We start from the raw sequence: 115,343 nt of genomic DNA on the forward strand, positions 1-115,343 counted from the left end.
GTGAATACCTCAAATACTCCTTTCTCACATTGTGTCGAGTAACTACTAGGCCAATCGCACATGGCCGCGATCCTCTTCTAGGTAGAGCGGGGCTTCAGCCCCGCGTCTCACCTCACCGCTGAAAGCGGCTTCCGCTCTGCCGAAGGACGAAGCGACTGATCTATTCGCGATTTCCAGACAGCCACAACTGCACAGAAAAGAGGATGAGCCTCAGCCCATCCTCTCTATCAACAACCCAAGCCAAACCTCAGCCCTTCAAAAACGCCAGCAGATCCGCATTAATCTTCTCCGCCTGCGTCGTAGGCATGCCATGCGGAAAGTCCTTATACGTAATCAGCGTGCCGTTATTCAGCAGCTTCGCCGACAGCGGCCCTGAAGCGACATAGGGGACGATCTGGTCATCCTCGCTATGCATCACCAGCACCGGAATCGTGATCTTCTTCAGGTCTTCGGTGAAGTCCGTCTGCGAAAACGCCACGATGCCGTCATAGTGCGCCTTCGCGCCTCCCATCATCCCCTGACGCCACCAGTTCTCGATCACCGCCTCCGACGACTTCACGCCCGGCCGGTTGTAGCCATAGAAAGGCCCTGCCGCCACATCGCGATAAAACTGCGAACGATTCGCTGCCAGCTGCGCCTGCAGATCATCAAACACCGACTTGGGCAGACCCAGCGGATTCGCCGCCGTCTTCACCATCAGCGGAGGCACCGCGCTGATGATCGCAGCCTTGGCCACGTTGCTCTGGCCATGACGCGCCAGATAGTGCACCACCTCACCTCCCCCTGTCGAATGGCCCACATGAATCACATCCTTCAGTTTCAGATGAGCCATCACAGCAGCCAGATCATCCGCATAATGGTCCATATCGTGGCCGTCGCCAACCTGGGAAGACCGTCCGTGGCCCCGGCGATCATGCGCAATCACGCGATAACCATGATGAAGAAAGAACAGCATCTGCGCGTCCCAGTCGTCCGCCGACAGTGGCCATCCATGACTGAAAACAATCGGTTGTCCTGAACCCCAGTCTTTGTAATAGATCTCAACGCCATCTTTGGTGATCACAGCGGGCATAGGCTCTCCTTTGAAATGGTTCGCTAAAGTCCGGCAATTAAATCACACAAACGTGTACGGATGTTGAGCGGTGGCAGGGATCAAAGCGCTGGCCTGCACATAAATCCCCGCAGATCACAAATTACCCATCCGTTCTGGCAAACAATTGCGACTTCTCCCCCGCCCAAACATCCATCCCTGTACCATGAATATCTGTAGCCTCTAACCTAACCAGTCCTAACCGGAAGCCGTCGAACGCCTGAATGTCCAGTAGCAGCCCCAAGTTTTTCGCTCGCATCTTCAGAGCCTTTCGCTATCGCGACTTCCGCCTGATGTGGACCGGAGCCTGCGTCTCCACCATTGGCACCTTCGTTCAGCAGTTCGCCCAGTCCTGGCTCGTCTACGACCTCACCAAGGACGCCTTCTACCTCGGCCTCGATCTCTTCCTCGGCCAGCTCCCCATCATGCTTTTCTCCCTCTTCGGCGGAGTCTTTGCCGACCGCATGGACCGCCGCAAGATGCTGCTGACCTCGCAGTACATCCAGATGGTCTGCGCCTTCCTCCTCGCCATCCTCTTCGTCACGCACGTCGTCAAGGTCTGGCACATCCTCGCGCTCTCCTTCTTCGTCGGCCTCGGTCAGTCCTTCGGCGGCCCGGCGTACTCTGCGCTGCTGCCCACACTCGTCGATCCCGAAGACCTCTCCAACGCCATCGCGATGAACTCCATCCAGTTCAACCTCGCGCGCATCGTCGGCCCGACCCTCGGCGGCATCGCCTACACCGCCTTCGGCGCCACCTGGTGCTTCGCCCTCAACGGACTCTCCTATATCGCCGTCATCATCTCGCTCTTCATGATCCACGTGAAGTTCGTCCCGGCTAAAACCACCGAGTCCGTCCTCAACAGCATGAAAGAAGGCATTCGCTTCATACGATGTCGCGACGGCATGAGCGCCCTCGTCATCCTCGCCTTCTGCACCACACTCTTCGGCTTTTCCCTCAACGCCTTCCTGCCCGTCTTCGTCCGCACGATCTTCCACCGCGGCCCCGAAACCTACACACTCCTGCTCGTCTGCTCCGGAGCAGGCTCCATCGTCGGCGCACTCTCCGTCGCCGCGGTCGAAAAGATGAAAGGCCAGGGACGCCTCACCCTCATCATCCTCATCCTTCTCGGGCTCATCATCTCCGGCTTCGCCGTCTCCCGCTGGCTGCCGCTCTCCTGCATCCTCATCTTCTTCTCCGGCATGGCCATCATGGCCTCGGCGTCCTTCATGCTCTCGCTCGCCCAGCTCATCACCACCGACGCCATGCGCGGACGCGTCATGAGCGTCTACAACCTCGCCTTCCGCGCCGGAATCCCCCTCGGCTCGCTCGTCCTCGGCAAACTCATCCCCATGGTCGGCGTCTCCAAAGCACTCTCAGGAGCAGGACTCGCCCTCGTCGCCGTCTCGCTCTACTTCCTCATGCTCAACCGCGAATCCACATTCCGCCCCGCGCGCGAGCAGCAAGAAGCCTAGAATTCCTCTCGCTCCCGGCCAGCGAGAGTGTTGCTGCGAATCCGTAGAAAAAAAGGGATACACGCACGAAGTGCCCGCACGCCGCGCAGGCGGCCCGTCCCGCACCAACATGTAGCGAATGCCTAAACCACTTCGTCCGCAACCACCGGCTCCTTCGCAACCGCCGGCACCAGCCATGGCAGCACATACGAAGGCAGAATCGTCGAGATCGCCGCATAGATCAGCAACCCGCCAAACAGCTCATCGCGGATGTGAAACTGCTCGTGCAGCATCCCTGCAATCACCAGCGCAAAAACCAGCGTCGGCACCAGAGCCACGGCAACCCGCACGCCCGTCTTTCCCTTCTTCCGTGCAAACACCAGCGACTCCAGCCAGTCCTTCCCCACCCGGATCGGAATCACCACCGCCGACAGCGCCAGCCCATACAGCACCGCCCGCCACACCAGCGCACCCGCCGGAACCTCCGTGCCTTCCTTGAAGAAATAAAACGGCACAAAGAACGACGAGAACAGTCGCACAGCATGCAGGTTCGTCTCCGAAGCCAGCGTCGCCATCCTATCCTGCAGCAGCCTCGCCACCATGCCGGCCACAAACGCGCCCACCAGAAAATGCACACCCAGTCCCTGGCTCACCACGGCGCAGAGGATCGCCACCATAATCAGCAACGAAAACTCCGACCCCGGCGCATGCGGCACCACATACTTCCCCAGCGCCAGAAACAGAATCGGCGTCAACACAATCAGCAGCACCAGAATCCCGCTCGAAATCGCCAGCGTCTTCATCGATCCCGCCTGCGACACCACAAACAGCACCATCAGGGCCACCAGCTCACCCGAAATCGCATTCATCGAGACCTGCTTCTGCTCGCTCTCATCCAGCCCCGAGTGCGGCAGCGTATCCAGAATGAAGCCCGTCGACGGCGTAAACAGCGCCAGCGACAGCAACGCGGCAGGCTGCCATGCCATGTGCAGAAACCGTATCGCCACCCACGTTCCCGCAATCAGAATCAATCCGCCGATAAACAGATACGCCGAAAGCCGCGGGGCCTGCTTGCGCAAATCGTCCAGATCGACCTCAAGCCCCGCAAACAGAAACAGCGACGCAATCCCCAGCGTCGCCACCACCGGCATCACCTTGTCTTCCTTCGTCTCGTGGAAGAACATCGCCACCACAATGCCCAGCACCACGCAGGTCAGCGGAGCAGGCAAACGAAACCGCTGCAGCGCACGAGGAATCACCAGCAACCCAAAAACCATGCCCAGATAAATCAGCGTATCGGTGGCAATATGCATCGTCTCGTGTAACTCCGCTCCTGCAAATCTCTGTCGGACTATACCAGAGCCGGAATGTTCCATACGGCGAAAGCACACAACGCTCGTCTAAAAAGAAATATGAGGGCCCGCCCGGCTATCCCGCACCTTTACCTCGTTGCGCTCCTTCTCCTTACGCCCGGCATCAGCTCGCAAAACACCACCTACCATCTCAAAGTAGCCGTCGATGAAGTGGAATTCACCTTTCACGCCACGGACACGCATGGTCTTCCGGTCAACGATCTCAAGCTCGACGAACTTCGCCTCTTCGACAATGGCCACGCTCCACGCCGTATCCTCATCTTTCAATCGCTACGCGATCTTCCCATTCGTGCAGGTATCCTCCTCGACACAAGCAGCTCTATGGAGAAGACCCAACCGGCCGATCAAGCCATCGCCACAGCTTACCTGCAACGCATCCTCGAACAAAAAACAGACCAAGCCTTTGTGATGAGTTTCGGGCGACAATTCCATCTGCAACAGACCTGGTCCGGCAATCCCGCAGCACTCATCGCTGCTGTCCATCATGCCGCCCCCTCTCCCTCAACCACTGCAATCTTCGATACGCTCTACGCTGCCTGTCGCTTCCAGTTCGGCAAGCTCGACCACGCAGCCACGGGAAATTTCATCCTCCTCTTCTCCGACGGTGAAGACGATGCTTCTTTTCTCTCCCTCGAAGACGCAGCCAACATGTGTCAGCAGACCAACACCGCTATCTATGCTTTTCGCGCCGATTCCAATGCCAACGCTGGAGGCGCACGCAATCTCATTCACCTCGCCTCTCTCACTGGCGGTCGAGTCTTTCGTGACAGTGAATCGGCATCCGATTTCGAAGAGGACCTGCGCCTTATTCATGCGAATCTGCGCAATCAGTACCGGATCGTCTATAACCCGGCCGACCTAAAGAGGGACGGCGCATTCCATAGTGTCGCGCTTCTCCCTCCGGATCGAGTCGCTTCAGTGAACGCCCGCTCTGGCTACTACGCTCCTAAACATTAGCGGGAAACTGCCTCCATCTCTCTTTCACATTTCTAAAAATCCTTGCAAACCAATTAAACACATCATCGTCCAACCAAAAAGTTTCACCAGACATACGTTCCAACTCCTGTACCAATTTTGCGTTCGTTTCTTTGTGTCAGTGCGTAATACCCTACCGAGGAGATTGGGTTTTGCTCGCGAAAGTAAATATTCCTGCCGTCGTCCCCGTAATTACGTTTAGCTTCGTCAGCATTTTGGGCATGTCACCGCAAGCATCCGCACAACAGCTCGCAACAAACATATCGGAAACCTCTTCCTCCACCTCAATCGAACTACCCAATGCACCAGAACCGAAGGAACGTACACAAAGCCCATCACCCCATACCAGAGCCGTCAACGTATCCGAGTTCAACCTCGTCATAGGAGTCGGTGCTCAGCTCACCGCCACACGTACCGCCAACATTCCTGGTAATCCAAATCAGATCAATCAGGCCATTCAGGGAACATCGCCCTCCGCCAATCTCTTCACAAGCTTTCATCAGCAGATACGCCCGCTTGTCGGCTACAACATCAACTTTGGTTACACACGGCTCAGCGAAAACTACCAACGCCAGGTCGGCTCTATCAATCCTGTCACCGGCGTCATCAAAGGCACATTCAGCCGAGGCTCCATCCCCACCAATCTCTTCGAAATCAGCAGCGCCTACGTCGTCAAACGTCATCAGCTGGGTAGTCACTTCGAACCATTCGCCTACGCCGGAGGTGGAGTCCTGATCTTCTCTCCCACCAAGGCTCCCTTCGCCGGCAATTCCAGCTACCGCCCCACCCTCCTCTTCGGCGGAGGTGTCGACTATCGTCTCAGCACACACCTCGGTCTGCGCGCCGAGTATCGCGGACTCTTCTACAAGTACCCCGACTTCGGAGCGGTCCCCACCACCATTCCCATCAGTAAATTCTTCACCGTAACCAGCGAACCCACCATCAGCATCCGGTATCGCTTCGGCTATCACAAAGGCATGCAGTAAAGATCAGGCTAAGGCTCCGCCCTTCATCCAGCGAGCGGAGCCCCAGCCCACCTGGATGCATCGAACCTTGTCAAGCCCCCAAAAATCACAACTCCCTCATTCCAAAGCAAATAAATACACAAAAATCTGCCGATAAGTTTCCCCCGTTTCGCTACACTTAAATCAGTAAACAAAAAGCCCCGGCACACAAAGCCGGGGCTAACTCTTTACAAATCAATATTTTGATACTTAAACCACTTGAAATCAATATTTTACAAAATCAATACCCCAATAAGCCTCTTCAAATGAATACTTTGCGCAAACAAGAGGGGGAGGGGGGTATCCTGAGACTATGTCGACCGAAACATCCGCCGAAGCCTCCGCAAAAACCGGCCTCCGCCACCTCGCCCAGGACGTTGTAGCCCAGGCCCTCCGCGCCGGAGCCACCGACGCCGAAGCCGTCATCTACGAAGGCGACGAGTTCTCCGCACGTGTCCGCCTCGGCCAGGTCGAAACCCTCAAAGAGTCCGGCTCCCGCGCCATCGGCCTCCGCGTCTTTCTAGGACAAAGGACGGCGAGCACCTCCTCCTCCGACCTCTCTGCCGATGCCATCCGGCACCTCGTCGACGGAGCCGTCACTCTGGCAAAAATCACCAGCGAGGACCCCTTCGCCGGTCTCCCCGAGCGCGAAGAATTCGGTCAGCTCTCGGGCGACCTCAAGCTCTACTTCGACGACGTCAACCAGATGCCGCCAGCCGAACGCATCGAGATGGCCCGCCGCGCCGAAGCCGCCGCCATGGCCTTCGACACCCGCATCCAGAACTCCGGCGGAGCCGACTTCGACACCGCAACCTCCTCGAAGGTCCTCACCAACTCGCGCGGCTTCACCGGCGAGTACCGTCGCAGCTACTGCGGCTTCTCCGTCGCTCCCATCGCCATCGATGAAAAAGGCGGCATGCAGCGCAACTACTGGTACTCCAGCGCACGTACCACCTCGAAGCTCGAATCGCCCGAAGCCATCGGACAGGAGGCCGCAAGACGCACGCTGCGCCGCCTCGGAGCGCGACGCGTCTCAACGCAAAAAGCCTCCGTCGTCTTCTCACCCGAAATTGCACGCTCCATCGTCGGTAACATCTTCGACGCCGCCAACGGAGACGCCATCTATCGCCACGCTACCTTCTTCGACGACATGCTCGGCAAGCCCGTCGCTGGCGAAAACATCACCATCATCGACGACGGCACCATGATGCTCAACGGCATCGGGGGCTTCAGCACCGCCCCCTTCGACGGCGAGGGTCTGCCCACTCGCCGCACAGTTCTGGTCGAAAAAGGCGTGCTCCAAACCTACGTCAACAACACCTACACCGCACGCAAGCTCAACATGCGCTCCACCGGCAGCGCCAGCCGCGGCCTCGCAGGAAATCCCGGCATCGGCGCACACAACTTCTACCTCGAGCCCGGCGAGTGCACACCCGAAGTATTGATCGGCGACGTCAAAAACGGACTCTACGTCACCGAAACAATGGGCTTCGGCGTCAATCTCGTCACCGGCGACTATTCGCAAGGTGCGGCTGGCCTCTGGATCGAAAACGGCGAGCTCGCCTATCCAGTCGAAGAGATCACCATCGCAGGAAACCTGAAAGACATGTACCGCAATATCGTCGCCATAGCCAACGATCTCGAGTTCCGCGGCGCTGCGGCCTCGCCGACAATTCGCGTCGAAGGCATGACCATCGCAGGAGCTTAGTTTTCTCTCGCCGGACGATTCTCTGGAGATCTAAGCCGGAAGTAAAACCCCGAGTAATACCTCGCGGAGCACTCCGGATGAAGCGGTATATCGAAGTGCAGATCAGGAACCGTCCACTCATCGACGACTTCGTAATCTGCATCCGACATCGACTGCATCAAGGCTTTGCGCGAAAGCAGGCGCGCCGGTGAGATCGCGTAGTAAAAACCTGCGTCCTGAATCGTTATCGTCGTCTCTCCCTCAATCACAGGAGTCCGATTGATGATGACGTGACGCGGAGGCCGCTTCAGCGCACGCATCATCTCCGGCGGCAGTAACTCAAAATAATGCAGAGCGCCTGAGATCAGCACCATATCGACCGGCTCGCAATCAGCCAGTTCGTCAACAAAATGCAGACGGCTTTCATGATGTTCCCCGGCGATACGAGCACCAATGCGGTTATTGGCAGGCATGTCGTTTACTGTCCAGGAAAACTGTGGATCAAAGTGCAGATAGCGGTCATAACAATAGAAGAGATTTCCCGCACTGCCCCCAATATCCACAACCGAGTGGACTTCAGGCAGCAGATTCTGCATGTGAAATAAAACCGGGTAATCGCTCGGCCGGGGGGCCTGGTTCAGTTCAAGATGAACCGCCGTATTGCCAGGATGTTCATGCGAAGCAACTTTATATCGCTTGGCGTAGCTCTTTGCCGCTTCAAAGCTTGGAAAGATACTGTTGAACCCCAGCAGCGCATGTTCAAGCAGGTTATTTTTACCGAGGGTTTGAAAAAGAGAGCGGGTTCCACCAAACCGTGACAGTCTGGCGCAGAGGTGCGCTGTCAGGCGAACCTGCTGGAATCGAAGTCGAGTCAACGAACTTACTTCTTCCATCGCCTTCTCCAGAAAGCTTTTCGGGGGGAGGAAGAATCGTGGCCCGCGAGTTAAACAAAACTCGTCTTGTGTCAGATTGCTATAAAAACTGACGGTATTTTTAAGTCACGAGTTTCACTCACCTATAACCGAAGGCCGACCAAGAGATACAACCGCTAACGGTAGCTTGATTCCGTACAGGACGAATGTCATGCTCCCTTGAGAAGCGTTCTAGACTTGCAATGACGATGCCTTTCCAGTTCGACGCAACAACAGCATTTCACCCCGAGCAGGCCGATGCGATCCTGCGCAGCATTCCAGCGCTTCCCGGCGTCTTTGCCCTTTATGGCGAGCAGGCAAACTCCGAACCCTATCTGACGCGGGCAGCCGACATCCGTCGGCGCATGAAGCGGCTGTTAGCCCCGCCTGAGTCGCAGTCGAAGCGTCTGAACCTGCGCGACCGCGTCGCGCGCATCGAGTACACCGTTACAGGCTCCGAGTTCGAATCCTCGCTGACGCTCTACCATGCCGCAGCCAGCATCTTCGGCTACCCAGAAGCGCGACGCCGTCTGCGCCTGCGCACACCGACGGTGCTGCGCATGACGATGGAAAATGAATTCCCGCGCGTCTACGCCACCAACCGTCTCTCCAAACGAGGACTCGCCGAGATGTACGGGCCTTTCCCCTCACGCGCAGCGGCTGAGCGATACTGCGATGCTGTACTCGATCTCTTCAAACTGCGTCGCTGCCACGAAGACCTGCAACCGTATCCTGAGCATCCGGGCTGCGTCTACGGCGAGATGAAGAAGTGCATCGAGCCATGCAAGCAGGCTTGTACACATGAGCAGTACGCTGCAGAGGCCGCCGCCATAAAAGCCTTCTTCGACACACGCGGCGAATCCATGCTTTCGCAGATCGCGGCCGATCGCGAACGCGCCTCTGAGGAAATGGAGTTCGAACGCGCCTCCGAGTTGCATGAGCAGTATCAGAAGGTCAAAACTGCGGCTTCTCTCGCCGACGAGATCGTTCGTCCCATTCCGCAGGTTCGCGCTGTCATCGTGCAGAAGGCTGCAGAGAACAATGAAAGCCGGGATGCTGCCGACGCCGCAATCTTCCTGCTTGAAGGAGGTTGTCTTATCGGTCCTGAGCGCCTTTCGACGCTCGGCATACGAGCTGTGAAAGAACAAACCAGCGTAGGCAGCTCACTCTTTGCGCAACCGTTGATGCTGCAGGCGGTGCCTCTCGAAGGCGAAGTGGTGGACACTGCAAACTCTCCTGAGGCCCGCGCAAAGGTTGTGCTGGAGAAGCTGGAAACTGCGGCGAAACCATCAAACGACGTGGCGATGCTCAGCGATCACCTGTCGCTGCTGCGCCGCTGGTATTACCGTCCGGAGAAACAGCGCACCGGCGAAATCTTTCTGCCGAACGCTGATGGATCGTGGCCGATCCGCCGCATCCTGAACGGCACGGCGCGTGCCGTGCTTGGTAATCCCAGGCAAATAGCTGATGTCGACCGTGATGCGGCGAAGAAAATTGCGAAGGATGTGAAGACGCGCGTCCTGCATGAAGGTCGCCCCGATGTCCAGCGGGTGGTTCCAGTCATAGGACCTGCCAAGCTACCAGAACACTAACCCTGCACTGGTAGACTGAAGGGCAAGGAGCACACCTTGATAGAACTGGCATTCTCGATCCTGGCCTCGGACTTTGCTCATCTCGCCGACGAAGTAAAAGCAGCAGAGCGCGGCGGCGGCAGTATCGTCCACGTCGACGTGATGGACGGCCACTTTGTCCCGAACATCACCTTCGGGCCACCGATGGTACAGGCGCTCCGGCCGGTGACGAACCTGCCGCTCGACTGCCACCTGATGGTCGAGAACCCGGACGAGTTTATTCCAGCTTTCGCCGAGGCTGGAGCCGATCTGTTGAGTGTGCATCAGGAGACCTGCCCACACCTGCACCGCACCCTGCAGTTGATCACCGACCACGGGATGCTCCCCGGTGTCGTCATCAATCCAGCGACTCCGGTCGACACCCTGATTGAAGTGCTGCCGATGGTTCACTATGTACTGGTGATGAGCGTCAATCCGGGCTTCGGTGGCCAGAAGTTTCTCCCGCTGGCTCTGGGCAAGATCTCGTATCTTGCCGAGTTGAGAGAGATGATGGGCCTGAACTTCCGCATCGAGGTGGACGGCGGCATTGCTCACGATACCGTCGCTCAGGTCGTCGAAGCAGGAGCGGAGATGTTAGTGGCAGGATCGGCCGTCTTCGGTCGAGGCAAGACCGAACAAAACGCCCGTAAGTTATTGAAACTGGCCAATGCAGCGGCACCGGACAAGCCGGGCAGGAAAGTCTAAAATAAAGGGAGCCTTGCGAGTGCCTTTGGCGCCGGGGCGGATTTGAGGTTTAACAGTCGATGAATCATCGCCGTTCTTTCTTCCCAAGTCTCAGGGCTGGCACTCTGGCCGCTGTAGCCGTAGCAGCACTCATTGTCACCTCCGCAGGCGCGCAGGTGACGGGCTCAACCCAGACGACGACCGACGCAAACGGGCAACCGCAGCAGACGGTAACGCTCTCGACGACGACGTCGAAGAAAGACAAAAAGAAGGAAGACAAGGTCGTCCAATCCAAGGACACCAGGAAGCGGATGCAGGCAGATAAGAAGAACGACGCTGTCGCGGCTGCCGATGCCAAGCTTCCTGACCGCATTCTCTACGACAAGGCTTTGGCTGCGACCAAAAAGGGACACTTCGATGTCGCGCGTCTCGATCTTCAGACGCTGCTGAATACCTATCCCGATTCGCAGTATCAGATGAAGGCCAAGCTTGCCATCGCCGACAGCTGGTATCGCGAAGGCGGCAGCGCAGCGCTGACCCAGGCTGAGCAGGAGTACAAGGACTTCATCACCTTCTTCCCCAATGCTCCTGAGGCCGCTGAAGCTCAGATGCGCGTCGGCGACATTTACTTCCGGCAGATGGACAAGCCGGACCGCGATTACTCCAAAGCCCTGCATGCGCAGGAAGAGTACCGCCTGATGCTGCAGCAGTTCCCGGATTCAACGCTGGTTCCGCAGGCCAAGCAGCGGCTGCGCGAAGTGCAGGAAGTGCTGGCGACACGCGAAGCCGACATCGCTTCGTACTATGCTTCACGCGAAAACTGGCCTGCCACGATTGCCCGCTACCAGACGGTTGCCGATACCTATCCGCAGTTCAGCCACATGGACGATGTGCTGGTTGCTCTGGGCGATGCGTATGAATCTGAAGCACGCATCGTGCGTGCGCAGAAGCAGCTTCCTGAAGACGCCAAAGCACGGCTGGAGAAGATCTATGACGACCGCGCGGCAGCAGCTTACCGCAAGGTCGCGCTGGAGCACTCGGCTTCGCCTCACGTTGAAGATGCACGTGACCGCCTGGCCGCAATGAATCTCCCTATCCCAACGCCGACGCCAGATCAGGCAGCAGCGAGCGCAGCGATGGAGAACAGCCGTGGCCAATACAGTCTGCAGAGCCGAGCCATGCTGATGGTTCTGCGTCGGCCTGACGTGGTGATGGCAGCGCACTCCGGCGAGCCGCCGATGACCGACGCCTCCCCAACGCTGGCGCCGACGGTCACCAGGCAGATCATGCAGGACTACAAGGACGCGATGAATCCGGCTGCAGCCGCTGCCGCAACGCAGCCTGCTGGCGCAACACCAGCAACCACCGCAACGGATCAGCCTGCTGCTGCTCCTGCGGCACCAGCTCAACCGGCTGCTCCGCTTGCGTTGCAGGACATCCCAAGCTCCGGCGCGGGCGATGCCGGGAGTGGTGCTGCCGTGATGACAAACGTTCCCAGCTCGAACGGCTCCGCGGCTCCGGCTTCAGGCGGAGCAAACTCGATGGGTGTTGAGGTGCTGACGCCCGGTGCGAACGGATCTGCTTCGAGGCAGCCGGCAGCCGCAGACCCCACTGGTGGTTTGAAGGCGGTGGGTCCGACCAACACCGCAACGCCTCCTCCGATTGAAAAGCCGGCAGCCGCTCCGGATGCGATGAACGATGTTGTCGCCAGCGAGCAGGCAAAGGGCCAGCCACAGACGACAGCGAATGGCAAGAAGACGCCGAAGCCAGCCTTCGACAAGGACGATGAGTCTTCGAGCACGCATAAGAAGAAGAAGGGTCTGAAGAAGATCAACCCCTTCTAAAACAAGCACCAAGCAGGTGGAACAAAGAAGGCCCCGAGATTTCGGGGCCTTTCTGCTTTGCAAGCAACGAAGAACTATGCTGTCTCCGACCGCCGCCGTGGAATAAACAGCGCAGAGAGCAAAAGCACCGCAACAATCGCCGCCAACGAAAAGAAAAGCGGGCTGAACGACATTCTGTGCGAGGAGTGAACGCGCCTGCCTCCAACCGGGGAGAGATGTCCGCCGATGACCCAGGCATTGCCGGAGATGGATTCATCCAGCTCATATACGGCATTGCCGCCAACGATCAATGCATTGCCCCCGAGCCTCGCCTGCGAATCGATCACGGCGTTGCCGCCGATTACCGTAGAGCGCCCGTCAACACGGCCCGTGACGTTCAGATTGCCGAAGAGTACGAAGACGTTCCCGGTAAGGTCGCCTTCCACCTGGACAGAGCAGAAGAGGCAGGTCGCATTATGGGCCTGCTGGCCTTGTGCAATGAAGATGTCCTGATTGAAGTACATCCTCGATCCACCCTGCGCATGAGCTGCAATCGGGAGCACGAGGAGAAGCATAAGACCCAGGAATCGGATTGCGCTGTTGGCCACAGCTCTGCTCCCAGAAAGAGATTTGACGCGATTGCGGGCGCAGCACTGCCTGCACCTGCAATGAGATTCAGATACGTACATGGGAGGCGGCTGGTTCCCGAACCGGAAAAGAACTTTATCCTCTGTCACTTATCGAAGCGGCGGCCCTTGAATCCCACGTCCCTGCGGATACATGGGAAAGCGGTAACGGCTTCGACGGACGAGGTAGACGATGAGCCAGATGATGCCCGCCAGAAACAGCAGAGGCGAGCACAAGATGAGCGTGCCGAGCGGAGGCGTAATGATCGAACGGGAGCCATGAATAGCTGCCCCATCTGCAAGATTCGCCTCGCCTCCCAGAATGGCAACGTCACCGTTGACGGTTGAGCCGTCCCCCAGCTTGAGGTCGCCTCCAGCAATCGCGGTGTCGCCGCCAATCGATTGACCTGAATCGACTTTGACCGACCCCATGAAAACGGCCACATCTCCCATCACCTGACCGTGAATCTCAACCGAACAGAACGCACAGGCGACATCGCCAACCGATGCGCCCTCAGGGACGACAATAGTGGTTCCGAAAGCTGCTCGATCATTCCCACCATGCGAGCCTTTGGCCAGAGCAGGCATCGTCAGGAAGAGCAGCATGGTGGCGGGGAGGGCAAATCGCGCGAGTTTGCTGGGCATTAGAACCTCGTGGGCGAGTTTACGGGGGAACGGCAACGCTGGGCAATTGCAAACTGCATACCAGCGATATAAGCAGCGGAAGTCGGTGACAGCGTTGGCATTTACCGCATGGATGCTACCCTTAAAGAACATGAGTCACGAACTGCCGAAAGCATACGATCCATCCATTATTGAAGAGCGCTGGGCCAAATACTGGGTTCAGGAGCGCCTGTTCGACGTCCCCACGCCTGAGGATACGAGCGATAAGTCGAAGAAGTTCACCATGCTGCTGCCGCCACCCAATGTGACCGGACGGCTGCACATGGGTCATATGCTGAACCAGACGGAGATGGACATCCTGACGCGGTGGCACAGAATGCGTGGCGAAACCGCAGTCTGGGTGCCAGGGACCGATCACGCCGGCATCGCCACGCAGATGATGGTGGAGCGGCAGCTTGCCTCCAAAGGTAAGAACCGTCGCGACCTGGGTCGCGATGCCTTCATCGAGCGCGTATGGGAGTGGAAGGGTGTTTATGGCGGCGCAATCCTCGACCAGATGCGGCGGCTTGGCGCCAGCGTCGACTGGAGCCGCGAATACTTCACCATGGACGAGCGTCTGAGCGTAGCCGTGAAGGAGTGCTTCGTACGGCTATGGGAGCAGGGACTGATCTATCGCGGAGCCTACATCGTCAACTGGGATCCTGCGATTCAAACAGCCGTCTCCGATCTTGAAGTGGAGCACGAAGAGCGCGTCGGCAAGATCTACCATGTGCGCTATCCGCTAGCTGATGGCACCGGTTCGATCGTTGTTGCCACGACGCGTCCGGAGACAATGCTCGGCGACGTCGCAGTTGCCGTCAATCCGACAGACGAGCGCTACACGGCAGTCATCGGCAAACTGGTGAAGCTGCCACTGAGCGGCGTCAACGGAGGTCCCGAGCGAGAGATTCCGATCCTGGCCGACGATTGGGCCAAACCGGAGTTCGGCACGGGCGCCGTGAAGGTTACACCGGCACACGATCCAAATGACTTTGCCATTGGACAGCGGCATGGCCTGCCAAACCTCTCCATCCTGGATGAGATGGCCAACGTTGCGCTGCCCGGCTCACCTTACAATGGCATGGAGCGGTATGCGGCGCGTGAAAAGATTATCGAGGACCTGCGTGCGCAGGAACTTCTAGTCGACGTGAAAGACCATACGCTTTCGATTGGCCTGAGCCAGCGCACCGGCGTGGTCATCGAGCCGCGGCTCTCGCAGCAGTGGTTCATTAAGATTCAACCCCTTGCCGACAGGGCGATTGAAGCGGTGGACAAAGGATACATCCACTTTACGCCGGATCAGTACCGCAAGACCTACGAGGAGTGGATGAAGAACATCCACGACTGGTGCATCTCGCGGCAGTTGTGGTGGGGGCATCGCATTCCCGCATGGCACTGCGCAAAATGTGCGGAAATTACGGTGGCTCGCGACACACCGAGCGCATGCGGCAAGTGCGGATCGAGCGAGTTGGCGCAGGAGACAGATGTTCTCGACACCTGGTTCTCCAGCGGCCTGCTTCCCTTCACAGCGTTTGGCTGGCCCGGCAAGGCGGGATCGAACGGACTGACACCCGACCTTGCGGCCTTCTATCCGACAGAGCTTCTGGTCACCGGCTTCGACATCCTCTTCTTCTGGGTAGCGAGAATGGTGATGCTTGGCAGCCACTTCATGCTCGATGTACCGATGCCTGATGGCTCGAAGCGCACGCTGAAGGATGCCGTCCCGTTTCGCGAGGTCTACATTCATGCACTGGTGCGCGATGCCGAGCGGCAGAAGATGTCGAAGACCAAGGGCAACGTGATTGATCCCATCGAAGTAGTGACGAAGTATGGCACGGATGCTGTCCGATTCACGCTGGCCAGCATGGCCTCTCCCGGCACCGATATCGCCTTCAACGAGTCGCGTACCGAAGGCTATCGGGCCTTCGCCAACAAGATATGGAATGCGGCGCGCTTCCTCTTTATGCAAATCGACCGCGCGAAGGAAGCTGGCTATAAGGCAGCAATGCCCTCCAGCGGCCTTGTGCCGGAGCTTCCCGCAGAGACTCCGCTGGAAACGCGATGGATCTTCGGCCGGTTGCACGCAGTCACGCGCGAAGTGGATAAGGCGCTTACCGATTATCGCTTCGACGAAGCAGCAGCGGCTGTCTATCAGTTTTTCTGGGGTGAGTTCTGCGACTGGTATCTGGAACTAGTTAAGCTGCGACTGGAGTTCGGCGAAGGTGTCGAGCACAATCCAATTACAGCCTTGACGCTGGCTTCTCTTGTTGCTGCATTTGAGGCTGCGCTGCGCCTGCTGAGCCCCTTTATGCCGTTCCTCACAGAAGAGCTCTGGCATGCTCTCTACGAAGGTAACGCGCCTGCGAAATCAATTGCGCTAACGCGTTATCCGCAGCCAGAAGATTTCGCAGCGGATGAGGCTTCGGTTGCAGCCATGACAACGCTGCAGGAATTGATTGTGACTGTTCGCGCACTCCGCAAGGAGTTGGGCGTACCGGAGAAGGAAGCGGCGCCCATCCAACTGCATGCAGAGAGCCGTGTTGTCGCTCTTGTCGACGCCAATCGTGACATGCTGTTACGGATGGCGCGCGTGTCGGAGGTTGAGTTCTCTGTCGCAGCCCTTTCAGGCGGTAACGCGCGATCCACAACGAGCTTTGACGTAGCGATTATCTACGAACGGCAGATCGACGTAGCAGCCGAGCGCGATCGCCTGACGAAAGAACTCGCCAAGCTCGACAAGGGCCTGTCTGCAGCCAAGAAGCAGCTCGGAAACGAGACCTTCATGGCAAAGGCTCCCGCACATATCGTCGAAGGGCTAAGGAAGCAGGCAGCCGAGACAATCATGCTTCGCGACAAGGCACTTGCAGCGCTGGAGGCATTACCTTCGGCCTGACGCAGTAGATATCAGCAGGTTTAGGATTGAGGTATGGACTGGAAGAGCAAACGGATACGGACTCTCCTCGAAGGCGCACTTGCTGAAGACAAGGCGGCGAATGACATCACCACGGCACTGACGATTGACCCGAAGCTGCGCGCTTCGGGAACGATCATCGCGAAGCAGGCGTGCGTCGTATCTGGCCTGGGGTGCATCCCTGTTTTTCTGGACATCTTTTCGAAGATGAGCAGCCAGTCGATGGGCCGCTTCGAGGTCGTCAGCCATCCGGAGATCTTCGATGGCGTCAAAGTGCGCGCGGGCCAGCCGCTTGCGGTGATTCGCCACAATGCTGCGGCACTGCTCTCGACCGAACGCGTGATTCTGAATCTGATGCAGCGCATGTGCGGCATCGCTACGCTGACCAACCAGTTCGTGATGGCCGTAGCCAAAACGAAGACTAAAGTGCTGGATACGCGCAAAACGATTCCCGGCCTTCGCATGCTGGATAAATATGCGGTCAGCTGCGGCGGAGGCGTAAATCATCGGCTCGACTTGCAGGATGGCATCCTCATCAAGAACAATCACATCTCGCTTGGCGGCGGCCTGCCCCAGGTGTTGGAGAAGGCACTGAAAGGCCGCAAGGGCGGACAGACGGTGCAGGTTGAAGTGCGCACGCAAACCGAGCTTGAGCAGGCAATCGCTGGTGGTGCGGAATCGATTTTGCTGGACAATATGACGCCGGCGCAGGTGAAGAAGGCCGTTAAGCAGATTCGCTCGGCGTTGCCTGGCGTGCCGATCGAAGCCTCAGGCAACATGAACCTGAAGACAGTACGCAAGTATGCACTGGCCGGAGTGGACTTCGTCTCCGTAGGCGCGCTGACGCATTCCGCAATCGCGGTCGATCTGAGCATGCGTATCACTGCAGATGTGTACTAACAGCAAATGGCATTCGATCTGGAAGCAATCGTAAGAGGCCTTACCGATACACGATTCGGAACCCGCATCCGGCACTTTGATTCGGTAGGATCAACCAACACACTTGCACTTGAAGCGGCGCAGGCTGGTGCAGATGAGGGCGTGTGGATTGCCGACGAGCAGACCGCGGGAAGAGGACGCGGAAATCATAACTGGCATTCTGCAGCGGGCAGTGGGCTCTATGTGAGCGCTCTGGTCAAGCCTCCAATACCTGCCCGCGATGCTCTTCCCATATCTCTCGCTACCGGACTTGCGGCGAAGTCTGCAATCGCTGAAGTTACGGGATTGGAGATCGATATCCGATGGCCGAACGATCTGTTAATCGGGTCAAAAAAGTGCGGAGGCATCCTGGTCGAGACGGCGATTGCGCCTGAACAAGCCGGCCGCCCTGCGATGCTGCGCTACGCCGTGATCGGGGTTGGCATCAACCTGAACCATGCCGCGTTTCCGCCAGAACTGGCTTCACAGGCGACATCGCTTCGGATTGAAACGGGCAATAAAGTCTCACGCGAGGAACTGCTCGTCGCCTTGCTGAGGCAGATCGAAGACGAGATGGCTTTGCTGGTGCGCGGCTGGCAAGGTACAGACAACGGTCCTGGGCTATACGCCAGATTCGCCGAGGCCTCCACCTGGGTTCGCGGGAAACATGTGCGCGTCGATGAGGCTGGTGGATATACTGGCGTGACGGACGGCTTGAACGCACGTGGTTTCCTTGAAGTGAACTGCGACGACGGCCAACGACGCACGGTGCTCTCGGGCGGCGTGCGCGAGATCTAACAGCAGGAGCGAGGCGGGAGAGCGAAGATGCTACTGGCACTCGATGTAGGCAATACAAACGCAGTCTTTGGACTATTCGATCTAAATAACGGCAAGCCCAAGGTAATCGCCGATTGGCGCATCACAACACCGACCGATCAGACTGTCGATGAATTCGGCATTTTGTTGCAGGATCTCTTCACATTACGCGGCCTGAAGAGCGACGTAGTCACAGGAGTTGCCGTCTCGTCCGTCGTACCTCCGCTCGATTCCATGCTGCGCAAGGCATGCGAGGTCTACTTCAAAGCGAAGCCGCTCTTTATAGAGCCGGGAGTCAAGACCGGCCTGCCGATACTAACCGACAATCCTACTGAAGTGGGCGCTGATCGCATCGTGAACTGCGTGGCAGCATACGAAGAGTTCGGCGGACCGGCCATCGTGGTAGACATGGGCACAGCAACAACCTTCGATGTCGTCTCGAAAAAAGGCGAGTTCCTCGGCGGAGCTATTGCTCCCGGGCTCGGCATCTCTGCAGGAGCCTTATTTTCGCGCGCTGCGCGGCTGCCTCGCATCGACATCAAAAAGCCTGCCAAAGTCGTTGGAACCAATACGGTCGACAACCTCCAGATAGGCCTTTACTACGGCTATATCGGTCTCGTGGATGGCATTCTCGAACGTATGATCGCGGAGCTGGGGCCTGACACGAAGACGATCGCCACCGGAGGACTCGCCAAATTAATTGCTGGCGGATCGAAGTACATCGCCGCCGTGGATGAGATGTTGACGCTGAACGGGCTCCGAATCATCTACGAACGAAGCCTTGTCAGGAATAAGCGGCATAGCTCCTAAGGCTCTATGCTGAACAAGCAATGCGGAATTATTTTAATTACTTCACTGAGATCGAAGAACGTTTCCAGCAGCGACGAGGCTCGCTGCTAATGTTGTCTACTCTGGATTGGGCACTGATCGAAACATGGCGCGAAGCGGGGATTCCCCTGGAGGCTGTGCTCCGTGGAATCGATACCGCATTCGATAAATATGACGAAAAGATACGACGTTCCCCCCGCACAACGCGCAAAGTGAACGGACTGGCATGGTGCGCTCAAAGCGTAATGGAGGCCACAGAACAAGCGATGGAGGCCGCCATCGGTGCTGCTCCTGCCGAAGACGCAGCGACATCAGAAAGTGGATTCGAGACCGAGCGCATCGCTTCCTATCTTGAGGACAATGCGAACTCCATTGAGGCTGCTCAGCTACCTGTGCCTGCAGATACAGTCGCTCTGGAGAGCGTAACCAGGTTGCGTTCTCTGGCATCGGCTCTGCGCGCAGAACCAGCAAACTCTTTTCTTGAAGAGCTCGATCGGACACTCACGGTACTGGAAGAAAAGCTATTCGCGGGTTTGCTCACGGCAACCGAAGAAGACAAGTTGACCGCGCTACGCGATCAGGCAGCGCGCGAGTTGGCGCCGTATCGAGGAAAGATGCAGGCGGTCCAGATTAAGCAGGTACAGCAACAGTTCCTGCAGAAGCGATTATTGGAAGCTCATCATCTTCCCCGCCTGAGCCTCTTTTATATGAGGCTGGATTAGCCATGGCGATAAAGCTGCATATCGAAAAAGTGATCTATGGAGGAAGTGGTCTCGCTCACACAGACGAGGGCGACGCAGTCTTCGTCCCATTTACTTTGCCGGGCGAGCTGGCCGAAGCCTCTCTGGACGAACGGAAAAGTAATTTTTCTGAAGCAGCACTCTTACGTGTCTTAGAACCATCACCTGACCGAATCGAGCCTGGATGCCTTCATTTTGGCGTCTGTGGTGGATGCCACTACCAGCAGGCCTTCTATGAAACACAGCTGCGCATCAAGCGGGATATCCTGCTGGAGACGCTAACCCGTTCCGGCCTTTCATCCATTCCTGAAATCAGCACTCTGGCGGCAGAGCCGTGGGCCTACAGAAACCGCATACGCCTGCGTATCGTCGAGGTGGACGGGAAATTCCGTGTAGGTTATCTTCGTCGCGGCTCCTCAGAATTCTTGCCAATACAGATGTGTCTTATCGCTGCGCCGCTTTTATGGCGTGCTGCGGAAGCGCTGCTCTCTGTCGATGAAACCTCTCCCGTATGGCTTCGCGCGGCAGAAGAGGTAGAGTTTTTTACGACATCGGATCAGAGTGCGTTGCAGATGATGCTTTTTCTTCGACGCCAGCCTGCGCCTTCATTCGAGACATTTTGTGGCAAACTTCAGGCGAAGCTCCCGGAGCTAAAAGGTGTCGGCATTGCCATTATCGAACGCGAGAACCGCAACAGAAAGGCGCAGCGCGTGCGGCCCGGAGCATTTTGGGGTGCAGATGGCCTCAATTGCAGCGTCGGCGAGGAGCGCTACTGGGTAAGCCGTGGCTCCTTCTTTCAGGTCAACCGCTTCTTGATCGAAGATCTGGTCACGCTGGTGACAGCGCATCGTCAAGGAGCACTCGCATGGGATCTTTATGCCGGGGTTGGTCTTTTTTCACGAGCTCTTGCGAAAAGCTTTTCAGAAGTAGTAGCCGTGGAAGCTTCAGGAGGCGATCTGTTGCGGAGTTTTCGTGGCAAGGGCCGTCGTGCCATTGAAGCGACTACCGTCGATTTTCTCCGTCAGGCAGCGCTCGAGCGAGATCGCCCAGATCTGGTCGTGATGGACCCCCCGCGGGCAGGTGTTGGCATGGAGGCTTGTTCTCTGCTTGCGCGCATTCGCCCCGGAGAGATCGTTTATGTCTCCTGCGATCCGGTCACTCTGGGCCGTGACTTGAAGGTAATGGTAGACTCCGGCTACAGGATTCATCAGTTACACATGGTCGACATGTTTCCGCAGACGTTCCATCAGGAGACTGTGGCAATACTTCGCCATGACGCCATCAAGCAGTAGTTAGCAGGGGAGTCCTATCTGACGGGCCACGCAGAGCAGTACAAGGCCATCACTCTGGAGCCGTTGAAGTTTCGCAGAATGCCGTTGCTCGCGGCTGCGTGTTGGTTTGCCTTGGGCATTGCCATGGCGCGAAACTTGGTCCCGGCTCTTCTTTTCGTAGTCGCGATCCTGCTGCTTACTACGATTACTTTTTTCGCGTGGCGCTGGTCATCACGATTCGCAATATTCCCCGTCGCAGCATTATGGGTAACCGCAGGTGCCTTAAGCTGGCAGTTTCAGCCGGCTCCCCCGGCTCAACGCGAATTAGTACAGTATGCAGATGGCCTGAGCCGGATGGTTCGCGGGCATGTTGTTCGCGTACGAAAGCTTCCCCTCCAAAACAAACCGTTCGACCAGGACAACGATCCTGCCTGGTGGATCGAGCGCGAGCCTGAAGCTCTGGCCGGTCTTTCGGTCGATATCGCCGTCGATGCAATGGAAGAGGTCACACCTGATGTCTCTCGCATGGTACCTGTCGCCGGGGGAGTGCGAACGACGGTGCTCTCTCAGGATGGCCATCTACCTGACCTTACGTGTGGCGATGTCATCGAGGCCCCACTCCGGCTCAGAACACCCCTTCGTTACCGCGACCCCGGCGCATGGCAATATGCCGACTATCTTCTTGCGCAAGGCATCAGCGTCCATACAACTGCCCGCGTTGCAAAAATTCGTGTTCTATCCAACACATCCATCAGCGCGAAGTGTCGCTTGTTTGCCGCGCAAAGCTGGGCTTCGGAAAAGATGCTCACGTTCGTGGAATCGAAAGTCAACCGGCGAATGCCTAGTCTATTCAGACTGACCGAAGATGACGCGGGCATGCTCAATGCGATGCTTTTTGGTGATCGAACACGCTTGAATCATTCGCTTCGTGTCGGCTTCGAGCGAACAGGCTCCTTCCATCTCTTCGTCGTATCGGGAATGCACGTCGCTCTCCTCGCCGGACTTGTTCTTTGGACTCTCAGGAGGCTGCGCGTCTCCGAATGGGTGGCGACTTTTATCACATTACCCACGATGGCTGCCTATGCTTTTCTGACCGGCTTTGGAGCTCCTGTACAAAGAGCTTTATTTATGACTGCAGTCTTCCTGATCGCACGTCTGATCGCGCGTGAACGCAGTGTCTTGAATGCGCTGGGTGCAGCTGCCCTGGCCGAGCTTGTATGGAATCCTGCAAGCCTCTACGAGGCCAGCTTTCAGATGACGTTTCTTGCGATCTTCGCGATCGCGGGCATTGCAGTCCCTATGGGCGAGCGCAGCTTTCTTCCCTGGGCTAAAGCCTCACGTAAGCTCAATCAGCTTTGGCTCGACCCTGTGCTTCCTCCAAGAATTACACAGTTCCGCGTGATGTTGCGGCTTTGGGACGAAGAACTGGCCGAGGTCTTTGGCAGCTGGATATCCCGATTGCCTATCTTCCTGATACGCAGTGCACTGTGGATCTCCGAGCTGGCGCTGATAGGATTCGTCGCAGAGCTTGTCATGGCCTTGCCTATGGCTCTCTACTTTCATCGCGCTACGATCTTCGCCTTACCCGCGAACATGTTGACCATCCCTGTTATTGGACTACTCGCGCCACTCGCGATCGTTACATTCCTCTTCTCCCTCATCTCTCCTATCTTGGCGATGCCCCCTTCAGCAGCAACTGCTGCTCTGCTGCACTGCATTCAACAAATCATCGCAAACGTAAGCCATTTCCATGCGGCCGATCTAAGAGTCCCAGGACCAGCATGGTGGGTAGCCCTGCTTGCATTTCTCATCTGGATATTTTGCATGTGGGCGATACGACGTGCATCCATTCTGGCGCGGATTGCCGTTTTGGCGTTACCGCTAGGCACACTGCTTGTACTGTGGCCTGAACGTGCTAACACCACAGCAAACAAGCTTGAGATCACGGCGATTGATGTTGGTCAGGGCGATTCCCTTCTTGTTGTGAGCCCGGATGGCCACACAGCCTTGGTTGATGCCGGAGGCCCAGTCGGAGGCCTGAATGAAGCGGCCGCAACAGTCAGCAACTTTGACATTGGCGATCAGGTCGTCTCTCCGTATCTTTGGTCTCGTCAAATTCGACAGCTGGATGTACTCGTGCTTAGCCATGCACATAGCGATCACATGGGCGGTATGGCAGCTGTAATACGCAACTTTCATCCACGCGAACTGTGGGTTTCAGCCTCACCCGACTCGGATGCCTACCGCGCTCTGATACATGCGGCGGCCGACCTCGGAGTCCAAGTACGATACCTGTACGCCGGTGACGATGTTTTATGGGGAGGCACGCAGGTCAAAGTTCTTGCTCCTGAACCCGGGTACAAGAATGCCTTCCAGCCTTCCAACAACGATTCCCTTGTTCTGCGCATCGAGTACGGGCTTTCTTCTGTTCTGCTGGAGGGAGATGCCGAAGCACTCAGCGAAGAGAATATGTTGTCTCGAGGACTCGAGCCGGTAACGCTATTGAAGGTTGGGCATCATGGCAGCAAATCGTCTACAACTCAGGCATTTTTCACTGCGCTAAAGCCGAAGGATGCGGTCATCTCTGTCGGAAAAAACAACACATTTGGCCACCCTCGTGGCGAAGTGATTCAACGCATAGCAGATAACGGTACAAAGCTCTTTCGAACCGACGAATTTGGATTGACGACATTCCTGCTGGATCGTGACGGAAGCATTCAAGCTACACCGGTATTACCCTAAATACCACCTCCACTACAGCCATCAGAGATCTCGCAACTGCACGTACTGCGAGGAACCTTGCATGATGGCACCTGCGAAATTTTCTCGCTACAAACTATCGACCGGAGTAAGGTGAAACCAGCGGAGGACAAAGGCTCATGGATCACAGGCAAGACGCTAACTATTTTGACGAAAAGGCAGTCCCACCATCACCTCAGGAGATTGCGGAGGAACGAAAGTTAATTCGCCGCATGCAGATGATGATGAACATGGTGATGCAGACCATAGCCCAGGACACAACACTGAGTATTGATGAAGCCTCGCAGATGGTTGCCGATTCACGCAAAGCGGCGCTTGCGATGTTTCCTGGCAAGGAACTTGCTTACGACCTGATCTGGAAACCGCGCTTTCAGCGACTCATGCGCGAACGCTTCCGTATGATGTAACGGTTCAGATTTTCGTAGAGTGCTTCGTCATGTATGCATTTACTTCATCGCGCAAGCGTTGATTCTCAACCTCTAAATCGATCACGCGTTGCCGAAGGGGTGCCGTCACCCGTGCGATCTGATCTTCGGTATAACGTGGCGTGATGTGTTGCTGACAGTTCCAGTCGAACGCCTCAACATGAATGACAACCACACGCTCGACTATGCTTTGCACACGTTTCTCGCTAAGCTCAGCTATCATCTTCTGCGCTTCTGGACCTTCATGCACAGAAGTGCGGCCTAGTATCTTAAGCCGGCTTTGCGTCGGGTAATCCATCAGGAAAAGTGCTACACGATTATCATGGTTTATATTGCCCTGAGTGATGTATTGCTTGTTGCCGCGATAGTCCGCGAAGCCAATTGTTCTTTCATCGATCACCCGCAAAAATCCAGGCTCACCGCCGCGATGCTGAATGTAAGGCCAGCCGGTCTCACTCACAGTTGAGATATAGAAGGAATCGCGTGAGGCAATAAAGTGACGTTCCATCTCCGTGAAGACGTCGTCAATGCGCCCCATCTGTTCAGTGCGCTGATACAGCGAGCGGCTACCATGTGCGATCTGCTGTTTTTGAACGAAAGGCGTAAAGGCGAGACGTGCAAAACTTCGACCCATAACACTTGGCTCCCATCTGCGAATCGCGACTTTTATTAGATATCGCAGAAGGTCCAAAGGATGCGGAGCCTCTTAGGGAACCTGAGGTGGTCCAATGACAGGAGTCTTCACCGGCACCGCCATTCCCACCACCTCAACGATAGAGTTGCTATTGGCATACGTTGCGTCGTTGGTGAAATTTGTTATCCATAGATTGCCGCTTGCATCGATAGCAAGAGCATAGGGCTGCACGAGATTAGCATCCGCCAGCCATCCCGTGGCAGATGACAAAATACTGCCTGGCGCGGAGGCATTGGAGCCAGCCATCTGCGCCAATGTGGGATTCACACTGCCTGGTGCATTGCGCAAGTTCATCACCCAGATTGCTCCGGCACCATCGACAGCAATCCCCTGCGGATGAAAGATACCGCCACCGCTATATCCGCTCTGGGGAGACATGATCGACCCCGAAGGCGAAATTTGGCTGACGCTATCTCCATAAAAATTTGCGGCCCAAATATAACCACGCTGGTCGATAGCGAGTCCCTGCGGCCCACTACAGCACGCCACCCCTGAAGATTTCGAGCCGTCGCCGGACAACTGCGTTACATACTCGTTGTTTTGATTTCCAATCCACGCATTGTGGTTTGCATCAGCAACCACCGACACAACAAAGGCCAGCGATGGAGCAGAGTACCCACCTTTACCTGAAAGTGGAGCGCCTGAGCTCGAAAGGAGAGTGACCGTCGAGTTGAAATAATTCAATACCCAGGCCGAGCCACTTGGATCGATCGCGACAGCAATCGGATAACTAAGACCGCCTGAGATATACCCCGTGGCGCCTGAGACAGCCTGCCCACTCGAACTCAGCACCGTTACAGATCCCTTGCCACCGTTGACTGTCGAAGGACTCGCTTCGTTGGGGATCCAAACATTGTCCTGAGCATCGACTGCAAGCCCAAAAGAGGTCTGCAGCCCGTTCCCCGTAATGCCCGAAGAAAATACGGGCGAGCCTGTCGGCGTAAATTTGGAAGCCGCCCCATTGAGGCTCGCGACCCACACATTGCCCTTGCTATCGACACCAATTCCAGTCGGCATATTCATGCCGGCGCCGCCGTAGCTGATCGAGATCGTCCAGTCCGAAGGAGCTTTCGGAATCACCGGCGAGTATGCGGTACTTGAGATCGATTGCGTATAGAGGGCAGCAACGTTCTGTCCTGGGCTACGCGCTAGACGCAGAGCTGCGTCGAGCGTGTCCGACGGAGCAGCGGCGTTTGCCGGAGCCGTGGCGCTAAATAAGGCACTACAGCTATTCGCATTAGCCGATGAAACGCACGTGTTGAGCAGATTGGCCAATGCATTGATCTTCGACGCAGGAGACCTTCCTGTAGCAGGAAAACTTGACCCCGGAGACTTTCCCTGAACTGGATCGGCAAGATTGGCCGCCGTAGCAAAAGCATTTGCCAGACCCACTGCATTGGTCGACGTCGCGCCGATGCTGCCGCCTGGGTTGAGAAACTGTGACAGTGCCCATGCAAAAGAAACCGTCGTAACTTCGTTGACGGTAAATGAAGTCGTCGCAGTCGTCGAAAGCTGGTTGCAATTGCCGACCGCCGTAGCTAAAGCAATCGAAGAATTTGCAGCAGCGCTTCCAACCTTTCCGCCCCGAGCAATCAGATACACCATCGGAGCAGCAGAGGAGCAGCTAAGCCCCGATGTGATGGCAAAAGCGCCGCTCGCGTCTGTGGTGACAGGAAGCAATAAGAGAGGGGTCGCACCAGAGCCATTCCCCGACGCCCCGGCCGAATACACCTGAACACTCGCTCCAACAATAGGCTGCGACCCGGCCAGCACCTTGCCCGAAATTAACACAGACGTCGTCGTAGGAGGTATTGGCGGAGTAGAAACAGTTCCTCCCGATCCACATCCGGAGAGAAACACTAGGCCACTTGCAGCAGCACAAACCAGGGGAGCAAAGACACGGGAGGTAAACTTCATGCGTTTATACGAATAATACAGTGTCGTTATCTGCTCCTGTAAGGCTTCACGAAAACATCCATATCGGCCTGTCCCAGGAAAGAGCGCATATCCTCGCTGAGCTGCTTCTCAGCAACCTCAGGTAATAACCGTGTATCCAGAGTCTCTGCCTTCAGAAGTATAGGGATAGGACGCTGTGGATCTTGCGAAAACAGTGCCTGCGGATCCGGCTTGCTGTAGACAAAACCAAAATGCTTGCGATCGCTTGAATATTCACCACAGTGGGAACCGCTGCATATCGTGGTCATTTCGAGATACTGCACGGCTCCGTTGTTATAAAGCGATGCGCTGAACCCTATCAAGTTCTTATGCGCCATAGTTACATTCAGCTGGTCACGCCACAGAGGATCTTCCCCACGCGCTGAATGACAGATCAGCGTATCGTGCGATCCAAGCACGGGGGAAACACCAAGCGAGATATGGGTTCCTCCTCCATCGGGAGCGTATTCTCCCCAATGAAAGAGCAGTGGGCCACTCACCAGATTTTCGTTCCACGTACGCACAAGGGAGTAGTTGCCGACATGCTCCGGAAACACCCCTGCAGAGGTTGGGCTGGTGCGAGTTTGCGATGGATCGCTGCCGACCTCATGCGCGATGGCACGTACTGTACCGAAGCATCCCAAAAAAGCGATGACAGCCATCACAGCAAGACGAAGATCGAGTGAAAGAAAAACATCTTGTTTTCGTTCACCCAGAACTACAGCTTCGCGCTTCTCTTGCATGGCTTGTCCGCGAAGGCGGCGAATTGCATAGAACAACAATTGCGTCGCTATCAAAAACAGGCATGCACCGATAATGTAGTCGGCCAGCTTGGCTCTATTCTGCAGCCGCGGCACATGCAGGGCAACGATGTAATAGAGAACCAGTAGGCACAAGCGGGCAAAGTTGAAGACGTATCCCAGCAACACAGCACCGGCCACCACCAGAGCATGCGCCTGCCAACGGAAGCGATAGATATAGCCCGTAACAACTGCAACAAATCCCATGGTTACAGCACCGCGAATGCCATTGCAACCCGGAGCGATGAACATTCCAAAATTCGGCGTAAACATCAATCGCATCTGATCGGGCGTTAACGGCTGTCCCAATGCCATCGCGAATGCCCGGGCAACATGCGCTGAGACGCGCTGCAGCGGCAAATCGACAAAGATGTTGAAGACATGTGGAATCGGATTAACGAACCACGTTAAAACAATAGGAAACAGTGCCGCACGATAGAGTTTTGTGCCTCCGAAGAGAAGCACGACTCCCGACGTGTATCCAAACACAACCAGTGAGTATGGAGGAATATAGATATTCCATCGCGGCGAAAGAACGAAAATGAGAATGGCTTGGTCACGAAGATGGACCGCTGCGATCGTGACCGCCAGAATCGCCAATCCCCACCAGCTGCCATCCATCTCCCAGTCCATCGATCGCCATACCCGCATAATCAGAACAAGACTGACCAACGGAATCAGCATTCCAATGGACTTCAGTGCGTCCGTGGTCCAGATGTACCACAGAAACGCTACCGTCGACCGGATACTGCAAAGCCCGACAACGGCAAGAGTTGCCGCGAGCCCTGCGGCCTGGGGTGGCGAAAGCCGCCGAGCCCATGACGATAGATGTGGGCGAAGGTCGGTCGCCGGGATGGTAGACATGCCAATCTCTTCGAAAATGATGGGTGGGTAAGGACGGGAAGCGAAAAATTACCCGTTCGTTTCGTTGGAAGAATCACGGCGAGCTTTCATACGAGAACGCGCCGATGCGAGAAATGCGCCAGCCGAACCAACTAAGGCAAGGATGACGGTTGGGTTTTCGGGGGAGTCTGTGCAGTCCCCGGTCGTGATCTCTCCACCCTGGGCGTGGAGCGGGAGGGCTGCCGAAAGGAAGATAGTGAAACCGAGAATCAGGAATAATTTCTTCATGGTGTCCTCTTTTGGGAAAGTTACGGGCACCTGAAATCAAAGTCAACGCACCATCAGTGCGCCTTTGTAACACTTTTGTGTGGTTCAGACAGCGCGAATATCGCTGAAAACACTGGAAATCTCTACAAAAACGGGGTGCCGTATCCCCGCTAACATTCTGAGCCTCAGTAGGATGAGGAATCTAAATCGCGTGAGCGCAATATCTGCCAAAGCAGCACCCCCAACATTGGCAAGCAAGCAATCATCCAAAGCGCAGAGGAGTAGCGCCCGCGATCGAACAAGTGCCCGATCACAGGCATCAGGACACCCGTAACAAGTGCCCAGGCCGAGATACATATTCCCGCAAGAAAAGCCGAGTTTTGCTTTGGCAGCACAGCCATGCCATCCGACAGAGCAAAGACCACAAAGCCGCCTGCAACGAACATCTCAAAGAAAAACAACCCCATCGTCAACCCAACAGGAAATGCACTTTGGGTCAGGCTCTGCGTAAACACGATGGGGGTGCTGACCAGAGCAAGAAGGAAGAAGACGCGCTGGGGCCTTCGTCTGATTGTCCCTGCGCGCATAGCATCGCGCCTGCGCAGCCAATCAGCCCACCGCCCGAAGAGGAGATATCCCGCTTCCCATCCCGCGGGAGGTAGCCACAAAAGATGTCCTAATAAAGACTGTCCGAGATGCAAAACGCGGGTAAGGTAAAGCGGCGCGGCATAGAGACCGAAAGCGAGAGGCGCGGCTCCCAAACCATAAACAGCAGCCGCAGCAAACAGATCACGGCTCCATCTGGACTGACCAACCTCCCGCGTCAACGTTACGTCACGCTCACGAGGCCCTTGAGAAACTCCATACAGCCCGCAGACCTTCAGCATGACCCACAGAACGATCCATGCCATTCCAAATACAGCCGTAACAGCAAAAGCTGCACGCCATCCCCACCGCACCGCAATCGGAGTAATGATTAGCGGCGTAATCGCAGCTCCCAAAGAGCCGCCGCTATAAGCGATTCCCAACCCGAACGAGCGCTTCTCCTCCGGCAATGTCTCCGAAACGGTCTTCAGTCCCGCTGGAAAGGTTGCTCCCTCGCCAAACCCCAGCACGCCTCTAGCCAGGCACATACCAGCAAAGCCAACCATCAGGCCATGACTCCCCGAAGCCAACGACCATACCAGAACAGCGATGAGTGTTGTCATCCACAAGCCAGCACGGTCCATCCAGAATCCCCACACTGGATTGGCCAGCATATAACAGAGGCTGAAAACAAGAATCGCGTATCCATACTGCGTTGCCGACATGTGGAGATCGGCAAGAATGGTTGGACTCAGAATGGCAAGCACACTGCGATCGACATAGCTGAGCAGCCCTAGCAGCGTCATCGACACCACTGGAGCCCATAGACGAAGCCCCGACCGCTCCTGCACTTTAGTCATCGCTGTCATTGCTTCGGTTGCGCCGCAAGCCATTGATGCAGGCTTGGCTCCTGTGCTGCACGCAGGTGGATGCAATCGTTAATATTATCCAAAGCCTTAGCCAGCGTTCGTTCCGCCGCATCCACTTTATGGGTTGCAAAGAACGCCGCCACCTCATCGCGTTTTTCTGCCGAGCAGAAGCTTCCCGCCGCGCTCACAATATGCGCACCAGAATTGGTCGTCAGTTGCGCATGTACCTTGTCCCAGTTCTCCTGCACATACTGCCACGCCTGATCGCGCGTCTCATAGCTTCCAAGCAATATAGAGAGCGGAATCCAGCTGTCCTGATTACGGACCTCGCCGGAAACAGCATAGTCCAGCGTGCGCTTCACCAGTTCAGGGTCGCGGAAAAAAGCCAGCGTGCGCAGCGCATCCGACTGCGCTCCGGGATCGATAGGGTTCCTGCTCGCCGCCATCACCTTGTCATATAGAACTGCATCGCCATTCGTCGCTGAAATCGCTATCGCCTCGTCAGCTAACAAGGGGTCCAGCCCTTTGTCTTTCATCGCTCCAGACGCGAAAGCGCGATCGGTCAACGCCTTTGCTTCATTCAGTACGGCCGGTTCTTTTGCGCGGCCTAAAAGACCCATCAGCTCGACCCGCAGCTGCTGCTTTGTAAATGGTTCATTGCGCTCCGGCTTCCCAAGAGCAGCATAAACAGGACCGAATTCGCGACGCAGGACTGCCGCAAGCTGATCACGATCCTCGTCGGTCGCAATACGCGCATTGATCGATTTCACCTTGTCGAACGCCGTTTCCATCACCAGGCCATTCGAGTCATTCTTAAGCGCAAGTACCAGGTCGAGAAACTCTTTCGCCGTCCCCTGCCCCGAACGCACCAGAGCCCATCGGTCGCCGAGCAGACTAATACGCTCCACAGAACTTAGCCCGCTCTCAGCCTTCGCAATCATCGCAGCCAGCTGCTCAAGCGCATACAGGCTGCGGTAATAGCCTTTCGCGCCTGCATTTCCATAAAAGAACGGGGACGTGGCATTCTCCGGCAGATGCAAAGCAGTATCTCCAGAGGAGACCAGTCGGCAGACCGGCTTGCCGACCGACTTCAAACAAACAGGAAGCGTCCACCGTTGCGCAGTACTGCTTCCCGCCGGATTGGACAGGAAGAATCGGCTCTGGTCCAGCGGCATATCTTTCCCGGTGCTTTGCGCGAATGCCAGTAAGGGAACACCGGGTTGCGTCACAAAGCTCTGCATAACCTTGTCGATAGGCTGATGCGAGTTCTCCGTCTGTGCATTCCAGAAGTCCTCTGCCGTCGCATTTGCATACAGATGTGCTGCAAGATAGTTATGCACTCCCTGGCGAAAAGCCTCTTCCCCGAGGTAATTCTCTACCATCCCCAACACCGCTCCAGCCTTGCCATAGGCAATCCCGTCGAACATCTCATTGATCTCATCCGGCGTCTCTGCCGTAGCACGAATCGTCCGCGTCGTTGGCTGCGAATCGAGATTCAGCGTTGCATCCAGATCGCGTGCATCGTCCTCAGGAAACGCCCACTCCGGCTTCCACTTCGCCACCGGCTTCGACTCCATCCATGAGGCAAAGCCCTCGTTCAGCCAAAGATTGTCCCACCACTGCATCGTCACCATATCGCCGAACCACTGGTGCGCCATCTCATGGGCCACAACAATCGCAACACGCTTCTTTGCGGGTATCGCACTCCGCTTCTCGTCAACCAGCAAGTCCGTCTCGCGATAGGTGATGCAGCCGAAGTTTTCCATCGCGCCCGCTTCAAAATCAGGCAGAGCCACCATATCCAGCTTCGGCATCGGATACTTAATCCCAAAGTACTTGTTGTAGTACGGCAGAATATACTCCGCGCTCTCCACCGCAAACTTCGTCATCGCAACCTTATCCGGTGTCGAGCAGGCACGAATCGGCACACCATCTGCTTTGCCCAACGAACACTTGAAATCGCCCACCAGGAACGCCACAAGATAGGTTGACATCTTCGGGGTCGTCGCGAACTTGACCGTATGTTTGCCCTCAACCGGTCCAGGCGCATCCGAAATGACCTGTGTATTGGAAATTGCATTATCACTTGCATCGATCACAAGTGTGATGTCGTAGGTCGCCTTCAGCGCAGGCTCATCAAAGCTGGGATAAGCGCGCCGTGCATCCGTAGGTTCAAACTGCGTCACCGCATAATTACGGGCTTTTGTTTTCGAAAGATAAAACCCGCGCAGCTTGTTGTTCAAAATGCCGCGATAGCTGATCTTCAAAGAAACCTTGCCTGCAGGCAGAGGCTGAGCAAATGTAAATGTCGCCTGCTCCTTGTTCTCGTCTGTGGACACAACTGCCGCTTGAGAACCACCTCCGCTATTGGCCTTTACTGACACAAACTGGATCTCCACTGCGTTCAGTGTGATCGTTGTGCTCGGCCGATCCAGAACAACATCAATTGTCTCGTCGCCCGCAAAAGTAGCTGCCTTCAGATCAGGCGTAAGTGTCAGCGAATAGTGCTCCGGATGTACGCCCGCAGGCAACCGCTGCCCATACAAAGCTGTAAGCGGGAAGAAGACAAACGCAAGAGTAGACAGGGCACGGCGAACAACAACATGCAAAACCATATCTTTAAAGAATAACGAACATAAGCCGCGCTCATGGCGCGGCTTATCCCTCTTTCCCCGCTTAATTCAAAGGTCAGGCGTTCAACGAAGCTGCACGCTCCGACACTCCGCCCAATTCCGCAGCTCGAGCCTCCGCATAAGCTGCAGCGCCAAGTAGAGCGCACGTATCGTCCAGAATCACCTTCACCGGAATCGCCTGCAGCAGAGGAGACATTCTTCCTTTATCCAGAAACGCCTGCATAAAGAACCCATTCTGCATCGTCTTCAAACGCTTGGGAGCGATTCCGCCTCCCAGATAAATTCCACCCGTAGCCAGCATCTTCAATGCCAGGTTGCCTGCCTCCGCACCGTAAGCCGACGCGAACGTCTTCATGGTTTCAAAGCAAAGCGAGCTCGATCCATCCTCAGCACACTCGCCAATCACCACATTTGGGTCCTCGGCCAGCATGCGATCGCACAGCCACTTCGGCTCGTTGATCTTCTCCACATCGCGCAAAAATTCGTAAACATTCTTGATGCCAAGCCCTGAGACAACACGCTCAAAACTCACGCGACCCTTCAGCTTGTTGCGCAGATATTCCAGCATCGCAATCTCGCGATTCGAACGCGCTGCAAAGTCGCAATGCCCACCCTCCGAAGGAATGGGTCTATGCGTTTTTCCGTCCCATATCAACAGCGCCTGCCCCAGGCCCGTGCCCGCGGAGATCAGCCCACGATGTCCGACAGCATTTGGATCACCTGCATGCAGCGTAAAGATCTTATCCGGCGCAAGCTCCGGAATCCCATAGCCATTTGCCTCAAGATCATTGATCAGAAAAACATGCTTGATCGACAACGATCGCGACAGATCACGCACATCCAACGTCCATGGCAGGTTCGTCAGCTTCAGCCGGCCATCACGCACCGGGCCCGGCACGCCGAAACATGCAGCGAGAATCTCGTCACGCTTCGTCGCCGGGGTGTTCTCATCACCACTCAGAAACTCGTTGACCACCTCATCCAACGAACTAAACTGATGCGCCGCGAACTTTGCATCGCGAATCGGATGCAGCTGTCCGCCAGCAAAGTCGTAAAGCGCAAGATGAACCTTCGTGCCGCCAACATCACCAGCAAGAATCATTTATTTCAACTCCAGTGTTCCGGTCGATCCACCATCCGCCGGTGCTGGCAGCTTAGCGGCTGCGGCCTTATCCAGCAAGAGCGTCAGCTTCCCGCTCGCCGGACGAATAATCTGCGAAGGATAAACCTCAGGCTGGTACGGCCCTTCAAACACATCGTGCAGCACCTGCGCCTTCTTCTCGCCCTCAATCAGGAATACTACTTCCCTGCCCTGATTGATCACCGGCCAGGTCAGTGTCACGCGCCATGTATCCTTCTGCGGAACATAGTTCGCCACCACGATGTGCGTCATATCGTTCAACGCTTCCGTATGCGGGAACAGTGACGCCGTATGGCCATCGTCTCCCATCCCCAGCAGCACAAGATCGAACGTCGGCGTCTGCGCCCCTTCAAGCTTGAAGCCATTGCGAATCGCCGCCTCATACCGTGCTGCCGCAACCTCCGGCTCCAGATCTCCTTCCATCCGGTGGATTCGCTCAACCGGCAGCGGAACCTTCGATAGCAGCGCCTCACGCGTCATGCGATAGTTCGACTCCGCATCATCCGGCGGAACGCAGCGCTCATCCACCCAGTAGAGATCCAGCTTGTCCCAGGGCACCTTGCTCGCGAATGGCTCCGATGCCAGCAGCACAAACATCGCCTTCGGAGTCGTCCCGCCTGAGATAGCCACGCGAGCAATCCCTCGCGCGTTCGCCGCACCTGCTACGGCCGAAGCAAACAACTCCGCAGCGGCCTCTGCAACCTTCGCCGGAGTCGAATAAACCTGATACGTAACACTTGTAGGACGCGGCATAAATCTTCCCTCTACATCTGGAGCAATGGTTTGGCCTCGCCGAAGCGAGGCCGTCTGGTTATATGGAACTATAGCTTACGCCATTTGCGGCCTTCAGACTCCAGCAGCGCATCCGCCGCCGAAGGACCCCACGTTCCTGCAGCATAGTTCGGGAAGTCCTTCACCGGAGTCTCCGCCCACGCCTTTAGGATCGGCGTCATCAGCGCCCACGTTGCCTCTACACCGTCACGGTGCGCAAACAACGTACCATCGCCCAGCATCGCATCCAACAGCAGCCGCTCATACCCATTGGCCGACGACTTGCCGAATGCATCCGCGTAGCTGAAGTTCATCTGTACCGGGCTGATGTCCATGCTCGGTCCAGGCAGCTTCGCGCTAAAACGCAGCGAAATGCCTTCATCCGGCTGAATACGCATCGAAATCAGATTCGGCTTGATCGAGTCGGACTCGTGGTGTTCGCTACCCTTGAACAGCGACATCGGCGGCTGTTTAAACTGAACCGTAATCTCCGTCACGCGCTTCGCGAGACGCTTGCCCGCACGAATGTAGAACGGAACGCCGGCCCAGCGCCAGTTCTCGATCTCCAGCCGCAGCGCCGCATAGGTCTCCGTCTGCGAGCGAGGATGCACACGGTCTTCCTGCCGGTAGCCAGGCACCGCTTTGCCGTCCACCATGCCCGGCCCATACTGGCCGCGCACCGTGTCTGCCGGATGAATCGGCGAGATTGCCTTCCAGACCTTCACCTTCTCCGCACGCACCGCATCTGCCTGAAACGAAACCGGCGGCTCCATGGCGACAAAGCTCAGCAGTTCCATCACATGGTTCTGCACCACGTCGCGAAGCGCACCAGCCTGTTCATAGAACGGCCCGCGGCCTTCGATACCGATCGACTCCGCAGCCGTAATCTCGACATGGTCGATATAGTTGCGATTCCATACATTCTCGAAGATGCCATTGGCGAACCGGAAGACGAGGATGTTCTGCACCGTTTCCTTGCCCAGGTAGTGATCGATGCGGAAGATCTGGTCTTCACGGAAGACCTTGTTCACCTCATCGTTCAAGGCACGTGCCGACTCAAGATCATGCCCGAACGGCTTCTCGATGATTGTCCTCACCCACGGAGCCTTACCCTCTGCACCGGCCTCAGGCTGCGCCATTCCATGCTGCCCCAGGAAGTTGATGATGTCCGAGAAATACTCCGGCGCTGTTGCCAGATAAAAGAGCCGGTTGCCGCGCGTCTTGTACTTGCCGTCCAGCTCCGCCAGCGTCTTCTTCAGCCCTTCGTAGCCAGCGCCATCATCGAAGTTCATCGCATAGTACGACACGCGATCGACAAACGGGGCCAGCCTTGGATCATTCTCCTCCACGCCTCCGCCAGCGATAATCCCTTCCTTCATATCCGGCGCGAAGGTCCCTTCCAGCGGACGACGTGCTACGCCCACAACGGCAAATTCCTTCGGCAGCAGATTCGACTGCTCCAGATGGTAGAGTGCAGGCAGCAGCTTCCTCTTCGTCAGATCGCCGGACGCACCGAAGATCACTACGATACACGGCTCCGGTGTCCTCTCCGAGTTACGCGCGGCCGCAAGCTTATCGGGAGCAACTTGTACTTGTGTTGTAGCCATATCGATATACCCCTCGTTCTCTAGTCTCTTCTAACGTCGCCTACTCGGCCTTCTTCACGTCGTGGCCGCCAAACGCGCCACGCATAATCGAGATCATGCGATCCGTAAAATTGTTCTCTTCGCGCGAACGCAGTCTGCGAATCAACGACTCTGTAATCACCGGTGCCGAAATATTCAGATCGATCGCCTCCGTCACCGTCCAGCGTCCTTCACCCGAATCCGGAACCCACGCCTCCAGCCCGGCCAGCGTAGGATTCTTATCCAGCGCACCTGCCGTCAGGTCCAGCAGCCACGAACGCACAACCGAGCCCTTCTGCCAGATATGCGAGATCTGCGTCAGGTCCAGACCCAGCTCTTCCTTCGCCTTCATGATCGAGAAGCCCTCGGCATACGCCTGCATCAATCCATACTCAATGCCGTTGTGCACCATCTTCACGAAGTGACCCGCGCCCGAAGGCCCGACGTGGCCCCAGCCCTCCGTCGGCGAAGGAGCAAGCGCCTGAAAGATCGGCGTCAGCCGCTCCACCGGAGCCTTATCGCCGCCAATCATCAGGCTGTAGCCCTCCTTCAGGCCCCATACGCCGCCTGAAGTGCCGCAATCCACATACTCAAATCCCTTGGCCGTCACCGCAGCATGGCGGCGCTGCGTGTCCTTATAGTTCGAGTTGCCACCGTCAATGATCGTGTCCCCCTTCGACAGCAGGCCCTCTAGCTTCGCAATCGTCTGGTCCACCGGATCGCCCGAAGGCACCATCACCCACACCGCACGCGGGGTCGACAGATTCTTCACCAGGTCTTCAAGGGAGTTCACGCCCAGCGAACCTGCCGCCGTCAACCGCGCCGTCGCATCCTTGTTGAAGTCGAACCCGACAACCTTATGGCCCGCCAGCTTCAAACGCTCCGCCATGTTGAAGCCCATCTTCCCAAGGCCAATAATTCCTAATTCCATCTCGTCTTCCTTTCCTTACTAAAACGGCCGTGCCGTCTGGATTCTTCGCTAGCCTCTCTGAATCAACCCATGACAACTCTGCATGGGCTTTGTTTCAAACACTTCAATCTCATTGCCCGGGAGGAAAATCCGCTCCAACCGTTACCGGCTCCCATGCCGCCAGCTCCTTCTGCCACCGGTCGATCTTCTCCCGCACGCGCTTCAGCGCGCCCGCTCCCAACAGCAGCCGCAGCGGAGGATTCTCCTCATCCACAACCTGAATCATGGCCTGCACAGCCTTCAGCGGATCGCCCGGCTGCTTTCCATCCTGCTCATTCATATAGCGGCGCGCATTACCTGCCGTCGCATCGTAGTCATGAATCCTCTTCGCCGCTTCCACCCCAGAGCGCCCAAGGAAGTCCGTGCGAAATGGCCCCGGCTCAACAATCGTCAGCTTGATTCCCAGCGGAGCAACCTCTTGCGCCAGAGCCTCCGACAGCCCCTCCACCGCAAACTTTGTGCTCTGGTACAGACCCCAACCCGGTCCCGCGGTCAGTCCACCAATGGAAGAGAGATTGAGTATGTGCCCGCTGCGCTGTTTACGAAGCTGGGGCAGAAACGTGCGTGTCACACGCAGCAGCCCAAAGACATTCGTCTCATACATCGGCGCCAGCTCTGCCTCGGAGACCTCTTCGATCGCGCCCGCAACACCGTAACCGGCATTGTTCACCAGAACATCCACCCGGCCAAATCGCTCCAGCGTCTTCGCCAGGGCTGCATCTACCTGCTCCTGCTTCGTGACATCCAGCGTCACGGCCAACGCTTTACCGGGAAACTTTTCTTCAAGGTCTTTGACCTGCTCCACCTTGCGTGCCGTCGCAACAACCCGCTCGCCGCGTTTCAAAACTTCCTCAGCCAATATGCGCCCAAACCCCGTAGACGCACCGGTGATGAACCAGACACGATCCGAATTGGAAGAAACCGATGAATTCGCCATATCTATCAGACGTCCGTTCGTCACGCAGCGATGCAAACGCAACGACAGTATTGAGGCGTTCTCAAGCTATCTCGCAACCTTCGCAACACCCTGGTCGCTTGCAATCAGAGCAAACGATGCCATATTCAGAAACAATCCATGCTCCACAACGCCGACAATCGCGCGAATATCGGCAGCCGTCTTCGCCGGATCGTCGATCTCCCCGCAGAAGCAATCAAGAATGAAATTGTTCTCGTCGGTGATGTACTTCGAGCCATCCGCATGATGGCGCAGTTTTGGATTCAACCCCAGCGCCGCAAGCCTTCTTTCCACCGTCGGCTTCGCCATCTGGATGACCTCAACCGGCAGCGGAAACTTGCCCAGCTTCTGTACCAGTTTGCTCGAATCCGCAATCACAATAAACTTCCGCGCCGCACTCTCGACGATCTTCTCGCGCAACAGCGCGCCGCCGCCGCCTTTAATCAACGCCAGGCCCGGCCCAACCTCATCCGCGCCATCAATCGCCAGATCCAGCTCCGGCGTCTCTTCAAAATTTGTAATTGGAATCGACAGCGATTCAGCCAGTTTCTGGCTGGCGGCTGAAGTTGCAATACCCCGCACCTTCAGCCCGCCCTTGACCCGCTCACCCAGCTCTTGGATGAAGATCGCCGAGGTGGTGCCGGTCCCAAGTCCCAGCGACATCCCATCCTCGACAAACTCCAGCGCGTGCCGGGCCGCCATCCGCTTTGCCCCGTCCTGTGTCAAGCCCTGTGTCATGCGCTTCCTGTCACGGTCCGGAAAGCCTACTTCTTCACCAGCTTCTTGGCATGCTCCACAACGTTCGCCACGCTGAAGCCCAGCTTCTCCATCGCAATCGGTCCAGGAGCCGAAGCGCCAAACCGATCGATACCAATCACGCCGCCATTGTGGCCGACATACTTGTACCAGCCCATCGTTGCACCGGCCTCAATCGCCAGCTTTGGCGTATTCTCCGGGAAAATCGAAGCCTGATACGCAGCGTCCTGCTCATCAAACAGCTTGAAGCTGGGCATCGAAACCACCGTTGCGCCAATCCCTTCAGCCTTCAGCTGCTCCGCTGCCTTCATCACCAGCGAAACCTCTGAGCCGGTCGCAACCAGAATGATGTCCTTGCCAAACTCCTCAAGCACATAGGCGCCCTTCCTTACACCGGCAAGAACGCCGTACTTCGCAGCATCCAGTACCGGCAGGTCCTGACGCGACAGCGCCATAAAGCTCGCGCTCTTTCGCTCCAGCGCAAGCTGCCAGGCAGCAGCCGTCTCGTTCGCATCCGCGGGACGGAAGTCGGTCAGGTGCGGAATCAACCGCAGGCTCATCAGCTGCTCAATCGGCTGGTGCGTCGGTCCATCCTCGCCCAGTCCAATCGAGTCATGCGTAAAGATGAACAGCGAGTGCACGCTCATCAGCGCCGCCAGGCGAATTGCATTACGCGCATAGTCCGAGAAAACAAAGAACGTTGAGCCGAACGGAATCAGGCCGCCATGCGCCGCCATGCCATTCACCATTGCGCACATGCCAAACTCACGCACGCCAAAGAACACGTTGCGTCCCTTTGGATCGACATGGAAGTTCGGCGAATCCTTGAAGATCGTCTTCGTCGAAGCAGTCAGGTCGGCCGCACCGCCAAACAACTCCGGCACAACGCCTGCAACGGCGTTCATCACCACTTGGCCTGCGTTACGCGTCGCCACGGGCTTGTCTGTCGGGAAGGTCGGAACCTTCTTCTCCCAGCCTTCCGCCAGCTTCGCGCTCACTACGCGCTCAAACTCAGCAGCCGGCTCCGGATATGCCTTCTTATACTCGGCAAACGAGGCATCCCATGCAGCCTTGGCCTTCTTGCCCTTCTCCTTCGCCTCAGCCCAGTTCTTCGCAGCCTCTTCCGGTACGTAGAAGCTCTTGTCTTCGGGCCAGCCCAGGTTCTTCTTCGTGGCCTTCACCGCTTCAGCGCCAAGAGCCTCACCGTGCACCTTGCTCGTGCCGGCCTTCGGGCTTCCGTAACCGATCACCGTGCGTACACGGATCAGTGAGGGCTTCGTCGTCTCTGCCTTCGCCGCCTTGATCGCAGCTTCGATAGCTACCAGGTCGTTGCCGTCGTCCACCATCTGCACATGCCAGTGATATGCCTGGAACCGCTTCGTTACGTCTTCCGTAAAGCTCAGCTCCGTCGGGCCGTCCAGCGAGATCAGGTTGTCGTCATACAGCACAATCAGCTTGCCCAGGCCCAGCGTTCCCGCCAGCGAAGCCGTCTCGTGCGAGATGCCTTCCATCAGGTCGCCATCGCCGCAAAGCACATACGTGTAGTGGTCAATCACGTTGTGGCCATCACGGTTGTACACCGCAGCCATGTGCTTCTCAGCCGTCGCGATGCCCACAGCCATCGCAAAACCCTGTCCCAGCGGACCCGTCGTCACTTCAACTCCCGGCGCCTCACCCAGCTCTGGATGTCCCGGCGTATGCGATCCCCACTGCCGGAACTGCTCCAGCTGCGACATCGGCAGGTCATAGCCTGCAAGATGCAGCACGCCATACAGCAGTGCCGAAGCATGGCCGTTCGACAGCACGAACCGGTCGCGGTCGATCCACTTCGGCTCCGTCGGATCGTACTTCATCAGCTTGTGATACAGCAGGTACGCAATCGGAGCGCAGCCTAAAGGAGCACCCGGATGTCCGGACTTGGCCTTTTCCACCGCATCCACGGCAAGAAAACGGAGAGCGTTGATGGAAAGCTGGTCTAAAGCATTCTGCTGGTCGGTCTGCTGATTGCTCATTCTTTTCCTTTTTCTCGAACGCACAAGCATGGACCGGCGCTCGATCTCGTGTATTTTTCGATTTAGGACGTTCTCGTACAGTGTACAGGCGCAGGCGGCATCCCTGCATCCTCATGCCTTGGCCCGTTTACGTTCATCATGCTGTAACCGTAATCTCCACATTTCTGCCCAGCCAATGCTCCGGCTGGCCTTCGCCCGGCCAGCACAGCGTAAAGACAATCATTCCCGGCTTTGTCGTCGGAATATCCACATACGATCCCGCCGCTCCCACCATCGTCGCTGTCGCCTCATTCACCGTCGCCCAGTTATCCAGCGAATACACCACGCGGAAGTGACCGCCATCCACAATGCGCAGCGTATATCCAGCCTTCATCCGTGTGATCTGCCGACCCAGCGAATAGATCTCATGCTGATTCTGGAACCTTCGCTTCTCCTTCGCGACCGCGTAGCGCTCTTCGACCACCGAAATCCTGTCGAACACCTTCCCGTCCACCAACGACCGCAACAACTTCAGATACTCCGAGTGCGCCCACACCAGCGGCTGCGCCGAACCCGCCGACTGCCCGAAGTACATCCCCTCCGACGGAAGGTCTGCCTCATCCCATACCTGCTCCGGCAACATGCCGCCCTTCGAGCTGAACCGCTCGATCGCCGTCACCAGCGACTTCGCATCCCCGCCCACTGCCAGCTCATAGTGCGCACGCTCCCCCGATAGCAGAGGCCATGCTCGTCCCTGCCCCCAACCGTCATACGGACCGCCATCCTTCTTCTGTCCATATCCATCATGGTTGTACCTGCGCCAGCAAACCCCATTCGGCGTCTCGTACTTCAGGCAGTGATCCACCACCTTCAGCGAGTCCACGATCAGCGGATCGTCCGCCCGCCGTATCCCATATCGCACCAGCTCCAGAAAGCCGCCATCGATCACTTCGCGCGCTTCGAAGATACTCCGCTCCTCCGGCCCGCGATTCGCAATTCGAAAACATCCCACCGGCACCGACGCATCATGAAACGGCTCCCCCGGACACGGCGGCTTCACGCGCATATAGTGCCTCTTCACTTCAGGGAGCAGCACACCGTCATTCGTCGTCGTCCACTCATCCAGGTGCGACTCAATCCAATCCGCATACACCTCCAGAAATCCGCCCAGCTCCATTGAGCCATGCGCCCGCGCAATATCCGCCGCGCATACCAAACCCGCAATCACCGTCGCCAGCGTCGACGGAGAATAGCCCGCCGTCTCTTCCCATCGCTCCTGCTGCGTCACCGGAGCATACTTCACCAGGAACGCCGCGGCTCGCTCCACAAACGGAAACACATCGAAGTTCCCCAGCCCATTCAGCTTCCACAAACGCCATGCCAGGATGATCGGAAACGCCACTTCATCCAGCTGAATCCCTTGCCAGTACGGCGTGCCGTTGATCCAGAAATTCTGCGCAAAGCTCCCATCCGCACGCTGACTGCTGGCCAGATATACCAGCGCGCGCAATGCCGTCTCCGTTCTTCCGCAGGCCAGCAAAGCTGTTGCCGTCTGCACCATATCGCGCGTCCACACCAGGTGATAGCCGCCCAGGTCCGAATCGCCCTTCGTCGCTCCCCACGGTATCGACGCCGACGCAATAAATGCGCCCGAGTACGTCTTGTCCTCATGCGTCAGCAGAACGTTGTGGCTGATCCGCATCAGCGTCCCGCCATCGGTCGCCGCCTCCGCCAGCTTCTCCGGTGAAGCCGCCCTGCTCCACTGCAGCAGAAACCGCTGCAGATGGTTCTCAAACGGGGTCGCCAGACTCTGCCCCAGGCCCGACAGCGCAGCATGATCGCCATCGCCAAACGCAATCGCCAGCGTGAACTCCTTATTCTTCTCCAGGTCGATCTCGCCCATCACCGCAATATTGCCGTTCAGCGCCAAACCGAACTGCCACGTCATCTTCATGTCGTCGAACAGGTCCTGATACCCATCGCTCGAACCGACATAACCACACGACGACCGCGTAAATCCGCAGTCCGCTCCCAGCGCCAGCGACGTGCCGTTCTTCCACGCCAGCAGACACCGCTTGCCTGCAACATCCACCGACCGTGCTGAATTCCCCGCACCGCCTCCATCCAGATGCGGAGCCAACAACGCATAACACTTCATCCGCGCCAGCAGCTTCGCATCTCCCTCCACCTTCACATGCATCAACACGGAAGAAAAATGCGGGTTCGACACAATGGTCTTCGTCACCTTGTAGCGCCCGCCCGCCTCCTGCGCCACCATCTTCACCGCAAGCGCATCGCCGTCCACATACTCGAAGCTGTACTCGAGGTCGCGTTTCTCTTCGTGGACAAACGTCTCGCCGTCGGTAAACAGCAGCTCCATGTCACGCGTCTGCGGCCTGTCGATCGTCGGATAGTAAAGCTCGTTCAGCGTGCCATGCGACATCGTGTACCAGACGCGGCTCGAAGCCGAGTACGCCGTCCCCACCGTGTCCTTTCTGCTCGACGTCCACCGCGGCTCCAACCCCGGCGCTCCAAATGCTGGTCCATCATCGTTCAGCCAACGGTAGCTAACAGAAAGTTCGCTCATGCCTGTCATTAAATCCCAAATCTGGATTGCTTGCTCTGCAAGCACCACTCCTTTAGTTCGATTGAGCTATCATTTCCCCTGTTGCGGATTATTTTTTGCCCAACATTCAGTGCATAGCATCGAACTGCATGCCCCAGGCATCTGAAGTAGAAAGAAGAACGCCCGGCAGCACAGAGATTTGCCGCCGGCCAAGCCCACCACACAGGAGACTAGAGTGGCTTACGAACTTCCCGCCCTGCCCTACGATTACGCCGGTCTTGAGCCCCACATCGACGAAGCAACCATGAAGCTTCATCACGACAAGCACCATCAGACCTACGTCACTAACCTCAACGGCGCCATCGAGAAGCACCCCGCACTCGGCAGCAAATCCCCCGAAGAACTCATCAAGGATCTCGCCGCCATTCCCGAAGATATCCGCAAGGTCGTGCAGAACAACGGCGGCGGCCACGTCAACCACACCATGTTCTGGCAGATCATGAAGCCCGCAGGCGGCGGTGCTCCCACCGGCGCTATCGCCGACCAGATCACCAAGGACTTCGGCGACTTCGAGGCCTTCAAAAAGCAGTTCAACGAAGCCACCGCCAAGCAGTTCGGCTCCGGCTGGGGCTGGCTGATCTTCAAGGGCGGCAAGCTCGAGATCGTCACCTCCGCCAACCAGGACAACCCCATCTCGCAGGGTTTCTACCCCATCCTCGGCAACGACGTCTGGGAGCACGCCTACTACCTCAAGTACAACAACCGCCGCCCCGACTACCTTGCCGCGTGGTGGAACACCGTCAACTGGGACGAGATCAACAAGCGCTTCGCAACCGCCCAGAGCTACAAGTAAATCTCACATCGCATCGATCAAAGGAGGCTGCCGCAAGGCAGCCTCTCCACTTTCCCCGCCCTTTTGGCAAAATGCCGTAGCGAAGCCCGTAGTCGAAGAATCTGAATTCTTCCCCCTCCAAAACCTCATCCATCCGGAACAATCCCCACAAAACCGCGTATCCTCCAAAGTCAGCCAAAATAGCAGGCAGGAGAAGCCATGCCCTCCATCCTTCAGGACCTCCGCTACGGACTCCGTCAGATGCGCAAATCGCCCGGCTTCGCCCTGACTGCCATCCTCACCCTGGCCCTCGGCATCGGAGCGACCACCGCTCTCTTCAGCATCGTCGACGGCGTCCTGATCAAGCCGCTCGCCTATCGCGACAGCGGCCGCCTCGTCACCATCTGGGAGCGCGTCCACTTCCTCGAAAAACTCTTCCCCTACGTCGGCCCCAACCCGCGCCACGCCGACATCTGGCGCAAACAAGCCACCGCCTTCGAAGACATGTGCATCCTCCAGGCGAGCTCCATCGGAGTGAGCCGCGGCGGCAACAATGACCACCCCGCACTCACCGGAAGAGTCATCGCCCAGCCCAATCTCCTCGACGTTCTCGGGGTCCAGCCCATCCTCGGCCGCAACTTCCTTCCCGAAGAAGCCACCGAAGGCCACCAGCATGTCGCCATCATCAGCTGGCGTCTCTGGCAGAGCCTCTTTCACGGCGACCGCAACGCCATCGGAAACACCTTCTACCTCGCCGGCACTCCCTTTCAGGTCGTCGGCATTCTCCCGAAACAGTTCTACTTCCCCAAAGCCAACGAGCTCTCCGCTTCGCCCATGGCCCGCCAGATGCCCGAGATCGAAATGATCTCTCCACTCGTCATCAAACCCACCAACGACTTCGGCTGGATGAGCGACTTCGGCAACTTCATCGTCCTCGCCCACCTCAAACCCGGCATCTCCCTCGCCCAGGCGCAGGAACAGCTCAACGTCATCGCCACCGATATCGTCCGACAGACGCCTGCCAATCAGATGAACGGTCCACGCGAAGGCGCTCTCTCCGCCTACGTGCAGCCGCTCAAAGAAGCCATCGTCGGCAAGACCGCCTCACGCCTCTGGCTGCTCTTCGCCGCCGTCGCCAGCGTCCTCCTCATCGCCTGCGTCAACCTCGCCAACGCACAACTCGCCCGCTTCGCCAGCCGCGACCGCGAAGCCGCCGTACGTTCCGCCCTCGGAGCCTCCTCCACACGCCTGCTGCAAAGCGCCTTCGCCGAATCCGCACTCCTCTCCCTCATCGGCGGCCTTCTCGGCATCGCACTCGCCTTCCTCGCCGTCCACTGGTTCTCGCGCTATGCGCAGCTCGCCATCCCGCGCATGTCCACTATCTCCCTCGATCTCGGCGTGCTCGCACTCTCCGTAGCCCTCACCGTCGGCGCATCGCTCATCTTCGGCATCTTCCCCGCACTGCGACTCCTTCGCATCCGCCCGCAACAGGTCCTGCAAAGTTCAGCGCACTCCACCGGCTCACGTTTCAGCAATCAGCTTCGCCGCCGGCTCGTCGGCGCGCAGGTCTTCTTCTGCGCAACCCTGCTCCTCATCGCGGGACTCTTCGCCAAAAGCCTCGTACGCCTCTCCACCTTCGACCGCGGCTTCTCCACCGACAACGTCGTCGTCGCCGACGTCTACCTCCAGGGCAAATCCTTCGACAAAGCCGCCCGCAGCGCCTTCGAGGACGGTATGCTCGCCAGGCTCCGCGCCCTCCCCGGCGTCCAGTCCGCCTCCCTCGCCAGCGCCATGGTCCTCGAAGGCCAGACATGGATCGACGGCGTCGTCGCCACCGACGGCACCGGAGACAATCACGCGCAGGCAAATTACCGCTGGATCAGCCCCGGCTACTTCGAAACCCTCCAGCAGCGCATCGTCGAAGGACGCCCGCTCAACGATGGCGATCGAGACACCATGAACGCTGTCATCTCGCAATCCACCGCGCGCGCCGTCTGGCCCGGCCTCTCCGCCATCGGACGCCAGTTCAAACGCAATGGAAATCTATGCACCGTCGTCGGCGTCGTCGCCGACGCGCACAACAACTCCCTCCGCGAAGCCCCCGTCAACATGGTCTATCTTCCCTACTGGGACATGCCTCCCGGCTCAGCCTACTTCCTCGTCCGCAGTACGCAGCCGCCCTCAGCCCTCATGGAAACCGTGCGCAGTGCCATCTGGACCTACAACCCCAACGTCACCATCGCGCGCATGCACACACTCGACGCGCAGCTCATCAACTCCATCGCACCCGAGCGCCTCGAAACCGCCATCCTCGTCTCCTTCGGAGCCGCAGCTCTCCTTCTCGCTCTTCTCGGCATCTACGGAACCCTCAGCTATGTCGTCCACGAACGCACACAGGAGGTCGGCGTCCGCATGGCCCTCGGAGCCACTCGCACCAGCATCTATCGCCTGATGCTCGGCACGATCCTCGCTCCCGTCTTCACTGGACTGCTATTAGGTTGGCTCGCCAGCCTCGGCATCGGCAGAACCCTCGCCACCATGCTCTACGACACCGCCACCACAGACACCACCGTCATCCTCGCAACGATGCTCCTGTTCATCGTCGCTGCCACAGCAGCAACCTTCTTCCCCTGCCGTCAGGCCGCCACCATCGAACCCATGGAGGCACTACGCACCGAATAATCTCCGGCACGGGATGAGCCAGAACATCTAACCCTGAGCATCGACGGTAGACGCAACACCTACCGTGTCATTCCGAGCGAAGCGAGGAACCCCCGCATTTCGCATCCCAGCCATTACTACCGCTCCGGATGCAGATGCATCTTCAAAAACTCCACGTACACCGCCCAGTCCCCCGGCACCATCCCATGTCCGCCATCATGCATGTAGTAACTCAAATCATGCAGCACCGGCACCTTCGCCGCAGGCCACGTCTCTGTCCCCAGATCGCTCTTGCCCAGCAGCCGATACACCGGTCCAGCGGCCACCTCTGCTAAAAACTCGCCCTTCGGATCCGACCAGTAATCCGTCGTCCCCGTCTGCAACAGCAGCGGACGCGGAGCAATCAGCGCCACCAACATATGCGCATCCATCGGAGCCTTATCCGGAAATCCCGCCCACTTCCCATAGTTCTCCGCAAACTGATACGGAAACCGCGTTGGTGCCGTCAGGTGCGCAATCGTCTCCCCATAATTGCGGTGACTCAACGCCGCGCCACCCTCACCCGAACAACTCGCAATCACCGCCGCAAACCTCTGGTCATGCGCTCCAGCCCACATTACTGTCTTGCCCAGCCGCGAAATCCCGTGGATCGCCACCCGCTTCGCATCCACATCTTTGTCCGTCTCCAGATAGTCCTCAACACGGCTCATGCCCCACGCCCACGCCGCAATCGAGCCCCAATCCTCCGGCCCTCGCGTCGTCTGCCCCGGCTTCAGATAGAACCTGCGAATCCCCTGCGCAAATCCCTCCGCATAATCCGGCTCTACATCGCCGTAATAAAACGTCGCCACGCCGAATCCCGCAGCGATCAGCTCAGGCACATCGATCTTGCCCGCTATCGTCCCCCGCGCCGCCGGAACCCGCGTCTTCGTCTTTGCGTCCCAGACCTCGCCCGTCGGCAGTTCGGGATCGTCCACCATATTCGAAGCCGGGAAAAAACTAATACACAACAACAGAGGAACCTTCTTCTTCGCTCCCGCCGGCAGATACTCCACCAGATGGATCACCGGAGCCGCCTTATCCGCGCTCAGATGAACTTCCACCCGCCGCCGGATCGCCTTCCCACCCAATGCTGCCGTTCCCTTCTCGATCACATCGAAGCTCTCATCCTTCGGCCGCCCCGGAGCTACCCCATACTGCTGCGTCTCAAACAGACGCACAATCTCCGGCCGCCGCTTCGTCATCCACACCTTCGCATCCTTCACCGGCTTGCCATCGCTCATCACGAGCGGATCGGGCAGCGTATACGTCCCCACCTTCGCTTCGTCATAGTTCGCCGGAATCCCCGCCACCTCCGCCCGTAGAGCCGGAGTCGCCTGCGTCTGCGCAGACGCACCCACCGCCCCAAACAACACCAGAACCGCCAGCCAACCTGCCCGCATCACGCCTCACCTCGCAACCGTCATAAAGCCACAAAATCGGGAACGGCCCATACTATCCCATCTGGTCTGACCTCCTCACTCCCCACTCCGGCAGCACGCCACAATCTGTCAAGCCCCCTAAAATCGCATCCCCAACAAAATAAAGCAAATAGAGTCACAGAAAAGTGCCGATCAGTTTCTCTCCCCTCGTTACAATAAGAAGTAGAGAGAAAAAGAAAACGCCCGGATTTCGGTCCGGGCGTTTCTATCGGTCTAAAGCATTTATTTTCAATATTTTTACACCTAAACACCGCATTTTCAATATTTTACCGAGATCATATCCGGTTAAACCATTTCAATGCAATATTTTAGGAAAAATGTAGAGGGGAGGGGGTTATTCCATCTGCCCCTTCCGCGGTCTCCGATTCGCCTGCAGCACCTTCTTCCGCATGCGCAGCGACTTCGGCGTCACCTCGACCAGCTCATCGTCGGCGACAAACTCAATCGACTGCTCCAGCGTCAGCTGCTTGTACGGCGTCAGGCGCAGCGCGTCGTCCGATCCTGAAGCACGCATGTTCGTCAGCTTCTTTTCGCGCACGCAGTTCACGTCCAGATCGTTATCGCGCGAGTGCTCGCCGACAATCATGCCTTCGTACACTTCAATGCCATCAGGAACAAACAGAATGCCGCGATCCTCAAGGCCGGAAAGCGCATACGTTGTCGTTGTTCCCTGGCGGTCGGAGATCAGCGCGCCCGTAGGACGCTGCGGAATCTCACCCGTATAAGGAATGTACTCGCCAGCAATCGAGTTCATGATGATCGTGCCGCGCGTTTCGGTCAGCATCTCGTTGCGCAGACCAATCAGTCCACGCGACGGCACGTTGAACTCCATGCGAACGCGGCCCGAACCATGATTGCTCATCTTGGTCATCTCGCCCTTGCGCGGCCCAAGCTTCATGATCACCGCTCCGGAGAACTCTTCTGGGACATCGACAGAAAGAATCTCCGAAGGCTCCATCAGCTGATCGTTAATGCGCTTGGTAACGATCGTCGGACGCGACACCATCAGCTCAAAGCCCTCGCGGCGCATGTTCTCAATCAGCACCGAAAGCTGCAGCTCACCGCGGCCCATCACCTTGAAGCTGTCCGGCGAGCCGGTGTCCTCAACCTTGATCGAAACATTCACCAGCAGCTCGCGCTCCAGCCGCTCCTTGATGTTGCGGCTCGTGACCTGCTTGCCTTCCTTGCCCGCAAAAGGACCGTTGTTGACCGAGAAGACCATCGCAATGGTCGGCTCATCGATCTTGATGCGCGGCAGCGGCTTCGGGTCTTCAATCGCGCAGAAGCTATCGCCAATCGTGATGTTCTCGATACCGGCAATCGCAACAATGTCGCCAACATCGGTCGAGTCCGTATCGACCCGCTTCAAGCCTTCGTAGGTGAACAGCTTGGTGATCTTGACCGGCGCCAACGAACCGTCCGCACGCGAGACATTGACCTCCTGTCCGTTGCGCAGCGTTCCGTTGAACACACGTCCGATCGCCAGACGACCCAGATAATCTGAGTAATCCAGATTGGTGACCAGCACCTGCAGATCGCCCTCAGGCGAACCAGGCGCGACCGGGATCGTGTTCACGATCAGGTCGAAGAGCGGCATCAAATCCGTGCCCGGCTTCGCCAGGTCCATTGTCGCCGTGCCCTGCTTGCCGTTGGTGTAGATGATCGGAAACTCAAGCACGCTTTCGTCGGCGTCGAGGTCGATAAACAGGTCGTAAACCTCGTTCACCACCTCCTGCGGACGCGCGTCAGGACGATCGATCTTGTTGATCACCAGAATCGGCGTCAGCTTGGCCTCGAGCGCCTTGCCCAGCACGTAGCGCGTCTGCGGCAGAGGCCCTTCCGAAGCATCGACCAGCAGTACCACGCCATCCACCATCTTCAGCGCGCGCTCCACCTCGCCGCCGAAGTCGGCGTGGCCCGGTGTATCGACGATGTTGATCTTCGAGCCCTTGTAATGGATGGCCGTGTTCTTGGCCAGAATCGTGATGCCGCGCTCCTTTTCAAGGTCGTTCGAGTCCATGACGCGCTCGGCGACGGCCTCGTTGGCGCGGAACGTTCCTGACTGGCGAAGCATGGCGTCGACAAGCGTGGTCTTGCCGTGGTCGACGTGGGCAATGATGGCGATGTTGCGGATCGGCTGCTGGGTGCTCACTGAAGTTGAATATCCTGTCTTTACACGCGCTGAAGGATGGAAAAATCTGAAAATGCGCGTGTTGTCTTAGTTTACCGCAGTTAGCCGGTTCTGGCCGCCCCAGAAGAGCCAGGAAGCATTAAAGCTTGCTGAAATCCTTGAGCTATCCGCGCGATAATAAAAAAGTAAGGAGCAAGCCCATGTCGACACCCGAGATCGCCAACTGTACCCACCCGCTGCGGACGAGCGTAGCGGACTTCATCGCTGGACTACGCGAGTTGGAGCGGGACCTGATCACCAAAGACCGGATTGCCGAATACATGGCCGCCACCACCCTGCGCCCCGAGGCGCTTCGTGATTTCGTCTGGTGGCGCGACAGCTTCTACACACGCAACCTCATCTATCGCGACGAGCTCTTCGAGGTCATGACCATCTGCTGGTCACCGGGTCAAAAGACCGCCATCCATACCCATAACGGCCAGCTCGGCTGGATGACCGTCTCCCAGGGCGAGGTGCTTACCCACGAGTACCACCACGAGCGCTGCAACGCCCCCGAGAACCAGAACGTCGTCAACATCGACTGCCTTGGCGGAGCCACTGAGATCCAGCTCGACAAAATTCGTACGGTCAGCTGCGCCGAAGGCACCGGCATGGTCACCGTCGATAAGCTACAGACCATCCATCAGATCGAAAACGCTGGAAACACAGGCTGCATCAGCCTGCACGTCTACTCCAAGCCTTTTGACTCCTGCATCGCCTTCGACCTCGATCATCAGCGCTGTTATCGTCGCCAGCTTAGCTACTTCAGCAAAGAAGGCCACAGGCTCGAAAAGTAGTCTGCCACCGTTACACAATAAAATTTTCGCTTGCGCTTCACCCCACTGCCGCTATACTCAAAAACTCAATGGCACAGGATTCGTCCACGCAGTTCGCGCAGATAGCGATGAACAACTATCTGCTGGACCACGCCTATGATGAGATGTTCGTGGCAGCAGGTGAGTTACACAGACACTACGAGCCCTTGCTCGGCCACTTTTCGTCGCTCCCTGCAGATGAGTTGCAGCGCCGCAAACAGGCAGCCGACCTGAGCTTTTTGAATCAGGGCATCACCTTCACCGTCTACGGACGCGAAGAAGGCACGGAGAAGATCTTCCCTTACGATCTTCTACCGCGCATCATCACTGCAGCCGAATGGGCCAAGGTTGAGCACGGACTGATGCAGCGCATCACCGCGCTAAACCTCTTCCTGAAGGACATCTACAACGAAGGCCGCATCCTGCAGGACGGCATCATCCCGCGCGAGGTGGTCTTCAGCTGCAAGCAGTATCGTCGCCAGATGATCGGTCTGCAGGTGCCGCGCAATATCTACATCGCCATCTGCGGAACGGATCTGATCCGGCTCGAAAACGGTGAGTTCGTCGTACTCGAAGACAATCTCCGCGTTCCGAGCGGCGTCAGCTACATGCTCACCAACCGCCGCGTGATGAAGCGCATCTTCCCGCAGCTCTTCCGCAGCTATAACGTGCGGCCCATCGAGCAGTACACGCAGCTTCTGCTCGGCACACTGCGCTCGCTCGCTCCTGAAGGAAGACCCGAGCCGAACATTGTGCTGCTCTCGCCCGGCGTCTTTAACTCCGCCTACTTCGAACACGCGTACCTCGCCCGCCAGATGGGCATCGAGCTGGTCGAAGGCCGCGACCTCGTCGTGCACGACAACATCGTCTACATGCGCACGACCAGCGGCCTGCGCCGTGTCGATGTGATCTACCGTCGCGTCGACGACGACTTCATCGATCCGCTTGCCTTCCGGCCCGACTCGATCCTCGGCGTCGCTGGACTGTTCAACGCCTATCGCGCAGGCAACGTTACGCTCGCCAACGCCTTCGGCACCGGCGTGGCCGACGACAAGGCTCTCTACGCCTACGTTCCCGACATCATCAAGTACTACCTCAGCGAAGAGCCGGTGCTGAAGAACGTCGAAACCTACCTGCTCACACGCCCCAACGAGCGCCAGCATGTGCTTCAGAACCTCGACAAGCTTGTCGTCAAAGCAGTCGGTGAGAGCGGCGGCTACGGCATGTTGATCGGCCCGCAATCGACGGCTGCGCAGCGTGAGGAATTCGCTCGCAAGATCGAAGCCGACCCACGCAATTACATCGCGCAGCCCACTATCTCGTTCTCACGTGCTCCATGCCTGATCGGCGATGCGCTGGAGCCACGACACGTCGATCTGCGCCCATATGTTCTTTACGGCGACAAGGTTACTGTTGTGCCCGGAGGCTTGACACGCGTCGCACTTACACGTGGATCGCTCGTCGTCAATTCGTCACAAGGCGGAGGCAGCAAAGACACATGGGTGTTGAGCCAATAACGAAAGGAAGATGCCGATGCTGAGCCGCGTAGCCGATAGCTTGTACTGGATGGCCCGGTATCTCGAGCGTGCCGAACACACCGCGCGTCTGCTCGATGTCAACCTGAACCTCATGCTCGACGAAAGCTCGACCAGTTCGGAGCATCGCTGGCTGCGGGTGTTGCACGCGCTCGGCTATCCGCAGGATGTTGCGTGGACAGGCGACCCTTATTCGCTCACGCGCGCGCTGACCTTCGATACGAACTATAAAGCCTCCATCGTGAGCTGCATTATCGCTGCACGTGAAAACTCGCGGCATGTGCGCGAGCAGATATCGACGGAGCAGTGGCAGCGACTCAACTCGCTCTATCTGCAGGTCACCAGCCCGGGATTTGAGGCCGGAGTGGATGGCCAGTCCACGGAGTTTCTTCAATCCGTGACGGAGGCCATTCATCAGTTCCAAGGCATCACCGATTCGACGATGAGTCACGGCGAGGGCTGGCAGTTCATTCAGGTTGGCCGCTTTATCGAGCGTGCCTCCGCAACCGCCATGCTGCTTGAGGCTTATCACGAAGACTTATGGATTTATCCTGAGCGCATTCCGGAGGGCAACGAATATCTTGAGTGGATGGGGCTGCTGCGATCTGCGACAGCGTTTGAAGCCTACTGCAAGGTCTACACCGCTGACCTGACTCCCGAACGCATTCTCGAATTTCTGTTGCTTGATGAGAAGTTTCCACACTCGCTGCGGTTCGCTATCGACAGCATGCAGAAGGCGCTGGAGGAGATTCAGCACGAGAGCGGGAAGCATCGTGCTGAGACCCTATACAGGCTGGGCGGGCGGCTACAGTCCATGCTGAGCTTCACGACGATCGAAGATGTTCTCCATCAGAACGTGGTCGGCGTATTGCGAAACATTCTGGCGCAGTGCCGCGCTATTCACCAAACCATCTACGAGCTGTATGTCGACTATTCCATTCAGACCGCGCTGGCTGGCTAGAGAGGAACTGCTATGTATTACTCGATCCGCCATCTAACAAAGTTTCTCTACAGCAGCCCCATCAGCGAGAGCATGATGGAAACGCGGATGTATCCACGTAGCGACCAGAACCAGCGGTGCCTGACATTCCATCTTTCTGTCAGCCCGCGATGTCGTGTCTTTAGCTATCGGGATCACCTGGCAAATCACATTCATCACTTCGACATTCCCGGCCAGCATCCACAGCTTGTGATCGTCGCCGAATCGCTGGTCGAGGTGCAGCCTCCGATACAGATACCGTCATTTCTCGCACCCGATGCATGGGCTGAACTAGATTCATTAGTCGAACAGGGCGACTACTGGGAGATGCTGCTGCCCAGCCAGTTTGCAACGCCGACTGATGCTCTCGAAGAGCTGGCAGTAAAGTTCGACGTTCGCCGTCGCGACGATCCGTTGATGGTGCTGCACCAACTCAATCAGCAAATCTTTGAGTACTTCGACTACAAACCGAAGTCCACCAAAGTCGACTCGCCGATTGATCTGGCCCTGAGCACAAAGGCGGGTGTTTGCCAGGATTTTGCACACATCATGATCGCCCTGGTGCGCTCGAAGCTTCGCATCCCATGCCGTTATGTCAGCGGCTATCTATTCCACGGCGAGAGCGATCACAATCGCTCGCTGCATTCAGCTACGCATGCATGGATAGAGGCGCTTCTGCCGCAGTTTGGCTGGGTCGGCTTCGATCCAACCAACTGGCTTGTCGCACGAGACCGTCATATTCGCACCGCGATTGGGCGAGACTATGCCGACGTTCCTCCGACACGAGGGGTCTTTCGTGGACAGGCCGCCAGCGAGCTTACAGTCGCTGTGCGCGTCACACCAAGCGAGGCCACTGCGGGACTCGACCACACGCTACCGGTGCCGGAAGACTGGTCGATCCTGGTCGAGAAAGCAACACAGCTTCCCGAGCAGCTTCCGCCGCCAACGCGCCAGCAGCAGATCGCACAACAGCAACAGACGAAGCGGAAGCGTGTCGATCTGTTATCTCTCGAAATTTAGCTGTGCTAGAGATTCAGCTTCTTGAACACGCGCTCAGGGATGTGGCGGATGACGAACATGATCGGCTGCCACTGAAATGGGACGTAGAGGTTGTCAACTCGCTTGTCAATCGCTGCAACGATCGACTTTGCTACAGCGTTCACATCGGCAAACTTCTCCGACCCCTTCATGCCCGCCGTCATAGCCGTCTTTGTCGGCCCTGGCTTGACGGTCAGGACAGTAACGCCTTCGCGATCGATCCGGTTGCGAAGACCTGCCAGAAAGGCTGAGAGTCCAGCCTTTGAGGAGCCATACACGTAGTTCGACTTGCGTCCGCGATCTCCGGCAACGGACGAGAGCACAGCAATCGTTCCTGCATGACGCTGCACAAAGAAGTTCGCCAGCCAGGTCACAAGCGAGACTGGAGCCATCAGGTTAGTGTGCAGAATATGCGCCGCAGTGTTGAAGTCCTGCTCGGCCTGCGCCTGATCTCCAAGTACGCCATGCGCGAGATAAGCAATATCCAGCCCTTGCAGCGAATTGACCGCATGCGCAAGCAGCGCGGGATGGCGATCCGTATCGTCGAGATCGGCGACGGCAGTGTCAACAAAGTTCGCTCCGCGCGTACGCAGATCAGCAGCGACAGCGGCAAGCTTGTCCGTGTTGCGTGCTACAAGAAAGAGGCTTGCGCCTTGCGCAGCCCAGATGCGGCAGGTGGCCTCGGCAATGCCGGAGGTTGCGCCGAGAACAAGAATCTTGCGTGGGAAGGTCGAATTATTGTGACTCATAAACTGGGCTGTTCTCCGGTGACGCGCTCCCAGAAGCTCGACGTGATGAGCGGGTCACGGAAACGGGCTAGCTGCTGCCACTCTGGATAGAACGCCTGAAACTGTGCGGCAGTCATCGCGGCATCCTTCGCCGGATAAAGCCGCCCGCCAAACTCGAGCGTCATATCGGCGAGACGTTCAAAGAGCGGGAAGCTCCTGCCGGGCTTGATCGGAAAATCGAGCGCCAGCGTTATACCCGGGCGCGGAAAGCTCATCACTCCGGGCGAAGGGACATCGCCAAAAGCCTTGAGCACCGCGAGGAAGCTGGCAAGGCCGGACTTCGCAACTTCCTTCAAGATCGCGACCGTGCCTTCACGCGCATTGTTCCACGGAATCACGTATTGGAACTGCAACAGCCCGCTTTTACCGTACATGCGATTCCAATGCAGCACTTTGTCGAGCGGATAGAAGAACGGCTCGTAGTCCTGCAGCGCAACCTGGCGTTTGCCCATCTGCTTGTGAAAAAAGACTGTGTTGAAGGCTGCGACGCTCAGGTGATTCAGCAGAAAGCCCGGAGCATCAAAGGGGAAGACCAGCTTTGGCTCAGGCGAAGGCTTGAGCTCATCACGTTTGGTCGAATGATCGCCCTGCATGAAAACCCCCCGGCAGAAGTTTCTGCCGGTCGAGGTGCAATCGACCCAGCTAACCGTGTACTCGATCTCTTTACTTGCTTCTGTGAGCGAGAGAAATTCATCGATGCCGTGGAACTGGATTCCCTCGTAATCGATCTTGCGCGAAACAATCGGTTTCAACCTCAGCGTCGCCCAGCGGATAAAGCCGGTCAGGCCAAGACCACCGATGGTCATTGCGTAGAACTCAGCGTTCTCCGTCGGCGAGCAGCGCAGAACGGTTCCGTCTGACCGCACCAGCTCAAACTGCGTTACGTGGCGACCGAAGGTTCCGGCAACGTGATGATTCTTGCCATGAATATCGTTCGCAATCGCCCCGCCCAGCGTGACGTATTTCGTTCCCGGAGTGACGGGGAGAAAGAATCCACGCGGCACGGCGAAGTCAAGAATCTGCGCCAGCGAAATACCTGTCTCTGCGGTAAGCAGGCCCGTCTCCGGGTCGAAGGAGATCAGCCGGCTCATCCCAGGAGTGGGTAGAAGATTGCCGCCCTTGAGCAGGCAGACGTCGCCATAGCTGCGGCCTAATCCGACGGGCAACACGCCGTTGTGCGTACCGCGCACGACTGCGGGGAAATCACTCTGCCAGTGCAGAGGAATCAACGTCGCATCATACGTTGGATATCGTCCCCAAGACTCAAAAGGAACCTTCGCCGAGGGCTGCCCGGTGGCACTTCCCTGCTCATAGCTCAGACGCTGCTGCTGCGTTTCAGTCTCGGGCATCGTTATCTACGATGATAGCTGAGCGCTCGAGGTTCTTTGCATATCTTTACAGGCTCTTCACCTCAGCCTTCATTTGCACAGGTTGTCCAGCTTCTCCAGTGCGGGAATGCTGTTCTCAAAAGGCAGATGTCGTGTCGCTGCAACCTGCTCCTGAAAAGTTAATCCGTGCTGGCCGAAAAAGTTAGGGTTGGCAGAGTAAGCCGGATCGCTCATCGCCTCGGGAAGCGAGATGAAGCTGAAACCTCGCTGACGTAAAAGAGCGATCAATTCGGGAAACATCTTCGCATCGAATGGACCGATGTGCAGCAACAAGACGTAGCGGATATCCCGGCCATAGAGCGTGTGGGTCAGATTGCGGAATCGTGTCACTGCGTCGCCCGCCGAAGAGAGATAGCTATCGTGCAGCCATTGAATCGCCTCGGTGTCATGCTTCTCCGAGCAGCGCGCATATGGATCGTTCCATGCCCAATCTTCGAAGTTGAGCGAGACCTGCGCCACGCGATATCCCTTCTGCCCCAGGTAGGCGCGAATGGCATCACGCTTCTTCAGCGTGTCTCCTTCGCGCAGATAGGGATAGCGGAACCATCTCCAATCCTGTGTGCCCATCAGTTGTTTGAGCAGTGGCTCATTCTTCGCGATATCAGACTCATACTGCGCCGGAGTTATCGCAGACAGGTCGGCGTGCGAATAAGTGTGGCTTCCCAGCGGCTGTCCCGCAGCTCGCCAGGCGCGCAGCACATGAATCTCCGATGGTGTGTCTTTAAGAGCAACGGCGTTGATGAATCCATAGACCGGAGGCAGCCGCTCTTCCCGGATGGTCGCAAGGATAGACTTTGCAACCTGCAGCCGGGTGACATGCGGTGGAAGATCACCGTGTTCCGGCAGATCGTCAAAGGTGATGGCCACCTGCTGAGCACAGAGCGGTACCGCAAACCACAGTGCCGCGATTGCCAGTTTCTTCAAAAAGAAGGACATAAGCGAATTGCCTATAGCTTATCTGTCCGGCGGCCTCAATGCGCTCCATAGGACTTCGCCATCTTTAAATATTTCCTTTTATTGCCTAAACTTCTTTATTACATGAATTAATAGTGCTAATTAATAAATCAAAGTAATATTTCGAAAATCGCCAAGGAGGCACATCGTGCTTCACCGTCTTGCCATGGTCCTAGTCGTTATCGGCACTACGGCCGCCGCTCAAGGAATGCCACACAGACCCTCCCTGGCCAGTCACCCCGCTCCCCCGCCGAACGATGCTGCCAACCGGCCTGCACCTGTGATGGAAGCCAACGCCGTCATTGTCCACGGCCCGCTTGTGCTCGCGGCCTCGCAGACATCGGCCACAATCGAATGGACCACCAACGTCCCTTCGATCACGCGCATCGAGTACGGCACGCAGGACTTCCAACAGACCGCCGAGGCGAATCAGTTTGGCCAACTGCCGGTTGGCACACTGCACCGCATCGAGCTTACTGGTCTCAAGGCTGGACAGCGATACCAGTACCGCATTGTGGCCACGCCGGTCGTCCGGCTAAAGCCTTACTGGCCAGTCAACGGAACTCCCACTCGGAGTGCCGTCTACTCCCTGACGACACTTCCCGCCAGCGATCGCGACATCTCCTTCAGCCTGATCACGGACACCCATGAAAGCCTGCCGCGTATCAACGCCCTGATGAATAGCATTCAGTGGTCCTCAACTGATTTTCTGGTGCATCTAGGGGACGGGCTGGACTATGCAACAGACGAAGACCAGGTCTTCGATCATTGGCTGGATCCTATCGGCAAAGCTCTGAATGGCAAGCCTGTGCTGATCGCTCGCGGCAATCATGAGTGGCGCGGCCCCTTTGCGCGCAGCATGGCGAACTACCTCACTCCGGTCGGCGAAGGACGTTACTTCTATGCGCGCAGTACCGGTCCAGTTCATTTTTTAGTCATGGATTCTGGCGAGGACAAGCCGGACGCAACACCGGTCTATGCCGGGCTGAATCAGCAGGCTCCCTATCGCACGCAGGAGCTGGAGTGGTTTCGTGAGCAGGTAAAAAGTAATTCCGATCTGGCAGCCGCACCGTTTCGGGTGGTGCTGATGCATCAGCCGGACTGGGGCTGGCTCGATGGCCATAATGCGGATTGGACGAAGATTGCTAACGAGGCAAAGGTCGATCTTGTGATAGCCGGTCACTATCACCGCTTCGTGCATTTCAACGCGGGTGAGGCGGGCAACAACTATCCCGTGCTTGTCGTTGGTCAGGATCAGGTGGCTCGCGTTGATGCCAGCAGCGACAAGCTTCATGTCACAGTAACAGCGACCGATGGAACCATCGTAGACAGCTTCGATGTTCCTCGACGAGCACATTAGTTTTTGGCTGCAGAAGTTCAGAGGCAAGCAGAAGAGGCATGGCCTATGGCCATGCCTCTTCTTTCAAAGCTTCTGACGTCGAAAGCTCTTACGCTGCCTTCGCGGTGGCGGCCAGAGCGGCCTTGGCCTGCTCGGCGAGAGCCGTGAAGCCAGCGGCATCGTTGGCGGCGATGTCAGCGAGGATCTTGCGATCGAGCTGGTTGCCGGCCTTCTTGAGACCATCGATGAAGGTCGAGTAGCTCATGCCGTTCAGCTTGGCTGCTGCGCCGATACGGACGATCCAGAGGGAGCGGAACTGACGCTTCTTCTGCTTGCGGCCTGTGTAGGCAAACATCAGGGAGCGCTCGACGGCTTCCTGAGCTGCCTGATAGAGCTTGGATTTGGTGAGGAAGTAACCGCTTGCGCGCTTGAGGATCTTTTTGCGGCGGTCGCTGCGTTTCGTACTCCGTTTTACACGGGGCATCGTAGTTCTCCTTTTGCGTACTTCGTTTGAGCGGCTGGAGGTAAGGTGACCTCTTCACTCGCTTGCTACTTCAGATCTCGGTGGGGTTTGCTTCCGCGCGTCCCAGGGGCCTTTACGCTTTTACCGGCCCTTTGCTGTTTCCAGCGGCTCGATCTGAAAACTGTTTCAATTCCACTTCTTCCTGAAAACCGAAAGACGTTCTTCCGTCTTTCTTGGATCAGGCGTAGGGAATCATGCGGGCGACTTTGGCCGAATCCGCCTCAGAGACCAGCGTGATCGAGCGCAGATGGCGCTTGGTCTTGGTCTTCTTGGAGGTGAGGATGTGGCGCATCTTGGACTGGCCGCGCTTGAACTTGCCCGTACCGGTCTTCTTGAAGCGCTTGGCTGCGCCTGAGTGTGTCTTCAACTTTGGCATTGTGTTCCTGACTAGTTGCAGTGTTTCGACAACCTTTCAAGTATACCCGAGAATCGGGAGGCGTCATCCGAAATTTGCCTTGCGCAGCCCGGAGAGGGTGCCCTCCTGTACGAATTTGCGCAAAGTATTCAAAAATATAGACTTCTTAGGACACCCCGGATATTTAGCCATGTAAACCATTGATTCCTCGGTCCGTTAGACGCAAAGTATTGAATGGTAATGGCTTAGCATCAGGAGAAGATGGATGGGTATCTGCGTCTGTTGGGACTACTTCCAGTATAGCTATCCCGGAGATACAAATCGGCACTTTTAATACCGCGTATCTCCTTCTATTTGTGGAACATGAGAAGCAGGGGGCTTGACAAGACCGGCACGAGCCCAAACGACAGCGGCTCCGGCAAAAGCCGGAGCCGACGGGGAGTTCCCCGCTTCCTGAGTGCGGGTACGTACACGATGTGTGCCAGGTGGGCGCTTGGCTGGCAAAGCCATCCATCCAGGCCGGGATTATTTGTAGACGATGCCACCGCCGGATGAGCTGCCTCCACCGGTCGAAGAACCACCACCGGAAGACGAACCACCTCCCGAAGAGCTCCCGCCCGAGGACGAGCCTCCACCACCGTTGCAGCCCTTACCGCGATCGTGGTCTCGGTCGCGGTCGTGATCCCGGTCGCGATCCTTGTCTTTGTCGTGATCATGATCGCAGTGGTGGAAGAAGGAGAAGATCGACCCGCTACCGTGCTCGCAGGCAAAGGCAGAGGGGGCAGACAAAGTAAGACAAAGGGCAGATGCCATCAACAAGCGTTTCAGCTTCATGTGTTTCACCTCTGAGTACCGACGATAGCAACCGTTGTGGGATTGATCAGTACAACTTTGGATGCAACGACTTAGCGAGAGATATGGGCTTGAAGTTGCGTGGTTGGGGTGAGTCATTTTGGCAGGCTGGTTGCTGCATATCATGCTCCCGTAGATAGTCTGCAAAGAAATGCGGGGCCACCGCGATCGGGCGAGCTGGCGGGGTGTATCGACGCAGGAACGGGGTGGTTCCACAGGGCTGTTTTGTGCCTACAGCGTGTTATACTTAAGTTACGGAAAATCCCGGTTGAATCTGTCCCCAAGTAATTGATTTACACGGTAGTTAGCGAGCTTTGGCGAGACAGGCCCGGCGGGTCACCCCAGCAGTTTTCAGGAGTTACATGGCAACGACCGCAGTCCCGACTGGAACGGATCTTTTGGACAATAACGAGAAGAACGGTCAGGCAAAGCCTGGCTCAAGTGGATATTCGGCGGAGAACATAACGGTTCTCGAAGGACTGGCTGCTGTGCGGAAGCGCCCGGCGATGTATATCGGCTCGACGGGCGAGCAGGGTCTGCACCACCTGGTCTATGAGGTCGTCGACAACTCGGTCGACGAGGCACTTGCCGGCTTTGCCACTCGCATCGATGTGACCATTCACGTCGACAACTCCATCACCGTCGTCGATGACGGCCGCGGCATCCCCGTGGGCGACAAGACCGTCAACGGCGTGACCATGCCCGCCGTTCAGGTTGTACTCACCATCCTGCATGCAGGCGGCAAGTTCGACTCCTCCAATTACAAGGTTTCCGGCGGTTTGCACGGCGTCGGTGTCAGCTGCGTCAATGCGCTCTCGGAGGAGTTCGATGTCGAGGTCTGGCGCGACGGCTTTGCCTGGACACAGGAATACGCCAAGGGCGATCCGACGAGCAAGCTGCGAAAGATGGGTCCGTCGAAGAAGCTGGGGACCAAGATCCACTTCCTTCCGGACAAGTCGATCTTCACCGTCACCGAGTACAACTACGACACGCTGGCCCAGCGCCTGCGCGAGCTCGCCTTCCTGAACAAGGGCCTTGAGATTCACCTGACCGATGAGCGCGTCACCGATGCGAAGACGGGCGAGGCCAAGCACCAGGAGTTCAAGTACGTTGGCGGCATCGCAGAGTTCATCAAGCATCTGAACAAGGGCAAGCAGGTACTGCACGACAAGCCGATCTACATGGAGGCCGAGCGCGACAACGTGGCCATGGAGATTGCGCTGCAGTACAACGATGCGTATTCCGAGACGATCTTTACCTTTGCGAACAACATCAACACGGTTGATGGCGGAACGCACCTGCAGGGCTTCCGCGCGGCGTTGACCCGCACGATCAACTGGGCAGGCCAGCAGATGGGCCTGTTCAAGGATGTGAAGGAGAACCTCTCCGGCGACGACGTGCGTGAGGGTCTCGTTGCCGTGATCAGCGTGAAGCTGTCGCAGCCGCAGTTCGAGGGACAGACGAAGGGCAAGCTGAATTCGGACATTGCCGGCACGGTGCAGGCGTTCGTCAACGAGCGGCTGGGCGCCTTCCTTGAGCAGAACCCGCAGGTGGCCAAGAAGATCATCAACAAGGCGATTGACGCGGCGCGTGCCCGTGAAGCGGCACGTAAGGCCCGTGACCTCACTCGCCGCAAGGGTGCTCTGGACGGCGGCGGCTTGCCGGGTAAGCTGGCAGACTGCTCGGAGCGTGAGCCGGATCGCTGCGAACTGTATCTCGTCGAGGGTGAGAGCGCAGGAGGAACCGCTAAGCAGGGACGCGATCGTAAGTTCCAGGCGATCCTTCCGCTGAAGGGTAAGATTCTGAACGTCGAGAAGGCCCGCTACGACAAGATGCTGGGCCACGAGGAAATCCGCGCGATGATTACGGCCCTGGGCACGGGCATCGGCAAGGACGACTTCGACATCTCGAAGCTGCGTTACGGCAAGCTGATCCTGATGACCGATGCGGACGTCGACGGATCGCACATCCGCACGCTGCTGCTGACGTTCTTCTTCCGGCATATGACGGAGCTGATCAAGCGAGGCAATGTGTACATCGCTCAGCCACCGCTGTATCGCATCAAGAAGGGCAAGTTCGAGCAGTACATCAAGGACGACCGCGAGTATGTTTCGGTGATGATCAAGCGCGCGGCCGACGGCATGGTGATTCGCTATGGTGAGGGTGGAGCGAAGCTGGAAGGCGCGGCGCTGACGAAGTTCATGGGGCAGCTGAACGACTACCTTGGCTTCTTTGACAAGGTGGAGAAGCGGTTGCGCAATGAAGTGGTTACGCGTGAGTTTGCCAACCTGTTTGCCAATGAGGGCAAAGAGCCTGCGAAGCGTGCCGACTTCGAGTCGCCAGAGAAGCTGAAGGCGATGAAGGCAAAGCTGGATGCTGTGGCGAAGACCTACCAGTTCAAGCATGTGAGCGATGTGGAGTTTGACGAGGAGCACAAGATGTACTCGGTCAACTTCACGGATGCGCAGGGTGCGGTACGGTCGATTGACTGGACACTGGCGTCCGCTCCGGAGACGCGCCAGATGCTGGGCAAGCATGCGCAAATCACCGAGCAGCTTGCGGGACCGTATGTGATCGAATACGCCGCAAAGGCTTCCAAGGTAGAGGCGGTCGAGGAGCTGGAAGAGGCTGCCGCAGATGAGGGCGTGGCGGAGATTGCCTCAGCTCCTGGCACGGCACTTGAAGTGAAAGGCAGCAAGCGCGGCGGCAAGGCCAACCAGGACCCCGTGGAGAAGCAGACGGCGCGCGAAGTCTTCGAGTATGTGATCGAGCAAGGCCGCAAGGAATACCAGGTGCAACGGTACAAGGGTCTTGGCGAAATGACGGCTCCTCAGCTGTGGGAGACGACGATGGACCCGGAGCGCAGAACGCTGCTGCAGGTGAAGCTGGAAGACATTGCAGCGTGCGAGGAGATCTTTACGACGCTGATGGGTGAGGATGTCGAAAGCCGGCGCAAGTTCATCGAAGAAAATGCGCTGGATGTGAAGAACCTGGATATCTAAGCTTCAGCCTGCAACTCATCAAACAAAGGCGGCCACAGTTTTGTGGCCGCCTTCTTCTTGTAGCGAGAACTGGGAGACAAAAGAAAGATGGCCTGGTTGGTTAACCAGGCCATCTCAGTTTGAACAGCGTCTGTCTTACTTGGCGGCAAACATCTTACGGTGAAGCGTTCCTGCCACGCCGAGGATACCGGTGCCGAGAAGCAGAAGGCTTCCAGGCTCAGGAGTCGGAGCGATCGAAACGTTGGTGAAGAGGAACTGGTTATCGTTGTAGTCGTAGTCGAACCAGGGGGTATCCTCAAAACCGACATAGGTTCCGGCGGGGAACATATTCGAGCCGATCAGACCACCCGAGAAGGCCGTACCGTAACCGTGGGTAACGCCATCGGGGTTATTGGACGGGTCAGTCGAGAGGTGGAAACCCGAGGTCATGTCATACAACTCGAAGACGAGGATATCGCCTGCGTTGACCGCACCGAAGTTCTGCGATGAACCAGGAGCGGTTGCGTGGTTCGGGAAGAAGTAGCTGCTGGTGTAGCCGCTGGTGATGTCGATCATGCGGATAACAGAGTTGTCGCCAGCACTGGAACCGACGAAATAGCCCGTTACATTACCTGTTGCATCGGCAACATAGGTGATGGGATTGGCCGGGGTACCAACGTTGGAATAAGGGATAGAATCAGCCCGAAGAGCAGGGACGACTCCGACGAGAGAGGCTAAGGCTAAAACAAGAGACAAGCGACGCATAGGACTCCTTTGAAGATGGCCGAGGTGACAGACTTGCTGTAACGCCATGTCTATATGCACATAGCTGGCCAAACTGAAATGGGTCCCAGGTCACTAGTATGTCTATATGCACATAGCTGGCCAAACTGAAATGGGTCCCAGGTCACTAGTTTTGTTCGAGTTAGCATGTAGGCTTTCTGCAATATCGCAATAATTTGCACAGGATGGGTGGAATGGCAGGGAAAAGTTCTTCCACCGAAAAAGGAACAGATTTTCCCTTCTCAGGGGCTGGCAGGATGGTTCCAACCCGGTATCTGGTGAGAGACGGACGGATGCAATAATGCCGGGATGAGCAGAGATTCTGGTGGGATTCATCGACGGCGGTTCCTGGGCGTCTGTGCGGCGGCAGGGATCGGGCAGACTTTGCTGCCCGGCGTTCTGTGGGGTATGGCTGCCTCGCAGGTTTCTTCAGCGGAAAAACCAGCTTTGAAGGGAGCAGGCGTCGATAGAGATCACCTTCCGGCCATCACGCCCGAGATGATTGACGCTGCGGCTGCGATTGCCGCAATCAAGCTGACAGCCGAGCAAAAGGCGATGATGCTGGACGGCCTGCGAGAGCAGCGCGATTCGGTGCTGGTGATTCGCAACATGAAGATTTCGAACGGGGTGGCTCCTGCGTTTGTCTTCGATCCGCTTCCGGCAGGAATGAAGCTGGACACAGAACGCAAGCCGATGCGGATGAGTAAGGCTCCTGAAGTAAAGACGCTGGTCGGGAACGAAAATGCTCTTGCGTTTGCCTCCGTGCGCGAGCTGGCGGAACTGGTAAAGACGCGCAAGGTCAGTTCCGTGACACTGACGAAGCTCTATATCGAACGGCTGAAGCGGTACGATCCGCAGCTACACTTCGTCATTACGCTGACCGAAGAGCGTGCTTTGAAGCAGGCGGCCGCAGCAGACAAAGAAATTGCCTCCGGACAATATAGAGGGCCACTGCATGGAATTCCCTGGGGCGCGAAGGATCTGCTGGCCGTGAAGGGGTATCGCACAACGTGGGGCGCGGGTGGATTTGAGGAACAGACCTTCGACTACGACGCGACGGTGGTGGAGCGGCTGGATGCGGCTGGCGCAGTGCTTGTCGCGAAGCTGAGCATGGGCGCTCTGGCACAGGGGCCGATCTGGTTTGGCGGGATGACGCGCACACCGTGGAACAGCCATCAGCCTTCAGGCGGGTCTTCGGCTGGAAGCGCATCAGCGGTGGGAGCAGGCTGCGTGGGATTCGCCATTGGAACCGAGACGCTGGGCTCGATCGCATCGCCTTCGTCGCGGTGCGGAGCGACCGGCCTGCGTCCAACGTTTGGCTTTGTACCGCGGACTGGAGCAATGGCGCTGACCTGGACAATGGACAAGATTGGGCCGATCTGCCGGAGCGTAGAAGACTGCGCGCTGGTGATGAGTGCCATCTATGGACCGGATGGACATGACCGCAGCGTAAAGGACGCCGCCTTCAACTGGGATGCAGAGCTGGACTGGAAAAAACTGCGGGTCGGCTATCTAAAGAGCGAATTTGAGGCAACGAAGCCGGGCCCGGAGGCTTTTGCTGAAAGGAAGAAGAACTACGAACGTAAAGCGTATGACCTTAAATATGATCTGGCTGCGCTGGATCAATTGAAGAACATGGGCGTTCGGCTGATTCCAGTAACGTGGCCGAACGGGTATCACTTCGGTGATATTACGCATGTGCTTGGCGCGGAGTCGGCTGCGGCGTTCGACGATCTGACCATCAGCGGCAGAGATAGCCTGCTGACGGACCAGGGACCGCAGGAGTGGCCGACCCAGTTCCGTGTCTCTCGCTTCTATTCCGCGGTGGATTACATTCAGGCGCAGCGGGCGCGATCGCTTGCCATGGACGCTGTAGCGAAGTTGTTTGCCGAGGTGGATGTGATTGTGACGCCTACCTTTGGCACGCAGCTGTCGGCGACGAACCTCACAGGGCATCCGGCGATCATTGTGCCAAACGGTGTGCGCGGTGATGATGCGCCTCAGCCAGAGCATACGGGCGATGGAGCACCGGATAATGTCGGCGGACCGGGAACCCCGGTTTCGCTGACGTTTCTTGGAGGGCTTTATTCCGATGCTCGTCTTGCTGCATTTGCACGCGTCTACCAGGAGGCGACCGGCTTTCATCGGCTGCACCCTAAACTGGGTTGAGGTATAGAGTTTCGTTACGAGGATGGCTTGGCGGATCTGCTGGTAGAAGCACGCGGGTTGGTGAAGGATTACGGCGCGACGGCGCGCGTGGTGGACGATGTATCGTTCGCGATTGCGCGTGGCGAGACGCTGGGCCTGGTGGGGGAGTCGGGCTCGGGCAAGAGCACGGTGGCACGTATGCTGCTGCGACTGGTGGAGCCAACCGCCGGCGAGGTGCTCTATGACGGGCGCAATCTGCTGCAGGCTTCGACGAGCGAGATGCGTGCTCTGAGGCGGAAGATGCAGGTCGTCTTTCAGGACCCGTTTGCGGCGCTGAATCCGCGCATGCGTGTGCGGGAGATTCTTGCGGAGCCGTTTGCGATCCACAAAGAGCGCTGCACGGCAGAGCGGCTGCGAGAGATGCTGCGTGAAGTAGGGCTGGAAGAGAGCGCGCTGGAGCGGTATCCGCACGAGTTCAGTGGCGGCCAGAGACAGAGGATCAATATCGCGCGGGCGCTGGCGCTACGTCCGGAGTTCGTTGTGCTGGACGAGCCGGTGAGCGCGCTGGATGTCAGCGTGGGCGCACAGGTGGTGAATCTGCTGCGCGAGTTGCAGGAGAAGCTGGGGCTGACGTATCTGTTCATCTCGCACTCGATGCCGCTGGTGCGTTATCTATGCGATCGGGTTGCCGTGATGCAGAAGGGTCGCCTGGTCGAGCTGGGTGAGTGCGAGAGCGTGTGCTGTGCTCCACAGGAGAGATATACGCAGGAGCTGATTGCGGCGACTCCGGAGATACGGACGGCTTAGGGTTCACGATAGATACAATAAGAGGAGATGATCTCTGAGCTCAGCATGCACTGGCGCTACACGTGGCTTGTGATAGCCTCGCTGATTGCTGGCGTGATGAATGCGATGGCTGGCGGCGGATCGTTTTTATCTTTTCCCGCAATGCTGGCGGTAGGCGTGTTGCCGATCCAGGCCAATGCAACAAATACGGTCGCCCTATGGCCAGGTCAGCTGACTTCAGTAGCTGCACTGCGCGGAGACCTGCGGCGTGATCTGTTGCCGGTTGTGCTTACCGCTTCGGTCGTCGGCGGAGTCACCGGCGCGATTGTGCTGCTGAAGACGCGGCAGATCACCTTTCTGCACATGGTTCCGTGGCTGTTGCTGGTGGCTTCGCTGCTGTTCGGGCTGAGCGGGCCGGTCTCGCGCTGGCTGCGGAGAAGATCGGCAGAGCCGCATACGGATCGTCGACCGGCGCTAGTGCCGCTGTTCTTTGTGCTGCTGCCGGTGTGCTTTTATATCGGCTACTTTGGCGCGGGGGCGGGATTTCTGATTATGACGGCGCTGGCATTGTTTGGCGTTGAGGAGATGAATGCGCTGAACTCGCTGAAGGTGCTGGCTGCGTGCACGTCGAACTTTGTCGCCGTGCTGACATTCATCGCTACCGGTGCTGTCATGTGGCGGTATTGCTTGATCTCGATGGTCTTTGCAGGCGCAGGTGGCTATGTGGGCGCGCACTATTCGAGGAAGATGAATCCGAATATGCTGCGTGCGGTCGTTGTGATTACAGGATGCGCGATGGCGGCCTATTTCTTCTGGAGAAATGGGTAGATCAGCCGCTGGGAAGTAGAAGGAATGAAGGATGAGTCACGAAGGAATACGGATTGTAAGCGCTGATGAGGCGCGGCGCGAAGAAGCGATGGACCGGAAGCTGCCCGCAGATGCGGTGACTCCGGTGAAGGTGCGGGTGCATAAGACGGAAGGCACGGGGGTTGAGATCGAGTGGAAGGACGGGCATCGCAGCTCGTGGAACTTTGTATGGCTGCGCAATGCCTGTCCGTGCGCCACGTGTCACGAAGAGCGCGAGAACAACGGACGCAAACCCGGCGAAGCGAAGCCTAAGCCGCAGACGCTGCTGCCGATGTATGAGGCTCCGGCTCGTCCTGTGGAAGTGACTCCTGTAGGAAAGTATGCAGTGAAGTTCAAATGGTCGGACGGACACGAGGCCGGAATCTACTCGTGGGAGTACCTGCGCCGTGTCTGCGACTGCGCATCGTGCTCGCAGAAGAGCTGATCTTTAGTCTGTTTTTGCAGCACTTAACTTCGTAAAAGCATCCTCGACAGAGTTGGCAACGAGAAGTATCTCGCGGCTGGCCATCCGGAGCAGACCTTCTGCGACGCAGTGGTCGAGGAAGTCGAGCAGCTTGTCATAGAAGCCGTTGATATTGAGCAGGACGATGGGCTTGCGGTGCAGTTTGAGCGTCTGCCAGGCGAGGACTTCGAACATTTCTTCGAACGTACCAAAGCCTCCGGGAAGGATGAAGAAGGCGTCGGATTTCTCGCCCATCAGCGCCTTGCGCGTATGCATGGTGCTGGTGACGTGAAGCTCGGTGATGCCCTGGTGAGCGACCTCAAGATCGACCAGGACTTCAGGAATAACGCCGACGACGCGCCCTCCCGAGGCGAGGGCCGATTCAGCGACAGCCTGCATCAGGCCAACGTTGGCTCCGCCATAGATGAGACCGATGTTGCGTTGCGCGAGAGCCTGTCCGAGCTCGATAGCTGCACTGCGGTAGATTGGGTTTGAACCATTCGCCGAGGAGCAGAAGACTGCGATGTTAGCGATCACAGTTCTGAGGATATCAAGTCATCAATAAAGGCATATTACGGAGTTGCGGCCTCTGAGGCGATGCTCTGAACTTGAGCGCCGCCTCAGGGGCCGGATGGGGAGCCACAACTATTTCAGTATTACTTGATGTGAATGGTGGCGCCGTTGAGCGAGCTCGAGACCTCGGCGATCAGTGAGCCAGCCTGCGACTTTTCTGTCGTCGTGTTGGAGACAACGCGCGTTCCAGGTGCAAGGCTTAGGGTGACGGGCTTGCCCGCTTCAAGCTTGATGACATCATCGCCGGCCTTCACTTCCATGGGAGCGCCGGAGTCATTCAACAGCGTAAGCTTGATGGTCTTCGTTTTGCCGAACATGGCATGAACCGGAGAATTGAGCCCGGCGGCATGAACGACAGGCGAAGCGAGCAGAGAGGTAGCGACGATTGAGGCTGCGAAAAGATTACGGAATTTCATTGTTAGCTCCAGTTTGATCCTGTTCTCGATCGATGGGCCTGCTGCCATGGTTCAGCAAGCTCTTCGTATGTCGATACGCATTGGACTCAGAGAAGTTCCGTACGAATTTCGTGAAGTGACGAGACGTGTGGAAATGGTGACGAGACGTGGATTTGTTACGCGAGCGATAAAATTGAAGATGGAGCGTGTACCAGTTTGAGTCATCTTTTGGAGAACATGAATCCCCAGCAGCAGGATGGGATTCGCACGGTGGATGGTCCTGTACTGCTGCTGGCAGGTGCAGGCAGCGGCAAGACGCGTGTGATTACGCACAGAATCGCTTATCTGATTGAAGAGCGCGGTGTGCCTGCGGACGCAATCCTCGCGGTGACCTTTACCAACAAGGCCGCCAAAGAAATGGAGGAGCGCGTTGAGAAGATTCTTGGGCACAGTTCGCTGGCAAAACCAACACTTGCTACTTTTCATAGCTTCTGCGTGCGTGTGCTGCGGCGGGATATAGAAGCGCTGCGCGTAAACGGAGTCGGGCTGACGAAGACATTCGCCATTTATGACGAGCAGGACCAGCAGGCGGTGGTGAAGGCTGCATTGAAGAGGCTGGGCATCGATGACAAGAGCCTGAAACCTCGCGTTGCCCTGGGAAGAATCAGTTGGGCGAAGAACCACATGATCGATCCGCAGGAATACTTCCTCGCCTCGACGAATCCGATGGAGGAAAAGATTGCGCACATCTTCGAGATCTATCGCAAGGAATTGGCGAAAGCGAATGCGATGGATTTCGACGATCTGCTACTGGAGACAGTGCGCCTGTTGAAATCTTCGCCTGAGGTTCGCGAGCGATACAACCGCAGATATCGCTATGTGATGATCGACGAGTATCAGGATACGAACAGGCCGCAGTATGAACTGATGAAGCTGCTGGCCGGCCCGGAGAAGAACATCTGCGTCGTAGGCGACGAGGACCAGTCGATCTATAGCTGGCGCGGCGCTGACATCAAGAACATTCTCGACTTTGAGAAAGACTTCCCCGGCGCGAAGACGATTCGCCTGGAGCAAAACTATCGTTCGACGCAGGTTATTCTTGAGGGCGCCAGCGCGGTGGTCGCACAGAACACACAGCGCAAAGGAAAGAACCTGTGGACATCGCGCGAGGGCGGATCGCTGATCGGCTACTACGAAGCCCCCGACGGCGAGAACGAGGCGTTGTTTATCGCGGACCGCATCCATCGTTATCTGCGTGAAGCCGGACAGCAGGAGGAGGCGCCGCGATGCGCCGTGCTGTATCGCACGAACTCACAGTCCCGTTTGATAGAAGAAGCGCTTCGTCGCTACCAGATTCAGTACCACATGGTGGGCGGCTTCAGCTTCTATGACCGCGCCGAAGTGAAGGACCTGCTGAGCTACATGAAGCTGGTGCAGAATCCTCACGACTCGATTGCGTTGCAGCGTGTGATCAACTCCCCCGCCCGCGGTATCGGCAAGACGACGATGGAGACGCTGGAGCGGATGGCATTGGGCACGGGCATCAGCACGTGGGATGCGATGGCGCGCGCTATGCAAGAACGTCTCCTGCCGCAACGTACGCTCAATGCGCTTGAGGGATTTCGCCGTCTGATTGAAGATGCTCGCGCCATGCTGGGACCAGACTTTGCGGAAAAGCTGACCGCAGATGCGAATGATGACGCCAGCGATGATGCATCGTTCGACGTGACAGCGTTTCAGGAAGAGCCCACGGAGATCATCGAGGCTGCCGAACCCGAAGAGCAGGGCGATGCCGCCTTCGATACGACATTCAACTTCGCCTTCGATTTTGGGCCCAGCGAAGAGATTTCGACGATTGCCCCGGAGAACGCACGCGACTCCGATGGGGCGCATGGAATTGAGGCAGCCAGCTTCAATCCGTTTGCTCCCGTAGTACTGAAGGAAACTTCAAAGAGGACGACCGCAGATTCTTCGACTCCGTTACGCTCCGCTCAGGATGACACACCTCTACCAGATGGCCGCCCCGCGTTTCGCACACCTGGCGGCAAGGCAACATTGCCTGAGCTGATCAAGTTCCTCAACGACCGTAGCGGATATATCCGCGCTCTCGAAGATGAAGGAACACCGGAGGCGTTTTCGCGAATTGAAAACCTGAAGGAATTGGCCAATGCCGCACAGGACGCCGAAGAGCGCGGCGAGACGCTGGATGCGTTTCTGGATCATGCCGCGCTGGCGAGCGATGCCGATCAATACTCTGCGGACGCTCGCGTGACGCTGATGACGCTGCATGCCGCAAAGGGCCTGGAGTTCCCGCTGGTGTTCCTGACAGGCATGGAGGAGGGGCTGTTTCCGAGCGCGAGAACGATGATGGACCCCACCGGTCTCGAAGAGGAGCGCCGCCTTTGTTACGTCGGCATGACCCGCGCCATGGACACGCTGGTGATGACCCGCGCACGATATCGCAGGCGGTATGGAAGCGATGCGCCGGACTCCACTGTGCCTTCGCGCTTCCTCGAAGAAGTGCCTTCGCGGCTGGTGGAGGACCTGGGCAGCCCACCAGCCCGGCCTCAATTTAGCGGAGACTACAGTGGAATGTATGCAACCCCCTATCCGAAGGCGAACCGGTTCGGAGGCCGCGATACCGAGGCAGGCGAGCGGCACTGGAGCTACGAGGACGAGGACCAGAGCGGCGAGCGAGGGGCTGCTTCCTCGTATAGCAAAAACCGGTTCGGAGGAAAGACGCCTGTGGGTGGCTCGGGGTCTTTGGACAATATAGCGAGCTTCTTCGCGGGCCGGGGGCAGAAGCCCGGGACGGGCTCGGCCCGGCCGAAGCTTGAGGCTCCGGAGTCAACTGGTAAGACCGGGCTCAAGCAGGGGACGCGGGTCCGGCACCCGAAATACGGCGAAGGAACGGTGTTTCGTCGCGAAGGCGATGGGGATGACGCCAAGATTACAGTACAATTTCAACAGCATGGCGTGAAAAAGCTGGTGGAGAAGTTTGCCCAGCTGGAGCGCCTCTAAAGTTTGCTGCAACATTATTTTTTTTAGAGAGTGATTAGCAAGATTCAATGGCAAATACCAAGAGCATTACAGACAAGGTAGAACGCAAGAAGGTAAAGCGCGCGGCGCGCAAGAAGGCTGCTCCAAAGGGCAAGCGGACGACTCCGCGTGGCGCGCAAAAGGCCAAGGTCAAGAAATTGGCGCGCGGCCAGTCGAAGCGCTAAGCAGACGCAGTTGAGTGGTCAACCGGGTTCAGGCCCGGTTGACCAGCTCCTCCCCCGAAGAGATTCTTTCTCGACGCTGTATTGTTGTATCGGGCGGGTCCGGGACGACTCCCCCAGAGCATCCCCGGACAATTTCGCTGAGGAGCAGGGCGCTGGCCAGGCAAATCTTTCAGACCAAATCGATCGACAAACTGATCTCGGAGTCGGAGCGTCCGGAGACGGCGCTCAAGAAGACGCTGGGACCGGTGAGCCTTACTGCGCTCGGAATCGGCGCAGTGATTGGATCGGGCATCTTTACGGTGATCGGCACGGCCATCGGCGGCAACCCGGCGATGGAGGCCAAGCTCTCGGACTCTCCTGTCATCGACCTGATCGTCGGCCTGCTGCATCACACAAGTGGAGCTGTCGCCGGACGCCCCGGGGCAGGGCCTGCGCTTGCCGTCTCACTCGTACTGGTCGCGATTGTCTGTGCGCTCACCGGACTCTGTTATGCAGAACTGGCGAGCATGATCCCCATCGCCGGCTCGGCTTACACCTATACCTATGCCACGCTGGGTGAGCTGGTGGCATGGATCATCGGCTGGGACCTGATCCTTGAGTATGCCTTCAGCAACATGAGCGTGAGCGTAGGGTTTGCCGCGCATGTCGTCGACCTGCTGGACTGGCTCGGGCTGCATATCTCGCCGAAGTGGTTGTCTCCTGCTTACCTGCCGCTGGGCCTGCAGGACCTCCAGGGACACGATATCTACCTGCCCGGATGGCATGCAGGATTCAACATCCCTGCCTTCCTGATTGTGATGCTGTTGACGGTTGTGCTGGTGCGCGGCATCCGCGAATCGGCACGAACGAACAACATCATGGTGCTGGTGAAGATTATTGCGATCCTGATCTTCATCTTTGCCGGGCTCAGCTTCATTCATCCGAATAACTACGTTCCCTTCTCGCCGAATGGGTGGAGCGGCATTCTGGCGGGCGGTTCCATCATCTTCTTCACCTATATCGGCTTCGATTCGGTGTCGACCGCAAGCGAGGAATGCCAATGTCCGCAGAAGGACGTTCCGATAGGCATTCTCGCGACGCTCATCATCTGCTCGATCCTTTATATCGGTGTGGCCACGGTGCTGTGCGGCATTGTGCCGTGGAAGACTGTTGCCGGCGATGCTGCTCCTGTAGTGAATGCGCTGAAGCGTGTATCGCTGCTGCCAGGCGGACACAGCCTGCACTGGGTGAGGCTCGCAGTGCTGCTTGGCGCCATTGTGGGGATGATCTCCTCCATCCTGGTATTTCAGCTTGGTCAGGCGCGTGTGTGGTTTGCGATGTCGCGCGACGGCTTGCTGCCGAGTGCGTTCAGCAAGGTGCATCCCCGGTTCAGAACGCCTGCGTTCGCGACGTGGGTCGCTGGGTTTCTTGTTGCGATTCCGGCAGGGCTCTTCGACGTAGGCACGTTTGCGGAGATGTCGAACATCGGCACCCTGTTCGCCTTCGTGCTGGTGTCGATCGGCGTGATGGTTCTACGCTCTCGCCAGCCGGAGAGGCATCGTGGGTTTACTGTCCCCTTCGGCCCTGTGATTCCTTTGCTGAGCGTCTTCTTCTGCATGCTGCTGATGGCCGGGCTTCCCGTAAAGACGTGGCTGCGTTTCTTTGTGTGGCTGATCGTCGGGCTGTTCGTCTATGCCTTCTACAGCCGTAAGCGGAGTGAGTTTTACGCGCCTGAAGCCTAAGATAGAAGAATGGCGCGAAAGCAGAAGAAAAACGGCGAGATCGATGTAACAGAATGGTTGCGCGGACTACCAAAGGCAGAGCTACACCTGCATCTCGAAGGAACGATCAAACCGGAGACGCTCGTCGAACTGAGTCAGAGGCACGATAAGGAGCCGCTCACACTCGAGGCTGCAAAGGCTCTTTATCAGTATGAGAACTTCCTCGGCTTTCTGGGCTCGTTCAAAGCCGTGACCGAACGCCTGCGCTGGCCTGAGGACTATGAGCTCATCACCTACAACATGATCCGCGACCTGGCGGCGCAAGGTGTCGTACATGCCGAGGTCTACGTCTCATTCGGCATCATCTACTACTGGAAACGCACCGAGGTCGAGCCCTACGTCGAAGCGATTGAGCGTGGAAGGATTCGCGGTGAACGCGACTTTGGCGTAACCGTGTTATGGATCGTCGACGCCGTGCGGCACTTCGGCGTAGAAGAGGGTGCTAAGGTCTTCCGCAAAGCAGCAGAGATCAAGGTGCTCTACCCGAGCTTCGTTGGCATCGGTATTGGCGGTGATGAAGCGCGCGGCCCCGCCGACCAGTTCCGCGATCTGTACAAAGAAGCCAAAGAGGGGGGCCTGCGTTTGACCGCACATGCTGGCGAATCCGTCGGACCCGAGAGCATCTGGTCGGCGATCAATATCGGCGCCGAAAGAATCGGACATGCGTTGTCGGCGCAGCATGACCCGGAATTGCTCGAGATACTCGCACAGAAACAGATACCGCTGGAGATCAACGTCACCAGCAACATCAAGACAGGCTGTTGCAAGAGTTTCGACGAGCACCCACTGCGGCATTATTTTGAATCGGGACTGATGGTGACGTTGAACTCAGACGATCCGCCAATGTTCGGCAGCAACCTGCTGGAAGAATACGTACTGGCACAGATGCAGTACGGATTCACGCTCGAGCAGATGCGAGAGCTGGCTGCCAACGCAGTCGAAGCAAGCTTTCTCGACCCAGCACGCAAACTTGCCCTGCTGCAACGCGTAGAACAATACGGCCAGATCTGAGTTGCTTCAACGTCCGTCGGGAGCCGGAACCATCACTGCGTTGGGATCGACCTTGGGAATGCCGAAGTGCCCGCTGAGATGCAACAGGTCGAGCGGCCGTAACGCGCATGAGATCTGAATCAGGTTCATATCGCGCGGCGCACGCACCAGCACCGTAACGTCATCAATCTCGGCGCCATTGAAATGCAACCATAGGTCGGTGATGGGATGTCCAGGTTGCGCACTGGCAGCTGGCGTGGTGTTCGCATCGACCAGATGCTTCCAACCAGCCGCATGGTACGTAGAGATGATGGAGCCCATCGCCTCAGGCGTGTAGAACGCCTGCCGCTGATAGTGATACGTATCAACAGTGATACTGCGCAGCTGCGCCGAAGCGCGCCTCACCTGCGCACTGCCGTTGTCGATAAAAGTGCTGGCGTAGTCCAGCATCGATCGATCGAACGTGACAGAGAGATGGGTCGCCGGTTGATCGGCCAGTTGGTTGAGCGTCTGCGAAACGCCATCTGGCTGCTGAGCGAAAAGGGCTGTCGTGCTGAGTGCAAGAGTTACAGCCAGGGAGAGAGTACGACATGAAAGACGAGACATATTCTTTAGTTGCCTCTCTCCATTTAGACACGAATCGGCCTGGATAGTTATGCTCCTTGGAAGCATTTTCCATCCAGGCCGAGACCTTCTGCGCCGCTCAACGCAAACCATTGATCCTGCTAACTATGCAGCAGAGACAGCGACCTGCTGCAGGACTTCCTCAAACCGGCCGCGGTACGGCATGCTGATAAAACTGATGGCGCATCGGCCGAAGACAGGATTGATCGCCGGCCCGATCCAGCTTCCCTGCACCGCCGCCTGATGGCTGACCATCAGCATGTTGACCCCACTTTTGCGAAGCAGCTGGGGCAGCTCGCGACTCGCTTTGCCCTGCGCGACGTGCACTTCGACTCTGCAGGCGGGATCGAGCGAGTTTGCAATGTCCTGTAGCCACGCATCCGCTGTCTCCTCGCCCATCGGGGCTGACGATAGCAGAGGAGTCAGCAGCGAACCTTCATTAATCTCGTTGACGATGTGCAGCAGATGAAGCGTGCTTCCCGTCTCCGACGCATACTGCGCGGCCTGCTGCAGATGCGACAGGCCCTCCTCCGGATTACCCAGCCAGACTCCGATGTGGCGATGTGAAGCAGCTGTAGTTTCGCCAACATTGACGCGGCCCAGCGTCCATATGGGAACATTGAGCCGCTTGATGAGCCGTGCCCGCATCGATCGGTGCCACGGCCGGGGAAGCCCCGTCAGATCGCTGGGAGGAAGCATCAGCAGAATATTGTGGTGCCGCTCGCAGTAAGCAGCGATCCCCTCCGCAGGATCGCCGCTTACCAGCACGCGGTCGCAGTGCGGATAGTTATCCGCCTCCGCAAAGAAGGACTGCAGAAGCGTCTCCGCCTCGCGATACAGCGTTCTGGCCGGGTTGTAGACATGCAGCAGAGTCAGCTTCGCACCCAGCATGTCCACCCATTGCGCTACGGCGGGAATCACGGCGTGGCTGGAGTCCGAAAAATCGGTAGCAAAGACAATCTCCTTAATCTTGTGCAGCATAGCGTTCCCCTTCCCTTCTTAGAAGACAAATCCATCAACCGGCATCACGTCACGGCGCACGCGCTGCCTTGAGTGCTCTTCCCATCCGCGCTCTTTGTCCGTCTCTGCCATCTGTTCGCGCAGATTCAGCTCAATCGTGCGTGACAACGCCGTCATCGGCGTGTCGTGGATGGTGTTATCGAACGGGTTCGATATCTCGCGGCTCATCAGGTCGGCAGCAATGAACGTAAAGCTGATCAATACACTGGCAATGGGCGTCATCAGGCCGAGATCGTCGACGATGCCGAGCGGCAGCAGCCAGCAGAATGCGTCGACCAGCACACGAGGCAGATAGTCGAATTGACGCGGCAGCGGCGTGTTCTTGATGCGCTCGCACGCTCCCTGGATATTGGATATCGTCGTCAAGTTCTCGTCGATGGCTGCCCAGCGAAAACTATCGAGCATGCCTTCGTTTCGCGCCTGACGCAGGAGCTTACCCGTACGCAAAGTGAGTGCTGCCGGAAGATTCTTGTAAACACTCAGCTCTTCCGCAATCTCGTCACCCAGCAGAGTGCGCAGCTCAGGGAGTGCTGTCTGTTTTCGCAGATGGCAACGCAGCGCATGAGGAAAAGCAATCTGGTGTTTGACCAGTTCGTTGCGAAGTGGCGGACGCCGCGGGTCTTCCGACTCATCGTCGAGCATGGTGAGGTACTGCCGTGCGAGAGCGCGAGAGGTGTTCACGAGGCCGCCCCACAGCTGCCTCGCCTCCCACCAGCGTCCATAAGCTGCGTTCGTGCGAAATGCCAGAAAGATCGTCAGCGCCGATGCCAGCGGAGCGACCGGAAGGCCATTGAGTGAGATCCATTTGTGATGAAAGACCGAATAGATCACCGCAACGGTGCAATCGAAGACGAGAAGGACAAGCAGCCTCCGCCAGGCCTGAGGCCATATTCTCTTCAGCGGCAGTTTGTCTCGAACGATCATCGAAGCTTCTCCATATGCCGATTAGAACGTCGCAGCACGCATTACGGCTCCTATCTTCCATCCGCTCTTTTGGAGTTATCGCAGATAGGAAGCAACCTATCTTTTGGCTATTCGCCACGCATCCAATGACGGAAACGAGTTCTAATAGATTGTGTGCAGACCTTTTATCGCCGTTTTGTCCGTATGCGATTTCCCGCTGGCAGCAGCCGCGGGCTGATCCTTTTGATCGCCGCGGGCATGGTAGGCACCCTGGTTACGCTCGAGTGGTATTTCGATTTCGACTTTTCACTGGGTATCTTTTACATCTTCCCTGTCATGATCGCGGCGACGGTGTTTACGCGCTGGCAGATTTTTCTGGCTGCGATTCTCTGCGCCTATACACGCGGCCTGTTTACTGCTGACGAGACTCATCTGGAGCACGCGCTTCGCTTCTGCATGGCGACCATCGCCTACACAGGATGCGGACTATGGATCTATCAGATAGCCGACTCGCGAAGAAATGTCCTGAAGCACTATTCGCGCATCCGCTACGAACAACGGATGCGTCGCCACGCGCAGGAGCAATTGAGGCTCCTGGCCGAGAGCAGTCCCGCCGCCATACTCACCGTCGACTGCGATGGAAAAATCGTTGCGGCTAACCGCGCCGCGGAGACGCTGCTGCAACCTGAAGACATCCTGCTGGGGCAAGGCATCGGAAGATACATGCAGGTCTTCCAGGATGCGTTGCTGCTACCGTCCGGGCTGGGAGAAGTAAGCACTACGGCAGCAGCATGGGCGCGCCGAGGAGACGGAACACTGGTTCCGACGACAACATGGTTCTCCATCTACGGCGAGGGTCGCAGCCGTCACCTCGCCGCAATCGTCGTCGATACCTCCAACGAGGTACGCGAACGCGAATATGCCCAGTTCGAACAAATCGCCAGCCATGATCGCATTCTTGCCAGCGCTGTATCGCATGAGATACGGAACCTTTGCTCGGCGATCTTTGTCGTCGCCTCCAATCTGGGGCGAAGCAGCTCCATCAGCTCCGACCCTGACTTCATCGCACTGAAAAACCTTGCGGCAGGACTGCGCGATCTGGCCTCTGTCGATCTGCGGAAGCAGACGCGTGCAACACTGGCCGCCGTCCCGTTACGCGAACTCGCAGAGGAGTTCAGGGTGATCATCGAACAGGACTGGAAGGACATCGGCGGAGAGTTTGAATGGAAGGCTCCTGCTCACATTGCAGTTCGCGCAAACAGACAGGGACTTATGCAGACGTTGCTCAATCTCTCGCAGAACTCGCTGCGCGCAGTTGAGCACTCCGCCGAAAAGCGCCTCATCATTGAAACCATCGCACAGGGGAGTAGTGTGCGCCTGCGTATATGCGATACGGGTCGCGGGATCAAAGACGCAAAGCATCTCTTTCAGCCATTTCGATCGGAGGCGGACGGCTCCGGTCTGGGACTTTATGTTTCTCGCGCAATCATCGAGAGCTTCGGCGGAGAGTTGCGCTATGAGCCGACAGAGACTGGCTGCTGCTTTGTTATGACACTGCAGGCAGCCGGAGATGACGCAGCTTCCGTGGATAATACAGAGACAGGCGAGACCTACGCATGAGCTCGGCGATACGAATTTACCTGCTGGACGATCACACCCTGTTTCGCGAAGGGTTGCGCCGACTGCTCGCCACGGATGATCGCTTTGCGATCGTGGGCCAAAGCGGTTCCCCAGCGCAGGCGTTAGAGGAATTGAAGGAAACCGCTCCAGATATTCTCGTACTCGACTACGATCTTGGCGAAGAAGATGCACTCGGATTCCTCCAGCGGTTGAAGCCCACAAACTTTGCGGGCAAGGTCCTGATCGTCACAGCAGGACTCCCCGACAAAGACGCTCTCGCCTTGATCCAGGCTGGTATTGCTGGCATCTTCCATAAGCAGGAATCGCCGGAAGAGTTGCAGCGTGCGATTCTTGAGGTGGCGCAGGGGCGTGTGCTGATCGATCAGCAATATCTCCAGGCCATCGTCGCGGCGGCCGGTCCGCAGGAATCCATCCGCTTTACCGAGAGGGAGCGCAGCACGCTGCGTTATCTGCTACAGGGACTGGCCAACAAGGAGATCGCCACAAATCTGAATATCTCGGAGAGCGCCGTTAAAGCGACGCTGCAGCAGCTCTTCTCCAAAACAGGCGTACGCACGCGCTCGCAGCTTGTGCTGCTGGCAATCGAAAAATATCGCGATCAGCTCTAGCTAAGGAGTAGGCCGCGGAGCAAAATAGCCTTTGCTGGCGCGCACTTTGTAGCGTGGATCAAGCGCCTGCAGGTAGATCGTGCGGAACGAACCATCTTGCTTGAACTCCGCTGGACGATAAACCAGCGAGTACTGGCTGCGCAGCTCTTCCTGAATATTGTGGAAGCCGACAGCGACATCCTCAATCTTGATTGGGAAGAACGGCATGCCGCCGGTTGCCTCCGAGATAATGCGCAGCACCTCATCGCCCTTGTCCTTGCTGGGGCTGACATTCGTGCTGATCGTGTAGACGATCGTCTCGGCACGCTGGCACATCTTGATCGCATCCGACTGCTGCACGCGGCTGTAGTTATCATCACCGTCCGAGACAACAATAAGCGCACGCCGAACAGCACCATCTTCCTTCAGCGTCAGCATCTGGTCTCTGCATGTTTTGTAGAGTGCATCATATAGAGCCGTTCCACCGCCAGGACGCAGCTTGCGAATCCCCTGGTTCAGCAGGTCGATGTTGTTGGTGTAGTTCTGCGTGATATCCGTCTCGGTATCGAAGCCCATCACAAAGGCACGATCGTTCTGGTGCAGAATCTGCAGAAGAAACTCAATCGCCGAGTCCTGCTCGAACTGAAAGCGCTGCCGGATCGAGCTAGACGTATCCAACATGATGCCTACACGCAACGGCAAATTGGTCTGCTGCGTAAAGCGCAAAACAGCAACCGGCGGACGGCCATCATCGAGCAGGCCGAAGTTCTGACGTTGCAGGCCAGTGATGAAACGCCCCTTTTTATCCGTAACGGTAAAGATCAGGTTCACTTCCTGCACCTGCACGCGAATCGTCGGCGCGCTGAGGTCAGGAGACGATGTGTCCGGCGACTGATTCTGCTGGTCCGCTGGCGTCTGGGCAACCGGAGCGGACGATGCAGGCGCTTGTGCTGGCGGAGCTGGCGTTGCAGGCTGAGGCTTCTGTGCCGGAGTCGTAGCCGGTGCAGCCTGTGCGCAAAGTGGCGCAGCGCTAAGCGAAACAGCAAAAAGACCAGCGGCCAGCGGCCAGAAAAAACCCTTCATTCGGACAAGACCAATCACTCGAACTATTCTACTCAAAACTGGCCGCTAATCGGCATCAATAGCAGCCAGAAACTCTTCCAGGTCCTTCGGCAGAGGAGATTCGATCCTAAGCTCTTTCTTCGTCTGAGGATGCACGAAGACAAGACGGGCCGCATGCAGAAAATTGCGGTCGAGCGAAAGCGTTGCCAGAGGCTGCCCCACATGATGCGGTGCACCGTAAAGCGTATCGCCAACGACAGGATGTCCTAGCGCCTGCAGATGCACGCGTATCTGATGCGTTCGCCCGGTCTCGATGCGAACCTCGACCAGCGTAAAGTCGCCATACTGCGGCGAATGAATTCGCTTGAGCACCTTGATGTGCGAGACAGCCGGACGAACACCCTCACTATCTGCCGAACGACGTGTCGTCATGCGCGTACGCCGAACCAGATCACGGCCGATCGGCAGGTTCACCGTGATGTTGTCCTTCGGAAGCCGCCCGTGGACCAGCGCAATGTACGTCTTCTCCAGCTCGCGCGCCGCAAACATATCGCTCAGTTTGCGGTGCGTGCTGTCGTCCTTGGCAACGACGATGATGCCGCTGGTCTGCTTATCGAGCCGATGCACGATACCTGGCCGCAGCTCACCGCCCACTTGCGAGAGCTTATTGAAGTGGTGCAGCAACGCATTCACCAGGGTGCCGTGGTTGCGCTCGTCCTCGGTCGCACCCGATCCGGCATGAACCGTCATGCCTGCGGGCTTATCAATTACGGCAAGGTGCTTATCTTCGTGCAGGAGCGTAAGCGGGATATCCTCCGCAAAGGCATGCAGCGGAGGAGGATGTGGAGCGCCCTCAATCTCGACCTGCTCGCCTCCCTGCAGCTTGAGCTTGGCCTTCGCGGTCTGACCATTGACGCGAACCTGGCCGTGCTCGATCAGCAATTGCACGCGCGCCCGACTGATGTCGGGAATCGCCTGGGCCAGATATTGATCGAGACGTAACCCGGCGGCTTCAGCTGCGGCGGTGAATGCGTGGATGCGGTCCTCTGCCTCGTCATCCATCTCCAGCACCGGAATCACCGGCGGGGACGCAGGCTCAACGCCTCGCGTCGCGCGATACTCCGGCTTGACCGTGCGGCGACGCTGCCCCTTTGGAAGCATGTTCTTAGACGGCATGGACCACCTGCTTTCTGGGCTGCAGCCAAACCAGCATCGCCACAACCATCATTCCCAGCGCGACCCACTGAATCGGATCGAGCAGATTGCCGAAGGTGTTCTCCGCAATATCCGGCTGCCGAAAGAACGTAAGTAGAAACTGCACCAGTCCGCTCAGCAGCAGGCCCAGCACAAACGTGTCTCCCTCGTGACGCTCGATGCGCAAACAGCGCAACAGCACAAAGACGATCCCTACCGCAGCCAGCGCAACGTAGAGCGCAACGGGATGCAGCCGCAGCGAGCTTGCAGTCACATGTACGGCCCACGGCAGACCACTGGGCAGGCCCGGATCGCTGCTTTCCGCAAAGTGCCCGAGCGCAAGAAAGGCCCATGCCAGAGCGGCACACGGGGCCCACGCATCCAGCGTGAGCAGCAGATTGAGTCCGCGCAAGCGTAGATATACAACAGTCGCTATCGTCGTCAGCAGAAGGCCCAGCGGCGTCAGCGAAGGCACCATCAACAGCAGGATCGGATAAGTAATAAAGCTCGAAAGATTGGTAAGCACCAGCAGAAGCCGCGAAAGAACGAATGCGGCGACGATCATAAAAATTCCCGCGTTCCAGACCCGATCTGGATTGAGGCCAACCATCGCCGCCGTCTTCAGGCTGAGCGCGAGAGCAGCCATCAGGCCGACAGCAGCGAGCAGACCAAAGGTCGGGATCGTCAGAAATCCGAAGTGGAGCAGGTTGGGATACACAGGTGAGATAGAGCAAAAGACCGACCCGCTGGGCCGTGCGCAGATGCGCTGGTGAACCCGTCCTAAGACGGCGGGACCCTGCCGTGGTTCTTTAGGCATTCCGGACTGGCGGACGTTGCACACCGAACCATATATACGAGCCAGGCCCCTGTTCAATGAATGTTGGTTCAACCAGCGTGGATCGCGCACCTGCTTTGCAGGCCGGTCTCTTGAGTTGTGATGCTACCTGCCGCGCGGCTGCATTGCAAGTTGACGTAGAGCGCAGGAAAGCGTAAGGCCGCAGCAGGAAACAGCATCCTGTCGCCAGACAGCGCATAATAGATCCAATGGCATTTCGCTCCGGATTCGTCTCGATCATCGGCCGCCCCAACGCCGGCAAGTCCACACTGCTCAACGCGCTGCTCGGCCAGAAGCTCGCCATCGTCACGCATAAGCCGCAGACGACACGCACACGTATCCACGGCGTGCTTGAGGTGCCGTTACGCAAGAAGACGAAGACCGATGCAGGCCGCTCGGCCGCGCAAGTCATTCTGGTCGATACGCCAGGCGTGCATAAGCCAACGACCCAGCTGGACCGGCGCATGATGCAGGAGGTCCATGATGCGCTCGAATCGCGCGATCTTGTCCTGTTTATCGTCGACGCAACGCATCGTCTGCCGGGCGAAAGGGACGCTGAGAACAAGTCGCCTGCTGCCGCGAAGCGCAGGCTCTCGGCGGGCGAGGACGACTTCGCTCTCTCGCTGGTGAAGAAGCTCAACTGCCCGGTCATCCTCGCGTTGAACAAGATCGACGCCGTCCCGAAGGCCGACCTGCTGCCGCTGATCGCGCATTGGAGTGCGCTCTATCCCTTTGCCGAGGTGATTCCCATCTCCGCGCGTAAGAAGCAGGGCCTGGAGCTGCTGCTCGACAAGGTTGTCGCCCATCTCAATGAGGGCCAGCGCTATTTTCCAAAGCATCAGCTTACCGACCAGCCGGAACGCTTTCTCGTTGCCGAGATCATCCGCGAGAAGATTCTGCTACTTACAGGCGAAGAGGTACCTTACGCCACAGCCGTCGTCATTGAGAGGTACGAAGAGCCTGCCTCGATGCGCAAGACCAAAGATGGCAAGCTACCTGTTACGAAGATCGCAGCGGCCATTTACTGCGAGCGCGCCGGGCAGAAGGCGATCCTGATCGGCAAGAACGGCGAGATGCTGAAGCGCATAGGAACCGCGGCCCGTAAGGAGATCGAATCTCTGCTGGGCACACGCGTCTTCCTGGAGCTGTTCGTCAAGGTGCATGAAGACTGGCGCAGCTCGCCCAGTTTTGTCGAGGACCTCGACTGGCGTCGCCAGCTTGAAGAGCTTGCTACGAAGCAAGCCGAATAAACGCCAGAATTATCCGGCCAACTCTACCCTTTCCATGCTTTAATGACTGGCAAGCGAAAAACTACGCTTACCGAAATAAATCATCGGGAGGGTACGCCTTGGACACTCGCCATCAGACAGGAATGGATCGCCGCGCATTTCTTGCATCGGCAGGAATGGCTGCTGCAGCCGCCGCGTTAGGCCAATCCAGCCATGCAGAAGCACAGCAACCTGCTTCGACCAGATTTAAACCTATGGCGCTGGGCCTGCTCATCCATCCCTTTCCCGACCCTGAAGAGCGTATTGCGCTGGTCGCCAAGCTGGGCTTTCCCACCTGCTTCTTCTCGCTCGACAACTACCTTGGCAAGTTCACGCCTGATCTTGCCAAGCGCATGCAGGACTCGCTGGAGAAGCACAACGTCGTCGCCACGACGGCCGAGGTGGTGCAGCCGCCGCCGTTGAAGTGGAACTTCACCGAAGGCCCTTCGACGATCGGCATCGTGCCGCGCGCCTATCGCGCAGCACGTATGGACGCACTCAAGCAGACCTCGGACTTCGCCAAGCTGCTGGGCATCGACAAGATTCAGACGCACTGCGGCTTCATCCCCGAAGACCCGCATGATCCGCTCTATGAGGAAGCCGTGCTTGCGATCCGCGAACTGACCGAACACTGCGCCGGCAACGGCCAGTTATTCCTGATGGAGACAGGGCAAGAGACACCGGTCACGGTGCTGCGCACCATTAAGGACGTCGATCGTCCGACGATTGGTGTTGGCCTCGACACGGCGAACCTAATTCTCTATGGCAAGGCTAATCCCGTCGACGCAGTCAAGATCATCGGCCCTTATGTGCGCGCCATGCACGCCAAAGACGGCAAGTGGCCGACCGACCCGATGCAGCTGGGCAAAGAGGTCAAGATCGGCGAGGGCGAGGTGGACTTCGAGAAGGTGCTCACCGGTCTGCACGCTCTTGGCTACAAGGGCGCGGTCACGATCGAGCGCGAGACCTCAGGTCCGCAGCAGGTCGCCGATGTGCGCGATGAGAAGGTTTACCTCGAGCGCATACTCGCCAAGTTGAAGAGCTAACACGACACACGGAGAAGACAACGATGGATCGTCGCAAGTTTATTCAGGGAACTGCCGCCGGTGCGGTGGGACTTATGTTCGTCAAGCCGGAGACGGCGTTCGGTTATGCGGCAAACTCGCGTGTTCGCTGGGGACTGCTTGGCTGCGGCCACCGCGGCACCTCGGTAGCGACGTCGTTCGCGAAGAATGCGGGCGTTGAGATTACGGCGCTTGCCGACATGTTCCCCAATCAGCTAGAGCAGGGCAAGAAGCATTTTGATACGATCAACAGTTCTCTGGGCCTTGGTCCCATTGATCCGAAGCGCCTGTTCCAGGGACCGGATGCCTTCAAGGCCATCGCCGCCTGCGATCAGGTCGATGCCGTGCAGATTTCGACGCCGCCGTTCTTCCACGTCGAGCATCTCGAAGGCATCGTCTCGGCCAAGAAGCATGCTTATTGCGAAAAGCCGGTCGGCGTCGATGTGCCGCAAACCAAACATGCGCTTGAGATCGGCAAAAAATACGACGGCAAAGTGAGCATGGCGGTCGGCTTCCAGATTCGCTCGGCAACTCCGTTCGTCGAGCTGGTGCGCCGCATCCACGCCGGACAGATTGGCCAGATCGCGCAAATCACGGGGTATTACAACTCTCCTCCGTCGGTCTCCTACGAGGGAGCGACCAAGTCACAGGACGAGTACCGCCTGCGCAACTGGCTGCACTACAAGAATCTCTCCGGTGACATTCTGCTGGAGCAGAACATCCACGTCATCGACGTCATCAACTGGGTGATGCAGACGCATCCGGTCAGCGCCTACGCCAAGGCCAGCCGCAAGGTTGTCACCTTCCCCGGCGACACGAACGACAACTACGAGGTGATCTTCACCTATCCAGGCGACGTCCAGTTCAGCTTCACCTCAACGCAGTTCAACCCGAATCACTACTTCGACGTCGCCGAGCGCATCTTCGGCTCCAAGGGCCATGCTGAGGCTCCGTACAGCGGCCCGCTGCGCATCATGGGCGAAGAGCCGTGGATCTGGGCAGGCAGTGATAAGACCTCCGGCGGCGAGTTTGCAGCCAACGGGGATTTCCACGACAACCTCGCCGACTCCGATTCGATGAAGGACAAGGGCTTCATCGAGAGCATCACCTCGGGTAAGTTCCACAACCAGATCAGTGCCGGCGTCGACACCGCCCTGAGCTGCATCATGGGCCGCAAGTCAGCCGAACTGGGCCGGACAGTGACCTGGCAGGAGATCGAGGCCGACAAGGAACAGTACAAGCTCGGCATGGACCTGAAGCAGTTCGCCTGACCCCCTCCCCCTGGGGGGGTGGGAATGCAAATCGCTCGTTTTCAATACGTTAGGCGATTTGCACAGGCTAAAATATTGAAGACAGATGGTTTAAGCCTAAAAATATTGATTCTAAAAGAGTAATCCCCGGCTGCATGGCCGGGGATTCTTTTCTTTGACTGACTAAGTTAAGTTTAGCAAACGCAAGGAAACTAATCGGCAACGTCTATCCACTTTGGATTGTGGAGGTTATGGGGAATTGGGGCTTGACAAGTTTTTCGAGCCGTTCCCCCTTGCCTAATAGCCGATGTGGTGGAGATAGAAGACGACTGCGGAAGCAACGATGCAGTAGACGCCGAACCAGGACCAGCGTCCGCTCTCGAGCCAGGAGCTGAGCCAACGCAAGGCGACCAGACCGGCGAAGAAGGCGAGGACGGCTCCGAGGAGACTGATGGCAACGCTGCCGCCGAGATCGATAGGAGCCCCGGTTGCCGCGGCCTCGTGCGAGGCTTTGACGAGGCGCATGGCTTCGCGCGCAACGACGGGAGGAGTGAGGATGACGGCGAGGGCAAAGCTGAAGCGCTCGGCGCGGTCCTTGCTGGCCCCGGCCAAGATGCCGGTAGAGATTGTCGCGCCGGAGCGCGAGAAGCCGCGGAACGGGAGGCAGAGACCCTGGATCGCGCCGATCCATCCGGCCTGACGCATGGTGACGCTGTTGCCGAAGGCCTGGCTTTGCGCGGCGCTGCTTTTCTCACGCAGGCCCGCGATGAAGATGAGGACACCGGCGGCGAAGAGTGCGGGAGCGATGAGGTCGAGGCGTCCGAAGAGCAGCTCGATCTCGGCTTTGGGGAGGCCCTTGAACGCGGTCTTCTCGATGGCTTTGACGAGAATTTCGCCGATGACGCCGGTGAGCACGGTGGCCCAGATGGCGCGGATGGCGAAGCGCTGGAACGCATCGGAGCTGGAGAAGAACGTCTTCTTCCACTGCTTCCAGAAGTAGGCGATGACAGCGAACATGGTGCCGGTGTGCAGCATGACGAGCAGGAGGGTCATCTGCGGGGAGGAGGGATCGAGCCCCATCAACTTTTCGGCGACAACAACATGGGCAGAGCTGGAGACCGGCAGCAACTCCGCGAGGCCCTGCACAATGGCAAGGATGATGACTTTAGCAATCGGCATAGCCTTAATGCTACATGGTGGTTGCTGAAGAGACGATGAAGATGATGGCTGGAGCTAGGTAAGTGCCTTCTCGAATACTGCGGAGGTCTTGGTCTGCGTAAAGCCCTCGCGGAGGTAGAAGCGGTGGGCGCGCTCGCGGGTCATTCTGGAGGTGACGCGGATGGTGGCGATTCCCTGCTGCCGCGTCCATGCCTCGACCTCGGCGCAGAGACGGCTGCCGATGCCGTGAGAGCGTACGCCGTCGCGGACGACAAGGCCGGTGATGATGGTGTGCGGAGGCGTTTGCAGGTGACGCACAATCTCAGCCTCGATCCAACCGACGATATGGTTATCGAGAACAGCGACGTAAGCTGCATGACCGGAAGATAGCGGCAGGATGGACTGGATGCGCTGCTGCATGTCAGCCGTGGAGGTTGCGTAACCGAGCTGTGTGCTCAGCTCGGCGACGGCGGGTGCATCGGTTGATGCGATCTCGCGAATAGTGAGAGCGACTGCCGAAGAATCAGTCGCGGTCGTTGCCATAGATGACGACTCCCTGCTGCACCTTGTAGGCGATGGCGGCGGCGCGAGCGGTGAAGTCGGACTGCGGATATTTGGACTTCATCTGCTCGGCGAGTGCCTGGGTTTTGGCGGCGGCGGCCTCGGATTTTTTGCGGTTCTCTTCGACCGTGTACATCGTGACGGTGACGGCGGTGCGATATGTGGCGTTGTAGAGGGCTTCGGCAGCGCGAGGGCTGTCTGGAAACTGCGCTGCGTATTTTTCGTAGAGTCCGGCTTCCATCTCGGGACACTTGGGCAGACCCTGCCAGTCGCCGCAGAGTTTGGCGTCGATGAGCTCGTAGGCAGCCATGGCTGCGTATTTCGTTCCGGGATAGTTCTTGATGACCTTCTTCAGCTCACCGTCGAAGATACGCGGGCGGAGGGTGGGGTCCTGCTCGCGGGCGGAGGGAAGCGAGGCGATATCGGCCTTGGCGAGCTGCCAGCGGATGTCGGCGGAGCGCCATGCGGCCTCGGGCGCGAGCGAGGAGTTGGGGAAGTATTCGGCGACGCGGCGGTAGAGCAGGTGCGCGGCCATTGCTGCTCCCTTGGGCGCGTTGGGGCGCGAGGCAGCGTCTTCGAGGTTGGCGGCGGCTCCGTAGAGAATGAGGTCGCCGCCGGGTGTGGAGGGGGTGACGACGCCTTTGTCGCGAATCCAGCCGGAGGCGGGAGGCGGGGCCGATTCGTCGCCGAACTCGGGCTTGTCTTCCTGGTCGTCTTCGACGTCGGTATTGGCGAAGACTTTGACCCAGGGCGTGCTGCGCTCGACAATGACGACCTCGTGGCCGGGGGTGACGAGCGAGACTTTTTGCGAGTCGGCGTCGGCAGCGACATAGACGATGGCCTCGTGCAGCACAGTCGCACGAGCAGCACGGTCGTAGCCGGCTTTGTCTTTGGTCTTCTGCGCCTGCAGCAGAGGGCAGAGAACGATGAAGAGCGTACAGACGAGCCAGCGCAGCCGATCGATTCGCATAGACGTGATTTTAGACGCGCTACGGTGTGGCGGCGAGAGCGTCAGGCGAGTTGTCCGGCGGCGAGCTCGGAATCGAGGCGGCCGCGCAGGGCGGGCTCGAGGTTGCCTCCGCTGAGGACGATGGCAACCTTGCGGGCTTTGGGCAGCTCGTGCGCATGGAAGAGTGCGGCGGCGAGCGTGACGGCTCCGCTGGGCTCGGCAACGAGTTTGGTTGCTGTGAGGAAGACGCGCATGGCGGCGAAGATCTCGTCTTCGGTGACGGTGACGATGCCGTCGACATAGCGAAGGACGTGGGCGAAGTTCAGCTCGCCGAGACTCTGTGTGCGGAGGCCGTCGCTGATGGTGCGGGTGGTCTTTTCGGCGGGCCATTCGACCAGCTTTTTGGCGTAGAAGCTTTCGCGGGCGTCGGCGGCAAGCTCGGGTTCGGCGCCCCAGACCTGGACGGTGGGCTTGGCGATTCCCTGCTCGGCGGCAAGCTTGACGGCGGTAGAGACGCCGCTGAGCAGGCCGCCTCCGCTGACAGGCGAGAGGATGAGATCGACGTCGGGAAGCTGCTCGACGATCTCGAGGCCGCAGGTGGCTTGGCCGGCGATGATCTCGGGCGCGTCGTAGGGCGGGATCATGGCGTAGCCGAACTGTGCGACGAGCTCCTCGGCCTTCAGGCGACGCTCGGAGGAGGCGGGGCCGACTTCGACGATCTCGGCGCCGAGAGCGCGGGTGGCGGCCTTCTTCACCTCAGGCGCGTTGGAGGGCATGACGATGACGGCTTTGGCCCCGAGAGCGCGGGCAGCGTAGGCGACTCCCTGGGCGTGGTTGCCGCTGGAGTAGGTGATGACGCCGCGGCGGAGTGCGTCGGCAGAAAGCTGCGCGACCATGTTGTAGGCTCCGCGGAGCTTGAAGCTGCCGATGGGCTGCTCGCTTTCGGCCTTGATGTAGATGTCGAACTCAGGCTCGGCTAGCTTAGCCATATGCAGACGTGTGCGCTCGAGGCGATAAAGAGGCGTGCGCACGGCTACGCCGTCGATACGGCGCTCGGCGGCGCGTATGTCGTCGAAGGTGATGAATTCGCTCATGGGTGTCTCCGCATCCTCATCATAACCGCCACGATGAGCAGCTAGAAGACGCGGCCGAGGCCGAAGTACCACTTGCGGTGGTCGCTGTCGCCGATGCTGACGCCGCCGAAGAGTGGGCCGAGGAAGGTTTTGACGATGACCGCAGCCGCGGCATCGTTAGGCGTGGTCGGCGTCTGCGCGTTGCCTCCGTAGACTTTGCCGATCTCGTAGATGCCACCTGCGTAGATCGCGTCGGCGAAGACGGGGTTCAGCCGGGTGAGCAGATGCAGATAGCCGACCTGGCCCAGGAAGTAATCGGTGCCGAGCAGCTCGTTGCGTTCGTACGCGCTGAGACGCAGCGGGCCACCGAGGGTCAGACCTGCAAGGCCGAGATTGTCTGCGCCGAAGCTGGTACCGCCCTGGCCGATGCCGAAGATGATGTCGCGCGAACGGATGGGAATAAAGTGTTCGAGGCGTCCGGTCATCTGCGAGTAGCCGCCATTGTCGTTGGGCCTCTCGGTGTAGTAGTTGTAGGTGGCCGAAACGAGGCTGCCACGCGTAGGCACCTGCACGTCGTCCTGCCCGAGGTATTGAAACTTCACCCGGGAGACGAAGGGCATCAGGTTGAATTCCTGCGCCGAGGGCGTGCCGATGGTGCGATGCTCGCCGAACCACTGGATGTCTTCGCCAACGCGCACCTCGGTGCGTGCATTGAACTGGAAGCCGAGATCGACGCCGAGGCCGTTGCGGTTTTCCTTGTACTGCTCCAGCTGTTGCTCGCCCTGGAAGTAAGGATTCACCAGATGCGTGAAATAGGCATGAGGAGCGATGAAGGCGCGTGAGCCGGGGCGAAACGGCTTGAAGAGCTCTGCACTGATGCCGGCCGGCTGCCCAAGCGCGCCATCCAGGCGCAGCTCGGAGCCCGGGCCATAAATATTAAAGAAGGTAGCGCGCAGACCGACGCCGAGCTGCACATCGTTGGAATCGTTGGTCAGGATTGTGAGGCCAAAGTTCAGGAACGGCGGCCCGTAGTTTTTGGCCTGTGGACGGATCAACAGACCGTGCTTCCCGTCTCGCTCGGCGATGTTGTAGTTGATCGTCGAATAGAGGCCGGTCCCCTGCAGGTCGGCAATGCTGTTTTCGAGCTGTTCCGGATCGACCGGCTTACCGACATATCGCTCAAAGCGAGCATCGACGTTCTTCTGCTCGGCACCGCTGAGGCCCATCACATCGATGAACTGCGGAACAGGTACCGTGGTGCGGCGACGCGACTGGCGCTGCGCGAGATATGCGGCCCAGTCGGCATCGTCGAGCGCATACTTCTCAAGCTCAGGCGCTTCCAGCTCAGCGGCCTTTTCGCCGACGGGGATGATCTCCTTGCTCTTGGAGAACTCCAGCGTTCCGTACTTGCTGACATCGGAAGAGATGACGATGTCGGAGTTCTTGAGGCTCTGCACCTCGTTGGCTGCAACCATGATGGAGACGTTGCGGCCTGCGACGCCGACGAGCGAGGTCAGCGAACCCGGCGCGGGCGGGCCGGAGTTGAGATAGGACGAGATGATGACCTGGGCTCCCATCGACTTCGCAACATCGACCGGCAGATTGTCGACCGCTGCACCGTCGGCATACAGATCGTTGCCGACATGCACGGGCGCAAAGACGCCTGGGATGGACATCGTCGAGCGCAAGGCACGCGGCAGCGGCCCATCATCAAAGACGTGCGCCTGACCGGTGTTCAGCTCGGTTGCAACACAGCGAAACGGAATCGGTAGCTGGTCGAAGTTCTCGAGGTTCCAGTACGGCAGCAGCGTACGGTCAAAGAGAAGATTGACCGCTGCGCCGGAGTTGATGCCGCCGGGAAGGCTGAGACCGCCTTTCAAGCCAAGCTCCGAGCGATTGGGGAAGGCGAGTTTATCTTCTTTGCGGCGGTAGCTCAACGCAGGAAACGGAACCTGGCCGCTGAGCATTGTGGCCCAGTCGATATGGTTAACGAAATTTTCAATCTCGTCCGGAGATAATCCCGCCGCATACAGGCCTCCCACAAGGCCGCCCATGCTTGTGCCTGCGACGTAATCGACGGGAATGTGGTGCTGCTCGAGCCAGCGGATAACGCCGATGTGGGCCAGTCCTAAAGCGCCGCCGCCCTCGAAGACCAGGCCGATCTTCTTGCGGCCTTTTGCAGAAGAGGAAGCGGGCAGCGTTTTGGAAGCCCGATCAGGCGCCGCCTCCTGTGCATCGGCAATCTGAACAGCCAGCATGGCAGCAACGCTGAAAAAAGAAAGGGCATGGCGAAGATAGTTGCTCCACGTTCGCCCGACAGTGCGCTTCATACGCGTTTATCCATTCCCGGAATATGCCATTCTTTCGCGGTTTTACTGGCTTTTACAGGCCTTACCCAAGGCTGATTTTACGCTGAAATGCGAGGCTCTCCTGTGGCCGCCGAACCCGGAAGGGTACCTCCTGCATGCTTTAGCGGATACGGGGAAAAACAAAAAAGCGCCCTTGAGCGGGGCGCTTCCGTTATCGAAAGATGCGCTTGTTTAAATCTCGAGAACGACCGGCATGATCAGCGGGCGGCGGCTGGTGCTCTTCTGAATGAAGCGCTTGAGATCGGTGCGGATCTTCTCCTTGATGACGCCATAGTCGGCGCGCTCCTCGCTGGACGATCCGTCGAGTGTGCGTTGGACGATCTGTCGCGCCTCGGCAATGAGGCCGTCTTCAGGAACAGCCATGCCGCGCATGACGATCTCAGGTGGATTTTCGAGACGCCCTGTCATCTTGTTGATTGCGATGATGGGCAGCACGATGCCGTCTTCGCTGAGGTGGCGGCGATCACGGATGACGATCTCTTCGACGACGTCGGAAGCTGCGCCGCCGGAGTCGATACACACACGGCCAACGGTGACCTTGCCGGTCTTTGTTGCCGACTCGCGATCGAGTTCCAGCACATCGCCGTCTTCGAGCAGAACGGCCTTCTCGACGAGACCCATCGATGAAGCCAGTTCAGCGTGGCGCTTAAGGTGGCGATAGTCCCCGTGTACAGGGATGAAGAACTTCGGCCTGACGAGATTGATCATCAGGCGCAGCTCTTCCTGGCTGCCGTGTCCGCTGACGTGGATCAGGCCGGAGGCGCCGTCGTCGTAGATCACATTGGCGTCGCGGCGCTCGAGGTGATCGATCATGCGGTAGATCGACTTCTCGTTACCGGGAATGACGCGTGAGCTGAGCAGCACGGTGTCGCCCGCGTCGATCTTCGCGTGCTTGTGATTGTCGACCGCGGCGCGGCTAAGTGCGCTCATCGGTTCGCCCTGCGTGCCGGTAATCAGAATGCAGAGCTTGTCGGCTGCATAATCCTTGATCTGGCCGGGATTGATGATGAGCCCAGGTGCAGGCTCGAGGTAGCCGAGATCCTGCGCGATCTCAGTCGAGTTGTCCATCGAGCGGCCGATGATGGCGACCTTGCGACCGTGCTCGGCGGCCAACTCCGTTGCAAGCCGAATGCGATGGATGGACGAGGAGAAGCAGCTGAAGAAGAGCTTCTGCTGCGACTGCGCGAAGATTTCGGAGAGACGCGGACGTACGGCCTTCTCGCTGGGCGTGTAGCCGCGGCGATCGACGTTGGTGGAGTCCTGTAGCAGCGCGAGTACGCCCTGCTTGCCCAGCTCTGCGAAGGCGTGCAGATCGAAGGGACGGCCATCCGGCGGCGAGAGGTCGATCTTGAAGTCGCCGGTGTGCAACACCACCCCGACCGGCGTATGAATCGCCAGTGCGACGCAATCGACCAGCGAGTGCGTGACGCGGATGGGCATGATCGAAAACGGCCCCAGCGTGAATCGGTGACCGGGGACGATCTCCTGCAGATCGGCGTCGTCGAGGAGATTGTGTTCCTCGAGCTTGCCTTCGACATAGGCGAGCGTGAACTCGGTGCCGAAGACGGGAACGTTCAGCTCGGAGAGAATCCACGGCAGGCCGCCGATGTGGTCCTCATGACCGTGCGTCAGCACGATGCCGCGTACCTTGTCCCGGTTTTCGGTGAGGTAGCTGATGTCGGGAACGACGATGTCGACCCCCAGCAGCTCCTCTTCGGGGAACATCAGGCCGGCGTCGATGACGATGATGTCATCCTGCCAGCGGAGGACCATGCAGTTCATCCCGAACTCGCCAAGGCCCCCCAGCGGAATCAGCTTCAATTTATCTTGTGCCATGAAACTTAAATCTTAGCAGGTAGCCGTTACGCTACCGAAGCACATCCTCCAGCACAAGGGAAAGCTCGGTCTTCTCGTCACGATACTTCACGATGACCGGGGCGGCGATGCTCAGGCCCCATTCGGCTCCCTTGCCTTTGGTCACAGAACGCGATCCCGGGACGACGACGGCTCCCTCGGGGATCACCAGTGGGGTTTCGGCTGTGGCTTTGTACACCTCGCCCTTGACCAGATCATAGACCGGGGTGCCGCGCGTCAGCACGGTTCCGGCAGCGATGACCGCACGCTTGCGCACGATGGTGCCTTCGTAGACGCCGGTGTTGCCGCCGACGAGCGCATCGTCTTCGATGATGACCGGAGTTGCGTTCACCGGCTCCAGCACGCCTCCGATTTGCGCCGCTGCGCTCAGATGCACGCGCTTGCCGATCTGCGCACAGCTGCCTACCAGTGCGTGCGAATCCACCATAGTGCCTTCATCGACATAGGCGCCGACGTTGATATAGGCCGGAGGCATCACAACAACACCCTTCGAGAGATACGCTCCGCTGCGCACGCTCGATCCGCCCGGCACCACACGCACGCCGTCCGCTACGGCGAAGCGGCGCGCTGGATAGGTCGCTTTATCGACAAAGCGGAAGCCATCGGGGCAGCCCATCTCGACCATCTGTCCCAGACGGAAGCCCAGCAGGATACCGCGCTTCACCCAGGCATTCACACGCCAGCCCAGCGGTTGTGCCGCATCGGGCTCGGCGGAGCGCAATGTGCCGGCCTCGAGTGCACTGCGCAGCTCCAGGAACGCCGCTTCGGCCTCCTTGTTTCCAATCGCCTCCGCGCCCTGCGCGAACCAGTGCTCAATCCTCTGCTCCAGCGTGCCGTTCAAACTCACGTCTTCCCTTCTCTTTCTCTCTTGATTCTTCTGTCGATTGACGTTTTACGAAGCGAGGCGGTTCGCGCCTGCAAGCGTCTCTGCGCCCTGCGCGAATCCAAGCTCGTTCACCAATGCTTCGAGCTTCTTACGCGTCGCGTCCGAGACTGGCACCATCGGCAGGCGCAGCACATCGTCGCCGCGTCCGATCATTTTCATCACAGCCTTCACCGGAGCGGGACTGGCCTCCCAGAAGTGCGCGAGCATCAGGCGGAAGTAGCGTGCGTTGACGCTGCGTGCCGTCGCCCAGTCTCCGTCGAGTGCGGCGCGAATCATCGCCGACATCTCAGCAGGGATCACGTTGGAGGCAACCGACACCAGACCTGCGCCTCCCAGCGCAAGCACGGGCAGTGCGATGGAATCGTCACCAGCAAAGACGCGGAAGCTGCGCGGCGCCTGCGTCAGCAGCTCGGTGATCTGCGTGATGTTGCCGCTCGATTCTTTGATGCCGATGATGTTCGGGATCTCTGCAAGGCGCAGCGCCGTCGCCGGTTCGAGATTGGCAGCCGTGCGACCGGGAATGTTGTACAGCAGCACCGGCACATCGACCGATTCAGCAATCGCGCGAAAGTGCTGATACTGCCCTTCCTGTCCGGGCTTGTTGTAGTACGGATTTGCCGTGAGGATGCCGGTGAGCCCCTTTACGCGTGCCAGTTTGCGTGCTTTGGCAACGGCGTCGAGCGTCGCGTTGCTGGTGCATCCGCCGAAGACCGGCACCCGGCCGGCCGCCGTCTCGGCGACGATTTCAATCACACGCAACCATTCGGCTTCGCTCAGCGTTGCGGCCTCGCCGGTCGTCCCGCACGGGACAAGAAACCCGATACCGCTGGCGATCTGCCACTCCACCAGCGAGCGGAGCGCGCCCTCATCGACGCTCAGATCGCTCCTGAAGGGAGTCACCAGCGCCGTTCCACAGCCCATCAATTCCATAATGATTGCAAGTTTACCGCGTTCGACCTGTGCGTTTCACGAAATCGGCAGCAAACTCCTGAGCAAAAAGAAGCGCTCCGGCGGAGGTCCGGAGCGCACGGTATTGCTCTTTACAACGAAATCAGGCGCGGTACAGTTCGGAGGGAACGTGATACTCCGGCAGGTGCAGCGAAGCGCCATTGACCGCTCCCGGAGGCATGTCCATGCACTTCACGAACGCTGTCTGGAACTTCTGCATCTCGGTCTTGGTGCCGACAGTGACGCGCACATAGTTCGGCATCGCGGCCCATGTACGGCCAATCGCGACATTCTCCTTCAGCATCGCCTGCTGGAACTCTCTGCCGGGGCGTTTCACATCGACCATGAACATGTTCGCCTGCGAGCCGGGGACGGTCTTGTAGCCGTGCTTATCGAGGAATGCGAGCGTTTCTGTCCGGATGTCGGTGTTGATCTTGCGGCGAAGCGGGACAAGGTCCTTGTCCTGCAGGCTGGCGCGCGCAGCAGCCGAGCTGGTGATGGAGATGCTCGCCAGGCTGCGGCTCGGCCCAGGCACGGTCGCCATCTTCTGAAGCAGATCAGGACGGGCGACGGCGAAGCCGGCGCGCAGACCCGCCATGCCGTAGATCTTCGAGAAGGTCCGCATGACGATGATGTCCTTGTCGAGCGCGACCTGATCGATCACCGACTCGTGATCGGAGAAGTGGTGATACGCTTCGTCGACGATGACGACCGAGCCCGCGGGCTTGTTCGCCAGCAGCCACAGGATGTCCTCGCGCGGGGTCATCGTGCCGGTCGGGTTGTTCGGATTCACGATGTAGTACGCGCCGGGCGAAGGATGCGCCTTCACCATCGCTTTCACGTCATGCGCGTAGGTCGAGGTCAGCGGCACGGGATACTTCGGAGCCTTCATCGTGTCGGCGGCGCGCGGTCCCTGCTCGTAGCTGGGATCGCCATAGACCAGCGGCTTGTCCGGCCCGATGTTCGACATCAGGGCCAGATCGAGCGGCCCGCCCGATCCGGGAAAGAGCGCCGCATAGCCTTTCTTCAGCCCATAGATCTCGCTGAAGGTGGTGAGTGTCTTCATCGTCTCGTCGAAGTGGTAGCGCCCGCCCAGCGGCCCCGTCACGCTAATGGCCTGCAGTGCCGACTGTGCCGGGCCAAGCGGGTTCTCGTTCGAGCTGATGATGACGGTATCGGCCGAAAGCTGACGCATGTCGCCCATATCCGACATGCCGCCGAGTCCGCGGCGCGCGCCTTGCGCGGGTGCTGCGGCGGCTCCCTGCTGGATTGCAGCAAGCGCAGGATATGAGGTCGCAGCCGCTGAAGCTGCACCGAGGATTCTCATAAACGATCTGCGCGATACACCTGAGTGGACGTTAGGACACATATAGTTCTCCTCCGAGCGCCTTGAGCGCGAACTGGCTGATTTTGGGTAAATGGATGCGACGACGCAACGACGGAAGGTCGTGCGCTGACGGCAGAGATCGTCAATCGAACTTGCCCTGCGGAGCGTCGCGGCCCACGCAGAAATACACTGTAAAGGGGGTTCGCGGATACTGACGAATCAGCTCCGCGTTGAGTTTCACTGTACAGCGAAAATGCGCTGTGTGCCAAAAAAATCGCACGGGACGCAAGAAAAATTTGCTCCCCGTACAGGAGCAAATCGGCCTGTTAAGCAAGGAGACCCCGCCTGTCATCTCCAGGCCGGGCCTCGATTTCTGCGCGCAGGCTTTCGCTAAACCCATGCTCCGTTGCGCATTAGCGGCTCCGCCTTGCCGTCGGTGCCGATGCCGTCCACATCCATCTCCGCGGAGCCGATCATCCAGTCCACATGGATCAGGCTCTCGTTCGCGCCGCGCTTGGCCAGCTCGGCAGCATCCATCTTTTCGCCGCCGATGATGCAGGTCGAGTACGCCTGGCCAAGTGCGATATGGCTCGCCGCGTTCTCGTCGAAGAGCGTGTTCCAGAAGAGTATGCCGCTCTCGGCAATCGGTGAGTTATGCGGCACCAGGGCTACCTCGCCCAACCGCCGCGCACCATCGTCGGTCGAGATCAGGCGATTCAGCACATCCTCGCCTGCGGTCGCCTTCGCTTCGACGATCTTTCCGCCCTCAAAGCGCACGGAGATATTTTCGATCAGCGTGCCCTGATGCGACAGAGGCTTCGACGCACGCACCACGCCATCGACGCGGTCCTTGTGCGGTGTCGTGAAGCACTCCTCCGTCGGGATGTTCGGCTGGCAGTAGACTCCATTGCCTGCAGTCGTACCGCCACCGGCCCACAGGTGATCGTCGGCGAGCCCCACCTTGAGGTCCGTCATTCCATCGGCCGATTTGAAGTGCAGCGCAGCATAACGCTTCGCATTGAGGAACTCGACACGCTTCTTCAGGCGCTCGCCGTGCTCCTTCCATTCGGCAACCGGGTCATCGACGTTCACGCGCGAGGTGGCGAAGATCGCCTCCCACAGCTTGGCCACAGCAATGTCCTCACGCTCGCCGGGGAAGACCAGCTTCGCCCACTCCGGCGTCGCCGCAGCAACAATGGTCCAGTTGATCTCGTGACGCGTAATCAGCTCCATCGCAGGCTTGCCCGCCTTCGACGCAGCCACGTTTGCGCGCGACACCTTCGCGGGGTCCTGCTGGGCCAGCAGCGCAGGATTCGCGCCTGCAATCGCCAGACGCGCTGCACCGCTGCGGAAGCCGTTGGCAACGCCCTCCTGCAGCCACACCGCTGCGTGGTCGAAACTTGCATCCTGCGCGTACTTGTAGCGGGCCAGCGTACTGGGATCGTCGGCATAGAGCGTCGTCACCAGCAACGCTCCGGCCTTGTATGCCTGCTCGGTGATCTTGCGGGCCAACGGCAGCGCCTCCATCGGAGCCGACATGATCAGCTCTTGGCCGGGCTTCAGATTCAGGCCTACCCTCACCGCAACCTCGGCCAGGCGGTCCAGCTTCTCATCCAGCGACAGGTCGGCAAACTTCGTAACAGCTTCAGCAACGCTCATGAATACACCTCGAGGATTGGACGCAAAAGAGTGAGGGTGCGGCTCGCGCACCCTGTTTTTATATCTGGTCGTAGACGTCCTGAAAGTCGTAACAGCCCGTTCGCGTGGAGAGCCACTCCGCCGCGCGCACCGCGCCTTCGGCAAAGCCGCGACGCGAATGCGCATCATGCGTCAGCACGATCTTGTCCGCAGCGCTTGAGGCCGTCAGCACATGCAATCCCGCAGCATCGCCTACGCGATGCGCCGCGATCGGCACCTTGGCGCCTCCCGTCGCAGACTCCACCACCTGCGCCAGCGTCAGCGCTGTGCCTGAGGGAGAGTCCATCTTGGTGGTGTGGTGCGTCTCCTCAATCGAGAACGTGTAGCCAGAGTTCCGCAGCAGCTCGCCCATCTTCTTCGCCATCTGCAGCATGGTCTGCACGCCGATGGAAAAGTTGGTGCCGTAGAGCAGACCGGCATCCTTGCGCTCGGCCAGTTCCCTGGCCTTGTCGAGCCTGTCATACCAGCCCGTCGTGCCGACGACCATCTTCGCACCCGTGGCCAGCACTGCGCGCATGTTCTGCACCACAGCCTCCGGCGTTGTGAAGTCGATCACAACGTCGAACCCGGCGACGAATGGAGGCGTCAGCGCCGAAGCGTTCGCGTTCTCCTTGGCGTCCAGCACATGCACGCCATGTCCGCGCTCAGCCGCAACTTCGGCGACAAGCTTTCCCGTCTTTCCATGCCCCAACACGAGTACCCGCATTGAAGTTTCCCTTCCTATGCCCTGCTCTCTACCGGAACACGGGCTGCTACGTCAAAGATCGCCTCATCGGGGCTCGCGAAGAACTCCTTGTGCAGGCTGCGAACCGCCTCCTCCACATCTTCCTCGTCGATCATGAAGCTCATGTTGATCTCGCTGGCTCCCTGCGAAATCATGCGCAGGTTCACGTGGCTTACCGCTGAAAACACCCGGCCGGCAATGCCGTTGTGCCCGCGAATGTCCTCGCCGACCATGCAGATCAGGGCCTTGGAGCCCTCCATCTTCACATCGGCGATCTTCGAAAGCTCCTCGCAGATCTCCGGCAGCTTCTCGTTCGAGTCCACGCTGAGCGAGATGCTGACCTCGCTGGTCGAAACCATATCAATCGCGCACTTGAACTTATCGAACACGTCGAAAACGGCCTTCAGGTAGCCGTGCGTCATCAGCATACGGCTGGCGACGATATCGATGATCGTCAGCTTCTTCTTCGCCGCGATGCTCTTGAACGGGCTCTTGCACGGGGGAGCGACGGCGGTGATCTTCGTGCCTTCGTTCTCCGCATTCCGCGAGTTCAACACCCACACCGGGATGCTCTTCTGCACGGCAGGAAGAATCGTCGCCGGATGCAGCACCTTCGCGCCGAAGTAGGCCAGCTCCGCCGCCTCTTCAAAGCTGATCGTCTTCACACGCAGCGCGTCCGGGCAGATGCGTGGATCGGTCGTCATAATGCCGTTGACGTCCGTCCAGATCTCAATCGCGCCGGCATGCAGGCCGCCGCCCACCAGCGCGGCGGTGTAATCGCTGCCGCCACGGCCAAGCGTCGTCGTAATGCCCTCGGCGTTCGAACCGATAAAACCGCCCATCACCGGCGTCTTGCCCGCAATGACCAGCGGCAGCACCAGCTCGGTCAGCTTGGCCTCAATCGCAGCTTCCTGCGGAGCGGCCTTACCGTAGTTCGAATCCGTAATGATGCAGGTGCGTGCGTCCACATGCGTGCCGTTCAGCCCGCGCTGATCGAACGCAGCCGCCACCATGCGGCTGGAGAGACGCTCGCCGAAGCTCACCACCAGATCGCCCGTACGCGGCGTAAGCTCACCTACGGCAGCAATGCCGCGCAACAGATCGTCCAGCGCGTCGAACTCCGCATGAATCTGCACCTGCAGCGCCGCAAAGCGCTGCTCATCCAGCAACTCACACGCTGTATCGACGTGACGATGACGCAGGCGCGAGCTGATGGCCAGCGCGCCGGCCTTGTCGCCGCGGCCAGCAGCAGCCGCAGCAGCCAGAAGCTGATCGGTCACCTTCGCCATCGCCGAAACGACGACAATCGTCTCAAGATTCTTCTTCCGGCGGCCGCCTACGATCGCGGCCGTACGGTCCATCGCCTTGGCGTCTTCTACCGAAGTGCCGCCAAACTTCATCACCACCAAAGATTCACGCGCAGAACTCAAGCCAGCACCGCCTGACTCTCACCGGTCGGCACGCCGAGCTTGTTCAGTCGCCCCTGCCGCGCCAGAATCTCCGCATTCAGCAGAGCAGCGCCTGCAGCGCCGCGAATCGTATTGTGCGACAGCACAACAAACTTCCAGTCCAGCAGCGGGCACTCACGCAGACGGCCCACCGTCGAAGCCATGCCGTGGCCGCGCATGCGGTCCAGGCGAGGCTGCGGGCGGTCCACCGCATCGTCGAACTCCACCGACTGCTCCGGAGCCGTCGGCAGGCTCTGTCCGCGCAGTGGAGCAAACTCACGCCACGCCGCCAGAATCTCCTCGCGCGTCGCCTTCTTCCTGAACTTGATGCTCACGCACTCGGTGTGACCGTCCTCCACCGCAACGCGATTGCAGTGCGCGCTTACCTTGGCATCCAGCATCTCGATGTGGTCGCCGCGTACACGGCCCAGCAGCTTGCCAACCTCCTCCTGCATCTTCTCCTCTTCATTCTTGATGAAGGGGATGACGTTGCCCAGGATGTCGAGCGAAGGCACGCCAGGATATCCCGCGCCGCTCACGGCCTGCATCGTCGAAACGAACAGGCTCTCAATGCCGAAGCGCTCCTCGAGCGGCTTCAGCGCCAGCACCAGGCCGATGGCCGAACAGTTCGGGTTCGTCACGATATAGCCGCCGCTCTCGCGACGCCACGACTGCGTGTCGATCAGGTCCAGATGGCCCGCATTCACCTCAGGCACAACCAGGGGAACGTCCTTCGCCATGCGGAACGCGCTCGAGTTCGAGATGACAGCGCAGCCTGCAGCAGCAAACTTCGGCTCCAGCTCGCGGGCAATGTCCGCGTCCAGCGCGGCAAAGATAATCTTCGGCAGCTCACCCTCGCACAGCTCCGGCACATTGGGCTGCACCTTCATCGCGGCAATCCGCGCAGGAAGCGGTGTGTCCAGCTTCCATTTGCAGGCCTCGCCGTACGTCTTGCCCGCACTGCGGTCGCTCGCCGCAAGCCATGCAATCTCAAACCAGGGGTGATTATGCAGAAGTTGAATGAATCGCTGACCGACCATGCCGGTCGCGCCAAGAATGCCAACCCGTCGCCGTTCCATAGTCCTTCAAGGATAACGCGCCGCGGTTCCCCTGCGCCACGGCTGCACTGAAAACCGCACAGCAACCGTGACGAAGCACGAAGAATGAAGGCTCCTTCATTGCACGCGGCAACTTAGCGTTCGCCGCGCTGCCACTGCCGCCTGCGCTGATACGTGCTGCCGCCGCCGACCAGCGTCAGAATCGCCACGCCAAAATGAATCAGAAACCACAGGCTGATCCCCTGGTCCTGATAGATCAGGTACAGCACCAGCAGCCGCGGCAGCAGAACCGCGAAGACAACCGGAATCCAGCCCTCCAGATGGAACGGCACCAGCACGCCCGAAAGCCACGCCACAATCAATGAGACGCGCGGCAGAAACAGCGCAAAGACCAGAAACCAGAACGGCAGCCTGTGCGAGATCAGCGTCAGGCTGAATCCATGCTCAACACCCTGCCACAACATTGCCGCCAAACCCATCAGGCCCGCCTCCGGTCACTTTATCGAGTAGGCAAACTCTGCCGCAGTCTGCGTCTTCGCCGCGACAGTCACCTTCATCGTCTGCTCGCCCAGCTTCTCGTGGACGGCAGCCAGTGTATACGTTCCCGCCGGAAGGCCGCTGATCTCAAATCGCCCGTCGCTGTCGCTCACCGCAAAAAACGGCGTCGCCGACACGTTGATAAACGCATTCATCCAGGGATGATTGTTGCAGCGAACCGGCATCATCACCTCCGGCGTATCAAACCTGCGCCGCTCCGGAGCACCCTTCGCCCCTTGCGACACATCCACCCCCGGATTGGCCGACGGCATCGTGTGGATGTTGTGCATCGTCCCATCGGAGTTACGGAACTCAACCGTGCCACCCTTCATCAGGGCGATCACATGCGGCACATAACGGCAGCCCACCTGATCCAGCACAACAAGGGACTCGTTCGCCGGCATGGGAGCCGACATCGCTCCCTGTGGGCCGTCCTTGATGTAGACATACACATTGGCCAATCCGCCACCATGAATGACGTACTGCTCCGACAGGTTCGCTCCCCCGGCAATCGAGCACACCGGATCCATGCTCATGTCGATCTTCACCCGCTCCGGGGCCTTGCCCCTGAAGTGAACAATACCGGCAATCGAGCCGCTCGTCACGGCTTCACCGGGAGCAACCGTCTTCGAATCCGCGGACTTCACGCCATTGTCGACCACCGCGCCGCTGCGGATCGCGCTGTCGGGCTTGCACCCGGCAAACCCGATCATCGCAATCGAGACGAACGCGGCTACACGACACCATTGCGTGCTCTGCCTGCCAGATCCCACGGCTACTTCACCGCCACCGGCGACTCCATCGCAGCCAGCACCGCATCGGCAAATGCCTTCGTCCCGCTCGAACCGCCAACATCGCGCGTCAGCGTCTTGCCCTCGCGATATACCTGCTCAATCGCGTCCTGCACCCGCTCTGCCGTCGCCTTCTCGTCGAGATGATGCAGCATCAGCACAGCCGACTGCAGCAGTGCCGTCGGATTCGCCATGTCCTTGCCCGCAATGTCGGGCGCCGATCCGTGCACCGCCTCAAAGATCGCGCATTCGCGTCCGAGGTTCGCTCCCGGAACCAGCCCCAGACCGCCGATAAACGCGCTGCACAGGTCGCTCAGAATGTCGCCATACAGGTTCTCCGTCAACAGAATGTCGTACTGGTAAGGATTCAGCACCAGCTGCATGCAGGTGTTATCGACGATGTGCTCCTTGTACTCGATCTCCGGAAAGCCCTCGGCGACCGTGCGGCAGCACCGCAGGAACAGGCCGTCCGACAGCTTCATGATGTTCGCTTTGTGAATCGCATGCACCTTCTTACGGCCATGCTTCTTTCCATAATCGAAAGCAAACTGCGCGATGCGGCTTGAGCCCTTCTCTGTGATGATCTTCAGCGACTGCACCACGCCCGGCACAATCTCGTGCTCCAGCCCCGCATACAGGTCTTCCGTGTTCTCGCGCACGATGATCAGGTCGATATCGGGATACTTCGTCTTCAGTCCCGGCAGGCTCTTCACCGGACGAAAGTTCGCATACAGGTCAAACTTCTTGCGCAGCGTCACGTTGATCGACGCAAAGCCCCCGCCCACAGGAGTCGTCACCGGCCCTTTGAGCGCAACCTTATTCTGCTCGATCGACTCATACAGCGCCTTCGGAATGTACTCGCGCGTCTCGGCGAAAGCATCGGCCCCGGCCTTGAACTCGTGCCACTCAAACCCCACCCCGGTGGCCGCACCCGCAACCTCCAGGATCTTTACCACCGCGCCTGAAACCTCCGGCCCGATACCATCACCGGGAATCAGCGTAATCTTGTGCATCCTCTTGCCAGCCATTACTTCTCCTTACTTCTAACCGCTTATAAAGCGGGAACCTCGTTGAAAATTGACGTGTCACCCCTGAGCGAAGCCGCATAGCTGCTAAGTCGAAGGACCTGCATGCAAACGTCACCGCTTCTTCTTCAAATCTTTCCCGCTCAGCAGCTCTTCCAGTTCCTGCTTGAACTCCCGCACGTCCTTGAAGTCTCGATACACCGAAGCAAACCGAATATATGCAACCGTATCGATCTCCTTCAGCCGCGTCATAATCAGCTCGCCGACCTCCGAGGTCGAACGCTCGCGCTCCGGCGAATCGACCACGTAGGCCTCCGTCTCATCCACGATCTGCCCCAGTTTGCCCGCAGGCACCGGACGCTTCTCGCACGCGTGTAAAAGACCGCTCAGCACCTTCTGGCGGTCGAACTTCTCCCGTCGGCCGTCCTTCTTGACGACCATGTAAGGGATCTCATCGATTCGTTCGTATGTCGTAAACCGTTTGTTGCAGCCTTCGCACTCGCGACGTCGACGGATGGAATCCGCCTCCTTGCTCTCACGCGAATCCACCACACGATCCTGGGTAAAGCCACAATAGGGACACTTCATCGCAATGCCTTGATTCTAGCAGCGATTCGCTACCGGCTCCCCTGCTCCACCTCGGCGGCGACCACCTCTTTGCCCGCCTCTTCGCTCTCTTCGGCAATCTTCTTCAGGCTCACGTGGTCCAGCCGAGCGCACAACAGCCCCGCCGGAATGATGCACAGAAACGTCACCGCCAGCAGCATCGCGCCGCAAGCCGTTGCCGCCTCAATCGGAGCGCCGTAGAAGGCGTGCATCGCCGTTGCCGTCACCGCAATCTGCGTGAACCATCCCACAATCGGAAGCTGCAGCAGGCTGCCGCCGATACTCGCCGCCATCAGCAGCATCGCGCGTGAAAACGTCAGGTTCGCCAGTTCCGGCGTATGCACAAAGGCATGCGCCGTCTGTACGTAGGCCGACGCAATCATGCCCCACATCACCAGCGAAATCACCGTCACCAGCGCCAGCTCGCCAAAGCTCTTCAGCCCCCGCAAACCATCACGGAAGCCCTCGATCTTCTCTGCGATGCTTTCAGCAATCGGCTTCGACAACGGGCTCAACACCGTGCGCGCAAACGAGGCCACCGCGCCGCCTGCAACACGAACCACCCCGGCAAAGATCGCAATCGCCAGCGTCAGCAGCAGACTGCCGCGGCCCACCTTCATAAACAGCGCGTAGTCCGGCGTGTCCTTCGGTGCAAACGCCAGCGCCGAAGAGAAGATCAGCGCCGCCGCGCCCAGGTCGAACATCCGCTCCAGCGTGTACACCGCCATCTGCGAGCTCAGCGTCAGCCCCAGCTTGCGCGCCACCAGGTACGGACGCGACAAATCGGCAAGCCGCCCGAACAGCGCCACAGCCGTAAAGCCGGTAAACTGCGGCCCCACCAACGGCCCCACGCCAACATTCTTCATCGGTTTCACGAAGACGCTCCACCGTATCGCGCGCAGCCAGTATGTTGTATAGATCAGCAGAATCCCCGCCATCGCGTGGACCGTATCGACATGCTTCAGCTGCTGCCAGAACATCGGCCAGTCAAAATGAATGCGGTCGCGATAGATAAAGACCAGCGCCCCAAGCGCCACCACGACCAGCGCCCACACCGCCGCGCTACGATTCTTCATCGCGCCTCACTTGCCTGCCGCTCATTTGCCCTGTGCCACCTGGACGCTGGCCCGCGCCGCCTCGTGCTTTCTGCGATTGAACTCCCGAATCACCCGCGCCACATACGCCCGTGTCTCGCGATACGGAGGAATGCCGTGATACTTATCGACCGCCGCAGGGCCCGCGTTATACGCAGCCAGAGCCAGCGCCACATTGTCGTGATAACGCGTCAGCAACTGGTCCAGGTAGGTCGAACCGCCGGCAATATTCTCGTCCGGCTTGAACGCGTCTTTTACTCCCAGCTCATCGGCCGTCTTCGGCATCAGCTGCATCAGCCCGCGAGCGCCGACGCGCGAAACCGCACGCACCTGCCCGCCGCTCTCTGCCCGCACCAGACTCGCCAGCAGATCTTCATCAATGTTGTGCTCCACCCCGGCATGCGCCAGCATCGTGTGCATCTCGTCACGAGTCAGCACAGCAGGGGCAATCGCTGCAGCGCTCGCAGGAACAGAGCTGACAACAGCAGGCTGCACGACAGCCGTCGGAGGATCCGCCACCGTCTCGACATGAACCACGGCATCTGCCGCTACTTCAAGATAGTTGCTGTCGCCCGCCGAAGCACCGGCAAGATACAGCCGCACTTTATCGCCCACCACTTCGCGCCGCGAGCAATCCATCTCAAAGCCGTTCTTCAGCACCACATGCTCGGCCGCTCGCGCTGTCACAGGAGACACCACCGCAGCCACCGCCAAAGCGGCGCACCCGCGCAGCATCCATCCTCGTGAACAGAAACGCATCGTCACTCTCAAAAGCCTACCACCGCAGCCCTGGCCTGAATCCACGCATACTACGAACGTGTCACAGGCATCACCAGTGCCCCATCCAGCGCCGCCTCAATCGCCTCGGCCACGCTGTCCTCATCGTTCCGCTTGCCGATCCCCCATCCCCGCGCTGCTGCAACCTCTTTCAAATCAGCAGGAGCGTTCGCCATCAACACTGCACTACCCGCCGCCTCCAGCATCGAAACATCGTTCCAGTTGTCCCCGATCGCCAGAATCGACTCCCGCTCTACTCCACGCAGCTGCGCCAGATTCATCAACGCACCGCCCTTGCTGCATCCCGCCGGAAGAATGTCAACGATGCAGAGATCCCGCTCCGGATACTCCGTCCTGTGCAGCGCCGCCTCCGGCCTCGATGCCCTCGCACCGTCGGCATCTCCCTGCTGCCGCTCCCCACTCCTTCTCCACGGAGACAGCCCCACGCGCAGCACCTTCGGATCGGCCAGCAATCGTGCCTCTGCCTCGCGCATGCGCTCAATCGTGCCGCACAGCATCATCTGGATCATCCCCTCGCGCCCCATCGCCTCTTCAATCGGAACGACGTGCTCGATGTAGCGGTCATTGGCCGCCATCCACTTGCCGATACTGCCCTCCAGCTCGCTGGCCATCTCCACCACCAGAGCGCCACGCGTATCGTCCCCATCCGCCTGAACCCGGTCAAAGGTCACCAGCAGCGCCCGGCGAAACTCGCCCATGTGCCCGCACAGCCACTCCCCGGTTTCCTTGTCCAGCAGCGTCCGCTCCAGCAGCCGAGCCCCAACCGTCCGCACCACCGCGCCGTTCGAGCTGATCAGCCCGTTCTCCTCATTCAGCCCCAGTCCACGCAGCACCTTCATCGCGTAGCTGTGCCTGCGTCCGGTGGCTACCACCACCTCCACCCCGGCACGCTCCGCGGCCTTCATCGCCGCCAGGTTCCGAGCGCTTACCTGCCCGTCCGCGCCCAGAAGTGTACCGTCCATGTCCACGGCCACCATACGTATCCCATTTTTCCGATTCACACTGCATATTCTCTCATCCCCGCCGCATAAACATGCATAAATTCCTAATTATCAACAATTTACCGTCCATTAACTGGACTTCCCCACCCCGGCCGGGCGAGACTTAATACAGGCATCACAAAGGTTGTTTTTATGTTTCACAAAATTGCAGTCACTCCCATCAGGAGCAGTTCCACCCCAGCCGTTCTCCCGCAGCCAACCCTTCAGGACACCGCGCAGCCCAACCCGCGCCTGATCCTCGTTCCCGCCTCAGCCTCCGGCGGCAGCGGAACACCCGAGCGGCGCGCCTCCGCACTCTTCGATCTGATCTCCATCTCAGCTCACCGCTGCTCCTCCTTCTTCGCTGAGGCTGCCGTGCTGGTGCTCGTCCTCGCCCTGCTCGACCGCTTCATGCTCAAGGGCCGTATGGAAATCGGCTGGATCATCTCGGCTATCAGCATCAGCCTCGGCCTGCTTATCGCCAGCATCGCCACGGACTACTCCGCGCGCCGCTGGCTCAGCCGTCACTAATAACCCGAATCTCCCCGCAGCGGGAGCCGATCGTCACGACTTCCAACCGTATACGATCAGAGCATGCCCCGCATTGCATCGCTCGAGTGCTCCCGCTGCCATCACCACATCCCCGCCGCGACCGTAGAAGCCACCCCGCAGACCCTCTGCCCCGTCTGCGCAGGCTCGCTCTACGTCCGCTACGACATGGACGAGCTCAAGCGCACCGCCCGCCGCGAAGACATCGCTGCCCGCGCCGCCGCCAGTCCGGCGAGCCTCGGCATGTGGCGCTACGCCGCCGTCCTGCCTGACGCTACCCCCGTCACCCTGGGCGAGGGCTGGACGCCCATAATCCACAGCAAACGCTACCCCGGCCTCTACATCAAGGAAGAAGGCGCCAACCCCACCGGCACCTTCAAGGCCCGCGGCCTCTCGCTCGCCGTCACGCTGGCGAAGCACTACGGCCTCCAGCACCTCGCCGTGCCCTCCGCCGGCAACGCTGCCGGAGCGCTCGCCGCCTACGCCGCTGCCGCCGGAATCAAGGCCCACCTCTTCATGCCGCAGGACGTCCCCTTCGCCAACTACGTCGAAGGCGTCGTCTACGGAGCCGACGTCCATCTCGTCGACGGCCTCATCTCCGACGCCGCACGCATCGTCGGCGAGCGCATCAAGCAGCAGAAAGAATCCAACACGCCTGCCAGCGAAATCTGGTTCGATATCTCCACCCTCAAGGAGCCCTACCGCATCGAAGGCAAGAAGACCATGGGCTACGAGCTCGTCGAACAGCTCGGCTGGACCTACCCCGACGCCGTCTTCTACCCCACCGGCGGAGGCGTCGGCCTCATCGGCATGTGGAAGGCCTTCGACGAGATGGAGCAGCTCGGCTGGGTCACCGGAAAGCGTCCGAAGATGTATGCGTTGCAGGCCGCAGGCTGCGCACCCATCTCCACCGCCTTCGACCAGCACAAGCCCACCAGCGAGTTCTTCCAGAACGCCGACACCTTCGCCGCAGGTCTCCGCGTCCCCAAGCCCTACGGCGACTACATCATCCTCGACATCCTCCAACAGTCCGGCGGCAAGGCCATCGCCAGCGACGATGCCACCATCCTCCAGAGCATCCTCGACTACGCCCGCCACGAAGGCATCTTCCTCTCCCCCGAAGGAGCCGCCGCCACCGCCGCCTACGACCAGCTCCTCAACTCCGGCGAGCTCAAGCCCACCGACAAGGTCGTTCTCTTCAATACCGGTGCGGGCCTCAAGTACACCGACATGACCGCCGAAGCCATGCATCTACGCCGCCCCAACACACTCCCCACCAGCCTGCCCGTAGGAGGCATCATTACTCCGCAGTAGGTCACCGGGCGGAACTCGCCAGGCTCGTGAGTAAAGTGATACTGTTTTGCCGCTTCAAAAACAGCACGACTCACTTTCCCTATTGGAGCGTTCCCCCAAATGCCAACAAACCTCAGAGCAGCACTCGTTGGACTCTCGCTTTTTTCTCTCTGTTCCTCCATGCAGGCGACCATCTATCGCCATATCACCGCCGAAACGGTCGCTCCGTATAACGCTGTGATTAACAGCGACGGCTCGCTCACCGAAGACGGCATCAACTATGCCTGCATCTACAAGCCCGTCCCGCAGGCATCCTGGGTCCGTACTCCCTGGATCAGCCCCAGTCAGGCATACAGCGGCTCGCATTCCATCGGTCTCGAAGTTGATCCTCAGGTTCCCACCACGCAGGGCGAGGTCGACAAAGTCCAGCAGCGCATCTCTTCCGGTAACGACAGCTTCGCCCTGACCTGGGGCGTCAAGCGTTACACCGGCTTCGCCGTCAAGCTTCCGAGCGCCAACTTTCAGATCCCCACCGATCGGCTCATGATTGCCCAGTGGTGGCAGGGATCGCCCTATGGCCCACCCGTCCGCATCGAAATCACCAACGATACAACCGACCAGGTCACATGGAAGCTCTGGATTCTCAATAACGACACACTGGGCAATCCCTCCGCCACACCGATCGTTGTCGATGGAGGAACCATCCCCTTCGACACATGGAGCACCTTCGTCGTCATGCTGATTCCCGACTACACCGGCAACGGGCAAATCAAGGTCTGGCAGGACGGCACGCAGGTCATTTACTGGACCGGCAAAGTCGGATACGACCCCTCCACCATCCCCTATAAAAACCCGCCCGCCGGGACCGCAAATCCCAATAACGCCTTCGACGTCTTCTACGGCCCCTATCGCAACACGCAGAACACCAAGCAGCAGATGTTCTTCGACGAAATTAAATTCACCGATACCTATAGCGAAGCTCTGCCTTAACCAGCCTCACCCTGCCAGGGGAGCTTGAACTCTCCTGGCAGCCATCGCAGTATCCTGACAAATTCGACGAGGACGCGCCTGAGCGAATCCATCTGCTTCGCCTCGTACCGGAAACCAATCTGGTATATAGAAGCAGCCGATGAAACTCGCCCACCTCCTCGTCTCGCTCACACTTCTTCTTCCAGGCCTGCCCTTATCCGTCGCGCAGAGCCCTCCCTCAAGTCCTCCAAAACCCACGCCACAGAATCCCTCGCCCATGACGGAGTCCTCGCGTGCGCACAAGCGCCTTACCAGAATCGACGTGCCCGGCAAACGCGTCGATCTCTCCAGCGGCACGCTGCTGATCCCGAACACGGCGCGCCCCCAACGCGCGATGCCGCTCTATATTCATTTCCACGGCGCTCCGTGGGTCGCCGAACAGAGCATCCACGCCGTCAATCCGCGAGCGGCCATCATCACCTTCAACCTCGGCGCAGGCTCCGGAGTCTACTCCCGCGCCTTCCACGACCCCGCGCGCTTTCAGCAACTCCTGCGGGAAGCTGCCAAAGCTATCGACCCCAGCCATCCGCCCGAGTTCAAGCCCATCGTCCTGTCCTCCTTCAGCGCAGGCTACGGAGCCATCCGCGAGATCCTGAAGAACCGCGACAACCTGAGCGCCATCGATCGAATCGTACTGGTCGACAGCCTGCACACCGGCTACCTTCCCGACGGCGCACCCGGCCCGCTCGACCCGGCGCCACTAGAGCCCTTCCTCGCATTCGCACGAGAGGCTCTCGCCGGGCGCAAGATCTTCGTCTTCACCCACTCCGAGATCTTTCCTGGAACCTTCGCCAGCACAACTGAGACCGCCGACTACCTCATCACCACACTCTCCCTCCAACAGCACCCCGTCCTGAAGTGGGGCCCAGGCGGCATGCAACAACTTAGCGATGTCCACGTCAAAGGGCTGCATATCCTCGGCTTCGCCGGCAATACCGCCCCGGACCACATCGACCAGTTCCATGGCCTCGAACAGTGGCTGCGCATGGCGAAGTAATCTGTTCGCCTTCCACACAGGCCGTCAACCGCCTCATCATCCACCAGATCGACACGCAGCACGAGGGCCGCAGGCAGTAAACGCGATGCCTTCGCACGCTAAATTTGTGCCTACGCCTGCGCACAAATTTGCATAGTTAACGTATATATTTCAATACTTTGCACGCACTTCGAAACATAATCAGATGAGGTGATCCCCGAATGTAAAAAACGCAAGAGGCACCGCCATGATGAAATTTGCACTCCTCCTCGCAACAGCGTGCCTCGCGCCCGCGGTCTGTGTCGCCGACCCACTTCCCTTCGGTCAGGCAAGCTCCTACAATCTCGTCGCTCTCGGCACGGTGGACACGAATGGAAACACCGTCATCGCCGGAACCATCGCCACCAATGCCGACATCGGCGGACGCGTCGCCGCAGCCGACAGCGTGCTTATCGGCACCACCATCGGCGGTGGTCTCAACAGCGATCCCTTTGGAGCTTCCGCCTCCTACGCCGTCGTCTCCACCAACGGCCTCGCCGCCGGACAGATCTTCAACATCAACGGCGGAGGCAACGTCTTCGCCCCCGGCTCCAACGGCACCATCAACTTCAACGACGGCGGCATCCGCGTCACCAGCGGGTCCTCAGGACTCGACTTCACCTCCCTGCGCTCGACGCTCACTCTCCAGAGCGCCATGCTGTCCACGCTCACACCCAACGGCATCGTCGGAGCCCCCACGCCTCCCGGCGGCAATCCCTCATGGCTCGTCCTTCAGGGAACCAGTGCCACGCTGAACGTCTTCAACATCACCGCCGCGCAGTTCGCCGATGCCAACCACAACCTCGACATCGTGGTTCCAGCCGGATCGACCGTCGTCATCAACGTCTCCGGCACCAACATCACGCTCGGCGCAGGCATCTACATCAACGGCGTCCAGGTCTCCGGCGATAACGCCGCCAGCCAGGGCATCCTCTTCAACTTCCCCACGGCGCAGACCCTCGCCATCGACGCGCAATTCAGCGCCTCCATCCTCGCCCCCTACGCCATCCTCACCGGCAGCGGCCAGATGGGCGGCAACTTTATCGCCGCACAGATCGGACAGACCGGCGAGGTCCACAACATCGAGTTCACCGGCTCGCTGCCCGATCCCACCGATCCGCCCACCGTCCCCGAACCAGGCACCTTCGCTCTGCTGGGAACCGGAGCCCTATCGCTGGTCATCCGCCTGCGGACGCGAATCACAAAGTAGGGCGCCTGCGCGAGCGCTTTCGCGCATCTCGGCAAAGGGTGTCATTTCGAGAGCGAAGCATCCCAGACGCGCAACCGGGGAACCTCATATTTCTTTGCGGAATGGCGGGGGAACATAACAGCCATCCATCACAAACCCAACCGGAAAACCAGATCTCCACATTCGATCCTGTCAAGTCCCGAAATCGCCTAAACTCAACCAACAGATAGCTTTACAGGTTGCCGATTTCCCCTCATCCGCACGTTATAATAGAAACAGCAAGCAG

At 58.4% G+C, this 115,343-nt stretch carries 98 protein-coding genes and 1 other RNA gene (1 of these 99 cut by a window edge); 42 read left to right on the forward strand and 57 right to left on the reverse strand.

Going from position 1 to position 115,343, the window contains the following annotated elements:
• Positions 1 to 4: the end of a hypothetical protein gene (locus KFE13_RS06365; RefSeq protein WP_260706326.1), read on the forward strand. 488 nt of this gene lie to the left of the window's left edge; only the last 4 of its 492 coding nucleotides appear in the window; its start codon lies beyond the left edge, outside the window; the stop codon is at positions 2 to 4.
• A 243-nt stretch (positions 5 to 247) separates the two neighbouring features.
• Here KFE13_RS06365 and KFE13_RS06370 read toward each other — a convergent pair whose 3' ends face one another.
• A complete protein-coding gene (locus KFE13_RS06370) occupies positions 248 to 1,072 on the reverse strand; it encodes an alpha/beta fold hydrolase (RefSeq protein ID WP_260706327.1) in 825 nt (274 codons plus the stop codon).
• A gap of 242 nt (positions 1,073 to 1,314) precedes the next feature.
• Here KFE13_RS06370 and KFE13_RS06375 point away from each other — a divergent pair, with 242 nt between their 5' ends.
• On the forward strand, positions 1,315 to 2,565 hold the full coding sequence (locus tag KFE13_RS06375; protein ID WP_260706328.1) for an MFS transporter: 1,251 nt from the start codon (positions 1,315 to 1,317) through the stop codon (positions 2,563 to 2,565).
• Between the two features lie 122 nt (positions 2,566 to 2,687).
• Here KFE13_RS06375 and KFE13_RS06380 read toward each other — a convergent pair whose 3' ends face one another.
• Positions 2,688 to 3,857: a cation:proton antiporter gene (locus KFE13_RS06380; protein WP_260706329.1), complete on the reverse strand. Its 1,170-nt coding sequence runs from the start codon at positions 3,855 to 3,857 to the stop codon at positions 2,688 to 2,690.
• Positions 3,858 to 3,956: 99 nt separating this feature from the next.
• Between KFE13_RS06380 and KFE13_RS06385 the strand changes: the two genes are divergently transcribed.
• The 3 genes from KFE13_RS06385 to KFE13_RS06395 all read left to right on the forward strand — a co-directional run bounded on the left by KFE13_RS06385 (position 3,957) and on the right by KFE13_RS06395 (position 7,604).
• On the forward strand, positions 3,957 to 4,874 hold the full coding sequence (locus KFE13_RS06385; RefSeq protein ID WP_260706330.1) for a VWA domain-containing protein: 918 nt from the start codon (positions 3,957 to 3,959) through the stop codon (positions 4,872 to 4,874).
• Between the two features lie 170 nt (positions 4,875 to 5,044).
• Positions 5,045 to 5,878: an outer membrane protein gene (locus tag KFE13_RS06390; protein ID WP_260706331.1), complete on the forward strand. Its 834-nt coding sequence runs from the start codon at positions 5,045 to 5,047 to the stop codon at positions 5,876 to 5,878.
• Positions 5,879 to 6,209: 331 nt separating this feature from the next.
• Entirely contained in the window at positions 6,210 to 7,604 is a 1,395-nt protein-coding gene (locus KFE13_RS06395; RefSeq protein WP_260706332.1) for a TldD/PmbA family protein, read from the forward strand.
• On the opposite strand, the gene KFE13_RS06400 is transcribed toward KFE13_RS06395, so the two are convergent.
• A complete protein-coding gene (locus KFE13_RS06400) occupies positions 7,601 to 8,476 on the reverse strand; it encodes a methyltransferase, TIGR04325 family (protein ID WP_260706333.1) in 876 nt (291 codons plus the stop codon). The two genes, KFE13_RS06395 and KFE13_RS06400, sit on opposite strands and share 4 nt — an antisense overlap.
• A gap of 221 nt (positions 8,477 to 8,697) precedes the next feature.
• On the opposite strand from KFE13_RS06400, the gene KFE13_RS06405 reads away from it, so the two are divergent.
• From KFE13_RS06405 to KFE13_RS06415, 3 genes are read left to right on the forward strand one after another with little or no spacing between them, the layout of a single operon-like run.
• Complete coding sequence (locus tag KFE13_RS06405; RefSeq protein ID WP_260706334.1) at positions 8,698 to 10,086, forward strand: excinuclease ABC subunit UvrC; 1,389 nt, start codon at positions 8,698 to 8,700, stop codon at positions 10,084 to 10,086.
• 36 nt (positions 10,087 to 10,122) lie between these two features.
• A complete protein-coding gene (gene rpe / locus KFE13_RS06410; RefSeq protein ID WP_260706335.1) occupies positions 10,123 to 10,809 on the forward strand; it encodes a ribulose-phosphate 3-epimerase in 687 nt (228 codons plus the stop codon).
• Between the two features lie 59 nt (positions 10,810 to 10,868).
• Positions 10,869 to 12,632: an outer membrane protein assembly factor BamD gene (locus KFE13_RS06415; RefSeq protein ID WP_260706336.1), complete on the forward strand. Its 1,764-nt coding sequence runs from the start codon at positions 10,869 to 10,871 to the stop codon at positions 12,630 to 12,632.
• Between the two features lie 74 nt (positions 12,633 to 12,706).
• Here KFE13_RS06415 and KFE13_RS06420 read toward each other — a convergent pair whose 3' ends face one another.
• Positions 12,707 to 13,219, reverse strand: a complete 513-nt coding sequence (locus tag KFE13_RS06420) for a hypothetical protein (protein ID WP_260706337.1) — start codon at positions 13,217 to 13,219, stop codon at positions 12,707 to 12,709.
• 129 nt (positions 13,220 to 13,348) lie between these two features.
• The gene (locus KFE13_RS06425) at positions 13,349 to 13,882 is read right to left on the reverse strand and encodes a polymer-forming cytoskeletal protein (RefSeq protein WP_260706338.1); all 534 of its coding nucleotides are present in this window, start codon (positions 13,880 to 13,882) and stop codon (positions 13,349 to 13,351) included.
• Positions 13,883 to 14,012: 130 nt separating this feature from the next.
• Between KFE13_RS06425 and KFE13_RS06430 the strand changes: the two genes are divergently transcribed.
• The 8 genes from KFE13_RS06430 to KFE13_RS06465 all read left to right on the forward strand — a co-directional run bounded on the left by KFE13_RS06430 (position 14,013) and on the right by KFE13_RS06465 (position 24,551).
• On the forward strand, positions 14,013 to 16,793 hold the full coding sequence (locus tag KFE13_RS06430) for a valine--tRNA ligase (RefSeq protein WP_260706339.1): 2,781 nt from the start codon (positions 14,013 to 14,015) through the stop codon (positions 16,791 to 16,793).
• A 33-nt stretch (positions 16,794 to 16,826) separates the two neighbouring features.
• Positions 16,827 to 17,711 (forward strand): carboxylating nicotinate-nucleotide diphosphorylase, encoded by an 885-nt coding sequence (gene nadC, locus KFE13_RS06435; protein WP_260706340.1) that lies wholly within the window; start codon positions 16,827 to 16,829, stop codon positions 17,709 to 17,711.
• 6 nt (positions 17,712 to 17,717) lie between these two features.
• A complete protein-coding gene (locus tag KFE13_RS06440; protein ID WP_260706341.1) occupies positions 17,718 to 18,527 on the forward strand; it encodes a biotin--[acetyl-CoA-carboxylase] ligase in 810 nt (269 codons plus the stop codon).
• A gap of 27 nt (positions 18,528 to 18,554) precedes the next feature.
• Positions 18,555 to 19,355, forward strand: a complete 801-nt coding sequence (locus tag KFE13_RS06445) for a type III pantothenate kinase (RefSeq protein ID WP_260706342.1) — start codon at positions 18,555 to 18,557, stop codon at positions 19,353 to 19,355.
• Positions 19,356 to 19,375: 20 nt separating this feature from the next.
• The gene (locus tag KFE13_RS06450) at positions 19,376 to 20,095 is read left to right on the forward strand and encodes a hypothetical protein (protein ID WP_260706343.1); all 720 of its coding nucleotides are present in this window, start codon (positions 19,376 to 19,378) and stop codon (positions 20,093 to 20,095) included.
• Between the two features lie 2 nt (positions 20,096 to 20,097).
• Positions 20,098 to 21,405, forward strand: a complete 1,308-nt coding sequence (rlmD, locus tag KFE13_RS06455; RefSeq protein WP_260706344.1) for a 23S rRNA (uracil(1939)-C(5))-methyltransferase RlmD — start codon at positions 20,098 to 20,100, stop codon at positions 21,403 to 21,405.
• Between the two features lie 123 nt (positions 21,406 to 21,528).
• Positions 21,529 to 24,126 carry a DNA internalization-related competence protein ComEC/Rec2 gene (locus KFE13_RS06460; RefSeq protein WP_260706345.1) on the forward strand — a complete coding sequence of 866 codons (2,598 nt, stop codon included), beginning with the start codon at positions 21,529 to 21,531 and terminating at the stop codon, positions 24,124 to 24,126.
• A gap of 137 nt (positions 24,127 to 24,263) precedes the next feature.
• Positions 24,264 to 24,551 carry a hypothetical protein gene (locus tag KFE13_RS06465; protein WP_260706346.1) on the forward strand — a complete coding sequence of 96 codons (288 nt, stop codon included), beginning with the start codon at positions 24,264 to 24,266 and terminating at the stop codon, positions 24,549 to 24,551.
• Between the two features lie 4 nt (positions 24,552 to 24,555).
• On the opposite strand, the gene KFE13_RS06470 is transcribed toward KFE13_RS06465, so the two are convergent.
• The 14 genes from KFE13_RS06470 to KFE13_RS06535 form a co-directional block, all read right to left on the reverse strand.
• The gene (locus tag KFE13_RS06470) at positions 24,556 to 25,203 is read right to left on the reverse strand and encodes a pyridoxamine 5'-phosphate oxidase family protein (protein ID WP_260706347.1); all 648 of its coding nucleotides are present in this window, start codon (positions 25,201 to 25,203) and stop codon (positions 24,556 to 24,558) included.
• A gap of 72 nt (positions 25,204 to 25,275) precedes the next feature.
• The gene (locus tag KFE13_RS06475) at positions 25,276 to 27,180 is read right to left on the reverse strand and encodes an NHL repeat-containing protein (protein WP_260706348.1); all 1,905 of its coding nucleotides are present in this window, start codon (positions 27,178 to 27,180) and stop codon (positions 25,276 to 25,278) included.
• Between the two features lie 26 nt (positions 27,181 to 27,206).
• Entirely contained in the window at positions 27,207 to 28,862 is a 1,656-nt protein-coding gene (xrtJ, locus tag KFE13_RS06480; protein WP_260706349.1) for an exosortase J, read from the reverse strand.
• Positions 28,863 to 28,910: 48 nt separating this feature from the next.
• Positions 28,911 to 29,129: a PExPT-CTERM protein gene (locus tag KFE13_RS06485; RefSeq protein ID WP_260706350.1), complete on the reverse strand. Its 219-nt coding sequence runs from the start codon at positions 29,127 to 29,129 to the stop codon at positions 28,911 to 28,913.
• Positions 29,130 to 29,293: 164 nt separating this feature from the next.
• Positions 29,294 to 30,553: an MFS transporter gene (locus tag KFE13_RS06490; protein ID WP_260706351.1), complete on the reverse strand. Its 1,260-nt coding sequence runs from the start codon at positions 30,551 to 30,553 to the stop codon at positions 29,294 to 29,296.
• Positions 30,554 to 30,558: 5 nt separating this feature from the next.
• Positions 30,559 to 33,177, reverse strand: coding sequence for a M1 family metallopeptidase (locus KFE13_RS06495; RefSeq protein WP_260706352.1), 2,619 nt, complete (start codon positions 33,175 to 33,177; stop codon positions 30,559 to 30,561).
• A 73-nt stretch (positions 33,178 to 33,250) separates the two neighbouring features.
• Positions 33,251 to 34,297, reverse strand: coding sequence for a glucokinase (glk, locus tag KFE13_RS06500; protein ID WP_260706353.1), 1,047 nt, complete (start codon positions 34,295 to 34,297; stop codon positions 33,251 to 33,253).
• The gene (gene pgl / locus KFE13_RS06505) at positions 34,298 to 35,089 is read right to left on the reverse strand and encodes a 6-phosphogluconolactonase (protein ID WP_260706354.1); all 792 of its coding nucleotides are present in this window, start codon (positions 35,087 to 35,089) and stop codon (positions 34,298 to 34,300) included.
• A gap of 68 nt (positions 35,090 to 35,157) precedes the next feature.
• On the reverse strand, positions 35,158 to 36,714 hold the full coding sequence (gene zwf, locus KFE13_RS06510) for a glucose-6-phosphate dehydrogenase (protein ID WP_260706355.1): 1,557 nt from the start codon (positions 36,712 to 36,714) through the stop codon (positions 35,158 to 35,160).
• 40 nt (positions 36,715 to 36,754) lie between these two features.
• Entirely contained in the window at positions 36,755 to 37,663 is a 909-nt protein-coding gene (gene gnd, locus KFE13_RS06515; RefSeq protein ID WP_260706356.1) for a phosphogluconate dehydrogenase (NAD(+)-dependent, decarboxylating), read from the reverse strand.
• Positions 37,664 to 37,772: 109 nt separating this feature from the next.
• Complete coding sequence (locus tag KFE13_RS06520) at positions 37,773 to 38,639, reverse strand: oxidoreductase (protein WP_260706357.1); 867 nt, start codon at positions 38,637 to 38,639, stop codon at positions 37,773 to 37,775.
• Positions 38,640 to 38,705: 66 nt separating this feature from the next.
• Positions 38,706 to 39,395, reverse strand: coding sequence for a ribose-5-phosphate isomerase RpiA (gene rpiA / locus KFE13_RS06525; RefSeq protein ID WP_260706358.1), 690 nt, complete (start codon positions 39,393 to 39,395; stop codon positions 38,706 to 38,708).
• A gap of 26 nt (positions 39,396 to 39,421) precedes the next feature.
• The gene (gene tkt, locus KFE13_RS06530) at positions 39,422 to 41,425 is read right to left on the reverse strand and encodes a transketolase (RefSeq protein WP_260706359.1); all 2,004 of its coding nucleotides are present in this window, start codon (positions 41,423 to 41,425) and stop codon (positions 39,422 to 39,424) included.
• A 136-nt stretch (positions 41,426 to 41,561) separates the two neighbouring features.
• Complete coding sequence (locus tag KFE13_RS06535; RefSeq protein WP_260706360.1) at positions 41,562 to 43,991, reverse strand: glycoside hydrolase family 15 protein; 2,430 nt, start codon at positions 43,989 to 43,991, stop codon at positions 41,562 to 41,564.
• Positions 43,992 to 44,205: 214 nt separating this feature from the next.
• Between KFE13_RS06535 and KFE13_RS06540 the strand changes: the two genes are divergently transcribed.
• Both KFE13_RS06540 and KFE13_RS06545 read left to right on the forward strand, forming a co-directional pair.
• Positions 44,206 to 44,823 carry a superoxide dismutase gene (locus KFE13_RS06540; protein ID WP_260706361.1) on the forward strand — a complete coding sequence of 206 codons (618 nt, stop codon included), beginning with the start codon at positions 44,206 to 44,208 and terminating at the stop codon, positions 44,821 to 44,823.
• Between the two features lie 198 nt (positions 44,824 to 45,021).
• Entirely contained in the window at positions 45,022 to 47,484 is a 2,463-nt protein-coding gene (locus tag KFE13_RS06545) for an ABC transporter permease (RefSeq protein ID WP_260706362.1), read from the forward strand.
• 116 nt (positions 47,485 to 47,600) lie between these two features.
• On the opposite strand, the gene KFE13_RS06550 is transcribed toward KFE13_RS06545, so the two are convergent.
• The gene (locus tag KFE13_RS06550) at positions 47,601 to 48,905 is read right to left on the reverse strand and encodes an alpha/beta hydrolase family protein (RefSeq protein ID WP_260706363.1); all 1,305 of its coding nucleotides are present in this window, start codon (positions 48,903 to 48,905) and stop codon (positions 47,601 to 47,603) included.
• A 373-nt stretch (positions 48,906 to 49,278) separates the two neighbouring features.
• Positions 49,279 to 51,096, reverse strand: coding sequence for a translational GTPase TypA (typA, locus tag KFE13_RS06555; RefSeq protein WP_260706364.1), 1,818 nt, complete (start codon positions 51,094 to 51,096; stop codon positions 49,279 to 49,281).
• Between the two features lie 179 nt (positions 51,097 to 51,275).
• Here typA and KFE13_RS06560 point away from each other — a divergent pair, with 179 nt between their 5' ends.
• From KFE13_RS06560 to KFE13_RS06575, 4 genes are all read left to right on the forward strand, one after another.
• A complete protein-coding gene (locus KFE13_RS06560) occupies positions 51,276 to 51,911 on the forward strand; it encodes a cysteine dioxygenase (RefSeq protein ID WP_260706365.1) in 636 nt (211 codons plus the stop codon).
• 68 nt (positions 51,912 to 51,979) lie between these two features.
• Positions 51,980 to 53,446: a circularly permuted type 2 ATP-grasp protein gene (locus KFE13_RS06565; protein WP_260706366.1), complete on the forward strand. Its 1,467-nt coding sequence runs from the start codon at positions 51,980 to 51,982 to the stop codon at positions 53,444 to 53,446.
• A 16-nt stretch (positions 53,447 to 53,462) separates the two neighbouring features.
• Positions 53,463 to 54,425 carry an alpha-E domain-containing protein gene (locus KFE13_RS06570; RefSeq protein WP_260706367.1) on the forward strand — a complete coding sequence of 321 codons (963 nt, stop codon included), beginning with the start codon at positions 53,463 to 53,465 and terminating at the stop codon, positions 54,423 to 54,425.
• Positions 54,426 to 54,437: 12 nt separating this feature from the next.
• Complete coding sequence (locus KFE13_RS06575; RefSeq protein ID WP_260706368.1) at positions 54,438 to 55,463, forward strand: transglutaminase family protein; 1,026 nt, start codon at positions 54,438 to 54,440, stop codon at positions 55,461 to 55,463.
• A gap of 5 nt (positions 55,464 to 55,468) precedes the next feature.
• Here the strand turns inward: KFE13_RS06575 and KFE13_RS06580 are convergent, their stop codons facing one another.
• The 3 genes from KFE13_RS06580 to KFE13_RS06590 all read right to left on the reverse strand — a co-directional run bounded on the left by KFE13_RS06580 (position 55,469) and on the right by KFE13_RS06590 (position 58,593).
• The gene (locus KFE13_RS06580; RefSeq protein WP_260706369.1) at positions 55,469 to 56,230 is read right to left on the reverse strand and encodes an SDR family oxidoreductase; all 762 of its coding nucleotides are present in this window, start codon (positions 56,228 to 56,230) and stop codon (positions 55,469 to 55,471) included.
• Entirely contained in the window at positions 56,227 to 57,618 is a 1,392-nt protein-coding gene (locus KFE13_RS06585; protein WP_260706370.1) for an FAD-binding oxidoreductase, read from the reverse strand. The genes KFE13_RS06580 and KFE13_RS06585 overlap by 4 nt, the downstream gene beginning before the upstream one ends.
• Before the next feature lie 69 nt (positions 57,619 to 57,687).
• The gene (locus KFE13_RS06590; protein ID WP_260706371.1) at positions 57,688 to 58,593 is read right to left on the reverse strand and encodes a polysaccharide deacetylase family protein; all 906 of its coding nucleotides are present in this window, start codon (positions 58,591 to 58,593) and stop codon (positions 57,688 to 57,690) included.
• A gap of 166 nt (positions 58,594 to 58,759) precedes the next feature.
• On the opposite strand from KFE13_RS06590, the gene KFE13_RS06595 reads away from it, so the two are divergent.
• Complete coding sequence (locus KFE13_RS06595; RefSeq protein ID WP_260706372.1) at positions 58,760 to 59,971, forward strand: metallophosphoesterase; 1,212 nt, start codon at positions 58,760 to 58,762, stop codon at positions 59,969 to 59,971.
• 88 nt (positions 59,972 to 60,059) lie between these two features.
• Here KFE13_RS06595 and rplT read toward each other — a convergent pair whose 3' ends face one another.
• The 3 genes from rplT to KFE13_RS06610 all read right to left on the reverse strand — a co-directional run bounded on the left by rplT (position 60,060) and on the right by KFE13_RS06610 (position 61,662).
• Entirely contained in the window at positions 60,060 to 60,434 is a 375-nt protein-coding gene (gene rplT / locus KFE13_RS06600; RefSeq protein ID WP_260706373.1) for a 50S ribosomal protein L20, read from the reverse strand.
• Between the two features lie 217 nt (positions 60,435 to 60,651).
• On the reverse strand, positions 60,652 to 60,849 hold the full coding sequence (gene rpmI / locus KFE13_RS06605) for a 50S ribosomal protein L35 (RefSeq protein WP_035350027.1): 198 nt from the start codon (positions 60,847 to 60,849) through the stop codon (positions 60,652 to 60,654).
• 504 nt (positions 60,850 to 61,353) lie between these two features.
• Positions 61,354 to 61,662 carry a hypothetical protein gene (locus KFE13_RS06610; RefSeq protein ID WP_260706374.1) on the reverse strand — a complete coding sequence of 103 codons (309 nt, stop codon included), beginning with the start codon at positions 61,660 to 61,662 and terminating at the stop codon, positions 61,354 to 61,356.
• 380 nt (positions 61,663 to 62,042) lie between these two features.
• Here KFE13_RS06610 and gyrB point away from each other — a divergent pair, with 380 nt between their 5' ends.
• On the forward strand, positions 62,043 to 64,682 hold the full coding sequence (gene gyrB, locus KFE13_RS06615) for a DNA topoisomerase (ATP-hydrolyzing) subunit B (RefSeq protein ID WP_260706375.1): 2,640 nt from the start codon (positions 62,043 to 62,045) through the stop codon (positions 64,680 to 64,682).
• Between the two features lie 135 nt (positions 64,683 to 64,817).
• Here the strand turns inward: gyrB and KFE13_RS06620 are convergent, their stop codons facing one another.
• Complete coding sequence (locus tag KFE13_RS06620; protein WP_260706376.1) at positions 64,818 to 65,426, reverse strand: PEP-CTERM sorting domain-containing protein; 609 nt, start codon at positions 65,424 to 65,426, stop codon at positions 64,818 to 64,820.
• A gap of 327 nt (positions 65,427 to 65,753) precedes the next feature.
• Between KFE13_RS06620 and KFE13_RS06625 the strand changes: the two genes are divergently transcribed.
• From KFE13_RS06625 to KFE13_RS06640, 4 genes are read left to right on the forward strand one after another with little or no spacing between them, the layout of a single operon-like run.
• Positions 65,754 to 67,613, forward strand: a complete 1,860-nt coding sequence (locus KFE13_RS06625; RefSeq protein WP_260706377.1) for an amidase — start codon at positions 65,754 to 65,756, stop codon at positions 67,611 to 67,613.
• Positions 67,614 to 67,640: 27 nt separating this feature from the next.
• A complete protein-coding gene (locus KFE13_RS06630; protein WP_260706378.1) occupies positions 67,641 to 68,399 on the forward strand; it encodes an ATP-binding cassette domain-containing protein in 759 nt (252 codons plus the stop codon).
• 27 nt (positions 68,400 to 68,426) lie between these two features.
• On the forward strand, positions 68,427 to 69,206 hold the full coding sequence (locus KFE13_RS06635) for a sulfite exporter TauE/SafE family protein (RefSeq protein WP_260706379.1): 780 nt from the start codon (positions 68,427 to 68,429) through the stop codon (positions 69,204 to 69,206).
• Positions 69,207 to 69,237: 31 nt separating this feature from the next.
• A complete protein-coding gene (locus tag KFE13_RS06640) occupies positions 69,238 to 69,669 on the forward strand; it encodes a DUF971 domain-containing protein (protein ID WP_260706380.1) in 432 nt (143 codons plus the stop codon).
• Between the two features lie 3 nt (positions 69,670 to 69,672).
• Here KFE13_RS06640 and KFE13_RS06645 read toward each other — a convergent pair whose 3' ends face one another.
• Both KFE13_RS06645 and KFE13_RS06650 read right to left on the reverse strand, forming a co-directional pair.
• Positions 69,673 to 70,224: an LOG family protein gene (locus KFE13_RS06645; RefSeq protein WP_260706381.1), complete on the reverse strand. Its 552-nt coding sequence runs from the start codon at positions 70,222 to 70,224 to the stop codon at positions 69,673 to 69,675.
• 119 nt (positions 70,225 to 70,343) lie between these two features.
• A complete protein-coding gene (locus tag KFE13_RS06650) occupies positions 70,344 to 70,676 on the reverse strand; it encodes a hypothetical protein (protein ID WP_260706382.1) in 333 nt (110 codons plus the stop codon).
• A gap of 216 nt (positions 70,677 to 70,892) precedes the next feature.
• Here KFE13_RS06650 and KFE13_RS06655 point away from each other — a divergent pair, with 216 nt between their 5' ends.
• From KFE13_RS06655 to add, 4 genes are all read left to right on the forward strand, one after another.
• Positions 70,893 to 73,676 carry an ATP-dependent helicase gene (locus KFE13_RS06655; protein WP_260706383.1) on the forward strand — a complete coding sequence of 928 codons (2,784 nt, stop codon included), beginning with the start codon at positions 70,893 to 70,895 and terminating at the stop codon, positions 73,674 to 73,676.
• Between the two features lie 47 nt (positions 73,677 to 73,723).
• On the forward strand, positions 73,724 to 73,879 hold the full coding sequence (locus KFE13_RS06660) for a hypothetical protein (RefSeq protein ID WP_260706384.1): 156 nt from the start codon (positions 73,724 to 73,726) through the stop codon (positions 73,877 to 73,879).
• A 137-nt stretch (positions 73,880 to 74,016) separates the two neighbouring features.
• Positions 74,017 to 75,600: an amino acid permease gene (locus KFE13_RS06665; protein WP_260706920.1), complete on the forward strand. Its 1,584-nt coding sequence runs from the start codon at positions 74,017 to 74,019 to the stop codon at positions 75,598 to 75,600.
• 9 nt (positions 75,601 to 75,609) lie between these two features.
• Entirely contained in the window at positions 75,610 to 76,650 is a 1,041-nt protein-coding gene (add, locus tag KFE13_RS06670; protein WP_260706385.1) for an adenosine deaminase, read from the forward strand.
• A 6-nt stretch (positions 76,651 to 76,656) separates the two neighbouring features.
• Here add and KFE13_RS06675 read toward each other — a convergent pair whose 3' ends face one another.
• The 3 genes from KFE13_RS06675 to KFE13_RS06685 all read right to left on the reverse strand — a co-directional run bounded on the left by KFE13_RS06675 (position 76,657) and on the right by KFE13_RS06685 (position 79,197).
• On the reverse strand, positions 76,657 to 77,235 hold the full coding sequence (locus tag KFE13_RS06675; protein ID WP_260706386.1) for a hypothetical protein: 579 nt from the start codon (positions 77,233 to 77,235) through the stop codon (positions 76,657 to 76,659).
• A 123-nt stretch (positions 77,236 to 77,358) separates the two neighbouring features.
• Positions 77,359 to 78,234, reverse strand: coding sequence for a universal stress protein (locus KFE13_RS06680; RefSeq protein ID WP_260706387.1), 876 nt, complete (start codon positions 78,232 to 78,234; stop codon positions 77,359 to 77,361).
• 18 nt (positions 78,235 to 78,252) lie between these two features.
• Positions 78,253 to 79,197 carry a bestrophin family protein gene (locus KFE13_RS06685; protein WP_260706388.1) on the reverse strand — a complete coding sequence of 315 codons (945 nt, stop codon included), beginning with the start codon at positions 79,195 to 79,197 and terminating at the stop codon, positions 78,253 to 78,255.
• Between the two features lie 183 nt (positions 79,198 to 79,380).
• On the opposite strand from KFE13_RS06685, the gene KFE13_RS06690 reads away from it, so the two are divergent.
• Both KFE13_RS06690 and KFE13_RS06695 read left to right on the forward strand, forming a co-directional pair.
• Positions 79,381 to 80,796 carry a sensor histidine kinase gene (locus KFE13_RS06690; RefSeq protein ID WP_260706389.1) on the forward strand — a complete coding sequence of 472 codons (1,416 nt, stop codon included), beginning with the start codon at positions 79,381 to 79,383 and terminating at the stop codon, positions 80,794 to 80,796.
• Positions 80,793 to 81,425, forward strand: a complete 633-nt coding sequence (locus tag KFE13_RS06695; RefSeq protein ID WP_260706390.1) for a response regulator — start codon at positions 80,793 to 80,795, stop codon at positions 81,423 to 81,425. Before KFE13_RS06690 ends, KFE13_RS06695 begins: the two co-directional genes overlap by 4 nt.
• Here KFE13_RS06695 and KFE13_RS06700 read toward each other — a convergent pair whose 3' ends face one another.
• The 4 genes from KFE13_RS06700 to ssrS form a co-directional block, all read right to left on the reverse strand.
• Positions 81,426 to 82,505, reverse strand: coding sequence for a VWA domain-containing protein (locus KFE13_RS06700; protein ID WP_260706391.1), 1,080 nt, complete (start codon positions 82,503 to 82,505; stop codon positions 81,426 to 81,428).
• A 27-nt stretch (positions 82,506 to 82,532) separates the two neighbouring features.
• Entirely contained in the window at positions 82,533 to 83,642 is a 1,110-nt protein-coding gene (locus KFE13_RS06705; RefSeq protein WP_260706392.1) for an RluA family pseudouridine synthase, read from the reverse strand.
• Positions 83,632 to 84,378, reverse strand: coding sequence for a prolipoprotein diacylglyceryl transferase family protein (locus tag KFE13_RS06710; RefSeq protein ID WP_449240095.1), 747 nt, complete (start codon positions 84,376 to 84,378; stop codon positions 83,632 to 83,634). The genes KFE13_RS06705 and KFE13_RS06710 overlap by 11 nt, the downstream gene beginning before the upstream one ends.
• A gap of 18 nt (positions 84,379 to 84,396) precedes the next feature.
• A non-coding RNA gene (gene ssrS, locus KFE13_RS18745) (6S RNA) lies at positions 84,397 to 84,584 on the reverse strand.
• Between the two features lie 120 nt (positions 84,585 to 84,704).
• Between ssrS and era the strand changes: the two genes are divergently transcribed.
• The 3 genes from era (at position 84,705) to KFE13_RS06725 (ending at position 88,098) form a co-directional block, all read left to right on the forward strand.
• Entirely contained in the window at positions 84,705 to 85,745 is a 1,041-nt protein-coding gene (gene era, locus KFE13_RS06715) for a GTPase Era (protein ID WP_260706394.1), read from the forward strand.
• Positions 85,746 to 85,843: 98 nt separating this feature from the next.
• Positions 85,844 to 86,809 (forward strand): sugar phosphate isomerase/epimerase family protein, encoded by a 966-nt coding sequence (locus KFE13_RS06720; RefSeq protein ID WP_260706395.1) that lies wholly within the window; start codon positions 85,844 to 85,846, stop codon positions 86,807 to 86,809.
• Between the two features lie 23 nt (positions 86,810 to 86,832).
• Positions 86,833 to 88,098: a Gfo/Idh/MocA family protein gene (locus tag KFE13_RS06725; RefSeq protein WP_260706396.1), complete on the forward strand. Its 1,266-nt coding sequence runs from the start codon at positions 86,833 to 86,835 to the stop codon at positions 88,096 to 88,098.
• A 276-nt stretch (positions 88,099 to 88,374) separates the two neighbouring features.
• On the opposite strand, the gene KFE13_RS06730 is transcribed toward KFE13_RS06725, so the two are convergent.
• From KFE13_RS06730 to KFE13_RS06825, 20 genes are all read right to left on the reverse strand, one after another.
• Positions 88,375 to 89,256, reverse strand: coding sequence for an undecaprenyl-diphosphate phosphatase (locus tag KFE13_RS06730; protein ID WP_260706397.1), 882 nt, complete (start codon positions 89,254 to 89,256; stop codon positions 88,375 to 88,377).
• Positions 89,257 to 89,310: 54 nt separating this feature from the next.
• Positions 89,311 to 89,778 carry a GNAT family N-acetyltransferase gene (locus tag KFE13_RS06735; RefSeq protein WP_260706398.1) on the reverse strand — a complete coding sequence of 156 codons (468 nt, stop codon included), beginning with the start codon at positions 89,776 to 89,778 and terminating at the stop codon, positions 89,311 to 89,313.
• The gene (locus tag KFE13_RS06740) at positions 89,759 to 90,766 is read right to left on the reverse strand and encodes a protein phosphatase 2C domain-containing protein (RefSeq protein WP_260706399.1); all 1,008 of its coding nucleotides are present in this window, start codon (positions 90,764 to 90,766) and stop codon (positions 89,759 to 89,761) included. Before KFE13_RS06740 ends, KFE13_RS06735 begins: the two co-directional genes overlap by 20 nt.
• 41 nt (positions 90,767 to 90,807) lie before the next feature.
• Positions 90,808 to 91,839, reverse strand: a complete 1,032-nt coding sequence (locus tag KFE13_RS06745; protein ID WP_260706400.1) for a threonine ammonia-lyase — start codon at positions 91,837 to 91,839, stop codon at positions 90,808 to 90,810.
• A 41-nt stretch (positions 91,840 to 91,880) separates the two neighbouring features.
• Complete coding sequence (locus KFE13_RS06750) at positions 91,881 to 94,148, reverse strand: patatin-like phospholipase family protein (RefSeq protein ID WP_260706401.1); 2,268 nt, start codon at positions 94,146 to 94,148, stop codon at positions 91,881 to 91,883.
• 210 nt (positions 94,149 to 94,358) lie between these two features.
• Positions 94,359 to 96,023, reverse strand: a complete 1,665-nt coding sequence (locus KFE13_RS06755; RefSeq protein WP_260706402.1) for a ribonuclease J — start codon at positions 96,021 to 96,023, stop codon at positions 94,359 to 94,361.
• Between the two features lie 31 nt (positions 96,024 to 96,054).
• The gene (locus tag KFE13_RS06760; RefSeq protein WP_260706403.1) at positions 96,055 to 96,909 is read right to left on the reverse strand and encodes a 2,3,4,5-tetrahydropyridine-2,6-dicarboxylate N-succinyltransferase; all 855 of its coding nucleotides are present in this window, start codon (positions 96,907 to 96,909) and stop codon (positions 96,055 to 96,057) included.
• Positions 96,910 to 96,954: 45 nt separating this feature from the next.
• Positions 96,955 to 97,878 (reverse strand): 4-hydroxy-tetrahydrodipicolinate synthase, encoded by a 924-nt coding sequence (dapA, locus tag KFE13_RS06765; protein WP_260706404.1) that lies wholly within the window; start codon positions 97,876 to 97,878, stop codon positions 96,955 to 96,957.
• A gap of 121 nt (positions 97,879 to 97,999) precedes the next feature.
• Entirely contained in the window at positions 98,000 to 99,223 is a 1,224-nt protein-coding gene (locus tag KFE13_RS06770; RefSeq protein WP_260706405.1) for an aminotransferase class I/II-fold pyridoxal phosphate-dependent enzyme, read from the reverse strand.
• 390 nt (positions 99,224 to 99,613) lie between these two features.
• Positions 99,614 to 100,882, reverse strand: coding sequence for an aminopeptidase (locus tag KFE13_RS06775; protein WP_260706406.1), 1,269 nt, complete (start codon positions 100,880 to 100,882; stop codon positions 99,614 to 99,616).
• Positions 100,883 to 100,940: 58 nt separating this feature from the next.
• Complete coding sequence (dapB, locus tag KFE13_RS06780) at positions 100,941 to 101,627, reverse strand: 4-hydroxy-tetrahydrodipicolinate reductase (protein ID WP_260706407.1); 687 nt, start codon at positions 101,625 to 101,627, stop codon at positions 100,941 to 100,943.
• 14 nt (positions 101,628 to 101,641) lie between these two features.
• Entirely contained in the window at positions 101,642 to 103,045 is a 1,404-nt protein-coding gene (lysC, locus tag KFE13_RS06785) for a lysine-sensitive aspartokinase 3 (RefSeq protein ID WP_260706921.1), read from the reverse strand.
• A gap of 26 nt (positions 103,046 to 103,071) precedes the next feature.
• Positions 103,072 to 104,172: an aspartate-semialdehyde dehydrogenase gene (gene asd, locus KFE13_RS06790; protein ID WP_260706408.1), complete on the reverse strand. Its 1,101-nt coding sequence runs from the start codon at positions 104,170 to 104,172 to the stop codon at positions 103,072 to 103,074.
• Positions 104,173 to 104,285: 113 nt separating this feature from the next.
• Positions 104,286 to 104,630, reverse strand: a complete 345-nt coding sequence (locus tag KFE13_RS06795) for a hypothetical protein (RefSeq protein ID WP_260706409.1) — start codon at positions 104,628 to 104,630, stop codon at positions 104,286 to 104,288.
• A 15-nt stretch (positions 104,631 to 104,645) separates the two neighbouring features.
• Positions 104,646 to 105,461 (reverse strand): carboxypeptidase regulatory-like domain-containing protein, encoded by an 816-nt coding sequence (locus KFE13_RS06800; RefSeq protein WP_260706410.1) that lies wholly within the window; start codon positions 105,459 to 105,461, stop codon positions 104,646 to 104,648.
• A 2-nt stretch (positions 105,462 to 105,463) separates the two neighbouring features.
• Complete coding sequence (locus KFE13_RS06805) at positions 105,464 to 106,507, reverse strand: isocitrate/isopropylmalate dehydrogenase family protein (RefSeq protein WP_260706411.1); 1,044 nt, start codon at positions 106,505 to 106,507, stop codon at positions 105,464 to 105,466.
• Positions 106,508 to 106,618: 111 nt separating this feature from the next.
• Positions 106,619 to 107,092, reverse strand: a complete 474-nt coding sequence (gene nrdR, locus KFE13_RS06810) for a transcriptional regulator NrdR (RefSeq protein ID WP_260706412.1) — start codon at positions 107,090 to 107,092, stop codon at positions 106,619 to 106,621.
• Positions 107,093 to 107,121: 29 nt separating this feature from the next.
• Complete coding sequence (locus KFE13_RS06815) at positions 107,122 to 108,186, reverse strand: lysylphosphatidylglycerol synthase transmembrane domain-containing protein (RefSeq protein WP_260706413.1); 1,065 nt, start codon at positions 108,184 to 108,186, stop codon at positions 107,122 to 107,124.
• A gap of 21 nt (positions 108,187 to 108,207) precedes the next feature.
• Positions 108,208 to 108,963: a lytic transglycosylase domain-containing protein gene (locus KFE13_RS06820; protein ID WP_260706414.1), complete on the reverse strand. Its 756-nt coding sequence runs from the start codon at positions 108,961 to 108,963 to the stop codon at positions 108,208 to 108,210.
• Between the two features lie 50 nt (positions 108,964 to 109,013).
• Positions 109,014 to 110,003, reverse strand: coding sequence for an HAD-IIB family hydrolase (locus KFE13_RS06825; protein ID WP_260706415.1), 990 nt, complete (start codon positions 110,001 to 110,003; stop codon positions 109,014 to 109,016).
• 132 nt (positions 110,004 to 110,135) lie between these two features.
• Between KFE13_RS06825 and KFE13_RS06830 the strand changes: the two genes are divergently transcribed.
• From KFE13_RS06830 to KFE13_RS06850, 5 genes are all read left to right on the forward strand, one after another.
• Positions 110,136 to 110,513: a hypothetical protein gene (locus tag KFE13_RS06830; RefSeq protein ID WP_260706416.1), complete on the forward strand. Its 378-nt coding sequence runs from the start codon at positions 110,136 to 110,138 to the stop codon at positions 110,511 to 110,513.
• Between the two features lie 63 nt (positions 110,514 to 110,576).
• Positions 110,577 to 111,845 (forward strand): threonine synthase, encoded by a 1,269-nt coding sequence (locus KFE13_RS06835; protein ID WP_260706417.1) that lies wholly within the window; start codon positions 110,577 to 110,579, stop codon positions 111,843 to 111,845.
• 99 nt (positions 111,846 to 111,944) lie between these two features.
• Positions 111,945 to 112,814, forward strand: coding sequence for a polysaccharide lyase (locus tag KFE13_RS06840; RefSeq protein WP_260706418.1), 870 nt, complete (start codon positions 111,945 to 111,947; stop codon positions 112,812 to 112,814).
• Between the two features lie 139 nt (positions 112,815 to 112,953).
• The gene (locus tag KFE13_RS06845; protein ID WP_260706419.1) at positions 112,954 to 113,850 is read left to right on the forward strand and encodes a hypothetical protein; all 897 of its coding nucleotides are present in this window, start codon (positions 112,954 to 112,956) and stop codon (positions 113,848 to 113,850) included.
• Between the two features lie 226 nt (positions 113,851 to 114,076).
• Entirely contained in the window at positions 114,077 to 115,078 is a 1,002-nt protein-coding gene (locus tag KFE13_RS06850) for a choice-of-anchor A family protein (RefSeq protein ID WP_260706420.1), read from the forward strand.
• Positions 115,079 to 115,343 lie beyond the last annotated feature (265 nt).

This window comes from Edaphobacter flagellatus (assembly GCF_025264665.1).
Taxonomy (GTDB): Bacteria; Acidobacteriota; Terriglobia; order Terriglobales; family Acidobacteriaceae; genus Edaphobacter; species Edaphobacter flagellatus.

Coding starts and splice junctions, on each gene's coding strand:
- KFE13_RS06735 (WP_260706398.1), bottom strand. CDS start 89,778: ATGGCAACGACCGCGACTGATTCTTCGGCAGTCGCTCTCACTATTCGC.
- KFE13_RS06415 (WP_260706336.1), top strand. CDS start 10,869: ATGAATCATCGCCGTTCTTTCTTCCCAAGTCTCAGGGCTGGCACTCTG.
- KFE13_RS06375 (WP_260706328.1), top strand. CDS start 1,315: ATGTCCAGTAGCAGCCCCAAGTTTTTCGCTCGCATCTTCAGAGCCTTT.
- KFE13_RS06405 (WP_260706334.1), top strand. CDS start 8,698: ATGACGATGCCTTTCCAGTTCGACGCAACAACAGCATTTCACCCCGAG.
- KFE13_RS06675 (WP_260706386.1), bottom strand. CDS start 77,235: ATGTCTCGTCTTTCATGTCGTACTCTCTCCCTGGCTGTAACTCTTGCA.
- rlmD (WP_260706344.1), top strand. CDS start 20,098: ATGGCGATAAAGCTGCATATCGAAAAAGTGATCTATGGAGGAAGTGGT.
- KFE13_RS06570 (WP_260706367.1), top strand. CDS start 53,463: ATGCTGAGCCGCGTAGCCGATAGCTTGTACTGGATGGCCCGGTATCTC.
- KFE13_RS06565 (WP_260706366.1), top strand. CDS start 51,980: ATGGCACAGGATTCGTCCACGCAGTTCGCGCAGATAGCGATGAACAAC.
- KFE13_RS06460 (WP_260706345.1), top strand. CDS start 21,529: ATGGCGCGAAACTTGGTCCCGGCTCTTCTTTTCGTAGTCGCGATCCTG.
- KFE13_RS06520 (WP_260706357.1), bottom strand. CDS start 38,639: ATGGCGAATTCATCGGTTTCTTCCAATTCGGATCGTGTCTGGTTCATC.
- KFE13_RS06585 (WP_260706370.1), bottom strand. CDS start 57,618: ATGCCCGAGACTGAAACGCAGCAGCAGCGTCTGAGCTATGAGCAGGGA.
- KFE13_RS06430 (WP_260706339.1), top strand. CDS start 14,013: ATGAGTCACGAACTGCCGAAAGCATACGATCCATCCATTATTGAAGAG.
- pgl (WP_260706354.1), bottom strand. CDS start 35,089: ATGCCGCGTCCTACAAGTGTTACGTATCAGGTTTATTCGACTCCGGCG.
- dapB (WP_260706407.1), bottom strand. CDS start 101,627: ATGCGGGTACTCGTGTTGGGGCATGGAAAGACGGGAAAGCTTGTCGCC.
- KFE13_RS06535 (WP_260706360.1), bottom strand. CDS start 43,991: ATGAGCGAACTTTCTGTTAGCTACCGTTGGCTGAACGATGATGGACCA.
- KFE13_RS06490 (WP_260706351.1), bottom strand. CDS start 30,553: ATGACTAAAGTGCAGGAGCGGTCGGGGCTTCGTCTATGGGCTCCAGTG.
- KFE13_RS06745 (WP_260706400.1), bottom strand. CDS start 91,839: ATGAGCGAATTCATCACCTTCGACGACATACGCGCCGCCGAGCGCCGT.
- KFE13_RS06450 (WP_260706343.1), top strand. CDS start 19,376: ATGCGGAATTATTTTAATTACTTCACTGAGATCGAAGAACGTTTCCAG.
- KFE13_RS06610 (WP_260706374.1), bottom strand. CDS start 61,662: ATGAAGCTGAAACGCTTGTTGATGGCATCTGCCCTTTGTCTTACTTTG.
- KFE13_RS06425 (WP_260706338.1), bottom strand. CDS start 13,882: ATGCCCAGCAAACTCGCGCGATTTGCCCTCCCCGCCACCATGCTGCTC.
- KFE13_RS06575 (WP_260706368.1), top strand. CDS start 54,438: ATGTATTACTCGATCCGCCATCTAACAAAGTTTCTCTACAGCAGCCCC.
- KFE13_RS06805 (WP_260706411.1), bottom strand. CDS start 106,507: ATGGCTGGCAAGAGGATGCACAAGATTACGCTGATTCCCGGTGATGGT.
- KFE13_RS06655 (WP_260706383.1), top strand. CDS start 70,893: ATGAATCCCCAGCAGCAGGATGGGATTCGCACGGTGGATGGTCCTGTA.
- KFE13_RS06485 (WP_260706350.1), bottom strand. CDS start 29,129: ATGAAGAAATTATTCCTGATTCTCGGTTTCACTATCTTCCTTTCGGCA.
- KFE13_RS06750 (WP_260706401.1), bottom strand. CDS start 94,148: ATGAAGCGCACTGTCGGGCGAACGTGGAGCAACTATCTTCGCCATGCC.
- KFE13_RS06625 (WP_260706377.1), top strand. CDS start 65,754: ATGAGCAGAGATTCTGGTGGGATTCATCGACGGCGGTTCCTGGGCGTC.
- KFE13_RS06620 (WP_260706376.1), bottom strand. CDS start 65,426: ATGCGTCGCTTGTCTCTTGTTTTAGCCTTAGCCTCTCTCGTCGGAGTC.
- KFE13_RS06820 (WP_260706414.1), bottom strand. CDS start 108,963: ATGCGTTTCTGTTCACGAGGATGGATGCTGCGCGGGTGCGCCGCTTTG.
- KFE13_RS06775 (WP_260706406.1), bottom strand. CDS start 100,882: ATGAGCGTTGCTGAAGCTGTTACGAAGTTTGCCGACCTGTCGCTGGAT.
- rpiA (WP_260706358.1), bottom strand. CDS start 39,395: ATGACACAGGGCTTGACACAGGACGGGGCAAAGCGGATGGCGGCCCGG.
- xrtJ (WP_260706349.1), bottom strand. CDS start 28,862: ATGTCTACCATCCCGGCGACCGACCTTCGCCCACATCTATCGTCATGG.
- lysC (WP_260706921.1), bottom strand. CDS start 103,045: ATGAAGTTTGGCGGCACTTCGGTAGAAGACGCCAAGGCGATGGACCGT.
- KFE13_RS06580 (WP_260706369.1), bottom strand. CDS start 56,230: ATGAGTCACAATAATTCGACCTTCCCACGCAAGATTCTTGTTCTCGGC.
- rpmI (WP_035350027.1), bottom strand. CDS start 60,849: ATGCCAAAGTTGAAGACACACTCAGGCGCAGCCAAGCGCTTCAAGAAG.
- KFE13_RS06835 (WP_260706417.1), top strand. CDS start 110,577: ATGCCCCGCATTGCATCGCTCGAGTGCTCCCGCTGCCATCACCACATC.
- zwf (WP_260706355.1), bottom strand. CDS start 36,714: ATGGCTACAACACAAGTACAAGTTGCTCCCGATAAGCTTGCGGCCGCG.
- nrdR (WP_260706412.1), bottom strand. CDS start 107,092: ATGAAGTGTCCCTATTGTGGCTTTACCCAGGATCGTGTGGTGGATTCG.
- rplT (WP_260706373.1), bottom strand. CDS start 60,434: ATGCCCCGTGTAAAACGGAGTACGAAACGCAGCGACCGCCGCAAAAAG.
- KFE13_RS06470 (WP_260706347.1), bottom strand. CDS start 25,203: ATGGGTCGAAGTTTTGCACGTCTCGCCTTTACGCCTTTCGTTCAAAAA.
- KFE13_RS06640 (WP_260706380.1), top strand. CDS start 69,238: ATGAGTCACGAAGGAATACGGATTGTAAGCGCTGATGAGGCGCGGCGC.
- glk (WP_260706353.1), bottom strand. CDS start 34,297: ATGATTCTTGCTGGTGATGTTGGCGGCACGAAGGTTCATCTTGCGCTT.
- KFE13_RS06370 (WP_260706327.1), bottom strand. CDS start 1,072: ATGCCCGCTGTGATCACCAAAGATGGCGTTGAGATCTATTACAAAGAC.
- KFE13_RS06685 (WP_260706388.1), bottom strand. CDS start 79,197: ATGATCGTTCGAGACAAACTGCCGCTGAAGAGAATATGGCCTCAGGCC.
- KFE13_RS06755 (WP_260706402.1), bottom strand. CDS start 96,023: ATGGCACAAGATAAATTGAAGCTGATTCCGCTGGGGGGCCTTGGCGAG.
- KFE13_RS06380 (WP_260706329.1), bottom strand. CDS start 3,857: ATGCATATTGCCACCGATACGCTGATTTATCTGGGCATGGTTTTTGGG.
- KFE13_RS06795 (WP_260706409.1), bottom strand. CDS start 104,630: ATGGGTTTGGCGGCAATGTTGTGGCAGGGTGTTGAGCATGGATTCAGC.
- KFE13_RS06725 (WP_260706396.1), top strand. CDS start 86,833: ATGGATCGTCGCAAGTTTATTCAGGGAACTGCCGCCGGTGCGGTGGGA.
- era (WP_260706394.1), top strand. CDS start 84,705: ATGGCATTTCGCTCCGGATTCGTCTCGATCATCGGCCGCCCCAACGCC.
- KFE13_RS06400 (WP_260706333.1), bottom strand. CDS start 8,476: ATGGAAGAAGTAAGTTCGTTGACTCGACTTCGATTCCAGCAGGTTCGC.
- KFE13_RS06845 (WP_260706419.1), top strand. CDS start 112,954: ATGAAACTCGCCCACCTCCTCGTCTCGCTCACACTTCTTCTTCCAGGC.
- KFE13_RS06465 (WP_260706346.1), top strand. CDS start 24,264: ATGGATCACAGGCAAGACGCTAACTATTTTGACGAAAAGGCAGTCCCA.
- KFE13_RS06695 (WP_260706390.1), top strand. CDS start 80,793: ATGAGCTCGGCGATACGAATTTACCTGCTGGACGATCACACCCTGTTT.
- gyrB (WP_260706375.1), top strand. CDS start 62,043: ATGGCAACGACCGCAGTCCCGACTGGAACGGATCTTTTGGACAATAAC.
- KFE13_RS06850 (WP_260706420.1), top strand. CDS start 114,077: ATGATGAAATTTGCACTCCTCCTCGCAACAGCGTGCCTCGCGCCCGCG.
- gnd (WP_260706356.1), bottom strand. CDS start 37,663: ATGGAATTAGGAATTATTGGCCTTGGGAAGATGGGCTTCAACATGGCG.
- KFE13_RS06495 (WP_260706352.1), bottom strand. CDS start 33,177: ATGGTTTTGCATGTTGTTGTTCGCCGTGCCCTGTCTACTCTTGCGTTT.
- KFE13_RS06650 (WP_260706382.1), bottom strand. CDS start 70,676: ATGAAATTCCGTAATCTTTTCGCAGCCTCAATCGTCGCTACCTCTCTG.
- KFE13_RS06830 (WP_260706416.1), top strand. CDS start 110,136: ATGTTTCACAAAATTGCAGTCACTCCCATCAGGAGCAGTTCCACCCCA.
- KFE13_RS06545 (WP_260706362.1), top strand. CDS start 45,022: ATGCCCTCCATCCTTCAGGACCTCCGCTACGGACTCCGTCAGATGCGC.
- asd (WP_260706408.1), bottom strand. CDS start 104,172: ATGGAACGGCGACGGGTTGGCATTCTTGGCGCGACCGGCATGGTCGGT.
- KFE13_RS06590 (WP_260706371.1), bottom strand. CDS start 58,593: ATGTCCTTCTTTTTGAAGAAACTGGCAATCGCGGCACTGTGGTTTGCG.
- KFE13_RS06730 (WP_260706397.1), bottom strand. CDS start 89,256: ATGCCGATTGCTAAAGTCATCATCCTTGCCATTGTGCAGGGCCTCGCG.
- KFE13_RS06660 (WP_260706384.1), top strand. CDS start 73,724: ATGGCAAATACCAAGAGCATTACAGACAAGGTAGAACGCAAGAAGGTA.
- KFE13_RS06635 (WP_260706379.1), top strand. CDS start 68,427: ATGATCTCTGAGCTCAGCATGCACTGGCGCTACACGTGGCTTGTGATA.
- KFE13_RS06815 (WP_260706413.1), bottom strand. CDS start 108,186: ATGAAGAATCGTAGCGCGGCGGTGTGGGCGCTGGTCGTGGTGGCGCTT.
- KFE13_RS06680 (WP_260706387.1), bottom strand. CDS start 78,234: ATGCTGCACAAGATTAAGGAGATTGTCTTTGCTACCGATTTTTCGGAC.
- KFE13_RS06770 (WP_260706405.1), bottom strand. CDS start 99,223: ATGAGAATCCTCGGTGCAGCTTCAGCGGCTGCGACCTCATATCCTGCG.
- tkt (WP_260706359.1), bottom strand. CDS start 41,425: ATGAGCAATCAGCAGACCGACCAGCAGAATGCTTTAGACCAGCTTTCC.
- KFE13_RS06740 (WP_260706399.1), bottom strand. CDS start 90,766: ATGCGAATCGATCGGCTGCGCTGGCTCGTCTGTACGCTCTTCATCGTT.
- KFE13_RS06705 (WP_260706392.1), bottom strand. CDS start 83,642: ATGCCGTCTAAGAACATGCTTCCAAAGGGGCAGCGTCGCCGCACGGTC.
- KFE13_RS06690 (WP_260706389.1), top strand. CDS start 79,381: ATGCGATTTCCCGCTGGCAGCAGCCGCGGGCTGATCCTTTTGATCGCC.
- KFE13_RS06445 (WP_260706342.1), top strand. CDS start 18,555: ATGCTACTGGCACTCGATGTAGGCAATACAAACGCAGTCTTTGGACTA.
- KFE13_RS06560 (WP_260706365.1), top strand. CDS start 51,276: ATGTCGACACCCGAGATCGCCAACTGTACCCACCCGCTGCGGACGAGC.
- KFE13_RS06395 (WP_260706332.1), top strand. CDS start 6,210: ATGTCGACCGAAACATCCGCCGAAGCCTCCGCAAAAACCGGCCTCCGC.
- KFE13_RS06440 (WP_260706341.1), top strand. CDS start 17,718: ATGGCATTCGATCTGGAAGCAATCGTAAGAGGCCTTACCGATACACGA.
- KFE13_RS06385 (WP_260706330.1), top strand. CDS start 3,957: ATGAGGGCCCGCCCGGCTATCCCGCACCTTTACCTCGTTGCGCTCCTT.
- nadC (WP_260706340.1), top strand. CDS start 16,827: ATGGACTGGAAGAGCAAACGGATACGGACTCTCCTCGAAGGCGCACTT.
- dapA (WP_260706404.1), bottom strand. CDS start 97,878: ATGGAATTGATGGGCTGTGGAACGGCGCTGGTGACTCCCTTCAGGAGC.
- KFE13_RS06550 (WP_260706363.1), bottom strand. CDS start 48,905: ATGCGGGCAGGTTGGCTGGCGGTTCTGGTGTTGTTTGGGGCGGTGGGT.
- KFE13_RS06475 (WP_260706348.1), bottom strand. CDS start 27,180: ATGAAGTTTACCTCCCGTGTCTTTGCTCCCCTGGTTTGTGCTGCTGCA.
- add (WP_260706385.1), top strand. CDS start 75,610: ATGGCGCGAAAGCAGAAGAAAAACGGCGAGATCGATGTAACAGAATGG.
- KFE13_RS06840 (WP_260706418.1), top strand. CDS start 111,945: ATGCCAACAAACCTCAGAGCAGCACTCGTTGGACTCTCGCTTTTTTCT.